At 64.9% G+C, this 111986-nt stretch carries 118 protein-coding genes, 1 tRNA gene and 1 pseudogene (2 of these 120 only partly in view); 51 read left to right on the top strand and 69 right to left on the bottom strand.

The features are described from left to right. Positions 1–1307 carry the 5' portion of an adenylosuccinate synthase gene (locus MU558_RS12985; protein WP_246966711.1) on the bottom strand. It extends 55 nt beyond the left edge of the window, so 1307 of the gene's 1362 nt are visible here — the first part of the coding sequence; the start codon lies at positions 1305–1307; its stop codon lies beyond the left edge, outside the window. A 258-nt stretch (positions 1308–1565) separates the two neighbouring features. On the opposite strand from MU558_RS12985, the gene MU558_RS12980 reads away from it, so the two are divergent. Continuing rightward, positions 1566–1871 carry a hypothetical protein gene (locus tag MU558_RS12980; RefSeq protein ID WP_246966709.1) on the top strand — a complete coding sequence of 102 codons (306 nt, stop codon included), beginning with the start codon at positions 1566–1568 and terminating at the stop codon, positions 1869–1871. Positions 1872–1880: 9 nt separating this feature from the next. On the opposite strand, the gene MU558_RS12975 is transcribed toward MU558_RS12980, so the two are convergent. The 3 genes from MU558_RS12975 to MU558_RS12965 form a co-directional block, all read right to left on the bottom strand. Next, the gene (locus MU558_RS12975) at positions 1881–4223 is read right to left on the bottom strand and encodes a DUF7527 domain-containing protein (protein ID WP_246966707.1); all 2343 of its coding nucleotides are present in this window, start codon (positions 4221–4223) and stop codon (positions 1881–1883) included. Between the two features lie 79 nt (positions 4224–4302). After that, positions 4303–4581: a UPF0058 family protein gene (locus MU558_RS12970; RefSeq protein WP_246966705.1), complete on the bottom strand. Its 279-nt coding sequence runs from the start codon at positions 4579–4581 to the stop codon at positions 4303–4305. A 69-nt stretch (positions 4582–4650) separates the two neighbouring features. After that, the gene (locus MU558_RS12965; RefSeq protein ID WP_246966703.1) at positions 4651–5286 is read right to left on the bottom strand and encodes a DUF998 domain-containing protein; all 636 of its coding nucleotides are present in this window, start codon (positions 5284–5286) and stop codon (positions 4651–4653) included. 155 nt (positions 5287–5441) lie between these two features. Here MU558_RS12965 and MU558_RS12960 point away from each other — a divergent pair, with 155 nt between their 5' ends. Further along, the gene (locus tag MU558_RS12960) at positions 5442–5798 is read left to right on the top strand and encodes a VOC family protein (protein ID WP_246966701.1); all 357 of its coding nucleotides are present in this window, start codon (positions 5442–5444) and stop codon (positions 5796–5798) included. On the opposite strand, the gene MU558_RS12955 is transcribed toward MU558_RS12960, so the two are convergent. Beyond that, on the bottom strand, positions 5795–6925 hold the full coding sequence (locus MU558_RS12955) for an ABC transporter ATP-binding protein (RefSeq protein ID WP_246966699.1): 1131 nt from the start codon (positions 6923–6925) through the stop codon (positions 5795–5797). The two genes, MU558_RS12960 and MU558_RS12955, sit on opposite strands and share 4 nt — an antisense overlap. Positions 6926–7111: 186 nt before the next feature. Next, on the bottom strand, positions 7112–7582 hold the full coding sequence (locus MU558_RS12950) for a DUF5793 family protein (RefSeq protein ID WP_246966697.1): 471 nt from the start codon (positions 7580–7582) through the stop codon (positions 7112–7114). Between the two features lie 257 nt (positions 7583–7839). Between MU558_RS12950 and MU558_RS12945 the strand changes: the two genes are divergently transcribed. The 3 genes from MU558_RS12945 to MU558_RS12935 all read left to right on the top strand — a co-directional run bounded on the left by MU558_RS12945 (position 7840) and on the right by MU558_RS12935 (position 9039). Beyond that, complete coding sequence (locus MU558_RS12945; protein ID WP_246966695.1) at positions 7840–8496, top strand: class I SAM-dependent methyltransferase; 657 nt, start codon at positions 7840–7842, stop codon at positions 8494–8496. 81 nt (positions 8497–8577) lie between these two features. Next, positions 8578–8844, top strand: coding sequence for an Lrp/AsnC family transcriptional regulator (locus tag MU558_RS12940; protein ID WP_246966693.1), 267 nt, complete (start codon positions 8578–8580; stop codon positions 8842–8844). 124 nt (positions 8845–8968) lie between these two features. Next, positions 8969–9039: transfer RNA gene (locus tag MU558_RS12935), tRNA-Gly, on the top strand. 460 nt (positions 9040–9499) lie between these two features. Here MU558_RS12935 and MU558_RS12930 read toward each other — a convergent pair. Together MU558_RS12930 and MU558_RS12925 are read right to left on the bottom strand one after the other, a co-directional pair. Further along, positions 9500–11395: a CARDB domain-containing protein gene (locus MU558_RS12930; RefSeq protein WP_246966691.1), complete on the bottom strand. Its 1896-nt coding sequence runs from the start codon at positions 11393–11395 to the stop codon at positions 9500–9502. 194 nt (positions 11396–11589) lie between these two features. Next, on the bottom strand, positions 11590–11874 hold the full coding sequence (locus MU558_RS12925; RefSeq protein WP_246966689.1) for a DUF7344 domain-containing protein: 285 nt from the start codon (positions 11872–11874) through the stop codon (positions 11590–11592). 261 nt (positions 11875–12135) lie between these two features. Between MU558_RS12925 and MU558_RS12920 the strand changes: the two genes are divergently transcribed. Beyond that, a complete protein-coding gene (locus tag MU558_RS12920) occupies positions 12136–15951 on the top strand; it encodes a PAS domain S-box protein (protein WP_246966687.1) in 3816 nt (1271 codons plus the stop codon). 46 nt (positions 15952–15997) lie between these two features. On the opposite strand, the gene MU558_RS12915 is transcribed toward MU558_RS12920, so the two are convergent. The 11 genes from MU558_RS12915 to MU558_RS12865 all read right to left on the bottom strand — a co-directional run bounded on the left by MU558_RS12915 (position 15998) and on the right by MU558_RS12865 (position 23903). Then, a complete protein-coding gene (locus MU558_RS12915) occupies positions 15998–16444 on the bottom strand; it encodes a universal stress protein (protein ID WP_246966685.1) in 447 nt (148 codons plus the stop codon). A 60-nt stretch (positions 16445–16504) separates the two neighbouring features. Continuing rightward, positions 16505–16954: a universal stress protein gene (locus tag MU558_RS12910; protein WP_246966684.1), complete on the bottom strand. Its 450-nt coding sequence runs from the start codon at positions 16952–16954 to the stop codon at positions 16505–16507. Positions 16955–17004: 50 nt separating this feature from the next. Next, on the bottom strand, positions 17005–17703 hold the full coding sequence (locus MU558_RS12905) for a TOBE domain-containing protein (protein WP_246966683.1): 699 nt from the start codon (positions 17701–17703) through the stop codon (positions 17005–17007). A 72-nt stretch (positions 17704–17775) separates the two neighbouring features. Next, positions 17776–18585: an amino acid ABC transporter ATP-binding protein gene (locus tag MU558_RS12900; RefSeq protein ID WP_377070726.1), complete on the bottom strand. Its 810-nt coding sequence runs from the start codon at positions 18583–18585 to the stop codon at positions 17776–17778. Further along, positions 18582–19340: an ABC transporter permease gene (locus MU558_RS12895; RefSeq protein WP_246966682.1), complete on the bottom strand. Its 759-nt coding sequence runs from the start codon at positions 19338–19340 to the stop codon at positions 18582–18584. Before MU558_RS12895 ends, MU558_RS12900 begins: the two co-directional genes overlap by 4 nt. A gap of 51 nt (positions 19341–19391) precedes the next feature. Beyond that, on the bottom strand, positions 19392–20357 hold the full coding sequence (locus tag MU558_RS12890; protein ID WP_246966681.1) for an ABC transporter substrate-binding protein: 966 nt from the start codon (positions 20355–20357) through the stop codon (positions 19392–19394). Between the two features lie 198 nt (positions 20358–20555). After that, positions 20556–21434, bottom strand: a complete 879-nt coding sequence (locus tag MU558_RS12885) for a protoglobin domain-containing protein (RefSeq protein WP_246966680.1) — start codon at positions 21432–21434, stop codon at positions 20556–20558. A gap of 184 nt (positions 21435–21618) precedes the next feature. Then, positions 21619–22326, bottom strand: coding sequence for a DICT sensory domain-containing protein (locus MU558_RS12880; RefSeq protein WP_246966679.1), 708 nt, complete (start codon positions 22324–22326; stop codon positions 21619–21621). A 63-nt stretch (positions 22327–22389) separates the two neighbouring features. After that, the gene (locus MU558_RS12875; protein WP_246966678.1) at positions 22390–22764 is read right to left on the bottom strand and encodes a DUF7344 domain-containing protein; all 375 of its coding nucleotides are present in this window, start codon (positions 22762–22764) and stop codon (positions 22390–22392) included. A gap of 87 nt (positions 22765–22851) precedes the next feature. Continuing rightward, positions 22852–23301: a pyridoxamine 5'-phosphate oxidase family protein gene (locus tag MU558_RS12870; RefSeq protein ID WP_246966677.1), complete on the bottom strand. Its 450-nt coding sequence runs from the start codon at positions 23299–23301 to the stop codon at positions 22852–22854. 74 nt (positions 23302–23375) lie between these two features. Next, positions 23376–23903: a hypothetical protein gene (locus MU558_RS12865; protein WP_246966676.1), complete on the bottom strand. Its 528-nt coding sequence runs from the start codon at positions 23901–23903 to the stop codon at positions 23376–23378. Positions 23904–24014: 111 nt separating this feature from the next. Here MU558_RS12865 and MU558_RS12860 point away from each other — a divergent pair, with 111 nt between their 5' ends. Continuing rightward, on the top strand, positions 24015–24551 hold the full coding sequence (locus MU558_RS12860) for a GNAT family N-acetyltransferase (protein ID WP_246966675.1): 537 nt from the start codon (positions 24015–24017) through the stop codon (positions 24549–24551). Positions 24552–24635: 84 nt separating this feature from the next. Beyond that, complete coding sequence (gene fen, locus MU558_RS12855; RefSeq protein WP_246966674.1) at positions 24636–25616, top strand: flap endonuclease-1; 981 nt, start codon at positions 24636–24638, stop codon at positions 25614–25616. A gap of 15 nt (positions 25617–25631) precedes the next feature. Here the strand turns inward: fen and MU558_RS12850 are convergent, their stop codons facing one another. From MU558_RS12850 to MU558_RS12840, 3 genes are all read right to left on the bottom strand, one after another. Next, on the bottom strand, positions 25632–26783 hold the full coding sequence (locus MU558_RS12850) for an NAD(P)/FAD-dependent oxidoreductase (protein WP_246966673.1): 1152 nt from the start codon (positions 26781–26783) through the stop codon (positions 25632–25634). An 81-nt stretch (positions 26784–26864) separates the two neighbouring features. Further along, positions 26865–27851, bottom strand: coding sequence for a phosphomevalonate decarboxylase MvaD (gene mvaD / locus MU558_RS12845; RefSeq protein ID WP_246966672.1), 987 nt, complete (start codon positions 27849–27851; stop codon positions 26865–26867). Positions 27852–27908: 57 nt separating this feature from the next. Beyond that, a complete protein-coding gene (locus MU558_RS12840) occupies positions 27909–29399 on the bottom strand; it encodes a hypothetical protein (protein WP_246966671.1) in 1491 nt (496 codons plus the stop codon). Between the two features lie 181 nt (positions 29400–29580). Between MU558_RS12840 and nth the strand changes: the two genes are divergently transcribed. Together nth and MU558_RS12830 are read left to right on the top strand one after the other, a co-directional pair. Continuing rightward, on the top strand, positions 29581–30264 hold the full coding sequence (gene nth / locus MU558_RS12835; protein WP_246966670.1) for an endonuclease III: 684 nt from the start codon (positions 29581–29583) through the stop codon (positions 30262–30264). Between the two features lie 79 nt (positions 30265–30343). Further along, on the top strand, positions 30344–30580 hold the full coding sequence (locus MU558_RS12830) for a hypothetical protein (RefSeq protein WP_246966669.1): 237 nt from the start codon (positions 30344–30346) through the stop codon (positions 30578–30580). Here the strand turns inward: MU558_RS12830 and MU558_RS12825 are convergent. Next, complete coding sequence (locus MU558_RS12825; protein WP_246966668.1) at positions 30577–31062, bottom strand: DUF7321 family protein; 486 nt, start codon at positions 31060–31062, stop codon at positions 30577–30579. The genes MU558_RS12830 and MU558_RS12825 overlap by 4 nt on opposite strands. 107 nt (positions 31063–31169) lie before the next feature. Here MU558_RS12825 and MU558_RS12820 point away from each other — a divergent pair, with 107 nt between their 5' ends. The 8 genes from MU558_RS12820 to MU558_RS12785 all read left to right on the top strand — a co-directional run bounded on the left by MU558_RS12820 (position 31170) and on the right by MU558_RS12785 (position 36238). Continuing rightward, positions 31170–32060 carry a DUF7319 domain-containing protein gene (locus MU558_RS12820; protein WP_246966667.1) on the top strand — a complete coding sequence of 297 codons (891 nt, stop codon included), beginning with the start codon at positions 31170–31172 and terminating at the stop codon, positions 32058–32060. Between the two features lie 76 nt (positions 32061–32136). Beyond that, the gene (locus MU558_RS12815) at positions 32137–32805 is read left to right on the top strand and encodes a plastocyanin/azurin family copper-binding protein (protein WP_246966666.1); all 669 of its coding nucleotides are present in this window, start codon (positions 32137–32139) and stop codon (positions 32803–32805) included. A 3-nt stretch (positions 32806–32808) separates the two neighbouring features. Continuing rightward, the gene (locus MU558_RS12810; RefSeq protein WP_246966665.1) at positions 32809–33216 is read left to right on the top strand and encodes a DUF7318 family protein; all 408 of its coding nucleotides are present in this window, start codon (positions 32809–32811) and stop codon (positions 33214–33216) included. Positions 33217–33219: 3 nt separating this feature from the next. After that, positions 33220–34086, top strand: coding sequence for a Rieske 2Fe-2S domain-containing protein (locus MU558_RS12805; protein WP_246966664.1), 867 nt, complete (start codon positions 33220–33222; stop codon positions 34084–34086). After that, positions 34086–34883, top strand: a complete 798-nt coding sequence (locus MU558_RS12800; protein ID WP_246966663.1) for a cytochrome b — start codon at positions 34086–34088, stop codon at positions 34881–34883. Before MU558_RS12805 ends, MU558_RS12800 begins: the two co-directional genes overlap by 1 nt. A gap of 4 nt (positions 34884–34887) precedes the next feature. Next, positions 34888–35643 carry a cytochrome b family protein gene (locus tag MU558_RS12795; protein WP_246966662.1) on the top strand — a complete coding sequence of 252 codons (756 nt, stop codon included), beginning with the start codon at positions 34888–34890 and terminating at the stop codon, positions 35641–35643. Positions 35644–35646: 3 nt separating this feature from the next. After that, positions 35647–35982, top strand: a complete 336-nt coding sequence (locus MU558_RS12790) for a DUF7315 family membrane protein (protein ID WP_246966661.1) — start codon at positions 35647–35649, stop codon at positions 35980–35982. Beyond that, positions 35975–36238: a DUF7314 family protein gene (locus tag MU558_RS12785; RefSeq protein WP_246966660.1), complete on the top strand. Its 264-nt coding sequence runs from the start codon at positions 35975–35977 to the stop codon at positions 36236–36238. Before MU558_RS12790 ends, MU558_RS12785 begins: the two co-directional genes overlap by 8 nt. 520 nt (positions 36239–36758) lie before the next feature. Here MU558_RS12785 and MU558_RS12780 read toward each other — a convergent pair. The 4 genes from MU558_RS12780 to MU558_RS12765 form a co-directional block, all read right to left on the bottom strand. Beyond that, positions 36759–37214 (bottom strand): DUF7313 family protein, encoded by a 456-nt coding sequence (locus tag MU558_RS12780; RefSeq protein ID WP_246966659.1) that lies wholly within the window; start codon positions 37212–37214, stop codon positions 36759–36761. 72 nt (positions 37215–37286) lie between these two features. Then, positions 37287–38099, bottom strand: a complete 813-nt coding sequence (locus tag MU558_RS12775; protein WP_246966658.1) for an NAD(+)/NADH kinase — start codon at positions 38097–38099, stop codon at positions 37287–37289. 41 nt (positions 38100–38140) lie between these two features. Continuing rightward, on the bottom strand, positions 38141–39454 hold the full coding sequence (locus MU558_RS12770) for a M28 family peptidase (protein ID WP_246966657.1): 1314 nt from the start codon (positions 39452–39454) through the stop codon (positions 38141–38143). A 135-nt stretch (positions 39455–39589) separates the two neighbouring features. Further along, the gene (locus MU558_RS12765; protein ID WP_246966656.1) at positions 39590–39844 is read right to left on the bottom strand and encodes an MTH865 family protein; all 255 of its coding nucleotides are present in this window, start codon (positions 39842–39844) and stop codon (positions 39590–39592) included. Between the two features lie 113 nt (positions 39845–39957). Between MU558_RS12765 and MU558_RS12760 the strand changes: the two genes are divergently transcribed. The 4 genes from MU558_RS12760 to MU558_RS12745 all read left to right on the top strand — a co-directional run bounded on the left by MU558_RS12760 (position 39958) and on the right by MU558_RS12745 (position 42150). Next, complete coding sequence (locus tag MU558_RS12760; RefSeq protein WP_246966655.1) at positions 39958–41022, top strand: polyprenyl synthetase family protein; 1065 nt, start codon at positions 39958–39960, stop codon at positions 41020–41022. A 60-nt stretch (positions 41023–41082) separates the two neighbouring features. Beyond that, positions 41083–41472: a DUF7541 family protein gene (locus MU558_RS12755; RefSeq protein WP_246966654.1), complete on the top strand. Its 390-nt coding sequence runs from the start codon at positions 41083–41085 to the stop codon at positions 41470–41472. A gap of 52 nt (positions 41473–41524) precedes the next feature. Beyond that, positions 41525–41740 (top strand): DUF6684 family protein, encoded by a 216-nt coding sequence (locus tag MU558_RS12750; RefSeq protein ID WP_246966653.1) that lies wholly within the window; start codon positions 41525–41527, stop codon positions 41738–41740. 155 nt (positions 41741–41895) lie between these two features. Next, positions 41896–42150 (top strand): DUF7520 family protein, encoded by a 255-nt coding sequence (locus MU558_RS12745; RefSeq protein WP_246966652.1) that lies wholly within the window; start codon positions 41896–41898, stop codon positions 42148–42150. 12 nt (positions 42151–42162) lie between these two features. Here MU558_RS12745 and acs read toward each other — a convergent pair whose 3' ends face one another. From acs to MU558_RS12725, 4 genes are all read right to left on the bottom strand, one after another. Then, the gene (gene acs, locus MU558_RS12740; RefSeq protein WP_246966651.1) at positions 42163–44148 is read right to left on the bottom strand and encodes an acetate--CoA ligase; all 1986 of its coding nucleotides are present in this window, start codon (positions 44146–44148) and stop codon (positions 42163–42165) included. Positions 44149–44316: 168 nt separating this feature from the next. Next, positions 44317–46017, bottom strand: a complete 1701-nt coding sequence (locus MU558_RS12735; protein WP_246966650.1) for a methylmalonyl-CoA mutase family protein — start codon at positions 46015–46017, stop codon at positions 44317–44319. Between the two features lie 120 nt (positions 46018–46137). Then, the gene (locus MU558_RS12730) at positions 46138–46491 is read right to left on the bottom strand and encodes a GerW family sporulation protein (RefSeq protein WP_246966649.1); all 354 of its coding nucleotides are present in this window, start codon (positions 46489–46491) and stop codon (positions 46138–46140) included. Then, positions 46488–47228, bottom strand: coding sequence for an NAD(P)H-binding protein (locus MU558_RS12725; protein ID WP_246966648.1), 741 nt, complete (start codon positions 47226–47228; stop codon positions 46488–46490). Before MU558_RS12725 ends, MU558_RS12730 begins: the two co-directional genes overlap by 4 nt. Before the next feature lie 153 nt (positions 47229–47381). On the opposite strand from MU558_RS12725, the gene MU558_RS12720 reads away from it, so the two are divergent. Continuing rightward, complete coding sequence (locus MU558_RS12720) at positions 47382–47672, top strand: hypothetical protein (RefSeq protein ID WP_246966647.1); 291 nt, start codon at positions 47382–47384, stop codon at positions 47670–47672. Positions 47673–47771: 99 nt separating this feature from the next. Here the strand turns inward: MU558_RS12720 and MU558_RS12715 are convergent, their stop codons facing one another. The 17 genes from MU558_RS12715 to MU558_RS12635 form a co-directional block, all read right to left on the bottom strand. After that, positions 47772–48548, bottom strand: coding sequence for an ABC transporter permease (locus MU558_RS12715; protein ID WP_246966646.1), 777 nt, complete (start codon positions 48546–48548; stop codon positions 47772–47774). After that, the gene (locus tag MU558_RS12710; protein ID WP_246966645.1) at positions 48545–49579 is read right to left on the bottom strand and encodes an ABC transporter ATP-binding protein; all 1035 of its coding nucleotides are present in this window, start codon (positions 49577–49579) and stop codon (positions 48545–48547) included. The genes MU558_RS12715 and MU558_RS12710 overlap by 4 nt, the downstream gene beginning before the upstream one ends. Before the next feature lie 60 nt (positions 49580–49639). After that, the gene (locus tag MU558_RS12705) at positions 49640–50449 is read right to left on the bottom strand and encodes a CBS domain-containing protein (RefSeq protein WP_246966644.1); all 810 of its coding nucleotides are present in this window, start codon (positions 50447–50449) and stop codon (positions 49640–49642) included. Positions 50450–51006: 557 nt separating this feature from the next. After that, positions 51007–52497 carry a DHH family phosphoesterase gene (locus MU558_RS12700; RefSeq protein ID WP_246966643.1) on the bottom strand — a complete coding sequence of 497 codons (1491 nt, stop codon included), beginning with the start codon at positions 52495–52497 and terminating at the stop codon, positions 51007–51009. Between the two features lie 122 nt (positions 52498–52619). Then, positions 52620–54128 carry an NADH-quinone oxidoreductase subunit N gene (locus MU558_RS12695; protein WP_246966642.1) on the bottom strand — a complete coding sequence of 503 codons (1509 nt, stop codon included), beginning with the start codon at positions 54126–54128 and terminating at the stop codon, positions 52620–52622. After that, positions 54128–55657, bottom strand: a complete 1530-nt coding sequence (locus MU558_RS12690; RefSeq protein WP_246966641.1) for a complex I subunit 4 family protein — start codon at positions 55655–55657, stop codon at positions 54128–54130. The genes MU558_RS12695 and MU558_RS12690 overlap by 1 nt, the downstream gene beginning before the upstream one ends. After that, positions 55654–57666 carry an NADH-quinone oxidoreductase subunit L gene (gene nuoL / locus MU558_RS12685; RefSeq protein ID WP_246966640.1) on the bottom strand — a complete coding sequence of 671 codons (2013 nt, stop codon included), beginning with the start codon at positions 57664–57666 and terminating at the stop codon, positions 55654–55656. The genes MU558_RS12690 and nuoL overlap by 4 nt, the downstream gene beginning before the upstream one ends. 4 nt (positions 57667–57670) lie before the next feature. Continuing rightward, complete coding sequence (gene nuoK, locus MU558_RS12680) at positions 57671–57976, bottom strand: NADH-quinone oxidoreductase subunit NuoK (RefSeq protein WP_246966639.1); 306 nt, start codon at positions 57974–57976, stop codon at positions 57671–57673. Next, on the bottom strand, positions 57973–58371 hold the full coding sequence (locus MU558_RS12675; RefSeq protein ID WP_246966638.1) for a hypothetical protein: 399 nt from the start codon (positions 58369–58371) through the stop codon (positions 57973–57975). Before MU558_RS12675 ends, nuoK begins: the two co-directional genes overlap by 4 nt. Continuing rightward, a complete protein-coding gene (locus tag MU558_RS12670) occupies positions 58368–58634 on the bottom strand; it encodes an NADH-quinone oxidoreductase subunit J (RefSeq protein ID WP_246966637.1) in 267 nt (88 codons plus the stop codon). The genes MU558_RS12675 and MU558_RS12670 overlap by 4 nt, the downstream gene beginning before the upstream one ends. Positions 58635–58693: 59 nt before the next feature. After that, entirely contained in the window at positions 58694–59155 is a 462-nt protein-coding gene (locus MU558_RS12665; RefSeq protein ID WP_246966636.1) for a NuoI/complex I 23 kDa subunit family protein, read from the bottom strand. Then, positions 59152–60225, bottom strand: coding sequence for a complex I subunit 1/NuoH family protein (locus MU558_RS12660; protein WP_246966635.1), 1074 nt, complete (start codon positions 60223–60225; stop codon positions 59152–59154). Before MU558_RS12660 ends, MU558_RS12665 begins: the two co-directional genes overlap by 4 nt. Next, positions 60225–61880 carry an NADH-quinone oxidoreductase subunit D gene (locus MU558_RS12655; protein ID WP_246966634.1) on the bottom strand — a complete coding sequence of 552 codons (1656 nt, stop codon included), beginning with the start codon at positions 61878–61880 and terminating at the stop codon, positions 60225–60227. The genes MU558_RS12660 and MU558_RS12655 overlap by 1 nt, the downstream gene beginning before the upstream one ends. Continuing rightward, entirely contained in the window at positions 61877–62581 is a 705-nt protein-coding gene (locus MU558_RS12650; protein ID WP_246966633.1) for an NADH-quinone oxidoreductase subunit B, read from the bottom strand. Before MU558_RS12650 ends, MU558_RS12655 begins: the two co-directional genes overlap by 4 nt. Beyond that, complete coding sequence (locus MU558_RS12645; protein WP_246966632.1) at positions 62578–62991, bottom strand: NADH-quinone oxidoreductase subunit A; 414 nt, start codon at positions 62989–62991, stop codon at positions 62578–62580. The genes MU558_RS12650 and MU558_RS12645 overlap by 4 nt, the downstream gene beginning before the upstream one ends. Before the next feature lie 296 nt (positions 62992–63287). Further along, positions 63288–63920 (bottom strand): 5-(carboxyamino)imidazole ribonucleotide mutase, encoded by a 633-nt coding sequence (gene purE, locus MU558_RS12640; RefSeq protein WP_246966631.1) that lies wholly within the window; start codon positions 63918–63920, stop codon positions 63288–63290. 75 nt (positions 63921–63995) lie between these two features. Then, positions 63996–65210, bottom strand: coding sequence for a 5-(carboxyamino)imidazole ribonucleotide synthase (locus tag MU558_RS12635; protein ID WP_246966630.1), 1215 nt, complete (start codon positions 65208–65210; stop codon positions 63996–63998). Between the two features lie 234 nt (positions 65211–65444). Between MU558_RS12635 and MU558_RS12630 the strand changes: the two genes are divergently transcribed. The 9 genes from MU558_RS12630 (at position 65445) to MU558_RS12590 (ending at position 73056) form a co-directional block, all read left to right on the top strand. Next, positions 65445–66272, top strand: coding sequence for a DUF4097 family beta strand repeat-containing protein (locus tag MU558_RS12630; RefSeq protein ID WP_246966629.1), 828 nt, complete (start codon positions 65445–65447; stop codon positions 66270–66272). 229 nt (positions 66273–66501) lie between these two features. Further along, positions 66502–66912 carry a 6,7-dimethyl-8-ribityllumazine synthase gene (ribH, locus tag MU558_RS12625; RefSeq protein ID WP_246966628.1) on the top strand — a complete coding sequence of 137 codons (411 nt, stop codon included), beginning with the start codon at positions 66502–66504 and terminating at the stop codon, positions 66910–66912. Then, positions 66909–68057: a pyridoxal phosphate-dependent aminotransferase gene (locus tag MU558_RS12620; protein ID WP_246966627.1), complete on the top strand. Its 1149-nt coding sequence runs from the start codon at positions 66909–66911 to the stop codon at positions 68055–68057. Before ribH ends, MU558_RS12620 begins: the two co-directional genes overlap by 4 nt. 74 nt (positions 68058–68131) lie before the next feature. Further along, the gene (gene yqeC, locus MU558_RS12615; protein WP_246966626.1) at positions 68132–68863 is read left to right on the top strand and encodes a selenium cofactor biosynthesis protein YqeC; all 732 of its coding nucleotides are present in this window, start codon (positions 68132–68134) and stop codon (positions 68861–68863) included. 106 nt (positions 68864–68969) lie between these two features. Then, positions 68970–69506: a DUF2243 domain-containing protein gene (locus tag MU558_RS12610; protein ID WP_246966625.1), complete on the top strand. Its 537-nt coding sequence runs from the start codon at positions 68970–68972 to the stop codon at positions 69504–69506. 71 nt (positions 69507–69577) lie between these two features. Further along, a complete protein-coding gene (locus MU558_RS12605; RefSeq protein WP_246966624.1) occupies positions 69578–70648 on the top strand; it encodes an ATP-NAD kinase family protein in 1071 nt (356 codons plus the stop codon). A 105-nt stretch (positions 70649–70753) separates the two neighbouring features. Continuing rightward, a complete protein-coding gene (locus tag MU558_RS12600; RefSeq protein ID WP_246966623.1) occupies positions 70754–71785 on the top strand; it encodes a phosphate uptake regulator PhoU in 1032 nt (343 codons plus the stop codon). A gap of 111 nt (positions 71786–71896) precedes the next feature. Then, a complete protein-coding gene (locus MU558_RS12595) occupies positions 71897–72748 on the top strand; it encodes a DUF7344 domain-containing protein (protein WP_246966622.1) in 852 nt (283 codons plus the stop codon). Beyond that, positions 72745–73056: a HalOD1 output domain-containing protein gene (locus MU558_RS12590; RefSeq protein ID WP_246966621.1), complete on the top strand. Its 312-nt coding sequence runs from the start codon at positions 72745–72747 to the stop codon at positions 73054–73056. Before MU558_RS12595 ends, MU558_RS12590 begins: the two co-directional genes overlap by 4 nt. A 31-nt stretch (positions 73057–73087) precedes the next feature. Here the strand turns inward: MU558_RS12590 and MU558_RS12585 are convergent, their stop codons facing one another. Both MU558_RS12585 and MU558_RS12580 read right to left on the bottom strand, forming a co-directional pair. Beyond that, on the bottom strand, positions 73088–73468 hold the full coding sequence (locus MU558_RS12585) for a DUF7528 family protein (RefSeq protein ID WP_345781514.1): 381 nt from the start codon (positions 73466–73468) through the stop codon (positions 73088–73090). A 104-nt stretch (positions 73469–73572) separates the two neighbouring features. Beyond that, a complete protein-coding gene (locus MU558_RS12580) occupies positions 73573–74592 on the bottom strand; it encodes an LEA/WHy family protein (RefSeq protein WP_246966619.1) in 1020 nt (339 codons plus the stop codon). Positions 74593–74751: 159 nt separating this feature from the next. Between MU558_RS12580 and MU558_RS12575 the strand changes: the two genes are divergently transcribed. The 4 genes from MU558_RS12575 to MU558_RS12560 all read left to right on the top strand — a co-directional run bounded on the left by MU558_RS12575 (position 74752) and on the right by MU558_RS12560 (position 76616). Beyond that, positions 74752–74937 (top strand): DUF7525 family protein, encoded by a 186-nt coding sequence (locus MU558_RS12575; protein ID WP_246966618.1) that lies wholly within the window; start codon positions 74752–74754, stop codon positions 74935–74937. 162 nt (positions 74938–75099) lie between these two features. Beyond that, positions 75100–75324, top strand: coding sequence for a DUF7123 family protein (locus MU558_RS12570; RefSeq protein WP_246966617.1), 225 nt, complete (start codon positions 75100–75102; stop codon positions 75322–75324). 60 nt (positions 75325–75384) lie between these two features. Next, positions 75385–75807, top strand: a complete 423-nt coding sequence (locus MU558_RS12565) for an SRPBCC family protein (protein ID WP_246966616.1) — start codon at positions 75385–75387, stop codon at positions 75805–75807. After that, positions 75804–76616: a carbon-nitrogen family hydrolase gene (locus MU558_RS12560; RefSeq protein WP_246966615.1), complete on the top strand. Its 813-nt coding sequence runs from the start codon at positions 75804–75806 to the stop codon at positions 76614–76616. Before MU558_RS12565 ends, MU558_RS12560 begins: the two co-directional genes overlap by 4 nt. Positions 76617–76966: 350 nt before the next feature. On the opposite strand, the gene MU558_RS12555 is transcribed toward MU558_RS12560, so the two are convergent. Together MU558_RS12555 and MU558_RS12550 are read right to left on the bottom strand one after the other, a co-directional pair. Next, positions 76967–78553 (bottom strand): aldehyde dehydrogenase family protein, encoded by a 1587-nt coding sequence (locus MU558_RS12555; RefSeq protein WP_246966614.1) that lies wholly within the window; start codon positions 78551–78553, stop codon positions 76967–76969. A gap of 174 nt (positions 78554–78727) precedes the next feature. Further along, on the bottom strand, positions 78728–79540 hold the full coding sequence (locus MU558_RS12550) for an RIO1 family regulatory kinase/ATPase domain-containing protein (protein WP_246966613.1): 813 nt from the start codon (positions 79538–79540) through the stop codon (positions 78728–78730). 123 nt (positions 79541–79663) lie between these two features. On the opposite strand from MU558_RS12550, the gene MU558_RS12545 reads away from it, so the two are divergent. After that, complete coding sequence (locus MU558_RS12545; RefSeq protein ID WP_246966612.1) at positions 79664–80722, top strand: DUF7544 domain-containing protein; 1059 nt, start codon at positions 79664–79666, stop codon at positions 80720–80722. A gap of 176 nt (positions 80723–80898) precedes the next feature. After that, positions 80899–81114 (top strand): hypothetical protein, encoded by a 216-nt coding sequence (locus MU558_RS12540; protein WP_246966611.1) that lies wholly within the window; start codon positions 80899–80901, stop codon positions 81112–81114. 21 nt (positions 81115–81135) lie between these two features. On the opposite strand, the gene MU558_RS12535 is transcribed toward MU558_RS12540, so the two are convergent. The 3 genes from MU558_RS12535 to gdhB form a co-directional block, all read right to left on the bottom strand. Then, a complete protein-coding gene (locus MU558_RS12535) occupies positions 81136–82392 on the bottom strand; it encodes a Glu/Leu/Phe/Val family dehydrogenase (RefSeq protein WP_246966610.1) in 1257 nt (418 codons plus the stop codon). Positions 82393–82766: 374 nt separating this feature from the next. Then, a complete protein-coding gene (locus tag MU558_RS12530) occupies positions 82767–83627 on the bottom strand; it encodes an HpcH/HpaI aldolase/citrate lyase family protein (RefSeq protein WP_246966609.1) in 861 nt (286 codons plus the stop codon). A gap of 137 nt (positions 83628–83764) precedes the next feature. Beyond that, entirely contained in the window at positions 83765–85039 is a 1275-nt protein-coding gene (gene gdhB / locus MU558_RS12525) for a glutamate dehydrogenase GdhB (protein ID WP_246966608.1), read from the bottom strand. A 252-nt stretch (positions 85040–85291) separates the two neighbouring features. Between gdhB and MU558_RS12520 the strand changes: the two genes are divergently transcribed. The 5 genes from MU558_RS12520 (at position 85292) to MU558_RS12500 (ending at position 89352) form a co-directional block, all read left to right on the top strand. Then, the gene (locus MU558_RS12520) at positions 85292–86692 is read left to right on the top strand and encodes an NAD-dependent succinate-semialdehyde dehydrogenase (protein ID WP_246966607.1); all 1401 of its coding nucleotides are present in this window, start codon (positions 85292–85294) and stop codon (positions 86690–86692) included. A gap of 116 nt (positions 86693–86808) precedes the next feature. Then, positions 86809–87399 carry a PH domain-containing protein gene (locus MU558_RS12515; RefSeq protein ID WP_377071375.1) on the top strand — a complete coding sequence of 197 codons (591 nt, stop codon included), beginning with the start codon at positions 86809–86811 and terminating at the stop codon, positions 87397–87399. Beyond that, positions 87396–87998: a PH domain-containing protein gene (locus tag MU558_RS12510; protein WP_246966606.1), complete on the top strand. Its 603-nt coding sequence runs from the start codon at positions 87396–87398 to the stop codon at positions 87996–87998. The genes MU558_RS12515 and MU558_RS12510 overlap by 4 nt, the downstream gene beginning before the upstream one ends. Positions 87999–88104: 106 nt before the next feature. Beyond that, the gene (locus MU558_RS12505) at positions 88105–88725 is read left to right on the top strand and encodes a GNAT family N-acetyltransferase (protein WP_246966605.1); all 621 of its coding nucleotides are present in this window, start codon (positions 88105–88107) and stop codon (positions 88723–88725) included. 12 nt (positions 88726–88737) lie between these two features. Continuing rightward, positions 88738–89352, top strand: coding sequence for a GNAT family N-acetyltransferase (locus MU558_RS12500; RefSeq protein WP_377071376.1), 615 nt, complete (start codon positions 88738–88740; stop codon positions 89350–89352). On the opposite strand, the gene MU558_RS12495 is transcribed toward MU558_RS12500, so the two are convergent. Then, positions 89328–89681, bottom strand: a complete 354-nt coding sequence (locus MU558_RS12495; protein ID WP_377071374.1) for a DUF5658 family protein — start codon at positions 89679–89681, stop codon at positions 89328–89330. The genes MU558_RS12500 and MU558_RS12495 overlap by 25 nt on opposite strands. A gap of 384 nt (positions 89682–90065) precedes the next feature. Then, positions 90066–90515: a pyridoxamine 5'-phosphate oxidase family protein gene (locus MU558_RS12490; RefSeq protein WP_246966603.1), complete on the bottom strand. Its 450-nt coding sequence runs from the start codon at positions 90513–90515 to the stop codon at positions 90066–90068. Between the two features lie 371 nt (positions 90516–90886). Between MU558_RS12490 and MU558_RS12485 the strand changes: the two genes are divergently transcribed. Together MU558_RS12485 and MU558_RS12480 are read left to right on the top strand one after the other, a co-directional pair. Next, on the top strand, positions 90887–92065 hold the full coding sequence (locus MU558_RS12485; RefSeq protein ID WP_246966602.1) for a hypothetical protein: 1179 nt from the start codon (positions 90887–90889) through the stop codon (positions 92063–92065). A 51-nt stretch (positions 92066–92116) separates the two neighbouring features. Beyond that, on the top strand, positions 92117–92356 hold the full coding sequence (locus MU558_RS12480; protein ID WP_246966601.1) for a DUF8119 family protein: 240 nt from the start codon (positions 92117–92119) through the stop codon (positions 92354–92356). 7 nt (positions 92357–92363) lie between these two features. Here MU558_RS12480 and MU558_RS12475 read toward each other — a convergent pair whose 3' ends face one another. From MU558_RS12475 to MU558_RS12465, 3 genes are all read right to left on the bottom strand, one after another. Further along, a complete protein-coding gene (locus tag MU558_RS12475) occupies positions 92364–93752 on the bottom strand; it encodes an ADP-dependent glucokinase/phosphofructokinase (protein WP_246966600.1) in 1389 nt (462 codons plus the stop codon). A gap of 272 nt (positions 93753–94024) precedes the next feature. Continuing rightward, positions 94025–94918: a universal stress protein gene (locus MU558_RS12470; RefSeq protein ID WP_246966599.1), complete on the bottom strand. Its 894-nt coding sequence runs from the start codon at positions 94916–94918 to the stop codon at positions 94025–94027. 80 nt (positions 94919–94998) lie between these two features. Further along, positions 94999–96243, bottom strand: coding sequence for a glycosyltransferase (locus MU558_RS12465; protein ID WP_246966598.1), 1245 nt, complete (start codon positions 96241–96243; stop codon positions 94999–95001). A gap of 100 nt (positions 96244–96343) precedes the next feature. On the opposite strand from MU558_RS12465, the gene ppsA reads away from it, so the two are divergent. Beyond that, positions 96344–98620, top strand: coding sequence for a pyruvate, water dikinase (gene ppsA / locus MU558_RS12460; RefSeq protein ID WP_246966597.1), 2277 nt, complete (start codon positions 96344–96346; stop codon positions 98618–98620). Positions 98621–98637: 17 nt separating this feature from the next. On the opposite strand, the gene MU558_RS12455 is transcribed toward ppsA, so the two are convergent. The 3 genes and pseudogenes from MU558_RS12455 to MU558_RS12445 all read right to left on the bottom strand — a co-directional run. Next, on the bottom strand, positions 98638–99489 hold the full coding sequence (locus MU558_RS12455; RefSeq protein WP_246966596.1) for a class 1 fructose-bisphosphatase: 852 nt from the start codon (positions 99487–99489) through the stop codon (positions 98638–98640). Further along, positions 99486–100274, bottom strand: a complete 789-nt coding sequence (locus MU558_RS12450; protein WP_246966595.1) for a class I fructose-bisphosphate aldolase — start codon at positions 100272–100274, stop codon at positions 99486–99488. Before MU558_RS12450 ends, MU558_RS12455 begins: the two co-directional genes overlap by 4 nt. A 206-nt stretch (positions 100275–100480) precedes the next feature. Further along, positions 100481–100990: pseudogene (locus MU558_RS12445) on the bottom strand (DUF7409 domain-containing protein); the annotation flags it as partial. Between the two features lie 253 nt (positions 100991–101243). On the opposite strand from MU558_RS12445, the gene MU558_RS12440 reads away from it, so the two are divergent. Next, positions 101244–102098 (top strand): 3-hydroxyacyl-CoA dehydrogenase family protein, encoded by an 855-nt coding sequence (locus MU558_RS12440; RefSeq protein WP_246966594.1) that lies wholly within the window; start codon positions 101244–101246, stop codon positions 102096–102098. A gap of 254 nt (positions 102099–102352) precedes the next feature. Here MU558_RS12440 and MU558_RS12435 read toward each other — a convergent pair whose 3' ends face one another. Further along, a complete protein-coding gene (locus MU558_RS12435; RefSeq protein WP_246966593.1) occupies positions 102353–103402 on the bottom strand; it encodes a phytoene/squalene synthase family protein in 1050 nt (349 codons plus the stop codon). Positions 103403–103532: 130 nt separating this feature from the next. Here MU558_RS12435 and MU558_RS12430 point away from each other — a divergent pair, with 130 nt between their 5' ends. Beyond that, positions 103533–104675 carry an acyl-CoA dehydrogenase gene (locus MU558_RS12430; protein ID WP_246966592.1) on the top strand — a complete coding sequence of 381 codons (1143 nt, stop codon included), beginning with the start codon at positions 103533–103535 and terminating at the stop codon, positions 104673–104675. Positions 104676–104769: 94 nt separating this feature from the next. Here MU558_RS12430 and MU558_RS12425 read toward each other — a convergent pair whose 3' ends face one another. Further along, complete coding sequence (locus tag MU558_RS12425; protein ID WP_246966591.1) at positions 104770–105045, bottom strand: PadR family transcriptional regulator; 276 nt, start codon at positions 105043–105045, stop codon at positions 104770–104772. Between the two features lie 31 nt (positions 105046–105076). Next, positions 105077–106006, bottom strand: a complete 930-nt coding sequence (locus MU558_RS12420; protein WP_246966590.1) for a DUF3267 domain-containing protein — start codon at positions 106004–106006, stop codon at positions 105077–105079. A gap of 114 nt (positions 106007–106120) precedes the next feature. Between MU558_RS12420 and MU558_RS12415 the strand changes: the two genes are divergently transcribed. Next, positions 106121–106405, top strand: a complete 285-nt coding sequence (locus MU558_RS12415) for a DUF7111 family protein (RefSeq protein ID WP_246966589.1) — start codon at positions 106121–106123, stop codon at positions 106403–106405. Positions 106406–106418: 13 nt separating this feature from the next. Here the strand turns inward: MU558_RS12415 and MU558_RS12410 are convergent, their stop codons facing one another. Then, a complete protein-coding gene (locus tag MU558_RS12410) occupies positions 106419–106703 on the bottom strand; it encodes a DUF7410 domain-containing protein (protein ID WP_246966588.1) in 285 nt (94 codons plus the stop codon). Positions 106704–106839: 136 nt separating this feature from the next. Here MU558_RS12410 and MU558_RS12405 point away from each other — a divergent pair, with 136 nt between their 5' ends. Both MU558_RS12405 and MU558_RS12400 read left to right on the top strand, forming a co-directional pair. After that, positions 106840–108264, top strand: a complete 1425-nt coding sequence (locus MU558_RS12405; protein ID WP_246966587.1) for a heme o synthase — start codon at positions 106840–106842, stop codon at positions 108262–108264. A 607-nt stretch (positions 108265–108871) separates the two neighbouring features. Next, positions 108872–110095 (top strand): Cdc6/Cdc18 family protein, encoded by a 1224-nt coding sequence (locus tag MU558_RS12400; RefSeq protein ID WP_246966586.1) that lies wholly within the window; start codon positions 108872–108874, stop codon positions 110093–110095. 3 nt (positions 110096–110098) lie between these two features. On the opposite strand, the gene MU558_RS12395 is transcribed toward MU558_RS12400, so the two are convergent. Both MU558_RS12395 and MU558_RS12390 read right to left on the bottom strand, forming a co-directional pair. After that, the gene (locus tag MU558_RS12395; protein WP_246966585.1) at positions 110099–111097 is read right to left on the bottom strand and encodes an aldo/keto reductase; all 999 of its coding nucleotides are present in this window, start codon (positions 111095–111097) and stop codon (positions 110099–110101) included. A 72-nt stretch (positions 111098–111169) separates the two neighbouring features. Beyond that, positions 111170–111986, bottom strand: the 3' portion of a protein-coding gene (locus MU558_RS12390; RefSeq protein WP_246966584.1) for a TIGR03557 family F420-dependent LLM class oxidoreductase. It continues 140 nt past the right edge of the window; 817 of the gene's 957 nt are visible here — the last part of the coding sequence; the start codon falls outside the window, past its right edge — the gene reads right to left on this strand; the stop codon is at positions 111170–111172.

Below are 111986 nucleotides of genomic sequence, written 5' to 3'. Positions count from 1 at the left end.
ACGGCGTAGATCGGCGTCTCGAGTTCGTCCTCGAGGTACTCGAGGTAGGTCCGGGCGTTCTCGGGGATCGCCTCGTACCCTTCGTCGGCGACTTCGGCCCAGTCGACCTCCGACCAGCCGTCGAACGTACGCAAGACCGCCTCACACTCGCCCCACTTCTCCGTTGTCGGCGGCATCGTCAGCACTTCCTCGCCGTCGAGTTCGTAGGCGTGACCGACGTTGACCTCGTCCAGGCCGGCGAGAACGTCGATGTGGTTGACCGCGAGGCCGGTGAAGCCACTCGCACGCGCGGCGTGGCGCAACATGGGCATGTCGAGCCACCCGACGCGTCGAGGACGGCCGGTGACGGTTCCGTACTCGCCGCCTTCGTCGCGGATGTACGTCGCGAGTTCTTCTTCCTCGTCGTCTGCCTCGTCGGGGTCGTACCCCGGCGTCTGGCCCTCGACACCGCCGAGTTCGGTCGGGAGCGGACCGGTACCGACCCGCGAGAGGTAGGCTTTCACGACGCCGATCACGTCGCCCTGGCCGACGACGGTCGGGCCGAGACCGCTACCGACACAGGCGCCGCCCGCAGTCGGGTTCGAGGAGGTGACGTAGGGGTAGATGCCGTGATCGATGTCGATCGAGGTACCCTGTGCGCCCTCGAGCATGACGTCGTCGCCCTCGTCGATCCGCCGCTGCAGGTAGGTGCCACAGTCGACGGTCATCCCTTCCTCTTCGAGACGCTTCCCGTACTCGCGGTAGGTCTCGTAGAGGTGGTCGACGTCGAACGCCTCGCCCGTCTCTTTGCCGAAGACCTCCTCCGCTAAGGCCTTCTTCTGGGGGACGACGTACTCGAGGCGCGCACGCAGCGTGTCGGGGTCGAGCATGTCGCCGATGCGGATGCCACGACGGCCCGCCTTGTCCTCGTAGGTCGGACCGATACCGCGCTTCGTGGTGCCAGCGGCGAGGTCGTCTTTCTCGTCTTCCTCGATGCCGTCGAGAACGCGGTGGTAGGGGAGAATCGCGTGTGCACGCTCGGCCACGCGAACGTCCGGTTCGAGACCGCGCTCGCGGAGCGTGTCGATCTCGTCGAACAGCGTTTCGGGGTTGACGACGCAACCGTTGCCGAGGACGCCGACCTTGCCCCGGACGGCCCCCGACGGAACGAGAGAGAGCTTGTACTTCTCACCGTCGTAGACGACGGTGTGGCCGGCGTTGTCGCCGCCCTGATAGCGGACGACGACGTCGGCGGCGTCGCCATAGAGGTCGACGACCCCACCTTTCCCTTCGTCGCCGAGTTGCGACCCGACGATAGTGACGGTCATAACAGCGACGGGTTCTTGCCCAGTCGATAAACAGATTACGGTATCGGTGGTCGGCGGCACTCGAGGGGCGGCCGTCTGTGCCACTATCGTGACTGTCAGGAGGCGACGATACTCCGGGACGGCGGTGGGATCACCCCCGATTCGACGATCGAACCCGAAGCGTTAACTACTGCCAAGAATTATCGACGAGTTGAGACTGATTCCCGTCGCCTCTCGAGAGTAACTTTTAAAAGGTGCAAAGACAAGTTAACAAATGCCATGATAGACCGGCTAGAGAAGGAAGTCGATATGCTGGAACGACATCTGCAGGTCCTGAAGATGGTCATCGAAAACGAACCGATCGGGATCGTCAAGATGTCGAACGAGACCGGCTACCCCCACCACAAAGTTCGCTACTCTCTGCGCGTCCTCGAAGAGGAGAACCTCATCGAGCCCTCCAGCCAGGGTGCGATCAAGACCGAGCGCACTGCCGAGTTCGTCGACGAACTCGACGGCAAGATCGACGAGATCGTCGACAAGCTCGAGGGAATGAAGATCGAAGACGTCGCGGAGATCGAAGGCTAAGACTACCGCCTACAGCTCTGGGACGTTCATGTGGAAGCCGCCCGAGCGCGCCTCCACTAGACACAGGTGATATCCCTGTTTTCGCGAGAGGTTGACGTAGCTGAGTTTCGAGCCGCGGCTCAGGAAGCCGCTGCTCGTCGCCTCTTCTGTCACCTCGAGTGCGCCGGGTTCGAAGAAACTCGAGGTGACGACGAGCGCCGCCCCGAGATCGGGGTAGTTTGCCTTGAGCGCCGACGCCGTCGCCTCTAGCTCTTCGAGCATCTCACGCGTCGCCGGCTCGCGCGAGCGGTTCAGGTTGGCGACGATAAGCGGGTTGCCCATCTTGTCGAACGCGACGACGTCGAACGTCACCTCACTCGGCACGTCCGCGGCGTCGTCCTCGAGTGCGATCGACGCGTGTAACTCGGCACGGTCGATCCGCGGAATCGCGTCGTAGAGGTCGCCGAGTCCGTCGGCGCGACCGGTGTCGCGGATCTCGTAAAGGACGGTGGTGGTCAGCCAGTCGACCAGCTGGTACTCCATCGTCTCCCGGAGGAACTCGACGTACGGCTGCCCGTCGACGGTGACGGTCGAGTCGTCGAATCCCGTGTGGTGTTCCAGACGCAGGTTCGACGCGACCTCGCTCGGGCTGGCACCCCCGCCGTGGGCCGTCTCGAGCGTCGGCTTGCTCTTCGAGTCGTACCGGACGAAGAGGTTCGTCCCGGCGAGTGCCCGCTTCGGCGAGAGCGAGGTGCCACCCGCGACGCCGTCGACCGCCGTCGACGAGTCGGCCGACTGCGCCTGCTCGAGTTGGCGCTCGAGGTCGTCGATGCGCGACTGGAGTCGGTCGACAGTGGCCGACAGTTCCTGATTCTCTGCCTGTAGTCGTTCGCACTTCTCCGCGAGTTCGTCGCGCTGTGCTTCCAGGGCATCGCGACGTTCCTCGAGCCGTTCGATGCGCGCCGTTCGATCGTCGGCGTCGCGAGCGCGCGACGGGGACGTCGACGGGCTGGCTGCGGTTGCTTCGCTGACGCTCGATTCGCGACGGGGCGAATTCGATCCGGACGGCGAGGACTGGTCGGGTCCGCGCTGGCGCTCGCTCGGCCCGGCGCTTGCGCCGGTCGACCCACTCGACGACGCTGCGTTCGAACGCTGTCGGCCGCTGGCCGAACCGCGCTCGGCCGCCGCCGACTCGCTCGTGTTGTCCGGATCGATCGACGGGATGCTCCGGGTTTCGCGCCACTGCTCTTCGCGTTCGAACTGCCTCTCGAGGTCGCTGTCGTCGGAACCGCCGTCGGCGTCGGTGGACTCGGTCGCCTTCGTGGCGTCTCCGTCGGTCTCGTCTTCGTCGTCGGCCGTCCAGGAGATGCCACTTTCGTCCAGTTCTTTGGCGGCGGCCTCGACCTCCACGAGGTCCGGATCCGTCGGCCCGTCGTCCGACTCGTCGGCCTCGTCTGCCGTCTCGATGGCGTCGGCGACAGACGCCGATTGGCCCTCCGTCGGTTCGTCGACGGTCGCAGCGGTGGTCTCGGGCGTGCCGTCGGTCGTCGACTCGGTGCCCGTGGGATCGATGGTCACGTCGGTAATACCCGGTGACGATGCGTCGGTCGGCTGGTCGTCCGTCGTCGTGATCCCGGTGGCGGCGTCGTCGGTCGGTGCCGCCGGGTCGCTTGCGGTGTCGTCCAGCGCGTCGTCGACCGTCACGTCGCTCGAGGTCGCGTCGGCTTCCGCCTCCTCGACGGCGTCGATCGACACGTCGAGGTTCCCGGACGAGTCGGGCGAACTGGGCGTCGGGTCGGATTCGAGTTCAGGGTCGGGCTCCGGTTCGTTGGCCGGTTCGCGAAGGTCGGTCACGTCGACGTCGACGTCGATCACCTCGTAAATCCCGACCTCGTCGGCCGCCCGTTCGAACGCCTCCTCGTCGGTGAGCAGTCGCTCTGCAGTGCCGATGTACGCGGCAGCCATCCGTCGGCCGCCGTAGTAAACCACGTAGTAGTCGCCACTGAGGACGTTTTCGCTCAGTTCGACGTAGCCCGTAAACGAGCCGTCCTGAAGCGTCTGATCGACCTCCGACAGCGGCGTGTCGTTGGTGTAGTACTTCGCCCGCGTGTCGCCACCGCGGGTTTTCATCGCGGCCAGTAAGGGAAGTGCCGGGTCGGGCGCGACGTAGACGGTCCCGGAAGCGGCGTCGAAGTCCTCGAGCGAGCCGTCGAAGACGCCGACGACGCGGCCGTTGAGCATAAACAGCCACGTCCCGGCTGCGGTGACGGCACCCGAGAACCCACTGTCAGCGAGATCGGAGAGCCCGTCTCGACCGCCATCGAACGGGCGAGAATCCCAGCGCTCGACGCGCTCTTGCGTGCGCGAGTCCATAATCCAACAAACGGGATATGGAATAAATACGTTTCGCCTGTATGTATTAAAAAGTTGAACGTTGAACGATCAGGGACGTCTATATCTTCGACTGGGCGTCGTCGGCGAGTTCTTCCATCCGCTTGCCGATCCGGCCGGCACTCGAGAACTCGTCTTCGCTCATCGCACTCGCCAGGGCGTTGCCCAGCACGAAGACGGCGTGTTTGTGTTCGCTCTTGGATTTGTGGACGTGAGAGGGATCGACCTCGAGTTTGCGGTACGGTTCGAACAGTCCTTCGTCGACGTCTTCGCGCTCGGCGAAGTACTCCATGATGACCACCAGTTCTTCGTGCAGCTCTAGAAGTTCGTCCTTATGCATACGGGCGTATATGAACGGTTTCGATTTAAGAGTTGTGTGCCGATCAGTCTCAACGGCAGTGTACGCCAGTTAGCGGCCCGTTGAGTCGGATACACCGTCGAGTTGCGACCAGGTGACCAGTGCGATCCAGAGCCCGAAGGCGACGGCGGCGACGAACTCGGGGACGGCGAACAACTCCCAGGGGTCGGCGGCGACGGCGTCGCGATAGAGCAGCCAGCCGAACCACCCGGCGGCGTGGACGTTCCCCAGCCAGAACGAGAGCCCGCCGAGTCGAACGTCGCCAGCGAGGAGCAGTCCCGTCCCGTAGAGCCACTGTGCGATCGGTGCCACGCCGAAGAACGTTATCGCGGCGACGAAGTGCAGTCCGGTCTCGAGGTAGTAGTCCGTGTGTCCGAGAAAGAAGACGCCGACGCCGACGATCCCGGCGAGGGCGATTCCGACGAGGGCGACCCCGACGCGCTCGAGGCCGTTTCGAGCTGTCGACCAGAGCCCCCAGACGAACGGTACTCCGAGCAGGCCGCCGACGATCAGGCCGCCGTTGAACAGCCAGAAGGTCCGCGTTCCGACCCGACCCATGTCGGACAGCGACCGAGCGTGCCAGGTGAACGTCTCCGGCGTGGCGAGGACCGTCGCAAGCACGATCGCACCCAGCGTGACGACGGGTGCGAGAAGTCCACACCGCGTCGCCAGCCGCTCGTCGGTCACGACGCGCCCACCCCAGTTACGCTGTCGTCGCGTGCCCTCCACCCTGCGAGGACGGCGACACGTATCGAAGCTGTCATACGACTGGCTGCTTCCGGAACTCCGATAAACCCACCGGCAGGTGAACTGTTTTATCCGCTCACGTCGCAGGCTCTCCCATGTCTGGCATCGTGTTCTTCGCGACCGAAGCGCTCGAACGAGTCGTCGACTTCTACGTGGACGAGGTAGGCGCGTCGATCTGGCTCGAGCAGCCCGGATGTACGATCCTCCAGTACGACAACATGCTCGTCGGCTTCTGCGAGCGCGACGACGCCGAGACCGAGGGAGTCATCACGTTCGTCTACGGAACTCGAGACGAGGTCGACGTCGCTTACGAGGCACTGGCCGACCACGCAGTCGACGAACCGAGCGAGAACGAGCGCTACCGGATCTACAATTTTTTCGCCGAAGATCCCGAAGGACGGACGGTCGAGTGTCAGACGTTCCTCCACGAGACGGAGTCGGTCTGCGGTTAGTCGCGCTGTCCGGCGGGGAACCACGCGAGTTCGTGGTCGGCGGTGACGCGGACGGCGACGCGTTCGTCGAGTTCGAGGCGGTCGGAGTGGTTGTGCATACACTCGATGACGTCGCCGTCGTCGAGTTCGACGCGATAGAGGACGGTCGGCCCGAGATACCGCCGGTAGACGACCTGACCGTCGGCCTCGGTGCCGTCTGCCGGGTACGCCGTCACGTCGTCCGGGCGGACGAGCAGGTCGATCTCGGTGCCGTCGTACTGTTGAGCCAGACCGTGAATGTCGTCTCTGAGGACGCGTCCGAGCGCGGTCTCGACGTGGTCGCCGTGGACCTGTCCAGAGAGGAAACTCGCGTGGCCCAGGAAACCGGCGACGAACCGCGACTTCGGCTGCTGGAAGACCCGCTCTGGCGTGCCGACCTGTTCGATGACGCCGTCGTTCATCACCGCGACACGGTCGGAGATCGACAGCGCCTCCTCCTGGTCGTGCGTGACCGAAATCGCGGTGACGCCCGCTTTCTTGATGATCCGGCGGACCTCCTCGCGCATCTCCACGCGCAGGTCGACGTCGAGATTCGAGAACGGCTCGTCGAGCAAGAGCATGTCCGGTTCGGGCGCGATCGACCGTGCGAGGGCGACCCGCTGTTGCTGGCCGCCGGAGAGTTCGTCCGGGTAGTGGTCGCCGTGTTCCTCGAGGCCGACCAGCTCGAGCAGTTCCTCGACGCGGGCGTCACGCTCTTCTGGCTCCCAGCCGTCCAACCCGAACGCGACGTTCTCCCGGGCGGTGAGGTGTGGAAAGAGCGCGAACTCCTGGAAGACGACGCCGACGTCGCGCTCTTCAGGAGGAACGAACGTCTCGTTTCCGGCCACGAAGCCGTTCTGAAGCCGAATCGAACCGCCGTTCGGTCGCTCGAGTCCAGCGATGAGTCGCAGTGTCGTCGTTTTCCCACAGCCCGAGGGACCGAGCAGGGTGAGGATCTCCCCGTCGCGGACCGACAGCGAGAGCTCCGGGATGATCGTTTCGCTGCCGTAGCGTTTCGCGACGCCGTCGAGTTCGAGAACGGTCTCTGGTGTTGCGGTCTCGAAAGACGGTTCGTCGGCCGTCGACGTGAGAAGTTCCCCGTTTGACATCGTTGATCCTTGCTCGATCGGCTCTTCGTTTGATTTAGGCGGGCCTAAATCACTTATAACTGCCGATTTTTCTCTCGAGTTGGGGCGGCCGCCTCGTGACGACCGATGCGAGTCAGTGTCGATGCAACCGTGCCCCGTCGCGACCCATCGGGCGGTTTCGTCGGAACACGGTCACATCAGATAGTATCAAAGTTCGACGCCGCTCGGGATCAGGCTGTGCTGGCGGAGGAGATCTCCCTGATCGTCGTAGACGAGAAACGTCCGCTTGTCGTAGGTGACGAACTCCTCGCCGTCGAACGTGATCGACACTTTGTACCGTCCCTCGTCCTCGGTCGCGACCTCGCCGTAGTTCCGTGCTGCCCGGATGAACTTCAGGACGTTCGACGCGTCTTCGTTGAGTTCGAGGACGAAATCGCCCGTGATACGGTCGGTGACGCTGACGACGCCTGCCGCGTCCTCGTCCAGTGGTTCCTGGAGTCGAAGGGCGACGTCCGTCTCACTCGCATCGAGAACGTCGCCATCGGGAGCGGTAAGGCGCTCGCGAAGCAACGTCTCCGGGCCGGTGAAGTCGATCGATACCGACGGCTTTCGTGGCTCGCCGTCCGTCTCGACCCAGTCGACATTGCTGACATCTAGCGTGAAGTGCTCGCGCCTCATTCCGTACGTGTCGTTTGGACCTCGCGTGGTATGAACGTAACGCCCAATCCAGCGGCGAACCTGCCCGCCCTCTGGGGGACAATCGGTCAGTCCATCGAACAGTCTGTCTCGAGTAACCGACCCCGCCCTACTTCGCTCGGGCTGATGCCCTCGCTCGTTGGGACCGATGGCTCCGCCTCGAAAGATGCTGAACAGTGTCCGGTTCGTGGCCGCCACACTTGCGAACGTTTTTGCCCCGTCCACGACCACGGCCGACCATGGACCGTCGGGCCGACGTCCGGGAGACCTACGACCGCATCGCGACGCACTTCGCCTCGACCCGCGAGTACGCCTGGCCCGAAGTCGAGTCGTTCCTCGAGCGCGTGCCTGCCGACCTGACGGGTGCCGACACGACCGGACTCGACGTCGGCTGTGGGAACTGTCGCCACGCCGAGTTGCTGGCCGACCGCGTCGGCCGCACCGTCGGCCTCGACGTCAGCCGCGGCTTGCTCGAGACCGGCCGGGCGCGCGCACTCGAGCGCGACTTCGCCGTCGACCTGCTCCAGGGCGACGCCGCGGCGCTCCCGCTCGTTGAGGGCGTCGTCGACGTCGCCGTCTACGTCGCGACCCTCCACCACCTCCCCACGCGAGAGAGTCGCGTGACCAGTCTCGACGAACTCGCTCGCGTGCTCGCGCCCGACGGACGGGCGCTCGTCAGCGCCTGGTCGACCGCCCACGACCGCTTCGACGCCGACGAGGGGTTCGACACGACCGTCGAGTGGACGCTCCCCGGCGGCGAGACGGTCGATCGCTTCTATCACATCTACTCACCCGAGGAGTTCGAGGCCGACCTCGAGGAGAGCGTACTCGACGTCCACGAGTGGGAACTCTCGAGCGGGAACTGCTATGCCACCGTCGGCGTCGACGAACAGTAACCGACGTGACCGATCGGTCCGCGTGACTCCCGGTAAATCCTGAAAAACGGCTTTTTGTGCGGTCGTGGTCGGTTTCTTACGATGGTTCACGCATTCGTCGCCGTCGTGGTGTCGGCGGGCACGGAACGGGAACTGGTCGAACAGATTCGAGAGCATCCGGCCGTAACGGAGGCGTTCGTCGTCACGGGCGACTTCGACGTCATCGTGGATCTGGAAACCGAGACCACCCAGGAACTCCTGCGGGCGGTCACCGAGGGGATTCGCGCACTCGAGAGCGTCGGTACGACCCGAACGTACGTCTGTCTCGCGGACGGTGGCGACGGTCACGGTGAGTCGCGCGCGACGTGACGGACTGGGGTCCTCGAGAACGATCGTTTCCGTGGTCACGGTGTGGCGTGCCGTGGTACGATACAGCACTATCGCCGACGAAAACAGAAACTCCCTTAAGGGAACGGCGAAAAGTGGGAGGTGCGCGCCGGTGGTCTAGTGGCAGGACCTGAGCCTTCCAAGCTCATGGCCCGGGTTCAAATCCCGGCCGGCGCATTATCGTCTCGAACGAACGTGAGAGACATGATCGCCACGCCGGCGATTTGAACCCTGCAAGTCGCAGCGCACGTACGAAGTGAGTGCGACCGTCTTGCTTCGGTTCAAATCCCGGCCGGCGCGGTTTTCCTCGAGCACGTCAGCCCTCACTCCCTGCGGAAGCGGCAGTGGCAGTCATCGCCGCACGGCGATCATCGTCGACACTGCAGCGATTGAGAGCGCCCCCGGCCCGTTCTGTCCCGCCCATAGCCTCACCCTCCCCAGCCGACTCGTTCGCTCGTTGCACTCACTCACTCGCCCCTCGCACGGCGTCGTCGAGCCACTCTCGCAGTGCTCGAGCGGCTCCCCAGCGCGCGCCGCGTGTACTTTCGCTCGCCGCGGTCGAGACGCCGACGCAGAGACGCCGACGCGGAGACGTCGCCCACGAGGCGACATCTCGTGTGGCCGAGAACCGGCGCGATCAACCGCCGAAGACGCGAACCGTGCGCAACGCCGAAGCGCCGCCGCCACGGACCGTCACGGGGAAGCTGACGTCCTGCTCGACGGGATAGGTCTCGTAGCCGAGCGAGACCGTCGTCGACTGGCCGGGGCCGACCGTCACGGAGGCGGAGTCGACCACGTCGCCGCCGACGACGAGCTCGAGCGTCGGCGTGGCGCTCGCCGAGCCCGAATTCTGGACGGCAGCAGTCACCTGGAGGAACTCGCCCGCGTCGACGGGGGCGTTCGTTCTGCTGATCGAGACGGAGAGCGACGGCTCGCCGCCGGAGTCGTCACCATCGCCGGAATTGCCGTCGGCGAACACCTCGACGGTGCGTTCGTCTGCGTCGTCGTCGGTCGCGACGCGCACGGGGAAGCTGACGTCTTGCTCGACGGGGTAGGTCTCGTAGCCGAGCGAGACCGTCGTCGTCTCCCCGGAGCCGAGCGAGACCGTCGTGGAGTCGACGACGTCGTCGCTGACCACGAGACGGACGTCCTGGGTCGCTTCTGTCCCGCCCGTGTTCTCGACCTGGGCGGTCACCTCGAGGAACTCGCCAGCGCCGACCGGCGCGTTCGTCCCGGTGATCGCCACGGAGAGCGACGGTGCGGCGGACTCCTCGGTGCCGTACACCTCGACGGTCTGTGAGTCGGCGGCGTCGTCGGTCTCGACGGTTACCGGGAACTCGACGTCCTGGCGGACGGGATAGGTTTCGTACCCCAGCACGATCGTTTCCGCTTCGCCGGGAGCGAGCAAGACAGACGTGACGTCGACGACATCGTCGCTGACCACGAGGCGGGCGTCCGTCGTGCTCGAGGCGGTTCCCGTGTTCTCGAGTCGGGCCTGCACCTCGAGGACGTCGCCCGCGTCGACGGGATCGGTCGTCCCAGTGATCGTCACCGAGAGCGGGACGTCCTGGATGGCGAACGTCCACGGACTCGCCTCGCCGATCACGCCCTGCTCGTCGACCACCCAGACGACGACCGGACACTGGTGACACCCCGAGAAGTCGTCGGCCGACAGCGACGCGGTGGCTTCCGCCCCGCTGACGCTCGTGACGTCGAGGATCACGTCCGCGTGGCCGAGCCACCAGACGACGCGATCGAGGCCGCCGTCGGGATCGGAGACGGCGACCTCGAGCGGTTCGTCACGGTCGGTGGCGATCGTGTCGTCGCTCGGCTGGACGTCGTCGATGTTCGGCGTCGTCCGCCCGTCTGACGTCACGTCGATCGTCCACTCGACCGTCTCGGTCCAGTCGTCGGTCTCGACGACTGCGGCGACCTCGTGTGTTCCCGTTGCCTCGAAGGTGTGTTGCCAGTAGTCGGCCTCCGCCTGCCGATTGTACTCGCTGTACCAGGGGCCGAACGAGCGCCGGACGAACTCGCCGTCGAGGTGCCACGCCGTCTGGCCGAGCGCGACGGTCTGGACCTCGAACATGACGGTCGTCTCCGGCTGGACGGCGACGTCGGCGCTGGGACGCACTCGCTGGACGAGCGGATCGTCCGTGCCGAAGACGGAGACGGTACGCGTGTCCGAACTCCCGTCCGTCTCGACGGTCACCGGGAACTCGACGGTTTGCCGCACGGGATAGGTCTCGTATCCCAGGTCGACCGACGCTACGTCTCCGGGATCGACCGTCACGGAGGTAGTGTCTACCCGGTCGTCGCTGACCACGAGAGCGATCTCGCGGGTGACGCTGCGCTCGCTCTCGTTGCGAACGTGAACGTTTACCTCGAGGACGTCGCCCCCCGTGACGGGTGTGTTCGTCCAGACGATCGTGACCGACAGTGCGGACTGTGTGCCGACCGTGGCCCCACCGCCCGTCGACACCAGCACTCCGACCCCCGCACTCATGCCCATCAGGTAGTGTCGTCGGTGCATGCGCGGAGCTACGACGGCACCCACAAATAATTTTCACAAAAATTAATCTGGGTAAAAGACGCCGGTAACGAGAGTCACGACGTGGAGCATCAATCCTCGCGGATCAGCGTACTCGCTCGAGAACTCGAGCAGTTCGGTGCACGCTCGATCGAGTTCGGAACGCCCGACCCCGTACGTGCGAGTGGGACGAACGACTACGCGAGAACGGAGTTGACGTCGACGACACAGTCGACGGTTTCCGCGTCCGGGTCGTACTCGACGAGTCCGAGATCCGTCAGTTTCGGGAGGTGAACGTGGTGGAGCGACGTGTGGACCTGGGTGACGTGCTCGTCCGGGGTCCCGCGGGGCCGGTCTGCCGTCTCCGCCGTGGCGACGGTGTGAGCCAGTTCGGCGACGTCGACAGGTGTCGTCTCTTCCGACAGTGCCGAGAGCACTCGTCGCCGCCGCTCGTTCGAGAGAGCGTCGTAGACGTCGCTCACGGGCACGGTCTCGTCGCCCGTTTCGCTCGGGGGTTGCGTTACGAAATTCATTGTTGGGTGTGTGGTTTGACCGTATTGGTGACGAAGAGTCGGCGGACAGTAAGGGACGCTACTAACAAATTTGGTATAGTCCTATGACATTTTCGGCCGCAGATCCGAAGCGGTTGGTCTGCCGCACGCGGAGTGTCGTCGATCGGCCCCGCCTGGAGGAGAGGTTCCGTCAACGGAGGATTGATAACGTTCGCCCAGTTATAAGGGTGCATGTCTGGCGGGAACCTGGACGCTCTCAGTGAAACGCTGGCCGTCTTCGATCGAATGGCGTCTCCCCGAACGCCGCTTACGACGAGCGAAGTCGCAGCGGAACTGGAAATCACCCGCCGTGCCGCCTACGAGCGGCTGGACCGCCTCGTCGAGCGAGACGCCGTCGAGACCAAGAAAGTCGGCGCTCGAGGACGCGTCTGGTGGCTGTCGGCGCGCGACGGTTCCGTCGAAGCGGACGACGACCACGACCGATCGACCGACGAGCACGAACAGATGCTCTCGCGACTCGTCGACAACGTACCGGGGATCGTGTACCGCTGCCGATACGGGGAGGGCTGGCCGATGTCGTTCGTCAGCGACGGCTGCGCCGAGATCACCGGGTACGATCCTGCCACCCTGGAATCCGGCGACGTGAGCTGGGAACGGGACGTCGTCCATCCGGACGACGCTGACTACGTCCGAGAGGAGGTACAGGCGCAACTGGACGAGGACGGCCAATTTAGCCTCCAGTTTCGCATCCAGACCGCCGACGGAAACACCCGCTGGGTCCAGGAACGCGGATACGGCGTCGGTGACGATGACGACGAGTACGAAATCCTCGAGGGGGTAATCACCGATATCACAGACCAGAAGCGCGCGGAGCAGGCGCTCTCGGAGCGCGAACGCCAGTTCCGGTCGATGATAGACGCGACCGAGGAGTACGCCATCTTCATGCTCGACGCCGACGGACGGGTCTCCACCTGGAACCGGGGTGCCGAGCAGATCAAGGGATACGAACGCGAAGAGATCGTGGGCGAACACGTCTCTACGTTCTACACGGACGAGGCGGCAGACGAGGGCGTTCCCGAGCGAAACCTGGCCGACGCCGCGGCGGACGGCTCGACCGAGGACGAAGGGTGGCGGGTGCGAAAGGACGGCTCGCGGTTCTGGGCTTACGTCACCCTCACTGCCATTCACGACGAGGACGGCGACCTCGCGGGGTACGCCAAGGTCACCCGGGACATGACCGACCGGCGCGAGTACGAGCAGCGGCTCCGTCAACAGCGCGACGACCTCGAGCGAGAACTGGACGAGATTTTCAAGCGGATCGACGACGCGTTCTACGCGGTCGACGACGAGTACCGGTTTACGTACGTCAACGACCGGGCCGAAGAGCTGCTCCAGCACTCCAGAGAAGAGCTCCTCGGGGAGAGCATCTGGGAGACGTTTCCGCAGGCTGCCGAGACCGACGCCTGGGAGAGGTTCCACCGGGCGCTGTCGACACAGGAACCGACCAGCTTCGAAACTCACTACGAGCCGCTGGGGTTCTGGGTCGAGGGCAACATCTACCCCTCCGAGTCGGGACTGTCGGTGTACTTCCGTGACATCACCGAACGAAAGGAGCGCGAGCAGAAACTCGAACAGTACAGAAAGATCGTCGAGACGATCGACGACGGAGTCTACGCGCTCGACGACGACGAGCGGTTCGTGATGGCCAACGACGCGTTCCTCGAGTTAGTGGGATACGACCGGGAGGAACTGCTCGGGAAACCCGCCAAAGTCGTCCACAGCGAGCAGATCAACGCCACGGCAACCGAGATGAGCGACCAGATCGTCGCCGGCGACCGCGAGGCGGGCATCCTCGAACTCGATCTCGTGCGAAAAGACGGTGAGACCGTACCGGTCGAAACCCGGTTCGCTCCCTTCCCGGTCGGCGACGGCTACGGTCGATGTGGCGTCGTTCGGGACGTCTCCACCCGACTCGAGCGCGAACGTGCACTCGAGGAGTCCGAACGACGCTACCGCACCCTCGCGGAGAACTTCCCGAACGGGGGTGTCGTTCTCCTCGACGAGGAACTGCGGCACACGCTCGTCGAGGGGAAAGGCTTCGAGAGACTCGACATCGACGCTGCCGACCTCCGGGGCGAACGGGTACAGGACGTCTATCCCGATGACGTCCGGGAGATCGTCGAACCCAACTACCGGGCCGCACTCGAGGGCGAGACGACCTCGTTCGAACTCGAGTTTCAGGGACGATCGTTCAAGTTCTGGGTGCTCCCGCTGACCGACGACGACGGCGACGTGTTCGCCGCCATGGCGATGTCACAGGACGTCACCGACCGCAGACAGTTCGAGGAGACGTTGCAGGCCCTCCACGACTCGACGCGGCAGATGATTCGCTCGACGACGAAGGCGGAAGTTGGCGAGACCGTCGTCGACGCAGCGTCGAACGTCCTCGACCTCCCCGGCGTAATCGTCTATCGGCACGACGACGATCGGGACCTGCTCGTTCCCGGCGCGCGGTCGGTCGAAGCCGACTTCATGCGACAGGCGTTCCCCGAAGTGCCGCCCGGCGACGAGAGCATCACCGGTCACGTCTTCGCCACGGGCGAGTCACGGAACTACGACGACATATTCGAATCGCCGCGGTTGCAAGCCCACGACACCGAGATGCGGTCGGGGCTATTCGTGCCGATAGGCGACCACGGGATCATCGTCGTCGGTTCGGACGAGATCGGGTCGCTCGACGATCGGACCCGCCACCTCGTCGAGGTCCTGGCCGCAAACGCCGAGACCGCCTACGATCGAGTCGAACGGGAACAGAACCTCGAACGCCAGCGCGGCCAACTCGCAGCACTCAACGAACTCAACGAACTCGTCCGGGAGATCACCGACGCGATCATCGAACAGTCCACCCGCGAGGAGATCGAAGAGATCGTCTGCCAGCGACTCGCCGAGATGGAGTCGTACGCGTTCGCCTGGATCGGCGCCGTCGACTCGCAGACACAGACGGTTGACCTGCGGACGGAGGCGGGCATCGAGGGCTATCTCGAGGGAATTACGATATCCGTCGATCCCGACGACGAGCGCAGTCAGGGGCCCACGGGGCGGGCGGTCTTGCAACGCGAGATCCAGACCACTCAGGACATCCGTGAAGATACCAGACACGACCCCTGGCGCGAGCAGATCAGCGACTACGGCTTTCGTTCGTCGGCCGCGATCCCGATCGTCCACGAGGGCACGCTCTACGGCGTCCTGAACGTCTACGCAGAACGGCCGTACGCGTTCACCGACGACGAGCGGACGGTGATCAGCCAACTCGGCGAAATCGTCGGCCACGCGATCGCTGCCGTCGAACGCAAACGTGCACTGACCAGCGACCAGGTCGTCGAACTCGAGTTCCAGATTCGAGACTTCTTCGAGGCGTTCGACGTCTCGGCCTCGACCGACGAGCGAATCACCTTCGACCAGACGGTTCCCGTCGCCGACGGCGAGTACCTCGTGTACGGAACGGCGACCGACGACGGGATGTCCGCCGTCGAAGCGCTCGTCGAGCAGTTGCCACAGTGGGACGGAGTGTCCGTGATCGACGAGCGCTTCGGCGAGATCCAGTTCGAGCTCCGGCTGTCGGAGCCGACCATCCTGTCGACGGTCGCGTCCCACGGCGGGTCCGTCAGCCAGTCGGCAATCGAAGACGGCGACTACCGAATGACCGTCCACCTCCCACAGGGAGCGAACGTCCGGCAGGTGATCGAGACGATCGAAGAAGCGTATCCCGCCATCGAACCGCTGGCTCGCAGGCAGGTGGCGCGTTCGTCGGACATCCCACGGCTGGTCAAGCAGGCCTGGATGGACGAGTTGACGGACCGACAGCGGACCGCACTCGAGACGGCTTACTTCGCCGGCTTCTTCGAGTGGCCACGAAACAGTTCCGGGGAAGACGTCGCCGACTCGCTCGACATCACGTCGGCGACGTTCCACCAGCACGTCCGCGCTGCCGAACGCAAACTCTTCGACGCGCTGTTCGAGGAGCTGTCTCTGACCGGGCCCGAGTAGCAGGCCCGTCGTCGTCCTGCCCTCGCGTGACGATCCGGCCCCGTCGTTACTCCGCGTGGCGGACGACGTAGACGTCGTAGTGCTGGTCGCTCGCGACCGGCCCGCCGACGCTCGAGAGCGGGGTCGTCACCGAACCGGCGTTCTCGGACCCGACGAAGACCAGCGACGCGTCGAGGTCGGCCGCCCTGTCGCGGATCGTCCGCACTACGCTCGTCGTCGCCGTCGCCGTGGGTTCGTCCGAGTCGACGAGTTCGACCTCGAACGTCGCCTCGGGTGCGACGTCCGCGACGGTTCTGCGCATCTTCCGCGTGACCACGTCCGGATCGAACTGCTCGTGCTGGCCGATCCACCCTCGTTCACGTGCGTACTCGTCGTCGTCCGGAACGACCGTCAACGCGACCACGTCTTCGTCGGTGAGGTCGCCGAATTCGGCTGCCTTCTCGAGTGCTGCCGTCGAAAGCTCCGACCCGTCGAACGGAACGAGTAGCGTCATGGCAGGACGTGCTACGAGAGAAACAGTAAATGTTCTGTCCGAACCGTCCGGCTCGCGGCGTCACGATTCGGATCGGTCCCACCCCTCTTCGCCGACGACGATGACGGGCACCGGCGAGAGGCGAACGACCGCGTCGACCGTACTGCCGAGCAGCGCCCGCCTGAACGACGAGCGCCCGCGCGCACCGACGACGACCGTCTCGACGTCGTGTTCGTCGACGTACGCGAGGATCGCCTCGTGGGGTACTCCCTCCAGAACCTGGGTCACGACCGGGACGCCGGCCGCCCGTGCCGTCTCTTCGACCTCCTCGAGCGATTCCTCCGCCTCCGTCCGGAGGCGACGCCTGGCTTCTTCCGGGTCGACGATCGCGTTGTCGTAGGCCGTCCGCGTCTCCACGACGGCGACGCCGTGTAGCGACGCCTCGAGTCGGTCTGCCAGTTCGACGGCGTGGTCGACCGCGATCGAGGCGTCGTCGCTGCCGTCCGTCGCCACGAGGATCGAATCGTACATACACGCCCGTAGGACGTGGCTGCGGAAAGTTCTACGCGTCTCGGTCGCGCCTACTCGATGGGTACCAGCCGCGTCGCGGTTGCCTTCCAGCTGACGACGAGGTCCCTGCCGGACTCGAGGTCCAGTCGCGTGGCGCTGTCGGCCGTCACGAGCGCCCGGAACGCCACGTCGTCGACGGTCACGTCGACCTCGAGAACCGTCTCGCCGGGATCGATCGCGGCCACGCGACCCGAGACGCGGTTACGTGCGCTCGTCGCGTCCGGACGGGGAGCCTCCGCGGGTGCGTGGAGGGTCACGGCGTCGGCCCCGACGCGAACCTGGACGGCGTCGCCCGCAGCCACGCCGCTCTGGAGCGCCCGCACGTCGCCGACTTCGGTCGCGACCGTCGCGAGTTCGCCGTCGACGGCCGTCACGTCGCCAGTCAACACCGTCTCGGGGACACTCGCCGCCGCCGCGAGCGCCGCCGCGAGGCGGTCGTACCGCGCGAGCAGGTCGCGGCCAGTCTGCGTCAGCCGACTGCCGCCGCCATCGCTCCCGCCGCGGTGGCGCTCGACGACCGCGTCGAACACGTCCTCGAGCGTCTCGATTCGACGAAGCGCCCGGGCGCGCGATCGCCCCAGGTCGGACGCAGCCCCGGCGACGGACCCGGTTCGGTCGATCGCCCGCAACAACGCGGCGTCGCGGTCGTCGAACTCGACGCCGTCTTCGACCAGGGCAGCACGTCCGCGACCCGTCGCGTCGATCGTCATACGTGACCCTCACGCAACGTCACGACTTGAGTGTCCCGCCGTCGCCCGGGGAGAAGCGGTGACACTGATTCGTCAGTACACGAGTTCGCCGTCGATGAACTTCCGGGCACGGGGGTCCCCGGGATCGGTGAACACCTGCTCGGTCGGCCCCACCTCGATGATCGAGTCGTCCAGCAAGACGGCCACGCGGTCGGCGATCCGACGGGCCTGGTTCATGTCGTGTGTCGCGAGTGCGACGCCGATGCCGTCGTTTCTGGCGGCCGTCACGGCGTCCTCGATGACGGCGGTGTTTCGCGGGTCGAGGTCCGACGTCGGCTCGTCGAGCAGCAGGTAGTCGGGATCGTACGCGATCGCGCGGGCGAACGCCACGCGCTGGGCCTCGCCGCCGGACAGCGACCCGACGTTCCGGTCGACCGCGTCCGCGAGTCCGACGAGCTCGAGCGCCTCGATGACTCTCCTGTTTTCCTCCCCGAGGAGACGTTCGACGTGTCGCCGAAGTCGATCGGCCCAGCGACGCCGCACCTGCATGCCGTAGGCGACGTTCCGACGGACGGACGCGTCGAAGAGGTTCGCCTCCTGAAACACCATTCCGACGCGACGGCGGGCCTCGAGTCGGTCGCGTTTGGACAGTGCCCACACGTCGTCGCCGTCGACCCGGACGATTCCATCGCCGGGGCGCAAAAACAGCGCGAGCATCCGCAAGAGCGTCGTCTTTCCCACTCCGGAGGGGCCGATGATCGCGACCGTTTCGCCGGGTTCGACCGCCAGCGACACGTCTTCGAACACGGTCGTTCCGTCGAACCCGTGCGTGATCGACTCGAGGCTGATCCGGTCGGTCGGGCCCCACATCGAGTCGTCCGGCCGGAGCGTTTCCCGGCTCATCGTCCCCTCCCGGTTCCGCCCAGATGGAGCACGATTCCGTTGATGAGCAAGACGAGCGCCACGAGGATCGCGCCGAGGACGAACGCCGTCTCGTAGCGACCCTGCCGCGCCTCGACCCGGATCGCGGTCGTCAGCGTTCGCGTGATGGAGGTTCCGTCTGCCCGCACGATGTTCCCGCCGACGATCAACACCGATCCGATCTCGCTTATCGCTCGGCCAAGTCCGGCCAGGACTGCGGTTACGATGCCGTAGCGGGCTTCCTTGATCGTCACGAGCGCGACGTCCAGTCGCGTACCCCCCATCGCGTACGCGGCGTCCTGGACTCCCTCTTCGACGCTCGTGACGGCCGCGAGGCTCACGCCGGTGATCACCGGCGTCGCGAGGACGAACTGTGACATGATCATCGCCTCCTTCGTGAACACCAGCTCGAGCGAGCCGAGTGGCCCCTGGTTCGAGACGGCAAAGAGCACGACCAGCCCGACGACGACGCTCGGGAATCCCATCCCGGTGTTGATGACTGCGACGACGACGCGCTTGCCCGGAAAGTCGGTGAAGCCGACGAGCATCGCCACCGGGAGGCTAAAGAGGGTGCTCGCGGCGACGGCGGCGAGACTCACGTACAGCGAGACCCGGATGATGCTCGTAACGTAGTTGCGTTCGAAGGGGAACTCGACGAGCAACGGCTCCGAGATGATGCCAGACAGCAGCGATAGAAGCTCCACGAACGGCTGACTCGACAGTGCTGGACCGATCATCGCCACCTCGGAAAACGCGACGCCGTTGCACATACGTTTCGAAAGCCGCGATCACTCACCCCCGTCGGAACTCCATCCTTCGGGCACGTACTGCTGGAAGTTCGGGTCCTCCGAGAGCGCCTCCGGGAAGAACAGCTGTTTGTCGTCGACGGTGTAGTTCTCGATGATCTCCTGTCCTTCCGGCGAGGTGAGAAAGCCGATGTACGACATCGCCAGGTCGTAGTTCGCGTTCGAGTGCACCGCCGGATTGACCGCGATGACCCCGTACGGGTTCGCCAGCAGTTCCGGGCCGCCCTCGATCGGCCCCTGGACGCGAATGCCGAGATTGACGTCGTCCTGCATCGAGATGAACGTCCCCCGGTCGGACAGCGTGTACGCTCCGCTCTCGCTTGCCTGGTTGAGCGCGTCGCCCATCCCGGCTCCGACCTCGCGGTACCAGTTGCCGCCCGGCTCGGTGCCGGCGGCTTCCCAGATCGCCAGCTCCTTGGTGTGCGTCCCGGAGTTGTCCCCACGCGAGACGAACGTCGACCCGGTGTCGGCGATCGTCTGAAATGCCTCGGTCGCACTTTCCATCCCGTCGATTCCCGCCGGATCGTCCTCGGGACCGACGACGACGAAGTCGTTGAACATCAGGTCGCGACGGTTCACCCCGTACCCCTCCTCGAGGAACTCGTCCTCGAGCGATCGCGCGTGGACCATCACGACGTCGGAGTCGCCCGACCGGGCCGTCTCGAGTGCCGCGCCGGTTCCCTGTGCGACCGCGTCCACGGCGACGCCGTATCGGTCCTCGAAGGCGGCGTTTACCTCGTCGAGCAGCCCCGTGTCGTACGTGCTCGTGGTCGTCGTCAGGGTGAGCGTCTCGCCGACGATTTCTGCGCTAGCCCCGCCATCGTCACCGTTGCCGTCACCGTCGCCGTTGCCATCGCCATTTTCGCCGTCGTTCCCCATACAGCCGGCCATCGTGGCCGCCACTGCTCCTGCAGTCGCCCCCAGGAATTTACGTCGATGTATCGCCATAGGTACGTCAAACCTAATCGGCTACTCCCTATATAATAGTTCGGGAACGACGCATCAATCAGTAACTGAAAGAAGTTATCCAGTCGGTACTGGTGAACGTAGTCACTTCAGACGTAACCGCCAAAGCTTCCCGTATTGCCGAGTCGGGAGCGGTACTGGTTTCCGACTGTCCCCACGGCGTCAGCCGTGTGGCGGACGTCACGTGTTTCCGTCGAGAATGTCGGAAATTTCGTCCGCAAGTCCACCAACGCCCTCCGACTGGCCGGTTTCATCGGATTCCCCGTCGCTCGTCGAACCCGTTCGTGCCGTGTCTGCACCCGATCGTTCGTCGTCCGTGCCAGTCGCCTGCTCGTCGTCGCCGACTCTATCGGCGGCGTCGTACGCGTCCGCAGCCATCTGCATGTCGAGGTTCGTAAGCCGCAACACCGAGAGGACGTCCTGCATCCCCTCGTGAATCGCCTCTCGAAGCGCCGATTCGAACGACTCCGACAGTTCGAACTCGTCCTCACCCGACCTCGAGTAGTCAGTCTCTGCGTACACCGAAAACTCACCGGTGAACAGTCCATCTCGCTGCGAGTCGGCTGACTCGAGTTCCGACGCCGCCCACTCCTCGGCGGCCGCGACGACCTCGCGTTGCATCCGTTCTTCGAGCATCGAGAGCACGACCTCGTAGTAGACGGTGTACTGTCCGACGTACTGGGCCATCGGCACCTCGAGCGTGGCGTGGTGCATGCCGATCCGCGCACGGTTCCGGAAGTACGCTTCGCCGTAGTCGCCGGTCGCGAGCGAGTGCAGATACGCCCGCTGGGCGTCTTTCAGCGCTTCGATCGAGCGCTCGGATCGATCGACGACCGCGTTCGTTTCGTCGTACTCGAGTACGTTGTCGTAGAATCGATCGGCGAGTTCGTCCTGGTGTTCTCGGAACAGCGACTCGAGGTCGGCCAGCCGCTGTGCGTCCTCGTCGTCGAAGTCGACGAACTCCTTTCGCCACGACAGCGTCGTCTCCTCGAGGAGCCGTCCGAGCTGCTCCGGCTCGCTCCGATCGTCGAGTTCGGTGCTTCCGAACGCGTCTGTCACACCGTCGTCTGAGTCTCGTTGACTGTTGGTAACCATCGGTGACAAAATTCAATTAATAAATAATAATGGTTGTGGCGAGTGCTGACACTCGACTCGAGACGAGTTACCAGGGACGTTGCTCGAGCACGGTCGCCGATCGTCACCCGCCGAAAGCGGCAGCCGACAGTCGAGACGACGGACTCGACTAGTCGTACGTATTACGGACGTAGGTCATCATCTCGTCGACGATCTGTGGGTCGTACGTCCAGAAGCCGGAGAATTTACCTGGCGCACGTTCCTTCGCGAGCAGGGCACACGCCTGCGTTTCGTCGTCGCCGCCGTCGAACGCGAGAAACCAGAACGACCCAATCTCGTCGCCTGGTTCCGCGTGGACCGTCGTGTTGGGAATCTCGAGCGGGTCCCAGTCGTCCCGTCCGTAGACGTGAACGTCCAGGGCCGTCTCCGCGCCGAGTCGGGCGTAGAAGTCGATCTGCGTCTCCAGTATCGACAGTCGCTGGAAGCCGACCCGGAGGGTGCCACGGCCGACGCGCCACGCCCGGTTTTCGATCTCGCGAGTCGCCGCGAGGAGCTGTCGGCGATCGAGCGAGGCGAACAGACTGTCGTCGAGTAACTCGAACAGGGTTCGATACTCCGCCGTGAGAAACGCCTCGTCCCAGGGGCTGTAGATCGGCGGTTCGACGAACTCCTCGAGTTCCCCGAGACCGATCGCGCCGGCGAAGCCGTCCCGGCCGCGAACGACGGCGAACCCGGCGGCCCCGTCGGGGAGTCGCCTGTGCTCGACCGACGCGTTTCGAACCTCGAATCCGTCGGCGACGTCGTCGTCGTCACTCGAGTAGACGACGATCGTCTTTCGACGGCGCTCGACCGTCGAGAGGAGTCGGTCGAAGTTCATTGGAACGCAGGCGGGGGCAGTCGGGGAAAGCGACCGTCGGAGACACGGCGGGATTTTCGCGCGTCAGGATTCGTCCTCGCCGGTTTCGGCCGTGAGCGCCAGTCGAACCAGTTCGGAAACGGGCACCGGCCAGTTCGTTCGCGAGACGGTCTCGCGGTCGTCGCTCCACTCGACCAGGTCCGCCTCCTCGAGGACGGGGACGTGACGGTGGACGAGGCTCGCGTAGACGCCGTCGCGTTCCGCGCGCGTCGCCATACCGTACTCCCCGGCGCGTATCCAGCCAGCAACCACGTCCGCGAGTTCGACGACCGAGACGGACTCGTGCTCGAGGAGGAAGTAGAGCGTGAACCGCCGGTGACGATTCCGAAGGGCGTAGAAGACGCTATCGTCGATCTCGCCGTCTCCGACGCCGGACGTTTCGCGATCCCCGCGCCCCATCGTTGTTTGGTATTTGGTAACATTGCATAGCGGATCAGCGTTCGGCCTGCAGTTTCACGGCCACGGCGACTGTCGGTCGCCGCTTTGCTACTGCTCCGAACCCGCCATCCGACCGGAGTAGTCCCAGCCGTAGACTGTTTCGGGGTCGATCGAGATCGTAACCTCGTCCCGGTCGTCCGAGAGGAGACGTCGTGCAAGCGGCGCGTCGGTCGTTCCGAGGTAGCGCTCGAGCAGGTCCCGCAACACGGTTTTCTCTGGATCCGACGCGACTGTCGCCGTTCCGTTGCCACGGACGCCCCGGTACGGCGGGTCGTTCGTCGACACCTCGAACGCGACTGCTGGATCGCGCTCGAGGAACGCGACGACGTCTGCGCTCGCGGCCGTCGCACACTCGATCGTCTCCTCCCGGTAGCGAAACCACAGCGAGAGCATCCACAGCGAGCCGTCCGGCCGGTGACAGGCGAGGCGTACGGGAACAGTCGTCGTCTCGAGGAACGTCTCGAGTTCCGAACGCGAGAGCGAGCCACGGACGTCCATAGTCGTACCCCCATCGCGCAGTGTTATAATACGTCCCCCGCCGAGAGACGACACTCGACTGACGACGTCTCGAGCTACCGGTCCTGCAGGTCGACCGTCGCCGCGAAGACGAGACCGAGTACCAGTCCGAAGACGGCGTGGCCGATCATGCCGTCGACGGCGACGGCGGGGAACGCGGCTGCCGCGTCGACGCCGGCGCGGCCCACCCAGATCGGAAGGACGAGAGCGGGCAGGATCGCCCAGACGGCGAGTCCGTAGGCGAAACCGGCACCGACGAGGCGCAGCCAGTTTCCGCTCTCGGCGAGTGCGTCGGTCTCGACGTCCGTGCGGAGCGTCTCGAGGACGACGTCTCGGGTGACGAGAAAGCCAAAGACGATTCCGAGGACCGCGCCGTGGAACAGGTGGATCCCCCAGCCGACGATTTCGCCGGGCCCGAGGCCGTAGAGGGCGGGAATCGCGACTTCGACGACGGCCGGGTCGATCAGCCAGATCAACGCGCCGAACGCGGCGGCTCCCAGCGCACCGCCGAGTGCGCCGCCGATCGGCCACCCGAAGCGACTCGCGATTCCGAAGCCGGTTGCGGTGTCTGACTCGGCGCTCATGTGCGCACGTCGCCGCGACGCGAGCAAAAGCGTTCGTCCGGCACTGTCCGGGACGACCCGCGATCGGGATGCGGCCGTGAACACTTAGGACGTCACCGACGAACTACTGCCGTGGAGTACGAACTACTGGGCTGGCCGCCGGACGGGCCGAAACTCCGACTCGACTACGAACGGTTCAGCTACGCCGGCAAGTTCGTGATGAGCAGTACGGGCAAGGCCGTCGCCCGCGTCGACGGCGACGTCGTTGCCGCCGTCGCGTTCAACGAGGACCGGACCGACGAGACGACGCTGTGGCTCCGGTACATCACGGTTCGGGCCGATCGGCGCGGCGAGGGGATCGGCCCGCGACTGGCGGCGTTCTCGCGCGACCGCGCGCTCGAGCGCGGGTACGATCACGTTCGCATCGCGGTCAACAACGTCTTCGCCTACGAAGCGCTCTACCGGGCGGGGTTCGGCTATACCGGCGAGACGACCGGCATCGCGGAGCTAATTCTCGAATATTCCCCCGATTCCGGCCCGTCCCGTCCGGACCCCGGCCGGTACCACGACGGACTCGACGAGTTTCGCGACCGGGACCTCTCCGAAGCGGAGCAGTCGTTCCTTCGCGAGCGACGCGACGCCGATCCGCCGTCGCCGATCGGCGTCTAAACTGTCCAGTGTGCTCTGGCTCGAGTGTTCGGCCCGGATACGAGTCCAATAGAGCCAAACCCCTCAAGCCCCAACGAAACCGGCATGGGAAACGCCGCACTCCGGGACATCGCCGTCATCGAGGAGGTCCCGTTCGACGACCTCGCGGGGTCGATCGTCGCCGTCGACGCCCACAACTGGCTCTACCGGTATCTGACGACGACCGTCAAGTGGACCGCAAGCGAGACGTACACGACCCTAGACGGAACCGAGGTGGCGAATCTGGTCGGCATCGTCCAGGGCTTGCCGAAGTTCTTCGAGCACGACATCACGCCCGTGATGGTCTTCGACGGCGGCCCCTCCGAACTCAAAAGCGACGAGATCGAGTCCCGGCGAGAACAGCGCGAAACCTACGAGGAGCAACTCGAGGTCGCCCGCGAGGAAGGCGACGAGGTCGCGATCGCCCAGCTCGAGTCGCGCACCCAGCGGCTGACGCCGACGATCCAGGAGACCAGCCGCGAACTCCTCGAACTGCTCGACGTGCCGATCGTCGAGGCCCCGGCGGAGGGCGAAGCGCAGGCCGCCCACATGGCTCGCCGCGGCGACGCCGACTACGTCGGCTCCGAGGACTACGACGCCCTGCTGTTTGGCGCGCCGCTGACGCTCCGGCAACTGACGAGCAAGGGGAACCCCGAGTGTATGGACCTCGAGGCGACCCTCGAGAAACACGACCTCACGCTCGAGCAACTGATCGACGCCGCAATCTTGATCGGGACGGACTTCAACGAGGGGGTCTCCGGCATCGGTCCGAAGACAGCGATTTCGGAGATCACCGAACACGGCGACCTCTGGAGCGTCCTCGAGGCAAGAGGCGACCACGTCGAGTACGCAGACCGTGTCCGGGACCTCTTTCGGAACCCGAACGTGACCGACGACTACGAGTTCGATCCAACCCTCGAACCCGACCTCTCGGCTGCACGGTCGTACGTCGTCGACGAGTGGGGCGTCGCCGCCGACGAGGTCGCCCGCGGCTTCGAGCGGATCGAGGAGAGCGTCACCCAGACTGGACTGGATCGCTGGACCTGACCACGTAGAGCGACGCTATCGGCGCGTCGCCCGCTCGAGGTCGAGTTCTTCCTCGACGAGTTCGACGGCGTTTCTGATCGCGCCGACCGAGGAGAGGTAGCCGACGCCGACGGTCGTCTTCAGGGCGTTCGCTGCCGGGCCGGTAAACACCGTCGGGCCGACCTGCGCAACGGCGTCGTCGCCGACGCTCACGAGCCAGCCGGGCGACTCGAACGTGTACCCCTCGAGTCTGGGTTCGAAGACGCCCCCGTCGCGTTCGTACTCGACGATCCTGGCGACGTTCTCGGCAGCGGTTCGCGCCTGTCGAACCGCAGTCTGTGCGCTCGCGGGCACCGCCTCGCCGTCGGCGTCGACGACTCTGGCCGCGTCGCCCAGGGCGAACGTCCGGTCGTCGACCCGGAGGTCGGCCCTGACGGTCCGTCGGCTCCCCTCGAGCGCGTCGGAGCCGCGGATCCCGCCGGTCCAGACGAAGACGTCGTAGGGCACCCGCTCGTCGCCCTCGAGGACGACGTGGCGCTCGTCGGCGTCAGTCACCGTCTCGCCCGTCCGAATCTCGACGCTCTGTGCCTCGAGGGCGTTCCGAACCGCACGCTGGAAGTTCTCGGGGAACCCCGGTGCGACGTCGTCGAACTGCTCGAGGACGGTGATCGTCGCCGTCGCGTCTTCCTCGCGGACCAGTGCCGCGAGTTCGCCCGCGACCTGCACGCCGGAGAGGCCGGCCCCGCCGACGACGAGTCGCGGGTCCGACGTCGCCGACAGCGCCGCGAGAACGTCGGACCGAATTCGGTTCGCGTGTTCCAGTCGCTTCAGCGGCCTCGCGTGCTCGCGAACCCCCTCGAGTCCGTAGTAGGCCGTCTCCGCGCCCAGACAGATCGCGCCAACGTCGTACGTCAGCGACCCGTCGGAGAGAAAGACCGTCCGCTCGTCCGTATCGACGTCCTCGACGCGAGCCACGCGGACCGTCGCCCGCTCGACGGCGTCGGTCAACGGAACCGTGACGTCGGCTGCCAGCCCCGGTCGGCGAATCACCCGGTGTAACTCGTGCTGGACGAGGTGGTCCGGCGATTCGTCGACCAGCGTGATCTCGACGTCGAGGGGGAGTCGCCGCTCGAGGTGGCGAGTGAGCGACAGTCCCGCGTAGCCTGCGCCGAGAACCACGACGTGCATGGGCCGGTATTCGGGCCGAACGGCTATAGATGTAGTCGAAGCGGAAACCCGCGATAGAAAAGGCGGATCGTAACGCAGTACCTAGAACAGGTGTTCGTCGTCGTCCTCGAGCAGACGGGCGGGGCCGCCGACGCCCCAGATGGTCGTCGAGACGCCGCAGTCGGCGACTGCCTCCTCGACGCGGTCGGCGTACTCTTCGGTGGTGTTGACGTAGACCGTCGCGCCGGTGTCCGTCGAGAAGTACGCCGGGATATCCTCTTCCTCGCGGAGTTCGCGCACACGGTTGAAGATCGCGAGCGTGGCCGGCTGCCAGTAGACCCAGCCCGACGGTCCGGTCATCGTCGTCGCGGCGAGGCTGAGCGAGTCGCGCTCGGCCAGTTCGAACGTGCGGTCGAAGTCGTCGTTCCGGAGGGCGTCGCGCATCTCGGCGATCTGGCCGTGGATGTGGGCGTTTCGCGCCTGGAACATGTGGCTGTCCGCGGCCTCCGCGTGTGCGTCCTCGGTCTCCTTGTGGTAGGGGACGAGTCCGACGACGATCTTCAGGTCCTCGTGGAGGTCTGTAGGAATGCGACGGGACCGACAGTCCTCGTCGTTCAGACCGGTGTACAGCTGCGAGAACGCGCCCGTCACCGCCCGGGCGGCCGACGCGGAGCCCACGCGGGCGATCGTCGAGATCTCCTGGTGGGAGACGTCGAGTTCGGCGGCCTCAGCGAGTGCCATCGCGGCCGCGGCGAATCCCGACGACGACGACCCGAGGCCGACGTTCGACGGGAAGCTGTTCTCGCTCTCGAGGCGGACCGGATACACCGTGTGTGCCGCGTCGGACATCGACCGCGCCTTCTCGACGACGGCTTCGACCCGTTCGTAAGCCCGTCCATCGAGTTCCTCGCCGTCGACGACGTAGACGTCCTCCTCGTAGTCCATCGAGAACTCGACGGTCGTGCGCGTGTGGCTCGGGGCCGTACAGACGCTGATGCTGTCGTGATACGGCAGTCGCTCGATGTCGTCGCGCATCCCGTGGTACTTGACGAGGCCCTGAATCGGGTGGGCCATGGCCGTCGCTTTCATATCCCCACAGGTGAGTGACGACCGCATAAAGGTCACGACTCGGCGAGTGAATCGTCGCTATCGCTCGGCGGCGGGCGACTCGAACGCGGCCGAGAGTTGCTCACGCCAGGCGATCACGTCCTCGAGTTCGGCCTCGAGACCGTCGAGGTCGCCTTCGACCGCGTCGATCCGCTCGTCGCGGTCGCTCCCCTCGGCGCCTAGCCGCTCGAGGTCGTCCCGGAGTCGCCCGACGTCGTCCTCGAGGTGCTCGATCCGCGCCGTCAACTCCTCGAGGAGGGCGGCCGTGCCGTTCTCGTCGAGGAACGCGGCGAGCGCGTCCTCGTAGGCGAGGACCGCCTCGGTTCGCGACTGCAGGTGGTCGACTCGCGTCTCGAGACTGCGTCTGGACTCGAGGCCGAGCGCGTCGCGGAGTTTCACCGCCCGGCTCTCGCCGCCGTCTCCCTCGAGCGCCTCGACGAGGGCATCGACGACCGCGTCGTGGTCGACGTCGTCTCCGCTCGTGGTGCTGCGGTCGCCTTTGGTCGTCTCCGGCTGCGTCTCGCCGACGAGGTCGGTGATACTCACCTCCTCGGCGTCGGGACCGGTGGCGACGGACCAGTCGCCGGAGCCGTCACACTCGACGGGTTTGAACGACGTCGTCGAGAGCTCTGCCTCGATCGCGTCCGGTTCGGCCGGTTCGATCGACTCGCGCAAGTCGTCGAACACGTCGCGCGTCGACGGTTCGGATCGAGACGCGTCTCCGCCGACGTCCGTCTCGAGGACGGCCGCGTCGACGCTTTCGACGCCGTCGATCGACTCGAGTGCGTTCGTTATCAGCCGATCGTCGAGTGCGCTCTCGACCGTCAGGCTGATCGCGCCGTCGAACGAGCCGTCGCGGATCTCGCTTACAGACGGCGTCCCCTCGACGAGCGACGTCGCGTTTGCGAGTCCGTGAACGACGGCCGTGCCGGCCGTCGCTCTCTCGGCGTCTGCGATCGAAATGCGGAGCCGATACCGGTCGACATCCACCGCGGTGTCGTCGCCCGGCCGGTCGTCGCTCGCCGCTCGATCCGTGGTACGCCCGCTCTCGCCGGCACTCCCGCTTCCGTCGTCACCCCCTGTCTCGTCCCGATCGACCGTCGACTCCAGCGACGGAACCTGGTGTGCCGGCCGTTCGAGGTCGTCCGCGGACTGCCACGCTGGCGGCACGCGAGTGTCGTCCGAGAGCTGTCGGATGCCGTCCAGCCGCGGTCGCTGCTCGAGTGACTCGAGCGACGCCGGGTCCGAGTCGGATAGCCGAACGGCGTAGTGCGCTTCGACCACGTCACCTGGTGCTACCGAGCCGAGCCAGACGAGTTCACCAGACGGTCGGATCCCCCAGCGATCGACGTGATCGACGGCGACGTCCTCGGTTCCGAACTCTCGTGAAATCGAGTCGACGAACCGGATCGCCACCGTTTTCTCACAACACGATTCGATCTCGAATCGAACGGTCAACTCCTCGTCGGATCGGCGTTCGGTCGATTTCTCTATCCATACGTCGTTTGATGAAAGCTCTGTCGTCGTCATCCCCCCACCTCTGCGTACTGGTATCGAAGTGTGCGCAAATAATAATATCCCATTGACACAATTGCATCGGCGTAGAAATTACGGTGATAGCGGTGAATATATCGACCGAACGAATACCGGCACGAGGCCGTGCTCAGCTCGAACCCGAACGCTCAAACGACGCGACTCCTACCAACTGCGTATGGGTACGCCGCGTGACTCTCGCGAAGAGCAAGCCAGAGCGGTCGTCGACCGACTCGAGGCCGAGTATCCGGACTCGACGATCTCGCTTCGATACTCGAATCGCTTCGAGCTGTTGGTCGCCGTGGTCCTCTCGGCACAGTGTACCGACGCGCGGGTAAACAGCGAGACCGAGCACCTCTTCGAAAAGTACGACGGTCCCGAAGACTACGCGAACGTCTCCCAGGAGGAACTCGCCGAGGATCTGAACTCGATCACCTACTACAACAACAAGGCGAAGTACATTCGGAACGCGGCCGCGAAGATCCTCGAGGAACACGACGGCGAGGTGCCGGACACGATGGACGAGTTGACAGACCTCCCGGGCGTCGGTCGGAAGACGGCGAACGTCGTCCTCCAGCACGGCCACGACGTGGTCGAGGGGATCGTCGTCGACACGCACGTCCAGCGGCTCTCACGTCGGTTGGGATTGACCGAGGAGACGCGTCCCGAGCGGATCGAGGAAGACCTCATGGAGATCGTCCCCGACGGCTACTGGCAGCAGTTCACTCACCTCTGTATCGACCACGGCCGAGCCGTCTGTACTGCCCGCAGCCCGGACTGTACGGACTGCGTCCTCGCCGACATCTGCCCGTCCGAACGTGGCGACAGCGAGGTCGATCTGGCGTCGGGCGAGCCCTGGTGACGGGACGCCGACGAAAGGCCGTCTGGCGCAAGGCCAATTCCTTTCTCCGTAACCGCGATAGCGCCACGAGAGGGGAATCATGTCCGACGACGAATCCACGACTGAACACGGCCGCGACGTCGAACTCGCAAAGGAAGACCCCGACGCCGACGACGAAGACGAAGAACTCACCGAGGCCCAGAAGGAAGCACGCCGCAAACAGGACGAACAGCAGCGGCGACAGGACATCGAACACACGTCCGAAGAGCGCGAGAACGATGCACTCGAGCAGGAGAATCCGGACCACCACCGGGACGAGGAGCCGTACAACAGCTAGGTGAAAATCGGATACCGGAGGACGTACCGGAAGATCCCGATGAGGTAGGCGACGATCCAGAACAGGACGTAGCCGAAGACGCCGACGCGAAGACGGCGACGCCACCCCGGCATGTTCTCGTGGAGCGCGTCCAGTTCGACGTCGGTGTCGGGATTCGCGTAGATATCGTGAGCGTATTTGACCTGGAAGATCCGGACGATTCCAGTGAGCGCGACGACGAGCATCGCGTACGCCTGCAGGCCGAAAAACGCGTGGACGACGAGGAGACCGCTGACCTGGTCGACCGTCCGCGGAATCATCCAGAAGACGACCGGAATCGTGTTGAGCAACAGGCCGGGGACGATGTACTCGAGATGGTAGACGAGAACCGACCACGTGACGGCTTCCGCGTCGATCATGATCCAGGCACCGTAGAGATAGAACGGAAAGCTGGCCGTCACGAGTAGCGTGACGATCGTCGCGATCGTCAGTTCCGACACCATACCCGGAACTCTGAGCGGACAATGAATAAACGAAGCGAAAGGCGGGACACTCGGTCGGCGACGGAGAGTCGAAAAGTGTTTTCAGCACTCACCTCCAAGGTTCGGTAATGGCCGACCCTCGAGACCCCGGTGAGAACAACTCCGATAGCCGGGTCGCCGAGTCGGACGGTGGCCGTTCGGAGACAGGATCGACGTCGTCCGAAGACGACGGGGCGGCTGGTGGTACCCCCGTCGACGACGCCGAGGTGGCCGACCCGACGGAAGCGGAACTCCTGCGACAGGTCGAAGAGAAGTACGACTTCGAGAACTTCGGCCCACAGGACATGGCCGAGATGACGCCCGAGGAGTGGGACGTCGCCTTCGACGAGGACACCTGGATCATCGGCGACGAACTGCTCGAGCGCGTCGAGGCGGAACTGAAGAGCCGGGTCGCAGAACGAGACGTCTTCGCGATGCTCGAGTACGCAGAGGTCGACGGAAAGCGGAGCCTCGTCGCGTATTCGGATACGGATTACGCCATCGTGTATCCCGACGGGAGCGTCGAAGGGGTTGGAACCGTCGTTCGTGACGTCAAACCGACCGTCGCGCTCTGTTCGATCGAGAGCTACGAGGTCGACGACCCACCAGAAGACTGGGGGTTGCCCCGCCCCAGCGAGATCCCAGAGTCGGGAAGCGAGCTCGGCAACTGGATGTTACAGTTGCTCGCTGGCGTGCAGATTCTCGTCGGCCTCGGGGCGCTGGTCGCCTGGATCGCCTCCGGCTGGCGCGAGAACCTCGTCCTCCTCGCGACGGGACTTGGGTTCGTGCTGATCGGGCTCTTCCTGTTTACGATCGTCGCAAATGCACGTCTCTCGGACAAGTTCAGAGTCGAGGAGTACCGCGACCGCCTCCGATCGATCGGGGTCGAGTCGGGCGAACGCCCGGAGTTCGTCCCCATCGACGACGACGCCTTCGAAACCACGCCGAACGCGGAGGAATCGGTCGCCGACGATTCGTGAACCCTCTCGTTTCTGGAGTTGTTCACAGCAGTTGCATCGGTGGGTTTAAGCAAACCCGTTCCTGAGTCTACACTGTATGAATAGGCGGGAGTTTATGGTAACGGCAAGCGGCGTTGCCGGGGGTGCCGCAGCCGCGACCGCTGCGGCATCGACACCCGTCGTGGCCCAGGAGGAGGGGTCCGACGGCGACTCCGGCGACAACGCGACGGCCAACGAGAGCGACGGTGGTGGTGCAGAAAACGCCACTGACGGCGGTGGCGGCGGTGGCGGTGGCGGCACCGAGACGGTCGAACTCGTCGACTACGCGTACGAACCCGGCACCGAGAGTCCGCTACAGATCCAACCCGGAACGACGGTGAACTTCGTCTGGGTGACGGACAACCACAACATCGTCGTCGACAGCCAGCCCGATGGCGCGGGCTGGGAAGGCCACGAGGCGATCGAGAACTCGCCGTTCGAGTACGAACACACCTTCGAGACCGAGGGAACCTACGAGTTCCACTGCACGCCCCACGTCGGGCTGGGGATGGAAGGAACGATCGAGGTCACCCAGGACGCCGGCGGTGGCGGCGGCGGTGGCGGCGCTGCGGCGGCCGACGTCGACATCCACGAACTCGGCGTCCCGCTCCAGAAACACTGGCTCGGAATCGCAGCGATTTTCGCCATCTTCATGTCGCTGGTCTTCACGTTCTACCTGTTGAAGTACGGCGAATCCGCGCACACGAGCAGTCCAGGGAGGCGATAACACATGTCCTCGTCAGGAAGTACCTACGGAGACATTCACCGATACGAACCGCCCAGAGAAAGTACGGCGGCGGCGATCGCGATCGTCTTGCTGACGTTCGTCCAGATCGTCTTCGTCGCCATGTTCGTCTACGGACTGTCGGAGAACTGGGGAATCGCCGGTACCGACGGCGGGACCGGGAACACGGTCCTCGGCTTCCTCCTCACGGCGATCTTCGTCAACCTCGGATTCATCCTCCTGCTGTACCGCAAGGAGTTCTTGCCGGACGTCATGATCGTCAAGAAGCGCCGTCGGAAGTGGGAAGACCTCTACGTCCGCGAGGAGGACGCAGACGGTACGTCGCTGGCCGGCGGAACCGGCGGCTTCTGGGACACAATCAAACGAGCAGTTTACCCCTACTACAAACGATAATCTATGGCAAACGACGACAAATACCCGGTCGAATCGGATCGACGTCGCTTCGTCAAAGGAGTTGTCGGCGGTGCCGCCCTCTCGGGCGTGCTCACCGTCGGCGCTGGGAGCGTGTCCATGGCGACCACGCCGTCTGGCGGTGGCGGTGGTCTGATGCAGTACCGTGGCGCAGTGCGAGAATCCGGGCCCGCACCGCGTGGACTGCCACAGATCCCGGTCGAAATCGACGACGAAGGCTACCTCATGGGCGTCTGGCCCGAACCCGAAACGGTCGAGCAGGGTGGGGCCGAAGTTGCCGTCGCGAGAACCGAAATCGCCGGCTTCGAGTACTCCACCGAGTGGTTCCAGTACTGCGGGCTCCAGACGTTCGAAGGAATCAGACCCGACGCGGACGGTCAGGACGCGTACTTCCGGTACCCGCAGGCGCCGCCGACGAGCGACTACCCCTGGATGGAAGAGATCGAAGGCGGCGACAAGATCCACGTCGACGACTTCGCGGACTACGAAACCTGGGGCAACGACGTCGGCGACTCCGGCGTCGGCAAACCTGCGACCGGCACCTGGCGGTCCCAGGACGTCCCGCCGGAAGAGACGATCCCGGTCGTGATCCTTCGAAGCACGCAGATCGAAGAAGCCACCCAGGACGACGAGTGGTTGAGTGCGACGTGTCCCGACGGCTTCATCGCCTACGTTAACAAGTGTACGCACTTCTGTTGCGTGCCGGGATACAAGCGCCTGGGCGAGTCCACAAGTTACAACGCCGAGAACAAAATCTACTGTAACTGCCACCAGTCGGTGTACGACCCGTTCACGGTCATCCAGGACCGATTCGTGTCGCTACCCCGACCAGAACCGGAGGACGACGAATAATGAGTCTCGAGCGTAAAGACGAACACGACCACGGCGCGTGGCTCGAGGAGAAAGACCTCTCGGCAGTCGAGACGACGTACCTCAAGTCGCTGATGTGGCTCGACAAGCGGTTCCGGATCGTCGATTATCTGGAACTCATGGAGGACATGTACTACAAGGTCAACCTCCAGATGCCAAAGAGCCACACGGAGCAGTACAACCTCGACAACAAGTTCTGGTACTGGTATCCGCTGTACGCGCTCGGATCGTTCTCGGTCATCGCGTACATCGTCGCGGCGCTTACGGGAGCCCTCCTGGGGTTCTACTACGCGCCGTCGACGGCCGGCCAGGGCGATCCGGAGGCATACGTCCAGCTCGTGGCCATCATCAAAGACCTCAACTTCGGGTTCATGCTCAGGAGTATCCACCGCTGGTCCGCACAGGTGATGACGGCAGCGGTGTTCCTGCACATGCTCCGCGTCTACTTCACGGGCGCGTACAAGGAACCCCGCGAGGTCAACTGGCTCATCGGCATCATCCTGCTCTCGCTGACGATGGTGTTCGGATACACCGGCTACCTGCTCCCGTGGAACCAGCTCGCGTTCTGGGCGGGACAGATCGGCGTCGAGATGGCACTCGCGGTCCCGATCGTCGGCGAGTGGGGTGCCCAGTTACTGTTCGGTGGCTTCAGCCTCGGTCAGCCGACGCTACAACGGATGTATATCTTGCACGTGTTCGTCCTCCCGTTCGTGGTGACGGCACTGATCGCCATCCACATCGCGATCGTCTGGATGCAGGGCATCGCGGAACCACACTAGTACAATGAGCGACAACGAACCCCAAACCGACGGAAGCGGTCCAGGTATCGTCGCGCCAGACGACGAGGTTCCGACCTGGCGTGAGCGAAAAGAACGAACGACGGGCCTCTCGAGGCTCACCTACGAGTACTTCGAGCGCGCCCGTCGCGAGGATCAGGACCTCCGCCAGGAGTCGAGTTACGTCGAACGAGACGTGCTCGGCTTCCCGGCGTGGCCCCACGAGACGATTCGCAACCTCTCGCTTGCGAGTTTCTTCACGGGGATGATCCTGTTCCTGTCGTCGATGTTGCCGCCACACCTCGGCGACCCGGCGAACCCGGCGCAGACGCCGGAGGTCATCCTGCCCGACTGGTATCTCTACTGGTCGTTCGGCCTCCTGAAGCTCGGTCCGCTCAACCCCGAGCTATCGATCCTCGGCGGGAACAAGCTGCTGTCGGACCCGCTGTACGGCGTCCTCGCTAACGTGGTCGTCGTCGGAGCGATCGCGATCGTCCCCTTCCTGAACAAGGGGAGCGCTCGCCGACCGGTCGAACAGCCCCTCTGGGCGGCGATCGGCGTCGGCGGCGTCGTGTTCGCGTTCACGGTCAGCACGCTCGCAGTCAAGAACCTGGTCCCGATCGAACCGCACCTGCTGTTCGATCTGACCTTCCTGCTGCCGTTCGTGGCCGCGACGATCACCTACGCCGTCTTGAAGACGATGCGCGAAGGCTACATGTACGACCTCAACCGCCGGTACTACCGGCTTCGGCCACCACGATAGCTGATGTCCCAACGCGACGCACCCGACGAACCCGGCGGCGATGAAAGGTCGGGTGCGTCGGAACGACGAGAGGTCGTCGTTCCACTGCGACTCTACAAGACGATCACCGTTTTCTCGACGCTCATCGCCGTCGCAGGCATCCTCGGCGGCTTCATCGTCCTCGATGTCGCAACCGACAGCGCACAGGCGGACGTCTCCGACGTAAGCATCGGCTTCGCGCTCCTCGGAATCGGAATGATCGCGTTTGGCGCGCTGACGTACGCGTTCTCGACGAGGTTCCAGACCGCTGGAATGGGAAACGCTAAAGACGACACCGACGAACATTCCGACAATGGCTGACGAATTCATCAAAGGGTTCGCCATTCTCACCGGCGGGCTCCTGGTGTGGATGACGTTCGCGGCGTGGTACAACACCCCGGACTTCTACGGTACCCAGCTAATCGGTGCGAATCCGGAAGATCCCGGCACGTACGTGTCCATGGCACTCCTCGTCAAGGAGGCGGCGCTCTACTTCGCGCTCCTCGGCGCGACGACCTTCTGGGTCGTCATCCCAGCGAGCCGGCGAGCCCGAAAGTACTACGCGAGTTCGAACTGAACCGTCGACGAACTGCCGCGCCGATTTTCCCGTTTTTCTTCCCCTCGAGTAGGGGCCACTGCGCTGCACCCGTGTCGACCGATGCATGTAGCGACTCGCGCATCTGCTGACCCAGTCGACAGTCACCTCTCGTGATACGGCGTCCACCGCCGGTGGGCGATCGCCGACCTCGACCGCTTCGGCGGGAGGTGTGAATCGTTTCATAACGCCTGCTGTAACTGTTTCCCGGAGCAACCGCCGGCCGGGTCGCGATCGTTGTCGAGGGCAGCCCCCGTACGTCGAACCGCCGTCGCTGGCAGCCACGTCGGACCGCCGACTCGAAGTCGATGACGACGACCGATCGACATCGGTGGCGTCGCGTCACACTCGAGTTACGAGATGGGAGGGAGCCGGCCCGAAGAGAACGGAGAGAAAGCTGCTCCGGGCCGTACTCGGCCGCACTGACCGATGGCGACTGGAGCGGTCGGTGGTATCGGCTCTGGTCGGATCGTCGGGCGAAGACTGGCCGGCTGGTAGCCAGCTAGATGACCGCGTCCCAGAGCGGCTTGATGATGAAGAAAAGCGACTGGTACGCGATGTACAGGAAGACGAGCGCGGACGCAAAGAGCGCAGCCTTCGGCCGCTCGAGCGGGGCGTCCTTGCGAGCCTCGACGAGGCGAGCTTCGAACTCGAAGAAGTCGGTGATGAACATCCCGACCGCGAGCGTCGCGAAGACGACGCCGCCGTGGAGGTGGACGGTGGCGTAGTAGAATCCACCGAGGACGATCAGCACGTCCGTGGCCTCGAGGAAGAGGCTCCGAGAGACACCGTCAGCACCGTCTTCGCGTGCGGCGTTGACGTAGCCGCGGTGTGCAATCATGCGTGCGGCGAGGTTGATTATCACGAGTCCGAGCAGGACGAACTCGATGATCGCGACGCCGGAGACCACCTCCTGTGCGAGGATGTCGACCGGTCCGAGCAGCGAAGCTGTGATCATAGTTCAACGTCGGTCGTTCGACCATTAGAGTTTTTCCAATGACGCCGAGCGATGGCCGGTGTCGGTAGACGGTCAGGCCGACGAGTCCGGAGATCCAAAGTAGCCACGGCCGTCTGGAACGACGAGTGTCGAGAGTGATCCGCTCGCGGCGATCACAACCGTCGAGTCGGGAGTGATCGTCGCGACTGCGTCGTCGTCGATACAGAGCGCGACGGGGCCTTCCTCGCGTTCGACCGAGAGGTAGAGGTCGTCGTCCGGCAAGACCCAGTGCCGCGTTTGCGTGACGAACGGGCTGATAGGGACGACGGCGACGCCGTCGATCGCGGGTGAGAGCAGAGGCCCGCCTGCGGCGTCCGCGTACCCATGGCTTCCAGCGGGCGTGGCGACGACGACGCCGTCGGCCCGGAACTGCGCAACCTCCCGGTCGCGACTTCGAACGCCGAACTCCGAGATGCGTGCGGGTTCGTCGGTCACGAGCGTGACGTCGAACAGTGCCCGGTATCGACCGTCACCGTCGACGGCGACATCGAGCACTGGCCACTGTCGTCGGTGACTCTCGCCGTCGAGGACGGTCCGGACCGCTGCAGCGAGTCGCGAGGAGGGAACCGACCGAATGCCGCGGCCGGCGTCGACGGGGAGAACGGGAACGGTCGTCTCTGCGCGGACGGCCGCGAGCAGCGCCGGTTCGCCGACGGCGACGAGCACGGACGGCTCCCGCTCTGTGAGCCGATCGATCGGCCCACAGACGACGTCCCCGCCGGCGTCGGCGACGACCGTCTCGAGGTCAGCCACCAGGTCGGCACGCTCACCCGAAACAACACATCCCTCCTCGTCGACGATGCCGACGAGCGGGTCGTCGTCCGGCGTCCACTCGGCGGAGGTCATGTCGCTCACTTCCCGGGCACCGACCAAAAGCGTGCGGATGTCTACTCGTCGTAGGGCCAGTCGCCCGTGATCTGCATGCCTCTCGCGAGATCTTCTGCCTCGAGCGCGTCGGCGATCTCTGCCGGCTCTTTGTGGTCGATCTCGACGTCGTCGCCGGCGAGTGCGACGACGAGTTCGGTCAGAAGGATCGCACTCTCACGGAGGTCACGTTTCTCGAGTTTGTCCAGGGTGTCGGCGGCGGTGTGGCCCCAGCCGCGACCGACGTCGTCGGAGGTGCTCATCACGTGGGTTCCGGGGACGCCCCACTGGACGAACGGCCAGTGGTCGCTGTGGGGACTGAGTCGCGGGATCGTCTCGATGGGATGCCCGTACCGGTCGGCGACCCCTTCGACGGCATCCTCGAGGTCGTCGAAGCCGTGGGTGTGAACCGAGAGGGTCCGATCGCGGACGACGCCGTCGTTGTTGACGATCGCCTTGATCTCGTCGTGGTCGGCGACCGCGGCGTGGTGACTCGAGCCGACGAGTCCGACTTCCTCCGCGCCGTAGACGACGAACTCCACGCGAGTGTCGAGTTCGTCCTCGCGGCTGGCGAGGGCGTTCGCGATCTCGACGACCGTCGCGGTGCCGGCACCGTTGTCCAGTGCGCCTTCGGCGACGTCGTGGGCGTCGACGTGGCTGGTGACGAGCACGCGCTCGTCGGTGTCCGGGCCGAGTTCCGCGTGGACGTTCTGGCTCTCCGCCGGGCCGGACGCGTCGGCCTCGACGGCCACCTCGACGTCGTCGCCTTCGAATCGCCGGGCGAGGCGCGCACCGACCTCGCTCGAGACGCCGACGGCCGGGATCGCGCCGATCGGGTCCTCGTCGGTGCCGACGCTGCCGGTCGGCGGGAGGCAGCCCTCGACGTGATTGCGGTAGACGAACGCGACGGCACCGCCCTCGACTGCGTGGTAGTACTTCTCTCGGCGGTGGACGTAGCGGTCCGCGTACGACGGAACGTCGCTTCTGACCATGACGATGCGCCCCTCGAGGTCGGCCTCGTCGAAGTCCTCGGGGAGGCCGTAGCCGAGGTCGACGAGCGGCGCGGTGGCGCTCTCGGACGGACTCCGCGGAAGCGCGATACAGTCGAGGCACTCGTCGCCGGCCGAGAGCGAACTCTCGCCGCGCGTCCAGCCCTGTATCTCGAACGTCTCGAGGCGCGCGTCGCGCGCGCCGACGTCGGCGAGCGCGTCGCGGGTCGCTTCGGCGGCGACGCGTTCGCCCTCGCTTCCGGCCATCCGGTTGCCGACGTCGACGAGCGTCTCCAAGTGAGTCCAGCCAACGTCGCTGGTGAACGTCTCACCGATCCAGTTGCTCATGTCTCGACGGTGGCGGCGACGTGGCCTAACTGTTCTGGCTCGAGGGCGGCTGTGGGCGGCGAGGCTGCTATCCGGTACGATCCAACTGCGAGAACGAGTTCCGGCGAGACAGTACGCGATCGCCGAACCGACCGTCTACAGTTCGCCTTCGGCTTTCAGCCCCTCGATCACGTCGTCGACCAGCGAGTCGACGTCCTCGTAGGGGAACTCCTGGTGACTCGAGAGTCTGGTGCCGAGTTCCATCGCGGTGAAACTGACGTCGCCGGACTCGAACGTCGTCCCTGGCCCGTCGGGGAGCGCGGGGACGAGGTCCATCTGGCTTTGCACCGGGTAATCTGCGCCTTCGAACGCTTCGGTCAACTGCTCACGGAGTTCGTCTTCGTCGGCCATGATCTCCTCTGGCCGACCGAGAGAGTTAAGCGTTCTGGAACAACGATAAACCAATTGTGCGTTCTAAAATCGGAACTGAAAGTTTTTCACGGCGCTCCGTCACGGTGATAGGTATGCGGGAGACGCTTGCCGAGTGGCGGCCGATGATAGACGATGCGATCGCCGACTTTCTTCCTCGAGACGTCGACGCTGACTACCTCGAGTCGTTCTTCGGCGAGCCGACCTACGAGTACGATCCAGTCGGTATCCAGCGCGCGCTCGCAGCACCCATCTGGGATCTGCTCGACCGCGGTGGGAAACGCTGGCGAGCCGTGCTCTTTCTCGTGTTCGTCGAGGCCTTCGGTGAAGATCCAGAAGCGTACCTTCCGTACGCGTGCATTCCAGAGATCCTCCACAACGGGACGATCATCGTCGACGACGTCGAAGACGAAGCGACGATGCGGCGCGGCGAACCGGCGTTACACCACGTCTACGGCAAAGACGTCGCACTCAACGCCGGGAACGCGATGTACTTTCTGCCATTCAAGATTCTCACGCACGATTCGGGACGCCTCTCGCCGGAGACGCGTCTCGCCGCCTACGAGATGCTTACCTACGAACTCAACCGGACCCACCTCGGCCAGGGGATGGACATCTGCTGGCACAACGAACGTGAAGTCAGGGTGGGCCACGAGCAGTACCTCGAGATGTCCGCCTGCAAGACCGGCTGTCTCGGCCGTATCGTCGCCCGCCTCGCAGCGATCCTCACCGACCAGCCCGCAGACGTCGAATCGCACGTCGCCAGGTACGCCGAACTGACCTCGATCGCCTTCCAGATCGGCGACGACATCCTGGACGTCGAAAACTCCCTGGGTCGCGCCGGTGAGTTCGGCAAGGAGTTCGGCAACGACGTCCGCGAGGGAAAGAAGACGCTGCTGGTCATCCACGCCATCGCAGAGAGCGACCCCACCGACGCTCGCCGACTCGAGGAGATCCTCGAGGCCGACGAGAACACCGACGAGGAGATCCGCGAAGCGCTGTCGATCCTCGAAGAGACGGGGAGCATCGAGTACGCCCGCGATCGGGCGCTCGACCTCGCCGCGCAGGCCCGCGAGCACGTCAGAGCGGTCGATTTCGACCCCGAATCGACGGCGAAACTCGAGGAGTTTACCGAGTTCGTCGTCGAACGGGACGTGTGAACGCGCACCCGCTACCCAGACGGGGCGAAGTTCTTCCTTCCGTGCCGTCGTACCACGCGTATGACCGACCGGACCGAACGCGCGGATCGAGTCGGCTCCTCGAGCCCGTGGCCGATCTTCGTCGCGCTCGGGGTCGTCCTCTCAGAGACCGGAATCGTCGTCGACGTCGTCCCGATCGCCGTCGGTGGCCTGCTGTTGCTCTCGGCCAGCGTCGCCGGCATCCTCAGGGAGTCGGGCTACGTCTCGAGTCCGTGGCCCACGCTCGCGGCGTTCGGCGCGCTCCTCACGCTCTCTGGCGTCGTCCTGTACGGAGCGAGCACCGGTGACGGACTGACCGGCGTCTCCGTCGCCGACCGATACGGGCTCTCGAGTCGCGGCTTCGCGATCGCGGTCGCGGGCGTGATGACCGTGTTCGGTGCCGTTGCTGGACGGTATCGAACGGCCGTGTGACAGAACTCCGACGCCTCCCAACGGCCTTTAGCGCTCCCGTGGTAGGATCGCTATGGACCTGGAGTTCGTCGACACCGAGACGGCCCTCGACGTCGCCGTCAACCTCTTTCCGCTGTCGATCATCCTGTTTTTCGTCGCCGTGTTCGCGGTGTTCAATCCGTGGGGGATCGACCCGTTGCAGTCGCTGTTGCAGTTTGCTATCCTCGGGTCGATGGTCGTCGCGCTCGCGATCACTACCTACTACGTGGCGAGGGCGATCGAAGGATAGACGAGCGGTTCAGTTGATCACGAGAACGAAGCCGGTCACCGCCATCAGGACGGCGATCCCGACGAGAACGACCAGGAGCCACTCCTTTTCGCTCATGGTGGGTGCCACACCGTGCAAGCGCAAAAGTCTACTCTCGATCGACCGAACCGGCGTGCGTGATCGATCGGTCCGGCCGAGCCGTCGTCCTCGGGTTCTTCGTCGGCCTCGTCGCCGTCACTGGCCTCCTGGGTGCGATCCTCGGCTACGCCGTTCCAGCGCGAACTGGCCTCGAGGAGACGACCCTGTTCTCGCGTTCGTTCCCGATCACCCCGTTCTCGTTCGCGCTGTACGGCGCGGTGAGCGTCGGCGCGGGACTCGGGGTCGCCCTCGTCGTCGTCGCGGTGGCCGCGCGGTTCGACGAGCGCGCGTGACGACGGCGACGATCAGTCGTCGCCGACGCGCTGTGCGATCTCGTCGACGATCTCGGGGTTGCGAAGCGTCGAGGTGTTGCCGAGTTCGTTGCCGCTGGCGATGTCCTCGAGCAGCCGGCGCATGATCTTGCCCGAACGGGTCTTGGGCAGTTCAGGCGTGAAGACGACCTCTTCGGGACGAGCGATCGGCCCGATCGCGTCGACGACGCCGTCGACGATCCGCTCGCGCATGGCGTCGGTCGGTTCCTGACCGTCCTCGAGGATCACGTAGGCGTAGACGGCCTCGCCTTTGAGGTCGTGGTCGCCGCCGACGACGGCGGCTTCGGCGACGCCGGAGACGCCGACGATCGCCGACTCGACTTCCATCGTGCCGAGGCGGTGGCCGGAGACGTTGATGACGTCGTCGACCCGGCCGAGGACGGTGACGTAGCCGTCGCCGTCGATCTTCGCGCCGTCCTCGGGGAAGTAGACCCACTCGTCGGCGTCTTCGTCGGAGTACTCCTGCCAGTACTCGGAGATGAATCGCTCGTCGTTGTCGTACAGCGTCCGGAGCATCCCGGGCCACGGCTTCTGGACCGTGAGGTAGCCGGCTTCGCCCGGTTCGACCTCCTCGCCGGCGGCGTCGACGATCCGGGCGTCGACGCCGGGCAACGGTGGCCCGGCAGAGCCGGGTTTCATCGTACAGACGCCCGGCAGGGTGGTGACCATCATGCCGCCGGTCTCGGTCTGCCACCAGGTGTCGACGATCGGACACTCCTCGTTGCCGATGTACTTGTAGTACCACTTCCAGGCCCGCGGGTTGATCGGCTCACCGACCGTCCCCAGCAGGCGCAGCGACGAGAGGTCGTGTCGCTCGGGATACTCCGCGCCCCACTTCATGAACGCCCGGATCGCCGTCGGTGCCGTGTAGAAGATGTCCACGCGGTGGTTCTCGACGATCTCCCAGAAGCGATCGCGCTCGGGGTAGTCGGGCGTCCCCTCGTACATGACGGTAGTCGTCCCGAGCGCGAGCGGCCCGTAGACGATGTAGGAGTGGCCCGTGATCCAGCCGATGTCCGCCGAACACCAGTAGGTGTCCTCCGGCTCGATGTCCAACACGGCGTGTGAGGTCCAGGTCGCATACGAGAGGTAGCCGCCGGTCGTGTGTTTGACGCCCTTCGGTTTGCCCGTCGTTCCCGAGGTGTACATCAGAAACAGCATGTCCTCGGCGTCTCGCGAGACCGGCTCGACCGACGCGCCCTCGTGTTCTGTGACGAGGTCGTCGTAGTCGTACGCGTTCTCGCCGAGGAAGTGCGTGAGTTCGTCGCCGAGTCTGTCGACGACGATCGACGTGACGTCGTGGTCGACCTGCCGGAGCCCTTTGTCGGTTTTCTCCTTGTGGTTCAGGGCGTCGCCGCGACGGTAGTAGCCGTCGCAGGTGACGAGGTATTCGCTGTCGGCCGAGTTCATCCGGGTCGCAAGCGCCTCTGCGGAGAAGCCAGCGAAAACGACGCTGTGGGGTGCGCCGATGCGAGCGCACGCGAGCATCGCGATCGGCAGCTCCGGGATCATCGGCATGTACAGCGTCACCACGTCGTCTTCCTCGACACCGAGGTCGCGGAGCGCCGCTGCGAACGCCTCGACCTCGTTCAGCAGGTCGCCGTACGTGTACGTCCGGGTCTCGCCCAGCTCGCCCTCCCACTTGATCGCCGCGCGATTTTTCGCGCCGTCTTCGACGTGACGGTCCAGACAGTTGTACGAGGCGTTGAGCTCCCCGCCGGTGAACCACTCGTAGAACGGTGCCTCTTCGTCCTCGAGGACGGTGTCGTACGGCTCGTCCCACTCGAGGAGGTCGGCCGCCTGCTCCCAGCACTGTGGCCACTCCTCTTCGAACTCCTCGTAGATCGACTCGTCCGTCACGTTCGCCTGCTCGACGAACGATTCCGGCGGCTCGAACGTCTCCTGGTCTTCGAGGCGCGCCTCGAGTTCGACCTCCGCCTCTTCGATTTCCTCTGCCATGGTCACCGAAAACATCGATCATAAACGGGATAAGTGTTCCCATAGCAGTCGGCGGAGTCTTGCGATTTTCACTTTCAGTACGGTGATTGCGACGAGGTAACACGCGCGTCTACGCGGCGGCGACACCTCGAGACGGGAGAAAATCAGAGATTCGGGAACGAGGTGGGCCTAGGCGAGCCCGATCCGTTCGGAGTACGCCCCGTACTGTTCTTCGAAGACCTGCATGATCTCGCCCATCGTCGCGTACGCCTTGACGGCGTCGACGATGTACGGCATCGTGTTCTCGCCGCGGTCGATCGCCTCGCGCAGCGCCGTCAGGGACTCCTCGACGGCGTCGTCGTCGCGTTCCGCTTTGGTCTCCTCGAGTCGCTCGAGCTGGCGCTCCTGTGCGGTCTCGTCGACCTGAAGGATCTCGGGGCTGGTGTCTTCCTCGATGGTGTACTCGTTGACGCCGACGACGACCTCCTCACCAGCTTCGACGCGCTCCTGGTACTCGTAGGAGGCTTCCTGGATCTCCCGGAGGAAGTAGCCGTCGTCGATGCCCTGCAGGATGCCGTCGCGGACGGAGCCGTTGCCCATCTCGCGGATGTGCTCGATGTACTCCATCGTCCGCGCTTCGATCTCGTCGGTGAGCGTTTCGACCGCGAACGAGCCGCCGAGCGGGTCGGCGATGTCGGCCGCGCCGGACTCCTCGGCGATGATCTGCTGGGTGCGCAAGGCGACCCGTACTGCCTTCTCGCTCGGCAGGGCGAGCGCCTCGTCGAAGCTGTTGGTATGCAGGCTCTGGGTGCCGCCGAGGACGCCCGCGAGCGCCTGGATCGTCACCCGGACGACGTTGTTAAGCGGCTGCTGGGCGGTCAGCGACTGGCCGGCCGTCTGCGTGTGGAACTTCAGCCGTTTGGATTCCGCACGCTCGGCGTCGTACCACGCATCCATCACGCGGGCATAGATGCGCCGAGCCGCGCGGTATTTCGCAATCTCCTCGAAAAAGGAGTTGTGACAGTTGAAGAAAAAGGAGAGTCGCGGGGCGAAGTCGTCGACGTCCAGCCCCCGATCCATCGCGTCTTCGACGTAGCCGAAGCCGTCCGCGAGCGTGAAAGCGAGTTCCTGGGCAGCCGTCGAGCCCGCCTCGCGGATGTGATAGCCCGATACCGAGATCGGGTGGAACTTCGGGGTCTCTTCGGTGCTGAACTCGACGACGTCGGTGACGAGATCGAGCGAGGGCTCCGGCGGGATGACCCACTCCTTCTGGGCGATGAACTCCTTGAACATGTCGTTCTGGAGGGTTCCCCGGATCTGCTCGCGCGGCACGCCCTGCTGGTCGGCGAGGGCGACGTACATCGCGTAGATGACTGGTGCGGAGGGGTTGATGGTAAACGAGGTCGAGACTTCGCCGATGTCGATACCCTCGAAGAGGATCTCCATGTCCCGCAGGGTGTCGACGGCGACGCCCTCCTTGCCGACTTCGCCCTCGCTCATCGGATCGTCCGAGTCGATCCCCATCAGTGTCGGCATATCGAACGCCGTCGATAGCCCGGTCTGGCCCTGCTCGATCAGGTAGTGAAAGCGGTCGTTGGTCTCCTCTGCCGTTCCGAACCCGGCGAACTGGCGCATCGTCCAGGTCCGACCGCGGTACATCGTCGGGTACGGCCCGCGAGTGTACGGCTCCTCGCCGGGGAAGCCGAGATCCTCGAGGTAGTCGAGGTCCGCGACGTCCGCTGGCGTGTAGAGACGATCGACCTCGAGGTTCGAGACCGTCGCGAACCGATCCTGGCGTTCGCCGTGCCGCTCGAGGACTGGCTCGAGGGTTTCGGCCTCCCACTCGGATTTAGCCTCCCGAATGTCCGCTAGATCGTCGTCGTCGTACATAATCTGTTATTTGGCGGATAGTCCATTAAGGATTCCGGGAAATACGGGTGCCGCGACGGATGACGAATGCGAGGCCCCCTCGAGCGGCCGGCTACGTCTCTCTCGTAGCCGGTTTTCTTCTCATCGACGACCGATCACCCAGCCGACGAGATACCCCACGAGCAGCGTAGCGAACAGGCGACGTCGATCTTCGACGCGGACGAATCGCGTCCCGTCGTCCGTAATCTCGATCACGCCCAGCGGTCGGACGACGAACCCACCGCCGTAGCCGCCAGCGTCGCGATTCGACGGAATCGCCGACTCCTCGTCCGATTCTGGTCTTCCCCCGTCGAACCCGCCGCCGAACCCACAGGCCGTTCGAGCCACCGGGACGATCGTCCGGTCGCCGACGTCGATCGGTTCGCCGAACGCAGTGCGGACGGCCACGCTCCCGGAGAACCGTTCGGCGACGGTCTCGAGCGATCGCAGCGTCACGACTGCACTCGCCCGTGTTCGACCTCGATTCCGAGCCGTTCGTACTCCCAGTCGATGGCGACGAGGTTCTTCGGCGATCCGCGGAGTCCGTCGCGGCTGACGACCTCGAACGTCCGATTGCGCGCCTCCGGGGTGAACGGAGCCACAGCCATCACGCGTGCGACGTCCGCACGGGAGATCGATCCCGAGACGGTGTCGCCACCTTCACCGACGAGCACCTCCCCGCTCGGCGGATCGTTCGTGAGCCTGCCGGGACGAATCACCGTGTAGCCGAGTCCCGATCGTCGGAGCGACGTCTCTGCGTCCCGTTTGGCTCGGAGCGAACCCCACAGGAGGAGTCGCCCGGGAATGGGCATCCCCGCTGTGGAACTGCCGACACCGATCGCGCTCTCGAGGACGAAGTGCGAGACGTCAGCGCTCACTGCTGCGGTCACGAGATTGATCACGCCGGTCCGGTCGACCAGCTTCCCGCCGAGCGTGTGACGGATGCCGGGCGGCGATCCGAGCGTACACAGGACGATGTCGCAATCCTCGACGGCTCGGACGGCGTCGGCCGACTCGAAAAAGTCGACGACGGCGACCTCGTCCGCGCCGAGTCTCTCGAGCGTGTCGACGGTGGCGTGCGATCGCGTCGTCGCCCGGATAGTCAGTTCCGTCGGCCGGAGCACGGAGAGAACCTCCTGTCCCGTGTCCCCGCTCGCTCCCGCGATGAGCACGCGCTCAGGTGTCGAAGCCATAGAGCGGCCTACCTCGCGTGACGACATAACCCTCTCCACCCGTCGCTCGACGTGACGTTCCCTACCGCGCGTCGATCGCCGTCACCGATCGGTTCGAGTCGGTCGATCAGACACTCCAAAGATTCAACAATCTCTGATCGTAATATCCGATTAATGCCGCCCAATCGCCTGTTTTTCGACCCGAAAACCGGAGACGTCGACACCGACTGGATTCTCGAGGAAGCAGTCCCGATCGCCAAACTCGTATTGGTCTTCGGTGCGATCGCTGCCCTGTCTTTCCTGCTGGCGTCGATCTTCTCCGGGAGTGGCATTTCGTTACTGTTCGCCGTCGCCGGGCAGTTCGTCGTCGCCGTCGGAACCGGCGTGGTGTTGCTGTACGTGATCGTTAGAGCCCGACAACTGGGTGACGAACTCGAAAACCGGGCCGGAAACGACCGAGTGTGACGACGAGTGTCGAACCCGCCGCTCGAGTCGACGGCGGTGCATCGGATGCCAGTGACCTGGGTGCAGATCGGAACGCGGGACGCATACTGCTGGACAGTATCAGTAGTGACCGAGGACGCCGAGTTTACGCGCGCGGTATACGAGCCAGTGAAAGGCGGCGTAGCCGACCGACAGGTACGCGAGGCCGACGACGACGAGAATCGTAACGTCCGCGAGCGGGAACTCCCAAAGTCGAGTGCCGTCGGTCATCGCCTCCCGAAGCATGTCGCTGCCCTGGCTCAGCGGTAACGCGAGGAGATACTCGCGGCCGTCCGTCGGCGACACCGCGATCAGCGCGACGAACGCGAACTGCACCAGTTGCGTGACGTTCTCGATGCGCTTGTACAGAAGTGACAGCCCCGCGAAAACGAAGCCGATTCCGACCACGGGAAGGATCGCGAGCACGGAGAGCGGAACCACGGTGAGGACGTCGAGACGCAGCGTCCGGCCTGTCGTGACCAGCATACAGCCCAGCAGCGCCAGTCCGACGATCACGCTGAACGCGACGTTGTACACCGACTTGACGGCCATCACGCGGCCGATCCCGAACGGCGACATGAACAACTGCTCGAGGGTCCCCCACTGTGCCTCGCGCATGACGTTTCCGGCGACGCCGAAGTAGGCCGAGGTCGTCGCCGTAAACAGGAAGAAGCCGACGACGATACCGTCGAGAGACTCCTCGATCGCGGGACCGGCGACCGCCTGTCCGCCGTAGAAGATCATCGCGAAGAAGACGTACATCGTAACGAGCAGCGTGATCGTGTTGATCCAGTAGCGGCGGAGCAGGATGAGCTGTTTCTCCACGACCGCACGGACGAGTAATCCGAGTTGACTCATCGCTCGTCCTCGCTCGTGAGCCGAACGAAGACGTCCTCGAGGTTCGGCTCGAGGGCGTCGACGCTCACCAGCGGACACGACGATGCCCGAACGACGTCCATCATCTCGTAGAACCGCTCTCCCTCGGCTCTCGTCGCGTCGAAGCGCTGGCGAGTACCCGTCTGCGCCCAGTTTTCGGCGCCGAAGCGTTCCTCGAGCGTGCGTCGGTACGCGCCGGACAGCGTTCCGTCGACGGTGACGCGGTAGGTCTGCGTCCGAAAGACGTCGACGAGGTTCTCGACGGTGTCGTCCGCGACGATCGATCCCTCGTTCAGGACGACGACGCGGTCGCAGACCTCCTCGACGACGTCCATGTCGTGACTCGAGAGCAGAATCGTTCGGGACTCCGCCTCGACCATCCGTCGAAGAGTCGTCCGCAACTCCCGTGAACTCTCGACGTCGAGTCCGAGTGTCGGTTCGTCGAGGAAGGCGACGGGCGTCTCGCGGACGAGCGTACACGCGAGCGACGTCCGCTGTTTCATCCCGCGGGAGAGTTCGTTGACCGTCACGTCGGCTCTGTCGGCCAACCCGACCTCACCGATCAACTCGTCGATTCGCGCTTCGTCCGCCGGTCGCCCGCCCAGCCGCGCGAAAAACCGGAGGTTTTCGCGAACCGTGAGCCGCCAGTACACGTTGCGCGCACCCTCGAGCATCGCGCTCACCGAACGGTACGCCACACGGGGGTTCGAACCGACGTCGACGCCGTCGATCACGGCGGTCCCCTCGTCGGGAACGACCAGCCCGAGAAGCGTCTTGATCGCCGTCGTCTTCCCCGCTCCGTTGGGTCCGAGGAGACCGACCGCGGCCCCGCGTTCGACCTCGAAGTCGATCCCGTCGAGCGCCCGTACTGCGCTCGCGTTGCTCCCGTAGGTTTTCGTCAGGTTCTCGACTGCGAGGACCGGTTCCCTCGACTCGTTGCTCGTCGAACGCCGGTCGTTCGCGACGCGACTGCTCGAGGGCTGCCGATCGATTCCGCCCGGTACCTCGACCATCGTTGCCGGGTTCAGGCGCGGGGCGGCATTAAGAGTTTCCGAGCTGACACCCACCGCCGGCTACTCGTCGCCCGATTGTAGCCGCTCTGTCGTCTCCACGAGCGGATGGCGCGCGTAATCGACGACTTCGATGTCCTCGAGGCTCTCGAGGTCCTCTTTCTCGGCGGTCCTGGCCATCCCCAGGTCGATCTCCTGGTCGATGACGATCACGTACGCATCCATCTCGTCGATCCCCAGTCGATCCGCCGCGAGTACGCGGTGGTGACCGTCGGCCAACAGCAACGTCCCGCCGTTGTCGATGACCACGAGCGGCTCTGCCAGCCCGTGTTCGAGTTCGTATCGTCGTCCCTCGAGTTCGTCGGCGTAGACTCGACCCTGCGTCGGGACGAGTTCGCGAAGCGGGACCGTCCGACGCTCCTGTCGCAGCTCGATCGAGTGGATGTTCTCGAGTGTCTGCATCAGTTTCACGACCTTCTCCGGCGTCGCTCGCTCGATCTGACTGCGGATGACGTCGGCGTTCGAGATGATCCCCACCAGGTTGCCGGCGTCGTCGACGACGGGGAGTTTCTGGATGCCGGATCTGAGGATCACCCGGGCGGCGTCGTCGACTTTCATGTCCGGATGAGCCACGATCAGGTCCGTCGCCATCACCTTGAAGATCGGCTCCCCGTCGTCGGCCAACAGCAGGTCGCGTGCGCTGACGAACCCCTCGACGCGACGCCGATCCGTGACCGGAAATCCGCTGTGCTCGTCGCTCTCGGCGATGCGTTTTGCGACGTTACCGACCGTCGCGTCGGGTGACACGGTCACCACGTCCCGCGTCATGTACTCGTTTACCCGCGGCTTGCTGTCGTCCGACGCGTACACCATGTCCTACTGTAGTGTGACGACGGCGAAAAAACCTCCCTTACACGATATACAGGCGAAAGCCCATGAGTTTACTCGTGGGATGAAGCCGTCACTACTGCATCAAACCACGCGACACGACTCCCCCGAATCACCCACGCAATCTGAAAGGTTTAAGACGAATCTCCACGTTATTCGACAGAGGCATGCGGCATGCTGCTGCGGGGAACCCGCTCACGCTCACCATGGCTACGAGTAGGTCTCACACTCCTACACACAAACACACCCTTCGCAGCCCAACCAGCAGTGTGGTTGGCATGCTACTCGACGACCCTCACTCGTGGTTGGAATCGAGGGTCAGGCCGATGGCGTGGCCCACTGCCCAGTGCGCTGGACGCCGCTGGGAGCCACTCCCTCATCGGGAGGGCTACGCCGAGCAGATACCCAAGACCACCACAACCCTCCGTGTGAGGGCTGAAGGCGCGTCAGTGAACCCGCACGTTCACAGCCGGGGTGGAGCCCGCGTATGCGGGCCGTGATACCCACGGAGGAATCCCACGGCGTTCGCCGTGCGGAGGACGTCAAGCGTTCTCGCTCGCTCCTTCGTCGGGGGCGAACAACCACTCGCTCGTCTGGCTGTACGCGCCGACGGGCGTTCCCGGACGCGTTCGGATCGCCTCGAAGAATCGGTGCGTGATCACTTCTTCGACGACACTTTTGATCGAGTCGACCTGCTCTTCGTCGTCTACCCCACCCAGAATGCCGATCTCGAGCTGTGCGCCAGCCATGTCGGCGTGTCCACCCGCGCTTCCGATCGGGTCGAACGCGTCCCGCAAGGTCGCGCCCAGATCGATCTCGCCGGCTCGCGACCGCGCCGACAGAAACACCATCTCGCCCATGAAGCCAAAGACGAGCGTCGTGTCCACGTCCTCCATGGTGAGGAGCTGATCGGCCGCCTGCGGAAGTGCGTCACGACTGGAGAGCCGTCCGGCGCTCGCGACGACGACCGACCCGCGCCGGGTTCGGTTCTTGATCGCCCTGGCGATCGTGTCGAACGTCTCTCCTTCGACCGTCGGTGCCTCGACCTGTCGTAACACGTTGGCGTCGACGGCGGGCAACAGGGTCGCTGCTGCACGGAAGTCACTCGAGGAGACCTCTCGCGTGAAGTCGTTCGTGTCGACTCGAATGCCGTACAGCAACGCCGTGGCTGTCCGCCGATCGAGGTCGAGACCGAACCGCTCTAGGTACTCGGTGAGGACCGTACTCGTCGCGCCGACGTCCTCGCGCAGGTCGTAAAACTCGGCCGGAACCGGACCGTGCGGTGGATGATGGTCGATGACGACGTCGACGTGCAACTCCTCGGGCAACTGGTCGTTGATACCCGGCCGCGAGTGATCGACCAGTGCGAACGCGGCGTACTCCTCGAGTGACGCCTCCGGCTCGAGATTTCGCAGGTCGAGGTCGAGCAAGTTCACCATCGCTCGGTTCTCCTGGTGTGAGATCTCGCCGAAGTAACACGCGTCCGCGTCGACGTCGACTGTCGCCGCGATGTCACAGAGTGCGACGGCACTCGCGATGGCGTCCGGGTCCGGATTGTCGTGCATCACGACGGCAAGTCGTCCGTCGATCGTCGAGAGTTTTCGGCGCAACGCCAGTGCGTTCTCCGCCGACGGACTCGTCGTCCGGTCGAGTACCCACTCGGCGAGGTCCCGGCTCGGATCGACGATGCGATCGGCGGTCGACCTGATGACCTGCCCGTCCTCGCCGTCTGGATTCCCGCCGAGGTGTGCCACTAACGCGGCCTCCGGAAACCGATCGCTCGCGAGCTCGAGAATGCGGCGGTTTCGATCGGTTCGGTCGTCGGCGACGAAGACGGCGTCCGGCGTCTCGAGAGCGGCGAGCACGTCCGGGTCGGTCGGATCGCTGCGTCGCGCTCGAACGTTCTCGTCTCGAAGCGTCTCGACGACGTCCGGGTCGTCGGCGATAACGAGGAGGTGACCGTCGTACTCGGCGAGTCGTTCGACGATCCGTTGTCCGATAGTCCCGCACCCGAGTACGAGCCGGGAAATCATATCGCGGATTGCAACTGGGAAGGTTAAAAGCTACCGGCTTATACGAACTCTTCTGCGTCAGTTCCGGCGCACCTGCGACCTGCCACGTGGGTGCGCCGGGAAACAGAGTACAGCAGACCGTATCAGGGGACGACCGCTGCGGCCGCCTCGATCGCAGTGTCTGCGACCGGCCCGAAGCCGGGCAGGATAACGACGGTCATCACGGCGGCGAAGATGATCGCCACGTAGAGACCGGTCGGCTGCGAGAGCGAGTCGCGCTCCAAGACCGGCTCTTCGATCCACAGCGCCTTGACCAGCCGCGAGTAGTAGTACAGCGACAGCGCGCTGTTGACCACGAGCGCGACTGCGACGACGAGCAAGCCGGCGTCGATCGCGCCCGTCAGCAGGAAGTACTTGCTGAAGAAGCCACCGAACGGCGGGATGCCGGCGAGACTGAACATGAAGATCGTCATCGCAGCGGAGGCCATCGGTGCCTGCTTCGCGAGGCCGTTGTAGTCCTCGAAGGTCCGGCCGACGCCCCAGTACTCAGCCAGGGCGATGAACAGGAACGCGCCCGTGTTCATGAAGCCGTAGACCAGCAGGTGCATCATCGCTGCACCGAGGACGACGTCGTTGCTCCCGGTCCCGGTCAGCCCGGCGAGGCCGATCAGCGCGTAGCCGGCGTGACCGACCGACGAGTACGCGAGCATCCGCTTTACGTTCTCCTGGGTCGCGGCCGCGAAGTTCCCGATCGTCATCGTGACGATCGAGAGGATCACGAACGCGAGCGTCCAGTCGATTCCCATGCCGGCCATCGTCTCGATCGGGAACGCCGTCGCGAACACGCGGAACGCGATCACGAACCCGGCGGCTTTCGACGCCGACGAGAGAAACGCCGAGATCGGCGCGGGCGCACCCTCGTAGGCCTCCGGCGCCCAGAAGTGGAAGGGGACGCTCGCGGTCTTGTAGGCGAACCCACCGATCAGCATCACCACGCCGAGTCCGAGCAGGCCGGAGAAGCCTTCGGCACCCTCGAGGTTCGCGGCGATCGCGTCGAGTTGCATGTAACCGGTCGCCCCGTAGACGAGGCTGATCCCGTAGACGAAGATCGCCGACGAGAGCGCGCCGATCAGGAAGTACTTCAGACCGGCCTCGACGCTCCCGCGGTTGGTCTTGAGGATCGCCACCAGCGCGAACGACGGCAGGCTGGCCAGCTCGAGCGCGATGAAGACCGTCACGAGGCTGTTTGCGGCCGCCATGGTCGACATGCCGGTCGCAGCCAGCAACATCAGCGAGTAGTACTCGGCCTGGTAGGCGTGCTCGAGGAAGTAGTCGTAGCTCGCGATCGAGACCATTGCGGTGACGACCGCGACGACGACCATGAAGAACAGTGCCATCTGGTCGACGATCAACTGGCCGCCGAAGAGGTCGAACGCCCCCCGGCGAGCGGGGTCGCCGACGCCGGCGACGATGTACCAGACGGCGACGCCCAGCGAAGCGAGCGCCCCGGCCGTCGAGATGCCGGCGAGGGCCGACCTGTTCGTCGATCGCGGGTTGATGCTGTCGAAGACGAACAGCGCCAGTCCCGTCAGTGCCAGGATCAGCATCGGCGCGAGCGCAGACCAGCTGTGGAGCTCGATCAGCGGCGCCATCACGCACCACCTCCGAGCGCGAGGATCGGATCCACTGCGTCTTTAATCATGTCGAAGATCAGTTCGGGAGCCACGCCAAGCGCGATGATCAGCGCCAGCAACACGAACATCGGTGCGACGTCGTGAAGCGGTGCACGGCCCACGTCGTAGTCGGTTTCGAGGCGATACGGACCGAACAGCGTCCGCTGCATCGCAAACAGCAGGTAGCCCGCGACGATGACGATGCCGAACATCGCCAGTGCGGTGAACGCGGGGGCGTACTCGAGCATCTCGGAACCGAAGGCTCCGAAGAAGATGAAGTACTCCGCCGCGAAGCCGGACATTAGCGGCAGGCCCATGTAGCCGAACGCGCCGGCGATGAGAACGCCGACGGCGATCGGCATCCGGTCTGCCATCCCGGACATGTCCGTCACCATCCGGGTGTGCGTGGCGTTGTAGATGACGCCGACGGCCATGAACATCAGTCCCGAGATGAGACCGTGTGAGACCATCTGGAACGTCGCGCCACCGACGCCAAACTGGGTGTACGCGACGAGACCCAGGATGACGTAACCCATCGACGAGACCGACGAGTACGCGACGATCCGTTTGAGGTCGGTCTGTGCGAGCGCCAGCATCGCGCCGTAGATGACGCTGATGACGGCGAGTGCGGCGATAGGGATCGCGAACGCCTCGACCTGGTCCGGGAACATCGTGAAGTTGAACCGGAGCAGGGCGTACGTCCCCATCTTCAGCAGGACGCCGGCCAGCAGCACCGACGCGGGGGTCGGTGCCTCAACGTGTGCGTCCGGCAGCCAGGTGTGGAACGGAACGACCGGGACCTTCACCGCGAACCCGAGGAACATCGCGATGAAGACGGCGGCGGCGAGCGTACTGCCCGCGATACCGGCGAACGAACCGGGGCCACCCTCGAGCATCGCCGCTGCGATCTCTGGCAGAGCGAAACTCGTCACCGAGTCACCGAGTCCGAACACGAGCGAGATGAACGCGACGAACATCACGAGCGACGCCACGTTCGTGTAGACGAAGAACTTGATCGCGGCGTACTTCCGGCGCGGGCCGCCCCAGACGCCGATCAGCAGGTACATCGGGATGAGGACGGCCTCCCAGAAGACGAACCAGAGGAAGAAATCGAGCGCCGCGAAGACGCCGATCAGATTCGCCTCGATGAACAACAGGAGCCCGTAGAACTGGGACTGCCGGTCGTCGATCGGTGTCCAGGAACTCACGATCGCGAGCGTGATCAGCACCGTCGTCAGGACGACGAGCGGGAGGCTGATCCCGTCGAGACCGACGAACCAGCTAATCGAGTACTCTCCCAGCTGGATCCACTCCATCTGGGACTCGAAGGCGAGTTGGCCGTCGAGCAAGGCGTTACCACTGCCGTCGAACGCGGTGAACATCCACAGGGACAGCGCCGCCGGAATCAGACTGATGGCGAACGCGAGTTTTCCTGCGACCTTATTCGGTGCGACGAACGTGAGCAGCGCACCGACCAGTGCGACCGCGATGAGCGTTTCGATCATCATGCGAACCACCCTCCGTGGAGACCGAGAACTACGAGTAATACGATGAATCCAAGCACCAGCAGCGCCGCGTAGTTCGTCACGACGCCGGTCTGGATCCGTTTGATCCAGCCACTTCCGAACAGGCTCACGCTCGAGACGCCGTTGACGACGCCGTCGATGACGCCCTGATCGAACCGGTCTGCGGCTCGAGACAGCGGCAGCGTGAGCCCTTCGGCGAGCCAGACCTGGTACTCGTCCTGGTAGTAGTTGCTACGCAGGAGCGTCCGGACCGGTCCTAGCTTCTCCGTGTGGGGTACCGGCTCCGGGACGTTGTACAGCGAGTAGGCCAGCCCAGCTCCGGCGAGCGCCAGTCCGAGCGAAAGTCCAGCGCCGGCGAGCATCGTCACCGTCTCGGTGCCGATGTAGCCCTCGGCGAACGGCACCGCCTCGTGGTAGGCGTGGTAGGTCAGTCCTTCGACCGCACCGTACTCGCCGTCGAGCCAGAACTCGAGGAAGGTGATATCGGCGCCGGTGAGTTTGCCGATCGGCGCGAGGTTCACGACGCCCGCGACCAGCGCGAGGACGCCGAGGACGATCAGCGGTACCTTGACGCTCCAGCCGATCGGGTGGGGATCTCTGGCGGCGTCGGTTCGCGGCTCACCGTGGAAGGTGAGAAACACCATCCGGAAGGTGTAGAAGCCGGTGAAGAACACGCCGATCAGCCCCATCGCGTAGGCCGCGAGGAAGAGTGGTTGCTCGAGGCCGACGATGAGCGCGTCGAACAGCACCTCGTCTTTGGACCAGAAGCCCGAGAACGGGACGATTCCCGCGAGCGCGAGTGCACCCGAGAGGAACGTGTAGTAGGCGACGGGAGCCTTGTCTTTCAGGCCGCCCATCTTCCACATGTCCTGTTCGTGGTGCATCAGGATGATAACGGCACCGGCACCGAGGAACAGGAGTGCCTTGAAGAAGGCGTGGTTCATGAGGTGGAAGACGCCTGCGACGTAGCCGCCGACACCCAGTCCCAGCATCATGTAGCCGTACTGGCTGATCGTCGAGTACGCGAGCACCTGCTTGATGTCGTCTTTGACGACGCCCATCGTCGCGGCAAACAGCGCCGTGAAGCCGCCGACGAAGGCGATGATCGACAGCGCCGTCGGCGACTGGGCGTAGAAGCCGAACATCCGGGCGACCAGGTAGACACCGGCTGCGACCATCGTCGCCGCGTGAATGAGCGCGGAGACGGTGGTCGGACCCTCCATCGCGTCGGGCAGCCAGGTGTGCAGCGGGAACTGCGCGGACTTGCCGATGACGCCACCGAGGACGAGCAGGCCGGTGATCGTCACCCAGGTCTCGGCGTCGAAGCCGAACAGCGTTTCGCCGTTGTCGATCGCGGCTTCGGCCGCCGTGGGGAACGACTCGGTTCCGGCGAACGAGAGCGTCCCGAACGTCGCCGCGATGGCGACGACGCCGACGAGGAAGAAGTAGTCACCGAAGCGGGTGACCAGGAACGCCTTCTTCGCGGCCGAGGGAGCCGATTCCGTGCGGAACCAGAAGCCGATCAGCAGGTACGAACACAGCCCCACGAGCTCGAAGAACATAAACGCCATCAGCAGGTTGTCCGCGAAGACGAACGCGAGCATGCTGAAGGTGAACAGCCCGAGTTCGGCGTAGTATCGCCGCAGGCCGGTCTCGCCTTCGGCGTTCATGTACCCGAGGCTGAAGATGTGGACGAGCAACGCGATCAGCGAGACGATCACGAGCATCAGCGCCGACAGCGGATCGAGCAGGATACCGAAGTGGAACCCGATCTGGTCGCCGACCGCCCACTGGTAGAGCTGTTCGTCGTACACTTCACCACCCGCGACGGTCACTAACACCCACAGCGAGAGCAGTAACGACCCTGCCGTCGCGAAGATGCCTGCGAACGCGCCCTTCTTCGGCATGTAGTCGCCGAAGACCAGCGCGATGACGAACGCCGCGAGCGGGAACAACGCGATCGCCGGTGCGAATTCGAATGCGGTTGCCATCTATTTACCACCTCATTGCCGACGGCACTGTCACGTCGACGTCGCGGAAGTTACGGTACAACACCAGGATGATCCCGAGCCCCACGGCGACCTCGGCGGCGGCCAGCGCCATCGTAAACAGCGCGAACACCTGGCCGGTGAGGTTGCCGTGATAGAACGCGAACGCGATCAGGTTGACGTTCGCCGCGTTCAGCATGATCTCGACGGACATCAGGAACATCAGTGCGTTACGCCGCGTCAGGATACCGAACAGCCCGATGCAGAAGAGGGCCATCGACAACAGCACGTAGTAATCGACGGGGACGCTCACTGCCTCTCACCCCCGTCTGCCGCGACGCCGCTTGCCTCGGTCGCGCCACTCGAGGATTCGGTGCTCGTCAGCGCCGTGACCGCCTCGCCTTCCTCCTCGCGCTTTGCGAGCACGAGCGAGGCGTCGAGTGCGGCGTCGAGGACGACCGCGGCGAGCAGGAACGCAGCGAGGAACGGCTCGGTCTCGCCGATCGCTCCTTCGGTCGACTGCAACGCCGTCATGTCGAACATCGCGTATCCGATCTCCGATATGATGCTTACGTCGCCTGGATAACCCGCCATCGTCGATTCGAACGGCGTGTTCAGGACGATCGCCGCCATCACCGCGAACAGTGCAACGGCGAGTACGCCGGGAACCAGCGTCTTTCCGAGTCGTAACCTGGGTCCTGTCGTCATGTCTGTGCCACCTCTTCGGATTCGTTACGTTGCGTGAGCATCACGGCGAACGCGATGAGAACGAGGACCCCGCCCACGTAGACGAGGACCTGCATGACGGCGACGAACTCAGCCGCCAGCATCACGTAGTAGACCGCGACGCTCAAAAGCGCCACACCCAGCAGGAGCGCGGAGTGCCACGGATCCTGCATGAGCACGACGCCGATCGCACTGCCCAGCGTCACCACCGCGAACAGCGCGAACGCGATCAGCTCGTATGTCATTGGTTTGATCTGGTTGGGTATGCCCTTTGTAGATTTCGAGACGGGACGGGCAGCCCGATTTACTGGTAATCGACCTCTCCCTCGCCCTCGCCGATCCACGCACCCCTGTCGGGTTCGCGCGACTCGAGCGGGTCGATGTCCTTGTACCACGGTACTGCCTTCAGCTGCTCTTTGTTGTACACGAAGTCGTGTTTCGTGTCAGCCGTGAACTCGAAGTTCTGGGTGAGCAGGATGGCGTCGACGGGACAGACTTCCTCACAGAGCCGACAGTAGACACACTGTCCGATGTGGAGGTTGTACTGTTCGCCCTGTCGCTGGTCGTCGGTGACGATCTGGATCGTGTCGTTCGGACAGACGTTCTCACACTGGCGACACCAGATACACCGCTCCTGGCTGAACTTGTGGACGCCGCGGAACCGCGGCGAGACGTCCGGCGTCGTCTCCGGGTACTCGACGGTGAACGTGTTGCCGTCCAGCGCGTGTTTCATCGTCGTTGCCATCGATTTGAGTATTCCGATCATGCTATCAGCCCCACGATGATTGCGGTGAGCACGAAGTTCGCAAAGGCGAGGACGAGCATCCCCTTCCAGCCGATTTCGATGAGTTGGTCGATCCGCACCCGCGGCACCGCAGAGCGGAACCACTGGGTAAGCAAGAACACCGCCCAGATCTTGATGATGAACCAGACGATGCCCGGCAACACCGGGCCGGCGGGTCCACCGAGGAAGATCGTCGCGATGATCGCACCGCCGAGGAAGATGTGCAGGAACTCACCGAGGTAGATCAGGACGAAGTAGACGCTCGAGTACTCCGTCTGATACCCGGCGACGATCTCGGTTGGCGCCTCGGGAATGTCGAACGGGTTCCGCCCGACCTCGGCGAGGTTGGCCACGATGAACAGCACGAACGCGAACGGGTTGATGAGTGCGTACCACGATGGGATGGCGACGCCGGCGACGGTAAACAGCGGCTCGGCCTGCGCCTCGACGATGGTACTCATCTGCAGCGAGCCCGCGAAGATGACCACGGACATCCCGGTCACGACGAGCGGGATCTCGTAGGCGACGTTCTGTGCGACCGCCCGGAGACCGCCGAGCAGCGAGTACTTGTTCGAGGATGCGTAGCCGGCCATCACCAGGCCGATGCTCGCGATGCCGGCGACGGCAAAGACGTACGCCAGGCCGACTTCTGGATCGGCGAGTTGCACGCCCGACCCCATCGGGATGACGGCGAATCCGAGCATCGCCGACCCCGCGACGACGATCGGCGCGAGGTCGTAGGCCGGCCGGTCTGCGTTCTCGGGGATAATGTTCTCCTTCGAGAGTAGCCGGACGGCGTCGGCGACGATGATCAGTAGGCCGAACGGCCCGACGCGGTTGACCGCGATCCGGTCCGTGAACGCTGCCGTGATCTTCCGTTTCGCCCACGGCCCGGCGACCCCGGTCATCGCGAGCATCAGGTTGCCGACGATGAACGCGGCGATGAACGCCGCGACCAGGTCGCCGGCAGTGCCGTACTCGCTCAACCCGGTGAGGTCGGCGATCCGTTCGGGGAACAGGTACGTGTCGCCGTTTTGCAGCGGCGCCAGCATTACCGATCCACCTCCCCGAGAACGATGTCGAGGCTGCCAAGCGACGCGACCAGGTCGGGGATATACTCGCCTTTCGTCATCTCCTCGAGTGCCGAGAGGTTGTGGAAACTCGGACTGCGGATCTTGAATCGACCCGGCTTGTCCGTTCCGTCAGACCGGATGTAGATCCCGAGTTCGCCCTTCGCGGCCTCGACGGCGCGGTAGGTCTCGGTGTCGGCGTCCGGCTTGAGCGTCCGGGGAACGTTGCTCTGAATATTGCGTTCGTCCTCGGGCCACTCCTCGAGCAGGTCGATACACTGCTCGATGATCTTCGCAGACTCCTCGACTTCCTGCATCCGGACGAGCACGCGGCTGTAGTTGTCACAGCCGTCCTCGGTGACGACGTTCCACTCGAGGTTCGGATAGTAGCCGTAGGGGTCGTCCCGCCGGAGGTCGTAGTCGATCCCGGAGCCGCGAGCGACGGGCCCGGTACAGCCGTACTGTTTCGCGACCTCGGGCTCTAAGATCCCGGTGTCGACACACCGAATCTGGAAGATCTCGTTCGACGTGACGAGGTCGTTGTACTCCGCGACTTTCGCCGGGAGGTCGTCGAGGAAGTCCCGGACCTTCGCGAAGAACTCCTCGCGGGGCTCGGGCAGGTCCCACGCCACGCCACCCAGCCGAAGGTAGTTGAACATCAGCCGCTGGCCGGTGAGGTCCTCCAAAATGTCCTGGACGACCTCCCGGTCGCGGAACGCGTACTGGAAGATCGCCGTGAAGTCCCCGTAGACGTCGAGTGCGAACGTCCCGAGCGCCAGCATGTGCGAGGCGATCCGGGACAGTTCCGCGCTCATCGTCCGGATGACCTGTGCGTACTCGGGCACCTCGAGGTCGGCGAGATCCTCGGCGGTACGGGCGTAGGCCCACTCGTTTAAGATGCCGGCCGAGACGTAGTCCCACCGGTCCGGGTAGGGCATGATCTGGTGACGGTAGGTGCCCTGCTGGCACATCTGCTCCTCACTGCGGTGCAGATAGCCGATGTCGGGATCGACGTCGGCGACGGTTTCGCCGTCCAGCACCGTCTTGACGTGGAGCACGCCGTGGGTCGCCGGGTGGTGTGGACCGATGTTGAGAAACATCGTGTCCGACTCGTCGTCCCGGTGGTCGGGCTGGATCGGGTTCGCGTGTTCGGTGAGCGTGACGATCTGGGGTTTCTCCTGATCGTAGTCGAGGCTGAGGGGGTGGCCCTGCCACGTCTCCGGCAAGAGGATCCGACGCGGGTCGGGGTGGCCCTCGTAGTCGATCCCGACGAGGTCGAACGCCTCGCGTTCGGCCCAGTCGGCCGACCGGAAGACCGGCTCTGCCGTCTGGCTGACGGGATCGTCGACCGACGTGGGAACGACGATGCTCACTTCCTGGGTCGGATCGGCGTACTTCTTTAAGTGGTAGATCGACTCGTACCGATCCTCGTACTGCTGGGCGGTCACACACGAGAGATGGTCGAATCCCGCCTCGTCGCGCAGGTCGAAGAGGACGTCCTGGACGTCGTCGGGACGGACGACGAAGCCAGGCGCATTCTTGTGATCGTCACGCGCGAGCGCGCGATCGCCGACCAGCGCCTCGAGCTGTTCTTCGGTTACCGTCTCCGTTACTGCTCGCTCGAGTTCCGTACTCATGGCGAATCAGCCCAGTTGTAACGCATGACGAGGTCGTCTTCGTCGATCTGGTCGGCCAGTTTCTGTACCAGTTCGTCTCGCGGCAGGTCGCCGAACTCCTCGAGTTCGTACGGCTTGACGACGACGGGTGACGATTCGCCGTTGGCGATTCGCTCCTGGAGCTTGGCGACGCCGTAGATGAGCGCCTCCGGTCGCGGTGGACACCCGGGGACGTGAATGTCGACCGGGATGATCTCTTCGGCACCCTTGACCACGTTGTACCCTTCCTGGAACGGGCCGCCGGAGATCGTACACGATCCCATGCCGACGACGAACTTCGGTTCGGGCATCTGGTCGTAGACGCGCTTCATGCGCGGTCCGAACTTCGAGACGATCGTCCCGGGGACGATCATGACGTCTGCCTGTCGCGGTGATGCACGCGGAACGCCAGCCCCGAACCGGTCGAGGTCGTGTTTGATCGCGTACGAGTGGATCATTTCGATGCTACAGCAGGCGATCCCGAACTGCAGCATGAACATCGACGACCCGCGGACCCAGTTCATGAACTTGTCGAACTTGGTGAGAATAAAGGGCGACGCGCCGAACGCTTCTCGAAGCTTCGAGTTGAAGCGGTCGTCGACGCCCTCTCCCATGCGGGATTCCCGCGTGTCGGTCGATGGGGCAGTACTGTCGTAGATCTGTTGGCGTGGTTCGTTACTCATGGTCGATTGGCCTCCAGTTCGACCTGACGGGGGCTCTTTGCCCACTGCACTGCGCCGTTGCGCCACGCCCACGCGAGTCCGACGACGAGGATGGCGACGAAGAGCAACATCGGACCGAGCGCCTGCATCAACGTCACCTCTCCCGACTCGAGCGCGTCCCGGTATATGACCGCCCACGGGAACAGCAGGACGGTCTCGATGTCGAAGACGACGAAAAGAAGCGCAACCATGTAGTACTGGATGTTAAACCGGATGCGCGTCCCGCCTGTCGGCACCTCGCCACTCTCGTAGGTGGCACGTTTACTCGTTTCGGGTACACTCGGACGCAGGAGATACGACACCGACATCATGCCGAGCGGAATCAGTATCCCCACGAGCGCCAGCGCCCCGATGGCTATCCATTCATTCATCTCCGTAACGTTCGGCCGTTGGAAACGCACCCATATAAGGGTTGATTCTTTCCTTTTCGCCCGATTTCGCATCCGTCGACCGTTCTGGATGCAGATCCACTCGCGAATAGTCGGTGAAGATGAAGAGAAAATCGCAGGAGAACCGGCGGCTGCCGCCAGGAGAGTGAGTCAGGAATCGACAACATTCGTGGTATCGAGACGCCGAACGTCCTGCCGAGAGCGTGGCCGCACTCGCGTTCGACGTGGACCGAATCGACAACAGCGAATTAATGCCACCGAGGCTAGTCGACCGGCGATCACTCGGACGTGAACTCGAGCGTCCCTCGGTCGTGGAGTTCGCGGGAGACGTCGCCGACCTCGCCTTGTAGCTGCTCGTGGTACGCGGCGAGTCGCTCGCGGACGGGTTCGTGCTGGCGCGCGAGGATCTGTGCTGCCGACAGTGCGGCGTTGAACGACTTGCCCGCGTCGACGGCGACGATCGGCGCGCCCGTCGGCATGCCGATCACCGAGTCGACGGACTTCTCCTGGACCGGCACCCCGATGACTGGAAGCGGATAGGCGATCGAGGCGGTCATGTTCGGCAGGTCCGCGGACTTCCCGCCCGCGCCCGCGATGATGACCTCGATGCCGCGTGCCTCTGCGGTCTCGGCGTATGCGTACATCAGTTCGGGCGTACGGTGTGCCGAGGTGACGTACGTCTCGAACGTAAACCGGGACTCGGGCGGCTCCTCGAAGTCGGTCTGTTCCTCGAACCCGAGTTCGTCGACGAACGCGTCGTAGGCCCCCCGGCGGCGACCGCCGGTCATCATGGTCTCGAGGTCGGAGTCACTTCCCATCACGATCCCCACGTCGGGAGTTTCCGCAGCCGGGCGATCCTGGTCGGCTTCGTCGTGGAGTCGGTCGATCAAGTCGCTGACGCTGTCGCTCATAGGCGGTGATGGTCGGGCAAGTGACTTCAAACGATGGTAAACGAGACGGCGGCGGAATCGAGTGCGGCCGGGCGACTACGACCGGAACGTCACGGCGGCCTCGAGCGCACGCGCGGTCTCGAGCAGGTCGTCGACCGACGTCTCCTCGTCGTGTGCCGACAGCGTCACGTGGCCCATTTTCCGCAACGGCCTGGCCTGTCGCTTGCCGTACCAGTGGAGGGCCGCGCCGGGCGTCTCGAGGATCTCGTCGATATCCTCGAGCTGTGCGGGACGCTCCGCCTCGACGTCGCCGAGAAGATTCGTCATCACGGTCGGCGAACGCAGTGCCGTCGAGCCGAGCGGCCAGCCCAGGACGGCCCTGACATGCTGTTCGAACTGCGAGGTCTGGGTTCCCTCGATCGTCCAGTGGCCGGAGTTGTGTGGCCGCGGTGCGATCTCGTTGAGCAGGATCTCGCCCCCGCTCTCACGCGGGCTTTTCCCGCTCGAGGTTTCCGAGGCACCACGCGCCTCGCTCGTCTCGAACAGTTCGATCCCGTAGACGCCACGACCGTCCATCACCTCGAGGACATCTCGCGCGACGTCGTACGCGCGCTCCGCGACGGGCTCGCTCGAGCGCGCGGGGACGATCGTCTTCCGAAGGATCTCGTCTTCGTGGACGTTCTCACCAAGCGGGAAGGTAGCGACCTCGTCCTCGCCCTTGACGGCGATGACCGACACCTCGCGTTCGAAGTCGACGAACGACTCGACCATCGCGGGACCGGCGACCGACTCGAGGGCGTCCTCGGCGTCGGCTTTGGACTCGACGGGGACGTTTCCGCGCCCGTCGTAGCCGCCGGTGCGGGCTTTGAGCATCACCGGCGCGCCGTAGTCGTCGATCGCCTCGCGGATGTCGTCGGCGTCCTCGACCTCGCGGAACGGCGGCACCGGAACGCCGGCCTCGGCGAGTTCGCGCTTCTGGACGAGTTTGTCGTGGATCGTCTCGAGCGTCGACGGCTTCGGGTGGACCGGCGTCCCGGTCTCCTCGCCGATACGGGCCATGACGTCCTGGTCGGCGAGTTCGATCTCGAACGTGAGGACGTCCGCACGTTCGGCGAGCTCGCGGATCCCGGCCTCGTCGTCGAAGTCGGCGACGATCTGATCGCGGGCGAGCGGTGCCGCCGGACAGTCGGGCGTCGGGTCGAGGACGACCACCTCGACGCCGAGTGGCCCGGCCGCCTCGGCGAGCATCCGCCCGAGCTGTCCACCACCGACTACGCCGAGGGTCGGTCCCGGCGTCCGTAGCGTCGTCATTACGCCGCCGTTGTCGTCGCCCGCGCTTAAGAATTCTCAAACGGCACGCTCGAGGCGCGATCGCTCTCTCCCGAAACGCGATCTCCGAGGCGTCCGATCGAACGGAACTGGCGGCTCTGCGAGATGACGACTTCGGGCGAAGCCGCCACGATCCTATAAAAACCTTCGTGGCGAACACCTGCGTCGGAAACTGATCGATAGTACATATGTCGATAGGAACACACGGGTACGAGTATGCGAAGGGACATTTCACGACGCCAGTTGCTCGGTGGGGGAAGTCTCGGTGCACTCGGCGCGCTCGCCGGCTGTCTCGCGACCGGCGGGGGCGCAACGGAAACCGTGACGAAAACCTACGAGACCACCGATCTCAGTTCGCTCGCGCTCGAGGTGACCAACGGCTGGATCACCGTCGACGGCAACCAGGGCGATGCGATCGAGGTCCGGGCTCACAAAACGGCACCGACCGAAGACGCCCTCGAGTCGGTAACCCTCGAGTCCAGCCGGAGCGACGGAACCCTGAGACTCGAGACGAACGACGACACGCTACCGTTTCTATTCAGTTCCAATCCCAAAATCGATCTCGAGGTGACGGTCCCGGCGGGGATCCGGCTCGCGCGGGCGAAGACGACGAACGGCGACGTCGAAATCCGGAACACGACCGGCGAACTGGTCGTCGGGACGACGAACGGCCAGATCGACGTCGAGGGCGTCGACGGCGGGCTGAACGCCGAGACCACCAACGGAGATATCAACACCGCCGAAGTCAGCGGTGACGTTGATGCGGACACGACGAACGGGGATATCGACGTCTCGCTTGCGGACGGCGACGGCGACCTGACCGCGGGGAGTACCAACGGCGAAATCGCGGTCCGAGCGTCCGCGCCGCTCGATGCGACCGTCAGCGTCTCGACGACCAATGGCGACGTATCGGTCGACGGCTTCGGCGATTCGAACGCCTCGAGCGGCGGCTCACTCGAGATGACGCTGGGTGACGGAACCCGACGGATCCGCATCGAGACGACCAACGGCGACGTGACGTTTCGAAACACCGATGCGTCGTAGCGATTCTCGTCCGGCAAGAGCGCGAGAGTCGGACGCCGTCGAGCGGTGGGTCGGCCGGCGAGTCCCACCGGACGACAGTCAGGGCGGCCTCGATCGCGTCTGGACGGCTGTCGCCGCTGACGGCGGCGTCTCGCGTGCGATCGACAGCTGGCCCGTGTCGTCCGGCGGTATCGGTACGCGGTCACCGTAGAACGGTACCTCTTTTACCCAGCCACCCAACCGCACTGGTATGCCCACGCTCGGCCTGGTGGTCGCGCAGTTCAACCGCCCGATCACCGAGCAGATGGAAACGCAGGCCCGAGAGGCCGCAGACGCCGCCGGCGTCGACGTCTACGAGACGGTCCACGTCCCGGGCGCGTACGACGCACCGCTGGCCGCAGACCGCCTCGCTCGTCTCGAGGAAGTCGACGCCGTCGCCGTCGTCGGTGCGGTCATCACCGGTGACACCGACCACGACCAGGTGATCACCGACGCCACGGCCCAGCGTCTCTCCGACGTGAGTCTCGAGCGTGACACGCCAGTCACCCTCGGTGTGACGGGTCCCGGCATGTCCGCCGCGGAGGCCCGCGAACGCGTCGAGAACGCGGCGAAAGCAGTCGAGGGTGCGATCGATCTCGTCGAGGAACTTCCAGAACCATGACCATGGACTTCGCAGACCGCGTAACCCGAGTCGAACCGTCCGCAACGCTTGCAATCTCCGCACTCGCAACCGAACTCGAGGCCGAGGGCGCAGACGTCGTCGACCTCTCCGTCGGTGAACCCGACTTCCCGACGCCCGACAACATCGTCGACGCCGGCAAGGCGGCGATGGACGCCGGCCACACCGGCTACACCACCTCCGCCGGCATCCTCGAACTCCGCGAGGCCATCGCGGAGAAGCTGGCCGACGACGGCTTAGAGCACGGCCCCGAGGAGATCATCGTCACGCCTGGCGCGAAGCAGGCGCTGTACGAGATCGTCAGCGCGCTCGTCGAAGACGGCGACGAGGTCGTCCTGCTCGACCCCGCGTGGGTCTCCTACGAGGCGATGGTCAAGATGGCCGGCGGCTCGCTCACCCGCGTCGACCTCTCTGCCTTCGACTTCCAGCTCGAGCCCGCACTCGACGACCTCGCGAGCGTCGTCACGGACGAGACAGAGCTGCTGATCGTCAACTCGCCGTCGAACCCCACCGGCGCGGTCTACTCCGACGCCGCGCTCGAGGGCGTCCGCGACCTGGCAGTCGAACACGACGTCACCGTCATCTCCGACGAGATCTACAAGGAGATCACCTACGGCGTCGAGCCGACCAGCCTGGGCACGCTCGAGGGGATGGCAGACCGCACCGTGACGGTCAACGGCTTCTCGAAGGCCTACTCGATGACCGGCTGGCGGCTGGGCTACTTCGCCGGTCCCGAGGAACTGGTCGACCAGGCTGGAAAGCTCCACAGCCACTCCGTGTCGTCGGCCGTCAACTTCGTCCAGCACGCGGGCATCGAGGCCCTGCAGAACACCGACGAGGCAGTCGAGGAGATGGTCGCCGCCTTCGAGGAGCGACGCGACCTGGTCGTCGACCTGCTCGAGGAAGAGGGCGTCGACGTCGCGGTTCCGGACGGCGCGTTCTACATGATGTTGCCCGTCGACTCGGACGACCAGACCTGGTGTGAGGGCGCACTCGAGGACGCCCACGTCGCCACCGTTCCGGGCAGTGCCTTTGGCACCCCTGGCTACGCGCGAATTTCCTACGCTGCGAGCGAGGAGCGCCTGCGCGAGGGGATCGAGCGGCTGGCCGAGGAAGGCTACCTGTAGCCCGGCCGAGAGCGGGGGATCTACGTGTCGACCCGACGGGCGGATTTTTAGGGTCGAACATCTATGCTACGGCTATGAACGTCGTCGACGCGCTGGACGCCGACAGGGGGACGCTCTGTGTGGTCGGAGCGGGTGGCAAGAAATCGACGCTGTACGCGCTCGCCGATCGCCTCGAGCGCGCCGTTCTCACGGCGACGGTGCGGATTCCGATCTTCGACCAGCACGTCGCGGCCGTGCAGGTGACGGACGCGCCACGGGCGGCACTCGAGGGCGCGACGGCGTTTCCGCTCGGACTCGTGCCCGCACGGGAGGACAACGACCGGTATCGCGGGTACGACCCCGAGACGGTCGACGCCATCGCGAGTGTCCACGACGGCCCCGTCCTCGTGAAGGCAGACGGAGCGCGAACGCGCGAGTTCAAGGCCCCCGACGAGCGCGAACCCCAGTTGCCGTCGACGACCGACGTTGTCGTCCCGATCGCGAGCGTCCACGCCGTCGGCAAGCCACTCACCGAAGAGTACGTCCACCGCCCCGAGCGCGTCGCCGCGATCACCGACCTCGAGGTCGGCGACCGGATCACGCCTGCGGCGGTCGCGACGGTCGTCTCGAGCGACGAGGGCGGGCTGAAGGGAATCCCGGCAGGTGCGACGACGATCCCGCTTCTCAACAAGGTCGACGACGCCGGCGACGAGGGGACGGCCCGCGAGATCGCAGCCGCGATCCTCGAGCAGGCAGACGTTCCACGGGTCGTCCTGGCGCGAATGGCGGACGTGACGGTGGTCGACGTCGTTCGATCGACGGACTGAGCGTCTGTCCCTGCCATCGGGCACTCGCACTGCCACGCGATTTCGCCGACAGCCGCTTGCAACGGACGGCAGAAGGCGTTTTCTCGCGTTCTGTTTTCGTACCGGCATGGCCGACGGAGACGGAACGTGGCTGGGACTCCAGGAGCGCGCGAAGCCGCTCGTTCACGCGGGAATCGTCCTCGGAATCGGATTGGGCGGCTTTTTCGACGGGATCGTCCTCCACCAGATACTTCAGTGGCACCATATGCTGTCTGCGTACCCCGACCCGGCGATCGCGGGCGATCTGCGAGTGAACGTGGTAGCTGACGGGTTCTTCCACGCCGCCACGTACCTCTTTACGATCGCCGGCGTGGCGTTGCTGGTTCGCGCCTGGCGTCGTGACGACGTCCCGCCCTCCGGGCGAGCGCTGCTCGGTTCGACGATCGTTGGATGGGGTGTGTTCAACCTCGCCGAGGGAGGCGTAAACCACCACCTTCTTGGCGTCCACCACGTCTGGCCGGCAGGACCGGGGAGTGTTCTCGCGTGGGACCTGGCGTTTCTGTTCTCCGGCCTGGTCTTCGTCGTCGGCGGGTACGCCCTGATTCGAAGCGAGGACGCGGTCGTTCCTCGAGAGCAACCGAGCCCGGAAGAACAGACCGCCTGAGGCGGTCTCCGCGAGCGATCGGCCGACCGAGAAGCCACACCGCTTTTGCGACGGGCCGCCTACGCTGGCGTATGGATAGCATCGGCGTCGTCGTCAATCCGATCGCTGGCATGGGCGGTCGGGTCGGACTGAAAGGGACCGACGGAAAAGTCGAGGAGGCACGCCGTCTGGGAGCCGAACCGCGTGCGCCCGACCGTGCCGTCGTCGCACTCGAGGCCCTCTACCGTCGCGAACCGGAACTTACCGTCTACACTGCCGCCGGCGAGATGGGTGCCGAGGAGGTGCACGCGGCAGGCTACGACCCGACGGTCGTCTACGAGCCAGACGCCGACGAAACGAGCGCGACGGACACGAAAGCCGCAGTTCGGGCATTTCTCGACCGAGACGTCGATCTGCTTCTGTTCGTCGGCGGCGACGGGACGGCTGTCGACGTCGCGGACGTCCTCGAGGACGCCGACTCGGAGACGCCGATGCTGGGCGTTCCCGCGGGCGTGAAAGTCTATTCTTCCGTCTTCGGCGTTACGCCAGCCGACACCGGACGGATCGCCGCCGAGGCAGACCGGGTCGAAAACCGGGAGATAAACGACATCGACGAGGAGGCCTACCGCGAGGGCGAGGTTCGAGCCGACCTGAAAGCCATCGTTCCCGTCCCCGTCGCACCGGACCTGCAGGCGAGCAAACAGCTCTCGAGTGGCAGCGTCGACGCGCTGGCCGAGGGCTTCGCTCGCGAGGTCGAGGAGGGGACGACGTACGTCTTCGGACCTGGCAGCACGGTGGGTGCGATCGAGGAGGAACTCGGTGTCGACCCCTCGCCGCTCGGAGTCGACGTCTGGCGCGACGGGGAGGTGCTCGCCCGCGACGCCGCCGAGTCGGAGATTCTCGAGGTCCTCGAGAATCCAGCCACCATCGTCGTCTCGCCGATCGGTGGACAGGGGTTCATCTTCGGGCGAGGCAACCACCAGATTTCGCCGGCGGTAATCGACCGCGCCGACGATATCGAGGTCGTCGCCTCGGGCGAGAAGCTCGACGATTTAGACGCGTTATGCGTCGACACCGACGACGAAGACGTCGACGAGTCCCTTCGGGGTTGGCTCCAGGTGCGAACTGGTCGGTTTACGACACGTCTCGTGAAAGTTGTATAATGATATCCCTCGTCAACTCAGCCGACCTAGTCCTATTACCCATAACGTCGATCGTATAATGAGAATATAGTCAAGATTAAGGTCGGCAGCGGCCTACCCGGAGACATGGAAACGCGGAAAGTGCAACGACTCGGTCCGTCGACGCTGGCGATGACGTTGCCCGCGGAGTGGGCGTCCGAACACGGCGTCGAAAAAGGAGATGAAGTGTCTCTCCGGACCGGCGGGAAGGGAACGTTGACGGTGATGCCGGAGTCCGTCAGCTCCGAAGACACGGAGGCGATCATCCGTGCCGACGACCTGGACGCCCAGGCCGTCGAACGGGCAATCGTCGCCCAGTACGTCCTCGGTCGACGGGTCATTCGAATCGAACGCGAGGAGGGCGCACTCGACTCCGCACACATCAACGCCGTCTACCAGGCCGAAACACAGCTGATGGGACTGGGTGTCATCGAGGAGACTCCCGAAAGCATCTCGATTCGCTGTTCGGTCGATCCCGAAGACTTCACGCTCGACAACCTCCTCGAGCGCCTCGAGCGAACGGGACGGACGATGCGCGGTGAAGCGATCAAGTCCCTGGCCCACGGCAACCCCGATCTCGCCCAGCGCGCGCTCAACCGCGAGCGCCAGGCCAACAAGATCTTCGTCCTCTTGCTTCGACTGATCTTCACCGCCTACCAGAACCCGAACCTCGCTCGCGCCGTGGGACTCGACAGCGGCTTCCCGCTCATCGGCTACCGCTCGATCGCGAAGAACCTCGAGTTGACCGCGGACAACGCGGAGGACATCGCCGAAATCGTGATGGAAGCCGACGGGCACGCGCTCAACGTCGAGAGCGCGACGATGCGCCAGATTCGTGAACTGACCGACCTGGTCGACGAGATCACGTCGGTCGCGGTCGAAGCCGCGGTCCGCCGGGACTACGATCTGACGATCGAAGTGCGGAAACTGTTCCAGGAGATCGACGAGACCGAACGCGACATTCTCGACGGCCTGCCGGAGATGTCCAACGACGACCTCCTGCAGGTGCGTGAGGTGCTGGTCAGTCTCCAGCAGACCGCCCAGTACGCCATGCGAAACGCGGAGATCGCGGCGAACCTCGCGCTCAACGAGGAGTCCGAACACACGAGCATTCGGTGACCGATCCCCGACGGCGACGGACGCTCACCGATCGGAATCGGCGTCGTCGACGACGCTGCCCACATTCGAAACTACCACCCTATTTTTAATTACAGCGAAGAATATGGCGGTATGGGGTCACAGGAGGAGCGAATCATCCGGCTCATCGCGAACACGTACAACCGAGCAGTGCTGTCGATTCTCAACGACGCTGCTCGACCGCTTCCTGTGACCGAACTGGCCGATCGCCTCGTTTCCCACGACGCCGGCGTGCTCCGGTCGTCCGACTACGAGAACGAGTTCGATCGAACGCTCGTTGCACTCCACCACAAACACCTTCCACAGCTCGACGACGCAGGACTGATCACGTACGATCACGAGGAGAACGTCGCCGTCTACCGCGATTACGCGGCGGTCGACGCCGAGTGGATGGAGATCGAGCTCATCGACGAGTTGCTATCGCGGTTCCAGACCGGCAGCCGCAGCGACGGCGACGCGATCGGCGTGATCGAAGGGCAGGCAGACGTGTACGAGTACAGCCGGGAACTGGCAGACAAGGCCGAAGACGAGTTGTTTCTCGTCTACGCCTCCGACGACTTGCTCGATCAGGATTGTCTCCCGCACGCGCGGCGAGCGATCGAACGCGGCGTGGACATCTACGCCGGATCACAGAATCCGGACGTCCGCGAGTACTTTCGCGAGTTCCTCCCGGCGGCGACCATCTGGGAACCACAGGGCGACTGGATGAACGAACCGTCGAGGTATCCGCGAGTCGGACGACTCATCGTCGCCGATCGCGACAAGGTCATGGTCGCCCTCTGGGACGAACCAGGCGACGATGGCACCAGAAGCGAGACGGCGATGATCGGCGAGGGAGCCACCAACCCCCTGGTCGCGCTCGTCCGCGGACTGCTTGGCCCCCGACTCGATCACCTCGACTACCAGAGCGACGACTTCACGAGCGACCTCCCGTTCGAACCGTGACCAGGAGATCGATTTCCGACGGCGGATTCGACCGCGATGGACCGACGTCGTCGTCCCGGTTCGCGTACGAGGTCGACCCGGACGAACGACGAAGCGAGGCCGTCGTCAGGGCAGTCGCGGCGCTCACGAACACGTCGCCGCTCGAACTCGAGCCGCTGTACGAGGTGATCGACCCCGAATCTCTAGACCGCACGTTCGCGGAGACGGACGGCGCCGTTAGCGCGGAGATTTCGTTCGCGTTCGACGACTGTGCGGTGACTGTCACGCGCAAGGTCATCTACGTCCACGTCACCGTCGACGAAGAGTGAGTCAGTCTCGAGCGTCGTACCAGCCTCGACGTCACACTATGTCGCCAGCCGAAGACGCGTCGGCGGTCGACTCGGGACGCTTCTCGACCGTTAGCGGACTCCGACACGTGAGCCGACAGGAAAACGCCGGATGTTCGGCGAAGTGTCTGACCAGCAGGTGGCGTCTCGAGCCGGTGATTCCGGTTCGACCCACTGCTTGTGCGCCGAATCGCTCCGGCAGTCGGTCGAAGAGCCGTCGAACGGCCTCGAACGACTCGAAGACCTTGGCGTTGCCGGCCGAGGTCGAGCCCCGTCTCGAGACGACGTACGAGCCGTCCTCACGGTAGGTACAGGCCGTGTAGACGAACTCGCGGCGTTCGGTCAGCGCGTCGTCGATCGCCTCCTGGAGCGCCCTCGCGTCGCGTCTGGACAGTTCCCGGGACGTCCCGTCGATCGTCAGGAAGAGCGTGCCGTCGTCGTCGACGGAGACGGCTGGAGCGTCGTCACTGCTCGAGAAGAACGCGATCAGGAGCGGGTTCACTCCGCGTCATGGGCGATCGTACAGGTGCCAGCGACAAAACAGTATCGGGACCGCTCCCTCGAGTCGCCCTCGCCTAACAGATCGGTCTCGACCGTCTCCTCGTAGGTGAGCGCCTCGAGTGGCACGGTGACCGTCGAGCCAGTCGGTAGTTCGATCCGGGCCTCGAATTCGATGCGCAGTTCCGACTGCTGGCCGTTCTCGAGGTGGGCGACCCACCACTCGTCGAGACGGTCGTGCTCGATCGCCGTCGTCGCGGTGACCGTCGTCTCCTCGCCGGACTCGAGGACCGTCCCGCCGGCCGTCTCGCCCTCGCCGACGACGACGCCGTTCATCGTGATCGCGTACCCGATCTGTGTCACTGGCACGTCGTACTCGCCGGGGTTGTACGCGTCGGCTGCCAGCTCGAGTTCGGTCCGGTTCGCGTCGACGTTTCCCCAGGACGCCCGGGTCTCGTTGAGGTACAGGACCGGATTCGGGGCGAACGGAACGTCCGCGTCGATCGGCCTGGGTTCGGTCGACTCGAACGACGAGAGGAGGTCCGTCTCGACGGTTCGGGACCGCGTAACGTTCCTGCTGTAGCCGAGGATGCCGGTCGTCACCTGTGCGTCGACGACGACGGTGGTTCGCTCCCCGTTCCGGACGTGTGACGCCCACCACCGGGGGATCACCGCGTTGTCCATCCACGCGGTGACGGTCTCGGTCGACGTTCCGGGTGCGACGGAGACGGCATCGTCGTGGCCCCGCGCCAGTTCGACGCCGTTCGCCCTGACGACGTAGTCGGCGGTGACGTCAACCGCCCGCGTGCCGATCGGGTTCGGATTGTCGACGGTCAGCGTGGCGCGAACCTCCGTGTGCGAGTCGTTGACCGCCCCGAACTCGCCGTCGACGCGCTCGACGGTGGGAACGCCGACGAGTCCGACGACGAACGCGCCCGCGATGACGACGACCAGCGAGAGAGCAATCGTCACTACGGTACGGAGCTTGCTGCCAAAGAGGATCGACGTCGTAGTCGTCATCACGATCGATTCCACGGTCGACCGCGTTCCACCACGGCGAGTGGCATGAGTCTGGAGGGAGTAATCGCCCACTTCGTGACGGTCGGATCGCCCTCGAGACGACGCGACTCTGTCGACGAATGAGTGCAATTAAGAGACCCCCACTACAAACGGTGCGACATGGCTGCATCAACGGAAACGACGGACAAAGGCATCGGACTCGCGATCGCGCTCGCCGTCGTCGCGGCACTCGGCGCGTTCGCAATGTTCGCCGGTGCACCGGACATCGAAGCCGCCTGGGGATTCGCCGCTGCCGTTCTCTTCGGCGGGCTCGCAGTCGCGGCGATCCACGCCTACTGGGGCTGAGCGGCGCGTCACCACGACGCCAGAAACGACGCTCAAACGACAGTAACTCCCGTCCTTCTCGAGTACAACAGCGAGTTACCTGCGATCGTCGATTTCCCGTACGTAATTGAAGGGGTCTACCAACAGTTAAGACGCCAGACGGCCTAGGCCTAGGTAACGACGATGACCGACTACTCCGACGAAGAGCAGCGAATTCTCTCGTACCTCCGCGAGAGCGCCGCCCGTGGCGAGCAGTACTTCCGGGCGAAGAACATCGCGGAAGCGATCGGACTCTCTTCGAAACAGGTCGGTGCGCGTCTGCCGCACCTCGCAGAGAAATCCGACGACGTCGACATCGAAAAGTGGGGACGCGCGCGCTCGACGACGTGGAAAGTGACGCTTAGTTGAGCGACGACGAGTGTGGCTGCTTTCACCGTCTTTTTACCCGCGTGACACGGACGTACCGACATGACCGTTCGGGTCCAGCGTACGTTCGAACTCACGATTCCGCCCGATCAGGTGTGGGAGTTCATCTCGGATCCCGGGAACCGCGCCCGATCGATCAGTGTCGTCAGTGAGTACACCGTCAACGACGCCGACGCGACGCACGTAACCTGGCACGTGGAGTTACCGATCCCGCTCGTGCGACGGACGATCGCCGTCGAGACAGAAGACGTCACCCGACGATCGCCGGAGTACGTGAAGTTCGTCGGCCGATCGAAGGTGATGAACGTCACTGGCGAACACGAGATCGAACCGAGAGACGGCGGCAGCCGGCTCGTAAACGAGTTCGTCGTCGACGGCAAGGTCCCCGGCGTCGAGACGTTCTTCGAACGAAACCTCGACGACGAACTCGAGAACCTGCGTCGCAACCTCGAGGCCTCACGATGACCGAGACGACGATCGCACTCGCACAACTCGAGATCGAAGCGGGAGACGTCGACGGCAACGTCGAGCGAGCGCTCGAGGCCGTCTCGAGTGCCGCCGACCGTGGCGCGGACCTCGTCGCCCTCCCCGAACTGTTTACCGTCGGTTACTTCGCGTTCGATCTCTACGAGCGGTACGCGGAACCGATCGAGGGAGAGACGTTCACGCGCCTGCAGGAGGCGGCAGCCGACCACGACGTCGCCGTCCTCGCAGGAACCATCGTCGAGGATCTCGCGGCGACCGAGTCGGTCGAGACCCCGGCCGCCGAGGGCCTGGCGAACACGGCCGCGCTGTTCGACTCGAGTGGCGACCTCGAACTCGTCTATCGCAAACACCACCTCTTCGGGTACGACTCCGTCGAGAACGAACTGCTCGTCCCCGGTGAACGGCTCGAGACGGCCGAAATCGGCGGCTTCACGGTCGGGGTAACGACCTGTTACGACCTCCGGTTTCCGGAACTCTATCGAAACCTCGTCGACGCCGGCGTCGACCTCGTCTGCGTTCCGAGCGCGTGGCCCTATCCCCGGATCGAACACTGGAACACGCTCTCGCGAGCCCGTGCGATCGAGAACCAGTGTTACGTCGCGACGATCAACGGGTCGGGGTCGTTCGCGGACGCGACGCTGCTCGGCCGGTCGACCGTCCACGACCCGTGGGGCGTGGCCGTAGCCTCGAGTGGCGACGAACCGACGATCGTGACCGCCGAGATCGACCCGCAGCGAGTAACGTCGGTCCGCGAGGAGTTCCCCGCTCTTCGGGACCGGCGGCTGTAAGTTCGTCGCTGGTCGGCCTCGAACACTGGCGGCCACGCGTTCCAGACCCGCTGGATTTTAGTCGTTCGGGACCAACGTTTATACGCCGGAAGACGGCGCTTTTCACGCCGCCGACCGGCATACCGGACCGCTGGACCGCCGCTGCTCGTCTCCCGGGAGAGCAGATCCACGTCTCGTCCGCACCTTTCGCCACCTCGTCCGCGTCTCTCGTCACCTCGTCCACACCTTTCGCCACCTCGTCCGCGTCTCTCGTCACCTCGTCCACACCTTTCGCTATCGGCTTCGGTCCCCCTCGAGAACTGCGGTTCGCGCGTCGTTCGATCCGCCACTCGAGACGACGGTATCGCGGCCTACTCGTCGTCTGCGGTCTTGATGTCCGCCGACAGCCCCTGGGCCATCTCGATCTCTTTCGAGTTGTTCATCGTCCAGGCGGTTCGCTCGGTGACGGCCTCGATGGCCTCTCGAGCGGAGGGGTAGCCGTTGCCGGACTTTTTGACGCCGCCGAAGGGTAGCTGCACCTCCGCACCGATACACGGCAGATTGGCGTAGGCCAGTCCGAGGTCGGCGTAGTCACGGAAGTAGTTGATCTGGCGATAGTCCTCCGAGATGATCGCACCGGCGAGACCGTACGGCGTGTCGTTGTGGATCTCGACCGCTCGTTCGATGTCACCGGAGTACTCCATCAGGGCGACGTGGGGGCCGAAACACTCCTCTTTGATACACCGCAGGTCCGGATCGTAGTCGATCTCGTAGACGAACGGCCCGACCCAGTAGCCGTTCGCGTAGCTACCGCTACGCTCACTATCGGAGGCAGTAGCTGCCCCCTCCTCGTGGTCCTCGGGAATTTCCTCGTCGTCGAGTTCGTACCGGTCGACGAGTACCTCCCCGCCTTCCTTCTCGGCGAGTTCGTTGTGCTTGCGGATCTTCTCGAGGTGCGCTGGCTCGATAGCGGGGCCCATGAACGTGTCCGCAGAGAGCGGGTCGCCGACGGCGACGCTCTCGGCGAGGTCGACGAACCGCGCTTTGAACTCGTCGTAGACGTCCTCGTGGACGATCAGCCGTTCGGAGGAGACACAGCGCTGGCCGGTCGTCTTGAACGAGGACATGATCGCCGAGTGGACGGCGACGTCGAGGTCTGCGTTCTCGGTGACGACGATGCCGTTTTTACCGCCCATCTCGCAGGCGGCGAGTTTGCCGGGTTCGCCGCCGACCTTGCCGGCGATCTCGTGGCCGACTTCCGCCGAGCCGGTAAAGAGGACGGTGTCGACTCGAGGATCGTCGACGATGGCGGCACCGGCGTCACCGTAGCCCTGGACCATGTTGAACACGCCCTCGGGGACACCGGCGTCTTCCATCATCTCGGCGACGATCTGGCCACACCACGGCGTCTGTTCGGCCGGCTTCCAGACGACGGTGTTGCCCTCGACCAGCGCGATCGCCATGTGCCAGAACGGGATTGCGACCGGGAAGTTCCACGGCGTGATACAGCCGATCACGCCCCGCGGTTTGCGACGCATGTACGAGTCCTTGCTCGGGATCTCGCTTGGGACCACGTCGCCGTGGGGGTGGCGGGCGTTGCCGGCCGCCCACTCGACCATGTGCGCCGCCTCGACGACGTCCGCTTTCCCCTCGGAGATCTCCTTGCCACACTCTCTGGTGACGATCTCGCCCAGTTCGTCGGTTCGCTCGCGCAGTTCGTGGTAGATGTCCCAGAGGTGTTCTGCGCGATCGATATACGACAGCGACCGCCACTCGTCGAAGGCCGCCTCGGCCGCCTCGAGTGCGGCGTCGACGTCCGACTCGGTGGCACGATGGAACTCGGCAAGCGGTTCACCAGTCGCCGGGTTCGTGCTCTCGAACGTCTCCGAGCCCTCGCCGTCGACCCACTCGCCACCGACGTAGTGACCGTGGATCTGTCCAGGGGTTTGTTGGCTCATACCAGGCAATATTTTCACTTGCCGAAAGCAAAAAGGCTGCTGTATTTCTCGACGGAAACTCGCTGCCCCAGCGACGGAACGAACCCGCCCGGTCGCCGAGCAGACGGCTAGAACCGGCTTCCGGCGTCGCAACGAGCCGACCGCGGGTGGGGCGGAACTGCCGTGAAATCGCCACTACCGCCCGTAGCCGAGGTCGGCGACCTTCTCGACTTCGCTTCGTAACTGCGTCGAATCGAAGTCGTGGTCGGGTCGGAGCCGAACGAAGTCGAGGAACTCACGCGCAGAGAGGAGACGGGACGGGTCGTACGCCGTCGCCGCCGCGCGGACGGTCGCTCGAGCGCCGATCCGTGGCTCGAGGACGGCCATCGCACACGCGAGGTCGTAGGCGCTCGTCTCCGAGATGCGGTCGTCTTGCACCCGGGTGGCGTCGATAAAGTAAAGTTCGCCCTCGCGATAGAGGATGTTCTCCGCGCGAAGGTCGCCATGTGCGAGTCCGTGCTCGTGTAGCGTCGCCAGCATCTCGAAGAGCTCCGGCGCGAGGTCGCGCACCTCCTCGTCGTCGAGGTCGCCGAGCGTCTCGAACGACGGCAGGTACTCCAGGACGAGGACGCCGAGTCCGTTGGCTTCGAAGGCCTCGATTGGGCGCGGCGCGTTGAGACCGATCTCGCGCATGCGTTTGGTCGCCTCGTACTCGTGTTCGACCATTTCGCGTGGCGTGTCGTACCGGTCGAAAAATCCCTCCGTCCCCGAGGAGAACGCGCCGACGTTTCGCCCCGTCGTGAGCAGCGCGTGGACGAACGCGTTCTGGCGCGTGACGATTTTGACGAACCACTCGTCGTCGATGACACACGGCGTCGACAGCCAGTTGTCGACCTCGAGGAACTCGACGCGGACGACTTCCCGGTCGTATCGCTCCGCCAGCGTTCTAAAGACGCGCTCGAGACGGCTCCAGTCGACGGTCCCTCGTGCGAGCTGGCGGAGGTTCATACGTCGGCTAAAGGAAAGCTGGGCATAAATGCATCTCGGAGTCGCGAGTACGGGCCGCTCGAGCGGACAGTCGCCAAAACGTATCAGTAATATTTTGTTCGTCGAAAGACAATACCGACACCAATGTATGCTGTCGACGATTTGAGCGACGCGATCGACGTAACTCGAGAGTTCCTGACGCCGATCCGGCCGGGAACGTGGCTCAAACTCGCGATCGTCGTCTTCTTCGTCGGCGGTCCCGGGCTGAGTACGCCGACGACCCCCACGGGCAACGTCGGTCCCGCCGTCGACGGACCGACGCCCGGCGCGGTCGAACCGGCGCTCCCGACGGGTGACGTCCTCGCACTCGTCGCCGTCCTCGCCGTGGTCGTGATCGCGATATGGCTCGTGTTCGCGCTCGTCGGTTCGATCATGGAGTTCGTCTTCATCGAATCGCTCCGGTCGTCTGCAGTCCACGTTCGACGATACGCGGGGAAGAATATCGGCCACGCCGTGCAACTGTTTCTCTTCCGGCTCGTCGCCGCGCTCGTCGTCTTCGTCCTCGTCGGCGTTCCGGCACTCGTCGCGATTCTCTCGGTGGAGTCGCTGGGATCGGTCTCGATCGGTCTGTTTCTACTGATCGCGCTCGCTGCGATTCCGCTCTCGATCGCATACGCCATCGTCACGCGCTTTACGACCGTCTTCGTCGCCCCGGTCATGTTACTCGAGGATCGGGGCATCGTCGCAGCGTGGCGGCGGTTCTGGCCGACGTTCACCGCGAACTGGAAAGAGTACGGCGTCTACCTGGTGCTCGCCTGGATCATCCAGTTCGCGCTCGGCTTCGCAGTCGCGTTTCTCGCGGCGTTCGGTGGCATCGCGCTGGCGATCCCGTTTGGCATCCTGATCGTCGTCTTGCTCGCGCTCGGTCCGGTCGGAGTCGCGCTCGCGGTCGGCGTCGGACTCGTCGCGCTCGTCGTCTTTTTGTTCCTCATGGCGCTGCTCCAGGTGCCCGTCTATTCGTACCTGCGATACTACGCCCTCTTGCTCCTGGGCGATACGAACGACGACCTCGATCTGATCCCTGACCAGCGCGCGGCCGTCCGAAGCGACGGCGGCGAGTGGGACGATCAGTCCGACGACGAGTGGGGCGAATCGGACGAGTGGGACGATCAGTCCGACGACGACCGAAACGGCTGGGAGTGACGGACTCGAGTCGCCAACTCCCGTCGACACGTCGTCTCGCTTCAGTGCGCTTATTTCGCCCGTCGGCAAGGCTTGTACATGAACTCCGAGCTACTCGACGACCGAGTGACCCGAGCGCCCGCCCAGTCGCTGGACCGCCACGAACCGTCGGCGACTCGAGAACCGCGGTCGTAACGATGTACGTTCTCGTCGGCGCGATACTGACGCTGCTCGGTGTCGTCGGCGTTCGGTACGCACCCCGGATCGTCGCCGTTCAGCGCGAGCGGGGGATGGCTCCGCTCGAGGGAGAAGAGATCGGCGACGACGAACGAATCCAGGTCACGCGAGGAATTGCCGTCCTCCTGACGATCGTCGGATTCGTCCTGATCGTCTACGGCGTCGGAATCGTCTGACAGAAGCGAGAAAAGCGAAGTTCAGGGGAAGGTGCCTGCCTGCTCGAAGGCGTCGGCGACGCGCTGGACGGAGACGACGTAGGCGGCAGTGCGGAAGTTCTCGAGGTCGCACTCCTCGTAGGCGTCGGTGAGCGCGTCGAAGGAGTCGACGATGATCGACTCGAGTTCCTCGTTGACCCGCTGTTCGGACCAGTAGAAGCGCTGGCGGTTCTGGACCCACTCGAAGTAGGAGACGGTGACGCCGCCGGCGTTGGCGAGGATGTCTGGGATGACGACGACGTCCTTCGCAGCGAGCACCTCGTCGGCGGCGGGCGTGATCGGGCCGTTCGCGGCCTCGGAGATCACGTCGGCCTGGACGTCCTCGGCGAGGTCGGCGTCGATCGCGTTCTCGAGTGCGGCGGGGATCAGCAGGTCGACGTCGAGGGTGAGCAGGTCGTCGTTGGAAATCTCCTCGTCGGCCTCGCTGTAGCCCGTGATCGAGCCGGTCTCGTTTTTGAACGCCTTGACCTCGCGGGCGTCGAGGCCGTCCTCGCTGTAGATGCCGCCGCTCGAGTCGGAGACGGCGACGACGGTCGCACCGAGGTCCTCGACGAGTTTCGCGGCGATCCAGCCGGCGTTGCCGTAGCCCTGGACGGCGACGGTCGCGTCGGCGATGTCCTCGCCGAGGTAGTCGAACGCCTCGCGAGCGGCGATCACGGTCGAGCGCCCGGTCGCCTCGACACGGCCCTCACTGCCGCCACTGTCGATCGCCTTCCCCGTGATGACGCCGGGTTCGGTCGTGTTCTCGAGGGTCTCGTAGGTGTCTTTGATCCAGTTCATCTCCCGCTGGCCGGTGTTGACGTCTGGCGCGGGGACGTCCCGGTCGACGCCGATCATGGGCGTCAGCTCCTTGGCGAACGCGCGGGTGATTCGCTCGAGTTCGCTCTCCGAGTACTCCGCGGGGTCGATGATGATACCGCCCTTGCCGCCACCGAGGGGAATGTCGACGATGGCGGTCTTGTAGGTCATCCAGCCCGACAGCGCCTTGACCTCGTCGCGGGTGACGTTCGGGTGATAGCGGATGCCACCCTTGTACGGCCCGCGGTCGCCGTTGAACTGCGAGCGGAAGGCCGTAAAGCGCTCGAGCGAGCCGTCGTCCATCTCGACGGTGAGGTTCGTCTCGAGCACGCGCTCGGGGTGTTTGAGGCGCTCGATGACGTCCTCGTCGACGTCGACGTGTTCGGCAGCGGCGTCGATCTGTGACTGCAAACTCTCGAAGGGGTTCGCTTCCTCGGACATTACGCCCGACTTCCGTCGAACCCAAAATAAGCGTGTCGAATAACGCCGAAGGTATGACATATAATACCATATATTATCCCAAAACAGTACCAGGCGCTTTATACCAAAGTTCGGGCAGTTATCGCGTCGAAAACCGACGTGAAGCGGTCGCCTGTCCAGTTTCCTCGCTCGGCCGAGGTTTGGGTTCGCGCCCGATCCGAGAGATTTCCGTAAGAACAGCAGCACGCGGGACGGGAAGTATCCGCCCGACGGGAGAACCGGGCTCGAACGACCGTTAACGGTCCCAGATTCGGGTTTCGAACTGGAAGGCACGGACGACGACGCCACTGCGAAACGAAAACCTGTTCAGATCATACTATCATGTACTCACGACCTTATATCTGATCGGCGTTGGCTGCGTCGGCGCGTTCGACGATCCGCTCGGCCTGTGCGATCAGCGGCGCGTCGATCATCTCACCGTCGACCTCGAAGACGCCCCGGCCTTCGGCGTCCGCCTCGCGTTTCCCCTCGAGGACGGCCCGTGCCCACTCGAGTTCCTCGGGATCGGGCGTAAACGCCTCGTTGATCGGCTCGACCTGGTCGGGGTGGATCGCCATCTTGCCGTCGTAGCCGAGCTGGATCGCGAACTCCGTCGCCTCGATCAGCCCCTCCTCGTCACCGAAGTCGGTGAAGACGGTGTCGATCGCCGCACAGTCGTTGGCGGCGGCTGCAGTGACGACCCGCTCGCGCCCGTAGAGGACCTCGAGTCCGTCGCTGGTTCGGGTCGCGCCGACGTCTGCGGCCAGATCTTCGGCCCCGAAGACGAGCGCGTCGGTCGCGTCGACGGCCGCGATCGCATCGGCCTCGAGGACGCCGCGAGCGCTCTCGACGAGCGCGAGGACGGGAACGACGGCGTCGTACCCGGACAGGTGGCTCACGAGACGGTCGACGTCGGCGGCGGACTCGGCTTTCGGCAGCATGACGCTGTCGAGGCGACCGTCGCCCTCGCCGAGGACGGCCTCGAGGTCGTCCTCGGCCCCGAGACCGACCGGATTGACCCGCAGGCAGACCTCACAGTCGGGGTCGAACGCGGGATCGGCGAGCACCTCGCGGACGGTCTCCCGTGCGTTCGCCTTCTGCCCCGGGGAGATGGCGTCCTCGAGGTCGAAGACCACGACGTCGGCGCCTGCGTCGGGTGCTTTCTGCAGCATCTCCGGACGATCTCCGGGCGTGAACATGACGCTTCTGCGAACCATACGCACACCCTCGAGGGCGACCAAGTTATATCAGGCGGCTCCGAGGGCCGTCTCGTCGGGCGATAAAATGGAGCGAGAGTGAAGGAACCGAGAACGGTACGAGGTATCGGTAGTCGATCGAACTGCGACAGGCCGCGCTACGGCCAGAGACCGCGTACGTCGTGAGCCTCGGCGATCCGTGAGAGCGCGACGATGTACGCGGCGTCACGCCAGGTGACGTCCCGAGACTCGTACTCCACGCGGATGGCGTCCCAGGCCCGCAGCATCTCGGTCTCGAGTTCCTCGTTGACCCGCTCCAGGGTCCACTTGCGGCGGTTGATGTCCTGGAGCCACTCGAAGTACGAGACGGTGACGCCGCCGGCGTTAGCGACGATGTCCGGGACGACGGGGATGCCACGCTCCTCGAAGATCTGATCTGCGGTCGAGGTCGTCGGCCCGTTCGCGCCCTCGACGACGATGTCGGCCTGGACGTCGCGGGCGTTCTCGGCGGTCAGGACGTTGCCGATCGCGGCCGGGATGAGCACGTCGACGTCCAGGGTGAGCAGTTCCTCGTTCGTGAGCGTCTCGGGGGCGTCGTACCCCGAAACCATCCCTGGTCGCTCGTCGTGGCCCTCGACGTCGTTCGTGTCGAGACCGTCGGGGTCGTAGATGGCTCCGTCGACGTCCGAAACGGCGACGACGTCTGCACCGAGGTCGTCGAGGTAGCGCGCGGCGTTGGCGCCGACGCTCCCGAAACCCTGGACGGCGACGGTCGTCTCGGCGACGTCGCGGTCGTAGTACTCGAGGATCTCGCGTGTGATGATCCCGACGCTCCGTCCGGGTGCCTCCTCGCGACCGTAGCTGCCGCCGATGACCGGCGGCTTGCCGGTGACGACGCCCGGCTGGGTCTCGCCTTCTTGCATCGAGTAGGCGTCCATGAACCACGCCATCGTCTGTGGGTCGGTCCCCATGTCGGGCGCGGGAATGTCCGTCATCGGGCCGATCACGGGTCGCAGTTCTTCGGCCATTCGGCGGGTGAGTCGCTCTTTCTCCGTCTGGCTCAGGTCTTTCGGGTCGACCACGACGCCGCCTTTTCCGCCGCCGAATGGAATGTCCATCACGGCACACTTCCAGGTCATCCACATCGAGAGGCCGACGCACTCTTTCTGGGTAACGTCGGGGTGGTAGCGGATGCCCCCCTTGTACGGCCCGCGGACGTTGTCGTGGTGGGCACGATACCCCGTATACATCTCGCGCGTTCCGTCGTCGCGTTCGAGCGGAATCGTGATCTGGTAGACGGACGTCGGGTGGCGCAGGCGTTCGATGACGCCCTCGTCGACGTCGAGGTGGGCTGCCGCACGCTCGAGCTGGCGACGGGCTGTCTCGACTGCGGTCTCCTCTTCCGGCTCGTGAGCGGGTTCAGTAGATGCCATAGTGAATCGTTCGGACGCCACGACTGTGCGAACGCATCACACAGTCACTGGCGAGAAGACGCCGACGGTCACCGCCACGTCGATCGGGGAATCGCCGGCGCATCTGGTCGACCTTTCCCTCCGACCTTATTAATCCTTGCTACTATCCTCGAGTTCGTGCAAAACTTGCACGGCTCTGTGGCGGCGAACTTGTACTGGCGTGCCGGAGATGACTGCCCTCGCGTTTATGCGCGTGGTCGTAGTGGATGGCCTATGTCGATCGAAAGCGTCGATCCTGCGACTGGGGAGGTCCTCGACAGGTACGAGTCGGAGTCGGCAGACGAACGGGACGACCTGCTCGAGCGGGCGAGCGAGACGTTCGCGGAGTGGCGCGACGTCGATGTCGTCGAGCGATGTCGACTGCTCGAGAACGCGGCCGACGTGCTCCGGGAGAACGTCGACGAATACGCCGAGTTGATGACCGCGGAGATGGGCAAGCCGATCGCACAGAGCCGCTCGGAGGTAGAGAAGTGCGCGTGGGTCTGCTCGTACTACGCCGAACACGCCCCCGAGTTCCTCGCGGACGAGGTCGTCGCCGGCGAGTCCGACGCCCGGACGGTCGTCGCCTACCAGCCGCTGGGCTCCGTGCTCGCGATCATGCCCTGGAACTTCCCGTTCTGGCAGGTGTTTCGCTTCGCCGCGCCGAACCTCGCGGCGGGTAACGTCGGGGTGCTGAAACACGCCTCGAACGTCCCCGGCTGTGCGCGGGCCATCGAGGACGTCTTCGCGGAGGCGGGCTTCCCCGACGGGGCGTTCACCAGCCTGCTCGTCGGCTCGAGCGAGGTCGCCGAGATCATCGAGGACGAGCGGATCGCCGCCGTCACGCTCACCGGCAGCAGCGGTGCGGGCCGGTCGGTCGCACAGACGGCGGGAAGTGAACTGAAGAAAACCGTCCTCGAACTGGGCGGCAGCGACCCCTTCGTCGTCCTCGAGGACGCGCCGATGGAGCGGACGGTCGAGAAAGCGGCGCAGGCTCGTCTGCTCAACTCCGGGCAGTCCTGTATCGCCGCAAAGCGCTTTATCGTGGTCGAGGACGTCTACGACGAGTTCGTCGAACGGTTCGTCGAGGAACTGGACGCCTGGACGGTGGGCGATCCGACGGACGAAGAGACGGGAATCGGCCCGCAGGCCCGCGAGGACCTGATGGAAGACCTCGCAGAGCAGGTCGACGAGACGGTCGAACAGGGGGCCGAGGTCGAACTCGGCGGCGAGCCGATGGACCGCGAGGGCGCGTTCTACCCGCCGACGGTGCTGACCGAGATCCCCGAGGGCTCGCCGGCCGACACAGAGGAACTGTTCGGCCCCGTCGCCTCGGTCTTCCGCGTCGCCGACGAAGACGAAGCGCTCGAGACGGCGAACGACACCCGCTTCGGGCTGGGCGCGAGCGTCTGGACCGAGGACGTAGCGCGCGGCGAGGCGTTCGCCCGCGGGTTCGAGGCTGGCTGTTGTTTCGTCAACGAGATCGTCAAGTCCGACCCGCGGCTGCCCTTCGGCGGCGTCAAGGAGTCGGGCTACGGTCGAGAACTCGCCCACCACGGCATCCGGGAGTTCGTGAACGCGAAGACCATCTGGGTCCAGCACGGTGCCGGCGAGGACGAGGGACTGGTCGAGTAGGGCCCTGTCGGAACCGGCCGTGTTTTCATGCTCGAGTGCCCACCTCCTCACATGAGCGATGGCGACAGCGGGGCACACCAGACGTCCCCGATCGAAGACGACAGGGTGGTCGACCCGTGACTGCGGCGGACGGACCCGCCGGAGACGCGGCGGATATGGACCTCGAGTGGCTCTCGCTCGACGACGACGAGGAACTGCTCTGGGCCAGCGGTCCCGACCGGCGGACGCTCATCCCGGCGTTCGCCATCGGCATCCCCCTCTCGATCGTGCTGGTCGGGATCTTCATCATCGTCGGCGAGTACCTCCGGGTCACGAACACCAACTACGTCGTCACGAACCGCGCGCTCTACCGAAAGTCGGGCGTGCTCTCGAGGGACGTCAAACGCATCGACTTCGGGAAGGTCCAGAACATCTCCTACGCCCAGACCGCGCTTGGCAACCAGTTCGGGTACGGCACCGTCGAGATCAGCACAGCGGGCGGCTCCGGCGTCGAGATGGCGTTCAAGTCGGCCCCCGACCCGCAAGACGTCCAGCAGCTCATCAGCGAGCGGATCAAACGGGAGCGACGGGATGGAGACGACGAACGGACGAAAGACGACGTCCTCGAGGAGATTCTGACGGAGTTGCGGGCGATCCGTGCGGCCGTCGCCGACGAACGGCCGGCCGAAGCGGAGCCGCAAGTGGACGACGAACCGCGCCGACGATGACCGATCGAACGCCCGTAACCGACGATGCGGCGCTCGAGTCGACCGTCGAGACGCCGGCGTGGCTCACGCTCGGCGACGACGAGGCGATTCGCTGGGACGGTCGCCCGCGAATCCAGTCGTCGTATCCCTGGCTCGCGATCGGCGTCCTCGGCGTCGTCGTGGCGGGACTCGCGATCGGGATGGACGGCGTCCCGATCGTCGTCGCCGCGATCGGGCCGATCGCACTCGTCCCCGCTGGCTGGGGGTATCTCAGCGTCGCCCGGACCGCGTTCGTCGTCACCACCGAGTCGGCGTACGTGCGAACCGGTGTCCTCGGAACGCGCGTGACGACCGCCACACTCGAGCGGGTCCAGAACAGTTCGTTCGAACAGCACGCCCTGGGGCGGCTCGTCGGCTACGGCACGATCACTGTCGATACTGCAGGCGGCGACGGTGAGGAACTCCGGTTCTGGAACGTGGAGAACCCACAGACCGTCCGAGCGCTGATCGACGAACACGTCGACCGCGCTCGGGGCGGGACGGTACCGGGGACGCTCGAGCAGTGGGAGGCAGTGCTCACGGAGGTTCGGGGGTGGCGCGAGCGCGTCGAGGACGGTTGAAGCGATAGTACAGAATCTGTATCTATTTACTATCGAATTCGAATCGAATGGTAATTGGTGCCACAGCAGGAGGAACGATTTAAACGAGTCGTCCGTCGTCGCCGCCATGGGCAGTCTCTTCCCCGAAACGATCGAGACGGATCGGCTGCGACTCGAGGCGATCCACGACGTCGTCGATCCGCTCGAGTACTACGAGATCTGTTCGGCCGATCCGGACATCGACGAGGTCACGACGTACCTCACGTGGGATCCACACGAAACGCCGAAGGAGACGCTCGAGTTTCTCGAGACGGTCGCCGAAAAATACGAGAACGGCGACGGTGGCTCGTACCTGATCCGACCGCGAGAGGGCGAAGACGGTGCTGGTGAGATCGCCGGCGACGCCGGGTTCGACGTCGACTGGGACCGACAGACGATGACACTCGGCGTCTGGCTGCGCAAGCGGTTCTGGGGTCGGGGGTACTCCGGCGAGCGCGCCGCCGCGCTGATGTATCTCGCGTTCGAACGGCTCGATCTCGAACTGGTCGCCGTCACTGCCCACGTCGACAACGAGAAGTCGAACAGGGCGATCGAGCGATACACCGAGGCACACGGCGGCGGTCGAGATGGCCTGCTTCGCAACTGGCGAGTGCAAGACGGCGACCCGGTCGACTGCTACCGGTACAGCGTCTCGCGAGAGGAGTGGCGTGCGAACCCGACGGACGTGAGCGTCGCCGTCCACGACTGAACGATGACCGACCTGTTTCCAGAGCACGTCGAGACGGATCGTCTCCACCTCGAGCGGCTGTCGACGGAGACTGTCGACGTCGACGAGTACTACGAGATCTGTTCGGCCGACCCGGACATCGACGAGGTCACCGCGTTCACGCCCTGGGATTCCCACGAGACACCCGACGAGACCGTCGCGTTCCTCGAGTCGCGAGAGACGGCGTGGGCGGACGCGACGGCGGCGGAGTACGTGATTCGCCCACGGGCAGGCGAGGCCGGTGCAGGCGAAATCGCGGGCGCGTGCGGTCTCGGAATCGACTGGGAGCGACGGACTGGCGAACTCGGCATCTGGCTACGCAAGCGGTTCTGGGGCCGTGGCTACTCGGGCGAGCGCGCCGGGGCGCTCCTGGAACTCGCGTTCGAACGGCTCGACCTCGAGTGTATCGTCGTGCTCGTCCGAGTCGACAACGACCGGTCGCTCCGCGCTGTCGAACGCTACGTCGATCGGTTCGGCGGAAGCCGCGACTGCGTGTGCAGAAACGAACTGCTCACGGCTACTGGCGAACCGGTCGACGCCGTCAGGTACGCGATCACACGCGACGCGTACGCGGACGCCGACGATCAGGTCAGCGTCACGATGGCGTAGAGGTTGATCCCGACGGCGACCAGCCAGGGAACGGCGAGCGCTGCGGGGACGATCGGTCGCGCTTCTCTGGGCAAGAACCGCCAGCACACGAGGCCGACGCCGACCGCGAACGCCTTCAGCGCGAGCATCCCCAGCAGTCCCCACCCGTCGATCGCACTTCGAGCGAGCGGATTCGACTCGACCAGCCCGAGGTGCAACCCGACGAACGTGGTCGCCACGTCACCGACCAGCGAGAACGCGACGGCAGCCCAGAGCGCCCGCTCGAGGCCACCCATCTCGTCGAGTCCGCGATTTAGCTGTCGGTGCCAGTGCGTGCCGTCGACGCTCATACGCTCCCGACCGGGGTCGAACCGGTCCTGCCCAGCGCGAGGAGTGCGACAGGCTACCGGCAGTACCGATATTGTTATGTCACGCGTAGTGACTCGAGTGTGCTCGTACGGTCGGCGTACCCTCGACGACGTGGCGTACAGGCCGTCCCTACCGGGCGCGAGTCGGTCGTTTTCCGGCGGCGGTCTGCTCGACGACAGTCAATTTTCAGGTCCAAACGAGCGAGAGGACACTCGAGGCGCAGAGACAGAGAGGAAAGGGGAGAGACGGCGAATTGCGTGTCGGGAGTGAATTCGCGCCTCCGTGGTCACCAGCACGGAGACAGGAGTCGTTCGGAGCGTTGACACACCAGCGTTCGGGTTAACGTGTACAGCTATTATGTTGATTCACGATTCGCGCTGGTCGGCGAGGCCGCTGACGTCCTCGGTCGAGAGCGCGAACCCCCGTAGCTGGCTCTGCGGATCGGCCTCCGAGAACAGGCTCGGGTACCAGGCGTTGTCCTCGATGGCGTCGACGAGTTCGTCCCACTCGTCGTCGTCGACCTCGCGGAGTGGGCCTCTGACGACGATGCTCTCCCAGCCGAACTTCCCGGATACGTCGTAGCTCACCAGACACGCCCGATCGGTCGCCTCGGCGAATCGGGCCTTCTCGCTGTCGGCCGCGTAGCCGAGGAAGACGAAGTAGACGACGTCGTCCGCGTAGCCAAACGAGATCGGCACCGAGTACGCCTCGCCGTCGCTCGCGAGCGAAAGAACACCGGTCCCCTGTTCGCGGAGGTGTTCGTCGCACTCCTCGCGACTCAGCGCTTTTTCCTGCCCGGTGAATGCGGGAGTCATAGCTACCGATAACACGTACGCCGGCGGTCCGAAAAAAACTACGGGTAGACTCGAGTGAAACGTCCAGTAAAGCCCTCGAAACGACCGATCGTCCGGTATTCGTAACAGTCATCGATCCGAACAGAACGTCGCGATAGCGAGGCGGACCGCCCGCAGCGAGCAGCAGTTATCAAGGGCGGTGAATGCAGGCACAACTATCTTTCACACCGGAGCAGTCTACACGGACGACTCGACCGAGCCCAGCGGAACGTGCCAGCAGCGTCGGGCGAACGCCGCCGACTCGTCTGATCGGTTCGTCTCTCGAGGGCCAGCAATTCGCTCGTCCGACGGCGCCGCAGCGTCGACGACCGCCCTCTGATCACTCGAGAACAATGTCAGGAAAGAAAACAATCGTCCAGCGGCTCGCGACGCTTCGCGAGCGGTTGGAGTCCGGAATGGATCGACGCGAGTTCCTCCGGACGGCCGTCAACGCCGGCTACGCGGTCGGGATGGCACAGTTGCTCGGCGTCGACGACTTCCTCGCGGTCGACGACGGGACGGTCCCCATCGTGACCGCCCTCGTCAGATCGGACCCCGACGATCCGCGGTCGATCGAGGAGCGAACGACGACCGTTCCCGCCGAGTGGTACGCCACGGTCTCGAAGGCGTTCGAGCTCCACGACAGTATCGCCCAGGCCTCGATCACCGGCTACCTCGGAAGCGCGGTCGTCCCCGGTGACCATCGATCCGGCGAGGCGACCATCTCCGTCAACGTCTCCGTGGAGGACCTGGGTCGGACGAGGGCGGTCCTCGAGCGCATCCTCGGAGACGTCGCCTACAACGTCGAATCGATCGAAGAGGTCGAAGAGTTGGACGAAGACAGGGAACGGATCGATCCGACGTTCATCAGCGACGTCGGCGACGTCGACGACTACCGTGTCCCCGGTGGCGTCGGCTGCCAGGCAGAGATCGGGATGGCGACGCTCACACCCGCGCTCTACCACCCGCAAAACGATCAGACGTTCTTCGCGACAGCTCGCCACGCCTACGGAAAGAGTGGCGACGTCCGGGGCGGAGAGCTCGCACTCCCGTTCGAGGACGGGACGCAAGTCGACCTCGGCCGCGTCCGCCACGACCACCCCGTCGAAGACATCGTCGCCGTCGAACCCACAGGAGAGTACCTCCCAGACAGCGCGGTCGAGGGGTCGGTGTCGGAGCGCGTCCGGGGACAGTTCACGCGCTTTGGCCTGGCCGACCTCGCCGCAAGAGGCGAACCACTCCAGAAGGTCTCCGCGCTGACGGGCCACACGACCGGAGACATCGAAGGAATCGACGCGATCACCTGCCTCACGGGCGACGTCTGCCGTCGCGGACAGCTCCGCTGGGGTAACGAAGAGGACATGGCGGACGGCGACAGTGGCTCCGTGAGCTACCACCCGGACCCCGACGCGCCGGAGGAGGGCGTCCTCGTCGCCGGACTGAACAACGCACGAACGTGGTGGCCGGGCCAGAGCTACATCTGGGGAACCGCCGCCTACCAGCTAACCGAGCAGTACGGCTATCACTTCTGACCGTGAACAGACCAAAGACGTCCGACCGACGACCCGAGAGACCGCCGACGAATGACTGACGACCGCGAGACCGACCGGGAACCGAATCGCGCGAGCCCCTGGCGAGCCGCCGTCAGAAACTCGTGGCGACTCCTCCTCGACCTCGCTGTCGTCGGGCTCTGGGTCCTCCTGGTGACGCTCGTCGCCCTCTCGGCCGGACTCTCGCGCGTACAGTTCTACGGGCTGGTGTTCCTGGGCGTCGTCGCCTACGTGCAGGTGACCTCGGGATGGGAACGGCTCGGACGGGGGTGATCGAGGGCTACGTCGCCGACTGGTCGCGGTCGGTAGCGATCGCTAGCTCGAGGACGAAACTCGACGACGAGACGATGTCGCCGATGCCGACCGTACCCGCGGGGTCGTCGACGACGCGATTGGGACAGGCGACGACCGTCGGCGTACAGAGGACGCCGTCGTCGGCCGACTCGTCGACGTGATCTGCCAGGAGTTCGATCGCCTCGCGACCGGGCGTCGACGGCTCGTACTCGAGTCCCGTCTCGAGGTCGTCGGGCCTCGTGATCTCCCCGCGTGCCGCCTTGGTCGCGGCGTTGACGGCGGCGAACTCGAGTCCTCGTCTGACCGCTTCCGGAGGGTGGTAGGAGTCCATCACGGCGAGGTGGTACTCCATCGCGTGAAGTTGGATGCTGTCGACGCCGAGTTCCTCCCGGAGCGCGGCGAGCATTCGATAGTGGGTGAGGATCTCGTTCGCCTCGAACGGCGTCTCTTCCGTCGGTTTCTCGCCCGTCACCTCGAGCCCCGCGTCGTCGTGGAGCATGTTGAGTTCGTGTACGTCCACGCCGACGACGTTCGCCTCCGGCAGAATCCACTCGTACATGCTCGCTCTGAGGTCGTCGTCTTGCGTCACGGCGTACTCGACGTGCACGTCGAGGTCGCCACCGGATCGAAGCCGGCGGATGACGTCCCGCGCGTGACGGTGTGTCTCTTCGTACCCCTCCTCGACGTGGTCGGGGGTGAGGTTGTGATAGCCCGCGAGCAACGCGCCGTCGACGACCGCACCGACCTGATCGATGGTCTCGTCGAGGTCACCGGCGTGTAGGTCGAACGCCGCCGGTCTCGAGGCGGCGATGAACCGGGTGTCCGCCGCGGCACGCACGCCGAAGAGTTCGTCTCCGGTCCGGAACTCGAACACCCAGTTGATCTTGGTTCGGTCTGCGTTGGTGAACTCCTCGAGGGGAACGTAACGCACCTGCCCGTCCTCGACGATGGGGTACCGGACCGTGTCGGGATGGTCGAACATCGACCGCTGGCGCTTCGAGACCATGTACGTGAACGTGATCGGCGTTGCCCCGAGCGAGGTCAGCAGGTTCGTCATGATCCCCGCCTGGCCGCCCATCTGCTGGTCGTCCGGCATCAACTCCGACTCGAGCGTGGTGGCGAAGTCGTCCGTCATCGCTGCCTCGTCGCCGTGGCCGGCTGCCATCGTGTGAGTGATCGCCGTCGCGAGGTCGCGTTTCGAGTCCAGCGGACTCGGCGGCGGCTTCGTCCCGGGTTCGGACGGCCGCTCCAGGAACGACTCGAGTTCCTCGTCGACCCGGACGATCGCGTCGACGTTTGCGTTGTACGCGACGAACACCGGAAGGCCCGAAAGCGCCTCGATGGCTGACTCGAGCCGCGTGCGTGCCTCGCCCATCTCGTCGACCACTCCCAGCCCCAGCGGGTTAATGGTGTGCCACGCGTCGGTCGTGATCGGGCCTCGATCGGTCTCGCGATCGCAAGCCGGTGCGAGTGACCGCGTTATACCCGAGGCTGTGGGAGTCAGGACGGATTCACCCGGACGTACGCGTGTACACAGGCGACCGTTCGACGGACTCGACTCGATTCGATCCGGAACGACGGACTCGGCCGACGGGAGCGATCGCCGTCACCGATATCGGCGATCCGGACCTGCCGCCGGTCGTCACGTCACGGCGACTCGGCGCTGACGGGGACGCAAAACACCGGGACGTCGGCCTGACGAACGACGTTCTCCGTGGCGCTCCCCAGGAACCACTGTCCGATCCCCGTCCTGCCGTGGGTGCCCATGACGATCAGGTCGACGTCGTGGTCGGTCGCGGACGCGAGGATCACGTCCGTCGGCGGGCCAGTCTCGATCGATCCGGAGGCGTCCACGTCCGCATCGTCGGCGCGCTTCCGGACGGACTCGACCGCCGCTTCCGCCCGCGCCTCGAGCGCCTCGGGGACCTCGTCCGTGTCTCCGACCGCCGAAAAGGGACTCGTATCGAGGGCAGACAGCGCGTGAACAGTCGACTCGAGGCGCGCTGCGAGGGCGATCCCCCACTCGGCCGCGATCTCGGCCCCATCGCTGCCGTCCGTCGGCAGGAGGACCCGGTCGAACGCCACGTCGTCGATCGCGGGTGCGTCCGCGTTCGGAGGAACCGCGAGGACGGGCGTCCGGGCGGTCCGGAGGACGTTCTCGGTGACGCTGCCGAGCAGGATCCGGTCGACCCCGGTCCTTCCCTTCGTTCCCATGACGACGATGTCGATCTCGCGTCGGTTGGCGTACTCCCTGATCGACTGAAACGGGGTGCCGCGCCTGACTGCAGTCGTGACGTCGATCGCCTCGTCGTGATCGCGAACCATTCTCGCGACCGTCTCGACCGCCTCGTCCGCCCGCGCCTCGAGCGACGAGAGCAGTTCGTCGTCGTACTCGGGCGGCCGGTGCCCGACCTCGACGACCGAGAGGACGTGCACGTCGGCGCCGATCTGCGACGCGAGTGCGATCCCGCGTCTCGCCCCCGAGAGGGCTCCGTCGCTGTCGTCCGTCGGTATCAGCACCCGCTCGATGAGCCGGCTCATAGGTATCCCCTCACCCTCTCGGCGGATAATGGTGTAGGGAGTGTCAAAAGTCAATCAGTAATGCGGATGGTTCGCAACGGTCACGAACCGCGGCCCAGCACCTCGACGAAGACGGCGAGCAACTCGGCGAGCTGTCGCGGGAGCAGGAAGTGCTCGCGGACGTGCTCGCGAGCGTTCGCGCCGAACGTCGTCCGGCGCTCGTCGTCCTCGAGGAGCTGTACGACGCGGTCCGCGGCGGTCGATACGTCGTCCGGCTCGACGAGGTACCCGTTCTGGCCGTCTTCGATCTGCAGCGGAATTCCGCCCACGTTCGAGCCGACCACCGGGGTGCGCTTCCAGAGTGCCTCCGAGACGACGAGGCCGAACCCCTCGCGGAGTGACTTCTGGACGACGACGTCCGATCGGCGCTGCAGGACGTTCACCGCCTCGTCAGGCAGTTCGGTCAGCACGTGCACGTTCGGATCGTCGACCGTCTCCTCGGCGACCCGTTCGTACAGCTCCAGCCCCTCTGGATCGTCGCCGGCCATCGCGCCGACCAGCGCCAGCTGGAGGTCCGGAATCGACTCGCGGGCGCGACGGTAGATCTCTACGGTGCCGAACTGGTCTTTCCACGGATCGAAGCGCGACACCTGCGTCACGAGCGGTGCGTCGAACGAGAGGGGGTCAAGCCGGTCGCACTCGGCCGTGACCGTCGCCTCGTCGAGCGACCGGTTCTTCGCCGTCAGCGGGTCGATCGACGGGTGGATGACGTGCTTCGTCGGACCGTCGATCGCGTCCCCGTACGCCGCCCGGCTGAAGATCGCGCGATCGACCCGTTCGGCGTCGTCGGCGACGAACGTCAGGTACTCCTCGACCGGGTCGGTGAGGTCGATGTGACAGCGCCAGACGATCTCCGCCTCCGGCATCGCCTCGCGCACCGACTCGATCATGCCAAGCGGTTGCGGATCGTGGACCACGACGACGTCGTACGTCCCCTCGAGTTCGGCCGCGTTGCGCTCGTTCACGTCGCGATAGGTCGCCACCATCTCCTCGGTCAGCGGCGACCCGCTCCCCTGGAGCCCGTTGTGGATCGCCTTCGTCACCTCGAAGAAGTCGTCGCCGGCGTCCATCACGAGCCAGTTGTCGTCGAGGCCGAGGTCGCGACAGAGGGGCACGATCGACCGGAGCAGTTCCGCGACGCCGCCGCCGGTCGCGGTCGAGTTGACGTGGAGGATGCGGGCGTCTCCAATCGTCGCGGCGAGTTTTCGGAGCCGCTCGAGCCGTTCGCTCTCCGTCACGGCCGCGTACGCCTCGATCGATCGGTCCGGAAGCGGGGGCGGGTGCATCGTCGGTACCCGGACGTACCACGACGGGACTGGTATCAGTTGTGGGGTGGAACTCGCCCGCCCAATTTATGGCCGCGCTCGTGGTCGAATCGCCGAATCGATGAGCGAACCCGAATTCGTCCAGTGGCTGGAAGACTGCAGCGGCGAGGACGCGGGCGTCGTCGGCGGCAAGAGTGCGAACCTCGGCGAACTCGCGAGCCTCGACGTGCCAGTGCTACCGGGCTTTACGACGACCGCGTCGGCCTACGAGTACTACGTCGAAGAGACTGGGATCGGGGAGGCGATCGCCGACGAACTCGAGGGGCTCGACGTCGACGACGTCTCCGACCTCCAGCGACGGGGCGAGCGAATCAGGCGGACGATCTCCGAGGCCACGATGCCCGAGGAGCTGGCGTCGGCGATCGTCGGCCGCTACGACGCGCTGTCGTCGCGCCTCGAGCTCGACGACCCCGAAGTCGCCGTACGCAGCTCCGCGACAGCCGAGGACCTCCCGGAGGCCTCCTTCGCCGGCCAGCAGGAGACGTTTCTCAACGTCGCCGGCGAGACCGAACTGCTCGAGTCGATCAAACACTGCTTCGCGTCGCTGTTTACCGACCGGGCGATCGCCTACCGCGAGAACAACGACTTCGACCACTTCGCGGTCAAACTCGCCGTCGCAGTCCAGAAGATGGGGCGGGCGGACCTGGCGACCTCGGGCGTGCTCTTCACCCTCGATCCGGACACCGGCTTCGACGAGGTCGTCACGATCGAGGCGGCCTACGGGTTCGGCGAACCGATCGTCCAGGGGGTGGTCGACCCCGACCGGTACGTCGTCTTCAAACCGACGACCGGCATCGTCGAAAAACAACTCGGCGGGAAAACACAGCGAATGGTTCGTCGGAACGGCGGAACCAAACTCGAGTCGGTGCCGGAGGAACTGCGTGAGGAGTTCGCGCTCACCGACGACCAGATCCGGGAGCTGGCGACGTACGCGACGCGCATCGAGGAGCATTTCGGAACGCCACAGGACGTCGAGTGGCTCGTCGACGGCGACCTCGAAGAGCTGTTCGTCGTGCAGGCCAGGCCGGAGACGGTACACGGTGCTGCGGAGAACGTCATCCGGACGTACAGCCTCGAGGAGTCGGGGGAAGAACTGCTCACCGGCGTCGCGATCGGGAACGCCGTGGCGACCGGCTCCGTCCGGGTTCTCGAAGATCACCGGCAGATGAACCAGGTTCGAGAGGGGGACGTGCTCGTCACCGAGATGACCGACCCGGACTGGGTTCCGGTCATGAAGAAAGCGAGCGCCATCGTCACCGACAGGGGCGGCAAAACGTCCCACGCCGCGATCGTCTCCCGGGAACTGGGCGTTCCCGCGATCGTTCGCACCGGGAACGCGACCGACGCACTGTCCGATGGGGACGCCGTGACGGTCGACTGCTCGACGGACACCGGCCGGGTGTACGAGGGCACCCTCGAGTTCGAGGTCAGCGAGGAGGTGGTAGACGAGATTCCCGAGACCGACACCGACGTCAAGCTGATCCTGGGTGACCCCGGCCGCGCGTTTTCGCTCGCCAATCTCCCAGTCGACGGCGTCGGGCTGGCCCGCGAGGAGTTCATCGTCACCTCCCACGTCGGTTTCCACCCGCTCGAGTTGCTCGAGCGCGGCGAGGAAGCCCAGTTCATCGACGCGTTACGAACCGGCATCGCAAAGATCGGCGCCGCGTTCTACCCCGACGATGTCATCGTCCGGTTCAGCGACTTCAAAACCGACGAGTACCGCAACCTCGAGGGCGGCTGGAAGTACGAACCCGAGGAGGCCAACCCCATGCTCGGCTGGCGCGGGGCCTCGCGGTACTACGACGACGAGTTTCGAGCGGCGTTTCGCCTCGAGTGTGAGGCAATCAGGCAGGTTCGCGAGGACGTTGGATTAGACAACGTCATCGTGATGGTTCCGTTCTGTCGCACGATCGAGGAAGGCAAGCGCGTCCTCGAACTGCTCGAGGAGTTCGGCCTCTCGCGCGACGACACGGACGTCTACGTGATGGCGGAACTACCCGCGAATATCGTCCTCGCGGATCGGTTCGCGGCGCTGTTCGACGGCTTCTCGATCGGCTCGAACGACCTAACCCAGCTGACACTCGGCGTCGATCGGAACTCGGAGCAACTGGCCCCGCTGTTCGACGAGACCGACGAGGCCGTGACCCGATCGATCACCTCGATGATCGAGGAGGCACACCGACACGACCGGCCGGTCGGGATCTGTGGCGACGCCCCGTCGACGATCCCCGAGTACACCGAGTTCCTGCTCGAGGCCGACGTCGACTCGATCTCCGTCTCGCCGGACGTCGCCGTCGAGACGATTCTGGAAGTGGCAAAACGAGAATCGGAATCGTAACGGGCTCGGCCGAACGCCTACTCGAGTGTGGTCTCGAGTCGGTCGATCAACCCGGCGTTGCCGACGTGGACCGGAACCCGGTCGTGGAGGTCGTCCGGTTCGACCTCGAGGATCGACCGCGTGCCGTCAGAGGAGCCCCCGCCGGCGGACTCGAGGACGTACGCGATCGGGTTCCCCTCGAACTGCAGGCGGAGTTTGCCCCGAGGGCTGTCCTCGAGGGCGGGGTAGGCGAAGATCCCGCCGTAGGTAAGCACCTGGTTGACGTCGCCGATCATCGCCCCGCCGTAGCGGAGTTTGAGTTCGGGATCGGATTCGATCTCGCGGACGTACGCCTCGAAGTCGTCCGGCCAGTCGGGGACGCGTCCGCCGAAGCCGTAGATGAGGGGGTCATCGGGGAGGCTCACGTCCGTCTCGACGACGGTGCGCTCGCCGCCGGTGAGTTCGTACTTCGTGACCGTCCCGTCGCGGGCGTACGCCATCGTCGTGATCGGGCCGTAGAGCACGTAGCCCGCCGCAACGAGAGCGGTTCCCGGAGCGGGGAGGGGCTCGTCGTAGATCCCGAACACCGTCCCCATCGTGTTGTTCGATTTGAGGTTCGAAGAGCCGTCGAGTGGGTCGGCGGCGACGTAGAGGTTCCCGTCGCCGACGTGAGATTTTTCGACCCGCTCCTCGCTTGCGTACTCGGCTACGCCCTCGATCGCTGCCAGCCGCTCGGCGAGCAACTCGTCGGCGAAGACGTCTGCTTCCGCCTGGGTCTCGCCGCTGGGGTTCTCCTCGTCGACCTTTCCCCGCCGGCCGACCAGTCCCTGACGGATTTCGGTGGCCGAGCGGCTGATGACGTCGACGATTTCCTCGACGGCGTCGTTCATTCCTCGAGTGCGGCGTCGGCGGTCTCGCCCTCGTAGATGACCTGCTCGAGTGCGTCGAGGATCGGCTCGGGATCCTCGCGCTGCCAGACGTTACGGCCGACTGCGAGTCCCTTCCCACCGGCGTTCATGACGGCTTCGACCGTCGAGACGAAGTCGTAGTCGGAGGTCTTCGAGCCGCCGCTCATGACGACTTTCATGTCACCGGCGCAGTCGACGGCGTGTTCCATCGCCTCCGGGCTGCCGGGATACTTGACCTTCGCGATGTCCGCACCAAGTTCGAGGGCGATCCGGGTCGCATACGAGATGGTGCTTGGCTTGGTGTCGTTTTTCAGCCCCTGTCCACGCGGGTACGACCACATGACGACGGGGAGGTCGTACTCGCGGGCTTTCTCCTGAATCCGGCGGAACTCCTCGAACATCTCGACCTCGTGGTTCGAGCCGCTATAGACGGTGAAACCGACGGCGTCGGCTCCGATTTCGGCGGCGTAGTCGACCGAGCAGTTGACCGCCGAGTCGGGTTCGCCCATCCACAGGTTCGAGGTGCCGTTGAGTTTGAGCAGGAGGTTGACGTCGTCCTCGTAGCTTGGGTAGTAGCCCTCCGCGATCCCCTTCTGGACGGCCATGCAGGTGACGGCGTCGTGGGTCGCCGTCTCGAAGACCGTCGCGGGGTCGAGTTTCTCCGGGACCTCCTCGAAGTCTACGGGGCCGTGCTCGAGTCCGTGATCCATCGCCAGAATGAGTGACTTCCCGTCTCGAACGATCGGAGAGTCGTCGATTGGAATCATCTGGTGAAAGGTCCAACAGGGCCGTATAAATCTTTGATGGTCGGAACTGGAGAAAATATACTCTCTCGTGTAGTAAAAACCCTCTACCTGCCGAAAGCGCGGGCGAGGTGTGAGAACACAGGACAGGAAAATCGAGCAGAGATCGTGGGAACTGAACCGATCGGCGCCCCATCGAAGCCGCGTTCGAGACGGACCGGCGTCGGTCGTCAGTCCTCGAGGAGTTCGCGCGCGTTATGTCGCCACGTCCGAACGTGGAGGACGTTCAGGTCGAGGGCGTCCGCGACCTCGCCGGCGTCGATGGTCGCGAGCCGCTCTGCGGAGACGATCCCGGCGTCGGCGAGTCGCTCGGCTTTTGCCGGACTGATCCCCGTGACCGCCGTCACCGGCGTCGGCCGTGGCCACGGCCGTTCGGACGGCTCCTCGAACGTGGTGTCGACGGCACGCGACCGAGCGCCCTCGAACGCCTGCCAGGTCTCGTCTGCGCTCGCGGCGATCCACTCCCGTTCTCGCTGCCCGAGACCACGAACTTCGCTCGAGCGACGGTCGAGGTCGCCGTCCGTCTCGAACGACCACGGCAGGGAGAACCGCCGCCGGAGCGACGCGGCTACTGACTCGTCGACGCCGGCGTCCAGTAAGGTTCGATAGGAACACTCCTTGTTCTCGACCGCTGCCGGATCGATACCCGCCTGCTCGAGCGCCTCGCGCTCCGCTTCGTCGACGATTGCGATGGCGTCTGCCGGTTCTTCGACGACGTTTTGTTCACTCACACCAGTCACCGAACTGTCCGTAACTCAAACCGCTACACCTTGAATGTTATCCTCTGTCGGCATCGATTAATTATCGATACTTCAACATTATAGAATTTTTTCGGCCGTGGTAATTCGACGACGGCGGCGAGATAGAATGGGGCGACGGCGAGCCGGTCGATCGCATCGGCACGCTTACGGCCGGGTGACGTGAACTGCTGGTATGGTCCGCGAGAGCATCGACCGAATCGGCGTCGTCGGCGCAGGAACGATGGGCAGCGGCATCGCACAGGTCGCCGCGACGAACGGCTACGAGGTCGTCATGCGCGACATCGAGGAGGAGTTCGTACAGAGCGGCTTCGAGTCGATCGAGGACAGTCTCGACCGACTCGCCGGGAAGGACGCGCTCGAGGACGACCCCGAGACGATCCGCGAGCGCATCGAGGGGACGACCGATCTCGAGGCGCTGGCCGACTGCGACGCGGTCGTCGAGGCGGCCGTCGAGAACGTGGACGTCAAAAAGGAAATCTTCGCGGACCTCGAGGAGTTCGTCGCCGAGGACGTGCTGCTCGCGACGAACACGAGTACGCTCTCGATCACGTCGATCGCCGCGGCCACCGGCACGCCCGAGCGAGTCGTCGGTCTCCACTTCATGAACCCGGTGCCGATTATGGAGGGCGTCGAGATCGTCGTCGGCGAGAAAACGGACGCGGAGACGGTCGGGCTCGCACACGACCTGGCCGAGGACCTCGAGAAGACGACCTGGGAGGCAGACGACAAACCCGGCTTCGTCACCAACCGCATCCTGATGCCCTGGCTCAACGAGGGCATTCGGGCCTACGACGAGGGCGTCGCCACGAAGGAGGACATCGACGCGGGGATGGAACTCGGCACGAACGTCCCGATGGGGCCGCTGACGCTGGCCGATCACATCGGCCTCGACGTCTGTCTGCACGCCTCCGAGACGCTCTACGAGGAACTCGGCGACCGCTACAAGCCGGCGTACCTCTTGAAGCGGAAGGTCGAGGCGGGCGAACTCGGCAAGAAGACAGGGAAGGGCTTCTACGAGTACGACTGATCGCGCCGCTCGAGCGGGACGTCTCATAATGATGGCTGTGACTGGGTATCGACGCAACCGCAAGACGGTTCGCGGTTGCGGCGGTAACGACTCACAGCTATCGTTATCACTCGCCGATCTGTCGTCGCGAAAGAGCTTTCACACGATTCCCCGGCGCTCGTGGCCGCCAGCGCGGGCTACCCGCTGTGGGCGCTCGGACGACGCCTCGCCGCGAAAAGTCGATAGGATGACTCCGGACGAACCCGTCGCCGCGATCAGCTTTCGTGGAGGGGACGCTGTGCCATCGTCGTCCGCAGGTCCTCGAGTCCCGACCGCGAGACGCCCGTCTCGAACTGCTGGAGCAACGTGTACACCTCCGCGCGCGACACTTTGACGTTCCCCGTCTCGACGACGTCTTCCGGACGCTCGCGCAGTTCGCGGAGCGTACCGACTGCGAGCAGGTACGGAATGGCCCACGCAGAGAGCGTGTTGCCGCGGTGTTCGGGGAGCACCTCGAGATAGCGCTGGGCGTCGTCGAGGTAGCTCTCGGCCCGGCCCGTGACCCGCCGAACGACGTTGGTCACGCCGCTGTGGTTGTCCTCGTCGACGACGCGGTCGACGTCGACGTCCTCCTCGGCGAGCCACTCGGCGGGGAGGTAGACGTTGTTCTCCTCGCGGTAGTCGCTCTCGACGTCCTTGGCGATGTTGACGAGCTGGAGGAGCAGCGCGAACGAACGGGCGTTGTCCCGCAGTTCGCTCGCCCGTTCGGGCGAGGCGCCGCGAGCCACCAGACCCGTAATGAGCGTCCCCACCGTTCCGGCGGCGTACCAGCAGTACTCCTCGAGTTCGTCCAGGGTCTGCAGGCGAAGGCCGCCTTCCTCAGCGTAGCGGTCGGTGAACATCGCCATTCCGTCGACGAGTTCGCGGACGGGGTCGCGCATGATCTCGCGGGGTTCGTCGTCGAGTGCCTCGAACGCGCGGAGGACCCGCGGCGTCTGGGCGACGACCTCCCAGTCGTCGTTTCGCTCCTCGGGGAGCCACGGCTCGACGTCGGCGACGAACGTCTCGACGGCGAGGGGATCATCGGGATCGAGCAGCCTGTTGTACGTCGAGAGGAGTTCGGTCTGCGTTTCGGGCGGGATGTGGCCCGCATCCTCGATCGTGTCGGCGATTCGACAGAGGAGATACCCCAGACAGATATGTCTCGCCATGGGCTCCTCGAGTCGGTCGACCGTGATCGAGAAGGTCCGAGAGACGCCGTGAACCGCCTCGTAGCACCACTCAAGATCGGCGTTGGTTGTGGATTCGGTCTGGCCCGTTGTCATCTACTATCACCCTGTTCGACCGCATCCCGGAAAAACACCGCGGTCCCGGTCGTCTCTTCGATCGTGGCCACGAGACACGTCACCGAACGTGATAATAACAGTAAAGAAGTGACCCGCCGATGCCACGCGTATGGACTTTACGCTCTCCCCAGAACAGCAACAGATTCGCGACATGGTCGCCGAGTTCGTCGACGAGGAGGTCGTTCCCGTCGCCGCCGAGATCGACCACGACGACGAGTTTCCGGCCGACCTCGTCGACGAGATGGCCGACCTCGGTCTGATGGGGATGCCCTTCCCCGAGGAGTACGGCGGCGCTGGCCTCGACTATCACTCCTACGCGATCGGACTCGAGGAGATCTCTCGTGGCTCGGGTGGGCTCGGGACGATCGTCGCCGCACACATCTCGCTTGCGGGCAACATGCTCTACGAGTTCGGCGACGAGGCGCAAAAAGAGGCGTACCTGACGCCGCTGGCGGAGGGCCGCGACGTCGGCGCGTTCGCCCTCTCGGAGCCGGGGGCGGGCAGTGACGTGCCGGCGATGGACACGACGGCCGAGAAAGACGGCGACGAATACGTCCTGAACGGCGGCAAACTCTGGATCTCGAACGGCTCCGTCGCCGACACGATCACCGTCTTCGCGAAGACCGATCCCGAGGCGGGCAACAAGGGCATCTCCTCCTTCGTCGTCCGCCCCGAGGAGGACGACGGCTTCCACGTCGAGGGCACAGAGGAGAAACTCGGTGACAAGGGCTGTCCGACGGCCGAACTGCGCTTCGACGACCTTCGCGTTCCCGCCGACCGGCTGATCGGCGAGGAAGGCGACGGCTTCGTCCAGGCGCTGAAGACCTTGAACGGCGGCCGTATCACGATCGCCGCCCGCAGCGTCGGGATCGCTCGCGCCGCCTTCGAGGAGGCCCGCGACTACGCGAACGAACGCGAGCAGTTCGGCCAGCCCATCGGCGAGTTCCAGTCGATCAAGCACAAACTCGCGGACATGGACACGAAGATTCAGGCCGCGAAGTTGCTCATGCACAAGGCCGCCGACAACAAGATCCGCGGCGAGGACTACATCAAGGAGGCCGCCCAGGCGAAGCTCTACGCCTCCGAAGTGAGCCGCGAGGTCGCCAACGAGGGTATCCAGATCCACGGCGGCTACGGCTACACCAAAGACTTCCCCGCCGAGCGGTTCTACCGGGACGCCAAACTCAACGAGATCTACGAGGGCACCAGCGAAGTGCTCCGGAACACGATCGGCGACCAGCTGCTGAACTGACTCCGTTTCCGCTCACAACGTCGGTTGTACGTCGGTTCCGGTGCGACCGCACGATGAGTCGTGATCGGACCGGGAACCGGTTACAATCGCATTATCACTCCTCGAGACACTCCCGCACCCACTCGCCGTGCTCGCGGACCTGCCGCTCGCCGGCGTCGGTCAGCGAGTAGACGTCGTACAGCCCTTCCGTTCGTTTCTCGACGAGTCCCGCGTCGACCAGCGCCGACAGCGAGCCGTAGAAGGACTTCGGCTCGAGTCGGGCCTCGTAGCGGGACTCGAGGGCCGACTTCAGCTGCTGTCCGCGGAGTTCGCCCTCGGCCGCCAGCAGGAAACAGAGGTCGCGCCGCCGGCCGCTCTGGAGCCACGTCATACGAGGAGGTTCGTGCGGGCTGGGTCGAGCGTTACGGTTTCGTCCGGGCGACCCGGCTCCGGAAGGCAGCGACGGCCGTCCACGCGAGGCCGCCGAGCGCCGACAGTCCGAGCAGTACCGGGAAGCCGAGTTCGAACGACGCACCGTAGCCTGTCGGGTCGAGTTCGTGCCGAAAGAGAAACCAGCCGCCGTCCGGATCGCCGAGGACGACGTCGCCGGAACGGGTCGCCAGCGACGCGAGCACCGACGCGGCCAGCGCGAGCACGACGAGGACGAACGTGCCGGACGCGCCGTAGAAGAACGTGCTGAGCGTGTGCTCGAGCGGGAGCCGGCGCGGCGGCCTGTCGGATGGCGATCCGTAGATGCCGAGACCCTGCGCCCCGTCGGGGAGTTCGCCGACGCGAACGCTCGAGGGGTAGCGAGCCAGCACCCCGGCCATCCAGAGGTCGCCGACGGAGCCGGCGGCGTTGGCCGCGAGGGGGACGAGCACCAGCGGAGAGCGAACGACGACTAGCGCGGCGAGGCCGACGGCGGTGATGATCGCACACGGTGCAAGCAAGACGGCGAGCATCTCGTCGCGCGTGTAGGCCGTCCCCTCGCTTCTCGTGTAGGCGAACGGCAGAACGAACCGCGAGACGCCGACGCCGTACGCCGGCCGGCCGTCGTAGCGGGCCATGACCGCCCCGTGGAGCAGTTCGTGTGGGACGATCACGAGCATCAGCAGGCCGACAAAGAGGGCCACTCCAGTGAGCACCTCGAGTGACGAGGCCGCGACGATCGTGATCGGCTCGAGCGGGTCGCCGGAGACCAGTTCGAGGACGACGCCGAACAGGTACGCGAACGCGAAGAACCCGGCCGTCGAAACGAGGTGCCACCTGATCGCGATCGATTGTGTCAGTCGAATCGACGCGAGCAACCGTCGGGACTCGCTCGAGTCGTCGTCCTCGCGGGCCACGGTCACGAACGCAGTTGCGAAACCAGAAAGAAAGCGATATCGATGTCGGCCTGGAGACAGGAACCGACGGGAGACGCGAACCGATAGCTTGGCTTTCGTCGGTTCCGCAGCTACGGGTAGATGAACGACACCGACAGCACTGCCGAGGACGGCGACGTCACCGCGAGCTACACCGAGACCGAAACCGAACGCCTCCTCACGTTCGAGCGGGGGGGCCGAACCGCCGCCGCCGTCGCACAGAACGTCGACGGCTATGCCATGCTGAAAGTTCGGCCGACGCCGGACGGCGACGAACTCGAGCGCTACTACGGCTTCGATATGGCGCTCGATCACGTCGCCGAGTTGCTCGGCGTCTCGCCACACGACCTGCCGATCCCGGAGGCGGCCGAAGACATGGGCATGTAGGCCGGCCAGCGGGTCACGCGACGAACGCGTAGACGAACAGCAGGCCGAAGTAGATCGCGATCAGCACGGCGACGAGTTGCCATCGAACCCGCCGGATCTCCGCACTCTCCTCGAGATACGCCGCCTCGAACGCCTCGCGTTCGCCGTCGTCGAGACGGTCGTGGTGGTCGAACCCGAGGTGGAGCGTCCGCAGGCGCTCGTCGGGGAACGGCCGCTCGCAGTACGGACACGTGACCGGCGACTCGCCGTCGGGAACGGCCGTCTCTCGGCACACGGGCTCTGACGAGTTCGCGTCCACGCGAGCGAAGACCACCTCGAGTCACATCCGTCTTCCCCCGGCGACGAGAGCTGACGACTGAAAACTACTGAAAATTGGAACGGTACTGGAAGCGGGAATCCTAAGTAGACGTGGCCAAATTACTCACTAGATAGCCGTGGTATCGGACGAGTTTCCGCGCCCCATCGGGACACGAACGCGCTTTTCGGGACTGCTCGCAGCGACCGCGATCGGGGTCTATCTGTTGCTCGTCATCGGTGCGACGACGTCGCTCACCGACGCCGCCTCGGCCTGCTCGACCTGGCCGACGTGTCACGCACCGGTCGACCCGTTAGATCAGACCCAGCTCGCCGTCGCGTGGGGCCACCGCCTGGCTGCCGTGCTCGTCGGCCTGCTCGTCGTCGCCTCGACGGTCGCCGCGTGGTTCGGCGACGCGACCGACCGGGTCCGCTACGCCCTGGCGTTCGGTACCACCCTCTACGTGATTCAGGTCGGCGTCGGCGCGGTGACGGCGACGATGGGGCCTGCGGCGATCGTGCCCGGTCTCCACCTCGCACTGGGCGTCGGCGTCTTCGCCGTCGTCGTCGGCGCGCTCGCGTGGGAGTTAGAGACCGCCACCGGCGGCGACGACGACGCGATCGACGTCTCGCCGGAACCGATCGACGAGGCGGTGGATCCGGCGCTCGAACGATCGCTCCCCTCGAGTCGACTCGCCCGGGCGAAGCTCACCGCAGCAGCCTACCTCGAGATGATGAAGCCACGGTTGATGTGGCTGCTCTGTCTCGTCGCCGCGGCGGGGATGGCGCTCGCTGCCGCCGACTCGTCGCTCGACCCGTACACCGTCGCCGCTACGCTCCTCGGGGGTGTACTCGCGATCGGTGCCTCAGGGACGTTCAACAACGTCCTCGAGCGCGACGTCGACCAGCAGATGTCCCGCACCGCGGATCGGCCACTGGCGGTCGACCTGGTCCCCGTCCGTAACGCGGTGCTCTTTGGACTCTTCCTCTCTGCGGCCTCGATGACGGTCTTCCTGACGATCAACGCGCTCGCCGCGGCGCTCGGCCTGGCCGCAATCCTGTTTTACAGCGTCGTCTACACGCTGTTGCTCAAACCCAACACCGTCCAGAACACGGTCATCGGCGGCTTCGCCGGTTCGCTACCCGCGCTCATCGGCTGGGCCGCGGTGACGAACGAGATCCGCATGCCCGCGCTCGCGCTGGCTGGCGTCATCTTCCTGTGGACGCCCGCCCACTTCTACAACCTCGCGCTCGCCTACCGCGAGGACTACGCCCGCGGCGGCTTCCCGATGATGCCCGTCGTGCGCGGCGAGACGGTGACCAGAAAACACATCCTCTACTACATCGGTGCGACCCTGATCGGGACGGTCGCGCTCGCCTGGATCACCGACCTCGGCGCGCTGTACGCCGCGACCGTCGTCGTCTTCGGCGGCGTCTTCCTCTGGGCCGCCGTCCGACTCCACTTCGAACAGACGGAGTCTGCGGCCTTCCGGGCGTTCCACGCTTCCAACGCTTTCCTCGGTGCCGTCCTCGTCGCCGTCTTCGTCGACGCACTCGCGTTGTGATAACGATTGCTGTGACTGGTTGCCGACGCAACCGCAGGACGGTTCGCGGTTGCGGCGGGACAGACTCACAGCTATCGTTATGGGTGGTCCCGGGATTCGTCTCTCGAGCGAAACGACGTGGCCGTCGATCTTTCAGGTCGGACACACCCCCGTCGCGAATGTAACTGTTCACGTGTGAGGGGCTAGGGACGTACAACACACCACCGTCGCGGATGTAAAATCCGGATTTCACGCCACCGTTCCCGGGAATCGTCCGGTTCCATCGACACCCTCCCCCTCGAGCCGATTACATCCGCGACGGAGGTGTGTCCCCCCAGAAGAGCGCCGGGGGACCGATCGTACGTGCCCGGACTCGAGTTCGGTTGCAGAAAATCGTACACACTCGATCGCACTCGGGACGCTGTCGCCGTACGACGACAGCCGTTGAGACGTGATCGACGGCCGACCCGTGTCGTCCGGCAGTATAAATCCGCGACTGCAGTTCGACTGTCGACGCCGTCCCAATATCCAGCCATGCGCCACAGATAGCCGCTCTCTCCGGAACTTTACACACGCGAGCGACCTCCATAGCTTTATTTCAGCCGGATTCAAACACTGCCGTCAACGAATGTCTCCGGATACTGACCGTGATCCGCTCTTTCAATACAACGATCCGATCTTCGCCGACGAACGATTACTCGAGATCACTCATCTTCCCGAACCTGGCCGAATCGTCGGCCGTGACGACGAGATGCAAAGCGTTGCCGAAGCACTCAACCCGGCAATTTTCGGTAGCCAGCCGTCGCACCTGTTCATCTTCGGAAAAACGGGGACAGGGAAGTCGCTCATCTCGAGATCGGTCACCCAGCGTGTCATACGGGAGGCCGAGCGCGATGGCGTCGAGGTGAAGTACGCGTTCATCGACTGCGGTGAGCAAAACACCGAGGCGGCGATCGTGAAGACGATCGGCCAGATCGTCAACGAACCCGACCGGACCGGCATCACGATTCCCGACCGTGGCCTCGGAACCGGCGACTACTACAAACGGCTCTGGCAGTGCGTCGACGCCTGTACCGACGTGACGATCGTCATCCTCGACGAGATCGACATGCTCGAGGACGACGAAGTGTTGCGAAAGCTCTCGCGTGCCGGTGAGAACCGGCGAATCTCCGAGTCGAACATCGGGATCATCGGCATTTCGAACAAGATCGACTACCCTGACCAGCTCTCCGAACGAGTGAAATCGAGCCTCTCACGGGACGAACTCGTCTTTCCACCGTACGACGCAAACCAGCTGATCGACATCCTCGAGAAGCGCCGCGACGCGTTTCACGAGGGGTTGTTGACCGACGACGTCATCCCGTTGACGTCGGCACTGGCCGCACAGGAACACGGCGACGCCCGGAAGGCGATCGACATTCTTCGGAACGCTGGCCGACTCGCGAAAAAACAAAACGACTCCCGCGTGACGGAGTCACACGTTCGCGACGCGAAAGAAAAGACGGAAGCAGATCGGTTCTCCGAACTGATCGAGGGATCGCCACAGCAGGCGAAAGCGATCCTGTTCGCGCTGACGCTTCTGACGGAGAACAGTTCGAGTGACGAGTTTCCGACGAAAGTCATCTACAACCAGTACCAGCAGATCGTCACCCGCGTCGGCCTCGATCCGCTCTCCGAACGTCGCGTCCAGGAGATCCTCCAGGAACAAAACTTCCTGAACGTGATCCAGTCCGAGCGGGAAGGTCGGGGCCGTGGCAAAGGAGCCCACGCCAAACACCGGCTCCTCGAGGACCCCGACATCGTCAAGAAGGTGTTGCTCAGGGATTCGCGGCTGTCGGGTCTCGGGAAGTGAGCGTCACTCGTCGCCGGTGCGGGCCTCGTCGATTCGCGCGAACTGCTCGGTCGAGAGGTCGAGATCGACCGCGTCGACGTTCTCTTCGAGCTGGTCGGGCGAGCGAGCACCCACGATCGGCACGCACGTGAAGCGATCCTGCTCCATCAGCCAGCGAAGCGACACCTGTGCGGGCGTCGCCTCGAGTTCGTCGGCCACGTCCTCGACCGCCTCGAGGACGTCCCAGGCCCGGTCGGTGGCGTAGCGATCGCCGAACGTCTCGGTGAGGGTCGCCCGGGAGCCGTCGGGTGCCTCGACGGTGCCGTCCGGAGCGCGGTCGTACTTGCCGGTCAGGAACCCGCCAGCCAGCGGCGAGTACGGGCAGACGGCCAGATCCTGGTCGGCACAGACGTCGAGGTAGTCGCCGACGGCGTCGTAGTGGGCGGCGTTGACCATCGGCTGGGTGACGTCGAACCGCTCGAAGTCGTGGACGTCGCTCGTCCACAGCGCCCTGGTCAGCTTCCAGGCGGCCATGCTCGAGGCCCCGAGGTGACGGACTTTCCCCTCGCGGACGAGGTCGTTCAGCGTCGACAGCGTCTCGCGAATCGGCGTGTCGTCGTCCCAGCGGTGGATGTAGTAGAGGTCGAGGTAGTCGGTGCCGAGTCGCTCGAGCGTTCCTTCGATCTGGGTGCGGATGTGCTTGCGACCGAGCCCCGAGTCGTTGGGGCCGGGTTCTCCCCAGCCGTCGAACGGGAAGTAGACTTTCGAGGCGATGACGAACTCCTCGCGGTCCTGATCTTCGAGCCACTCGCCGATCCACGTCTCCGCGGTGCCGTCGGGGTCGCCGTAGACGTTGGCTGTGTCGATGAAGTTGATGCCGTGGTCTCGAGCGGCGTCGAGCAAGTCGTGCGCTTCGTCTCTCTCTGTCTCGACGACGTCGCCGTGTCGTTTGCCGAAACGCCACGTCCCGAAGCAGAGCCGCGATACCGTCGTGCCGGTGTTACCGAGGGAGACGTACTCCATGTCCGCGGGTTCTCCCGGGAACGACAAAACGGGTCGGGATGCGGCGAGACGGTCGCGAGCGAACGATCGGACTCATTCGAGTTCGGCTAACACCTCCTCGTCGTAGAACTCGAAGAAGGAGTCCTGGTCGGGACCGATCTGGTGGACGTAAACGTGGTCGTAGCCGACGTCGATCGCCTCCCGAATGCTCTCGAGGTGCGCCTCGGGTTCGGGACTCGTCACCGTGCTCCCCTCGGCGACGTCCTCGCGCTCGACCATCGTCGCGGCCTGCTCGAAGTGTGCCGGCGTCGGCAGTTCCTGGCTGAGTTCGCCCGGCAGGGCGGTGTTCGGCCAGTGTTCGTAGACGGTGTCGACTGCCTCGTCCTCGGTTTCGGCGTAGCAGACGTCGAGCTGGGTGTACGTCGGCCCCTCGCCGCCCGCGTCCTCGTAGGCCTCGAGAACGTCCTCCCGCGGGCCGACGGTCCAGAGACCGTCGCCGCGTTCGGCGGCCATCCGCGCGGTCTTCGGTCCGAACGCCGAGACGACGACTGGCGGTGGCTCCGCCGGCAGGGTGTAGAGGCGGGCGTTCTCGACGGTGTAGTGGGTCCCGCGATGGCTGACGGTGTCGCCCTCCCAGAGGGCCTCCATGACGGTCATCGCCTCCTCGAGCATCTCGAGGCGGACGTCGTGTTCGGGCCACCGATCGCCGAGGACGTGCTCGTTCAAGTTCTCGCCGGTACCGACGCCGAAGGTGAATCGGCCGTCGAACATCGCCGCCGTGGTGGCGACGGCCTGGGCGACGATCGCCGGGTGGATCCGCACCGTCGGACAGGTGACACCGACGCCGACCTCGAGGTCGTCGGTGGCCTCCGCGAGCGCACCCAGGACGGACCAGACGAACGGCGCGTTC

The organism is Natribaculum luteum, from assembly GCF_023008545.1.
In the GTDB taxonomy this organism is placed as follows: domain Archaea; phylum Halobacteriota; class Halobacteria; order Halobacteriales; family Natrialbaceae; genus Natribaculum; species Natribaculum luteum.
The sequence above is the reverse complement of the archived record's forward strand: the minus strand, read 5'-3'. Positions and strand labels throughout refer to the sequence as shown.

What these genes read in the sequence shown, in the direction of transcription:
- MU558_RS12980 (WP_246966709.1), top strand. Translation starts at nt 1,566, where the DNA reads ATGATAGACCGGCTAGAGAAGGAAGTCGATATGCTGGAACGACATCTG.
- MU558_RS12975 (WP_246966707.1), bottom strand. Translation starts at nt 4,223, where the DNA reads ATGGACTCGCGCACGCAAGAGCGCGTCGAGCGCTGGGATTCTCGCCCG.
- MU558_RS12970 (WP_246966705.1), bottom strand. Translation starts at nt 4,581, where the DNA reads ATGCATAAGGACGAACTTCTAGAGCTGCACGAAGAACTGGTGGTCATC.
- MU558_RS12960 (WP_246966701.1), top strand. Translation starts at nt 5,442, where the DNA reads ATGTCTGGCATCGTGTTCTTCGCGACCGAAGCGCTCGAACGAGTCGTC.
- MU558_RS12955 (WP_246966699.1), bottom strand. Translation starts at nt 6,925, where the DNA reads ATGTCAAACGGGGAACTTCTCACGTCGACGGCCGACGAACCGTCTTTC.
- MU558_RS12950 (WP_246966697.1), bottom strand. Translation starts at nt 7,582, where the DNA reads ATGAGGCGCGAGCACTTCACGCTAGATGTCAGCAATGTCGACTGGGTC.
- MU558_RS12945 (WP_246966695.1), top strand. Translation starts at nt 7,840, where the DNA reads ATGGACCGTCGGGCCGACGTCCGGGAGACCTACGACCGCATCGCGACG.
- MU558_RS12940 (WP_246966693.1), top strand. Translation starts at nt 8,578, where the DNA reads ATGGTTCACGCATTCGTCGCCGTCGTGGTGTCGGCGGGCACGGAACGG.
- MU558_RS12930 (WP_246966691.1), bottom strand. Translation starts at nt 11,395, where the DNA reads ATGCACCGACGACACTACCTGATGGGCATGAGTGCGGGGGTCGGAGTG.
- MU558_RS12920 (WP_246966687.1), top strand. Translation starts at nt 12,136, where the DNA reads ATGTCTGGCGGGAACCTGGACGCTCTCAGTGAAACGCTGGCCGTCTTC.
- MU558_RS12915 (WP_246966685.1), bottom strand. Translation starts at nt 16,444, where the DNA reads ATGACGCTACTCGTTCCGTTCGACGGGTCGGAGCTTTCGACGGCAGCA.
- MU558_RS12910 (WP_246966684.1), bottom strand. Translation starts at nt 16,954, where the DNA reads ATGTACGATTCGATCCTCGTGGCGACGGACGGCAGCGACGACGCCTCG.
- MU558_RS12905 (WP_246966683.1), bottom strand. Translation starts at nt 17,703, where the DNA reads ATGACGATCGACGCGACGGGTCGCGGACGTGCTGCCCTGGTCGAAGAC.
- MU558_RS12900 (WP_377070726.1), bottom strand. Translation starts at nt 18,585, where the DNA reads ATGAGCCGGGAAACGCTCCGGCCGGACGACTCGATGTGGGGCCCGACC.
- MU558_RS12895 (WP_246966682.1), bottom strand. Translation starts at nt 19,340, where the DNA reads ATGATCGGTCCAGCACTGTCGAGTCAGCCGTTCGTGGAGCTTCTATCG.
- MU558_RS12890 (WP_246966681.1), bottom strand. Translation starts at nt 20,357, where the DNA reads ATGGCGATACATCGACGTAAATTCCTGGGGGCGACTGCAGGAGCAGTG.
- MU558_RS12880 (WP_246966679.1), bottom strand. Translation starts at nt 22,326, where the DNA reads ATGAACTTCGACCGACTCCTCTCGACGGTCGAGCGCCGTCGAAAGACG.
- MU558_RS12875 (WP_246966678.1), bottom strand. Translation starts at nt 22,764, where the DNA reads ATGGGGCGCGGGGATCGCGAAACGTCCGGCGTCGGAGACGGCGAGATC.
- MU558_RS12870 (WP_246966677.1), bottom strand. Translation starts at nt 23,301, where the DNA reads ATGGACGTCCGTGGCTCGCTCTCGCGTTCGGAACTCGAGACGTTCCTC.
- MU558_RS12865 (WP_246966676.1), bottom strand. Translation starts at nt 23,903, where the DNA reads ATGAGCGCCGAGTCAGACACCGCAACCGGCTTCGGAATCGCGAGTCGC.
- fen (WP_246966674.1), top strand. Translation starts at nt 24,636, where the DNA reads ATGGGAAACGCCGCACTCCGGGACATCGCCGTCATCGAGGAGGTCCCG.
- MU558_RS12850 (WP_246966673.1), bottom strand. Translation starts at nt 26,783, where the DNA reads ATGCACGTCGTGGTTCTCGGCGCAGGCTACGCGGGACTGTCGCTCACT.
- mvaD (WP_246966672.1), bottom strand. Translation starts at nt 27,851, where the DNA reads ATGAAAGCGACGGCCATGGCCCACCCGATTCAGGGCCTCGTCAAGTAC.
- MU558_RS12840 (WP_246966671.1), bottom strand. Translation starts at nt 29,399, where the DNA reads ATGACGACGACAGAGCTTTCATCAAACGACGTATGGATAGAGAAATCG.
- nth (WP_246966670.1), top strand. Translation starts at nt 29,581, where the DNA reads ATGGGTACGCCGCGTGACTCTCGCGAAGAGCAAGCCAGAGCGGTCGTC.
- MU558_RS12830 (WP_246966669.1), top strand. Translation starts at nt 30,344, where the DNA reads ATGTCCGACGACGAATCCACGACTGAACACGGCCGCGACGTCGAACTC.
- MU558_RS12825 (WP_246966668.1), bottom strand. Translation starts at nt 31,062, where the DNA reads ATGGTGTCGGAACTGACGATCGCGACGATCGTCACGCTACTCGTGACG.
- MU558_RS12820 (WP_246966667.1), top strand. Translation starts at nt 31,170, where the DNA reads ATGGCCGACCCTCGAGACCCCGGTGAGAACAACTCCGATAGCCGGGTC.
- MU558_RS12815 (WP_246966666.1), top strand. Translation starts at nt 32,137, where the DNA reads ATGAATAGGCGGGAGTTTATGGTAACGGCAAGCGGCGTTGCCGGGGGT.
- MU558_RS12810 (WP_246966665.1), top strand. Translation starts at nt 32,809, where the DNA reads ATGTCCTCGTCAGGAAGTACCTACGGAGACATTCACCGATACGAACCG.
- MU558_RS12805 (WP_246966664.1), top strand. Translation starts at nt 33,220, where the DNA reads ATGGCAAACGACGACAAATACCCGGTCGAATCGGATCGACGTCGCTTC.
- MU558_RS12800 (WP_246966663.1), top strand. Translation starts at nt 34,086, where the DNA reads ATGAGTCTCGAGCGTAAAGACGAACACGACCACGGCGCGTGGCTCGAG.
- MU558_RS12795 (WP_246966662.1), top strand. Translation starts at nt 34,888, where the DNA reads ATGAGCGACAACGAACCCCAAACCGACGGAAGCGGTCCAGGTATCGTC.
- MU558_RS12790 (WP_246966661.1), top strand. Translation starts at nt 35,647, where the DNA reads ATGTCCCAACGCGACGCACCCGACGAACCCGGCGGCGATGAAAGGTCG.
- MU558_RS12785 (WP_246966660.1), top strand. Translation starts at nt 35,975, where the DNA reads ATGGCTGACGAATTCATCAAAGGGTTCGCCATTCTCACCGGCGGGCTC.
- MU558_RS12780 (WP_246966659.1), bottom strand. Translation starts at nt 37,214, where the DNA reads ATGATCACAGCTTCGCTGCTCGGACCGGTCGACATCCTCGCACAGGAG.
- MU558_RS12775 (WP_246966658.1), bottom strand. Translation starts at nt 38,099, where the DNA reads ATGACCTCCGCCGAGTGGACGCCGGACGACGACCCGCTCGTCGGCATC.
- MU558_RS12770 (WP_246966657.1), bottom strand. Translation starts at nt 39,454, where the DNA reads ATGAGCAACTGGATCGGTGAGACGTTCACCAGCGACGTTGGCTGGACT.
- MU558_RS12765 (WP_246966656.1), bottom strand. Translation starts at nt 39,844, where the DNA reads ATGGCCGACGAAGACGAACTCCGTGAGCAGTTGACCGAAGCGTTCGAA.
- MU558_RS12760 (WP_246966655.1), top strand. Translation starts at nt 39,958, where the DNA reads ATGCGGGAGACGCTTGCCGAGTGGCGGCCGATGATAGACGATGCGATC.
- MU558_RS12755 (WP_246966654.1), top strand. Translation starts at nt 41,083, where the DNA reads ATGACCGACCGGACCGAACGCGCGGATCGAGTCGGCTCCTCGAGCCCG.
- MU558_RS12750 (WP_246966653.1), top strand. Translation starts at nt 41,525, where the DNA reads ATGGACCTGGAGTTCGTCGACACCGAGACGGCCCTCGACGTCGCCGTC.
- acs (WP_246966651.1), bottom strand. Translation starts at nt 44,148, where the DNA reads ATGGCAGAGGAAATCGAAGAGGCGGAGGTCGAACTCGAGGCGCGCCTC.
- MU558_RS12735 (WP_246966650.1), bottom strand. Translation starts at nt 46,017, where the DNA reads ATGTACGACGACGACGATCTAGCGGACATTCGGGAGGCTAAATCCGAG.
- MU558_RS12725 (WP_246966648.1), bottom strand. Translation starts at nt 47,228, where the DNA reads ATGGCTTCGACACCTGAGCGCGTGCTCATCGCGGGAGCGAGCGGGGAC.
- MU558_RS12720 (WP_246966647.1), top strand. Translation starts at nt 47,382, where the DNA reads ATGCCGCCCAATCGCCTGTTTTTCGACCCGAAAACCGGAGACGTCGAC.
- MU558_RS12715 (WP_246966646.1), bottom strand. Translation starts at nt 48,548, where the DNA reads ATGAGTCAACTCGGATTACTCGTCCGTGCGGTCGTGGAGAAACAGCTC.
- MU558_RS12710 (WP_246966645.1), bottom strand. Translation starts at nt 49,579, where the DNA reads ATGGTCGAGGTACCGGGCGGAATCGATCGGCAGCCCTCGAGCAGTCGC.
- MU558_RS12705 (WP_246966644.1), bottom strand. Translation starts at nt 50,449, where the DNA reads ATGGTGTACGCGTCGGACGACAGCAAGCCGCGGGTAAACGAGTACATG.
- MU558_RS12700 (WP_246966643.1), bottom strand. Translation starts at nt 52,497, where the DNA reads ATGATTTCCCGGCTCGTACTCGGGTGCGGGACTATCGGACAACGGATC.
- MU558_RS12695 (WP_246966642.1), bottom strand. Translation starts at nt 54,128, where the DNA reads ATGGCGCCGCTGATCGAGCTCCACAGCTGGTCTGCGCTCGCGCCGATG.
- MU558_RS12690 (WP_246966641.1), bottom strand. Translation starts at nt 55,657, where the DNA reads ATGATGATCGAAACGCTCATCGCGGTCGCACTGGTCGGTGCGCTGCTC.
- nuoL (WP_246966640.1), bottom strand. Translation starts at nt 57,666, where the DNA reads ATGGCAACCGCATTCGAATTCGCACCGGCGATCGCGTTGTTCCCGCTC.
- MU558_RS12675 (WP_246966638.1), bottom strand. Translation starts at nt 58,371, where the DNA reads ATGACGACAGGACCCAGGTTACGACTCGGAAAGACGCTGGTTCCCGGC.
- MU558_RS12670 (WP_246966637.1), bottom strand. Translation starts at nt 58,634, where the DNA reads ATGACATACGAGCTGATCGCGTTCGCGCTGTTCGCGGTGGTGACGCTG.
- MU558_RS12665 (WP_246966636.1), bottom strand. Translation starts at nt 59,155, where the DNA reads ATGATCGGAATACTCAAATCGATGGCAACGACGATGAAACACGCGCTG.
- MU558_RS12660 (WP_246966635.1), bottom strand. Translation starts at nt 60,225, where the DNA reads ATGCTGGCGCCGCTGCAAAACGGCGACACGTACCTGTTCCCCGAACGG.
- MU558_RS12655 (WP_246966634.1), bottom strand. Translation starts at nt 61,880, where the DNA reads ATGAGTACGGAACTCGAGCGAGCAGTAACGGAGACGGTAACCGAAGAA.
- MU558_RS12650 (WP_246966633.1), bottom strand. Translation starts at nt 62,581, where the DNA reads ATGAGTAACGAACCACGCCAACAGATCTACGACAGTACTGCCCCATCG.
- MU558_RS12645 (WP_246966632.1), bottom strand. Translation starts at nt 62,991, where the DNA reads ATGAATGAATGGATAGCCATCGGGGCGCTGGCGCTCGTGGGGATACTG.
- purE (WP_246966631.1), bottom strand. Translation starts at nt 63,920, where the DNA reads ATGAGCGACAGCGTCAGCGACTTGATCGACCGACTCCACGACGAAGCC.
- MU558_RS12635 (WP_246966630.1), bottom strand. Translation starts at nt 65,210, where the DNA reads ATGACGACGCTACGGACGCCGGGACCGACCCTCGGCGTAGTCGGTGGT.
- MU558_RS12630 (WP_246966629.1), top strand. Translation starts at nt 65,445, where the DNA reads ATGCGAAGGGACATTTCACGACGCCAGTTGCTCGGTGGGGGAAGTCTC.
- ribH (WP_246966628.1), top strand. Translation starts at nt 66,502, where the DNA reads ATGCCCACGCTCGGCCTGGTGGTCGCGCAGTTCAACCGCCCGATCACC.
- MU558_RS12620 (WP_246966627.1), top strand. Translation starts at nt 66,909, where the DNA reads ATGACCATGGACTTCGCAGACCGCGTAACCCGAGTCGAACCGTCCGCA.
- yqeC (WP_246966626.1), top strand. Translation starts at nt 68,132, where the DNA reads ATGAACGTCGTCGACGCGCTGGACGCCGACAGGGGGACGCTCTGTGTG.
- MU558_RS12610 (WP_246966625.1), top strand. Translation starts at nt 68,970, where the DNA reads ATGGCCGACGGAGACGGAACGTGGCTGGGACTCCAGGAGCGCGCGAAG.
- MU558_RS12605 (WP_246966624.1), top strand. Translation starts at nt 69,578, where the DNA reads ATGGATAGCATCGGCGTCGTCGTCAATCCGATCGCTGGCATGGGCGGT.
- MU558_RS12600 (WP_246966623.1), top strand. Translation starts at nt 70,754, where the DNA reads ATGGAAACGCGGAAAGTGCAACGACTCGGTCCGTCGACGCTGGCGATG.
- MU558_RS12595 (WP_246966622.1), top strand. Translation starts at nt 71,897, where the DNA reads ATGGGGTCACAGGAGGAGCGAATCATCCGGCTCATCGCGAACACGTAC.
- MU558_RS12580 (WP_246966619.1), bottom strand. Translation starts at nt 74,592, where the DNA reads ATGACGACTACGACGTCGATCCTCTTTGGCAGCAAGCTCCGTACCGTA.
- MU558_RS12575 (WP_246966618.1), top strand. Translation starts at nt 74,752, where the DNA reads ATGGCTGCATCAACGGAAACGACGGACAAAGGCATCGGACTCGCGATC.
- MU558_RS12570 (WP_246966617.1), top strand. Translation starts at nt 75,100, where the DNA reads ATGACCGACTACTCCGACGAAGAGCAGCGAATTCTCTCGTACCTCCGC.
- MU558_RS12565 (WP_246966616.1), top strand. Translation starts at nt 75,385, where the DNA reads ATGACCGTTCGGGTCCAGCGTACGTTCGAACTCACGATTCCGCCCGAT.
- MU558_RS12560 (WP_246966615.1), top strand. Translation starts at nt 75,804, where the DNA reads ATGACCGAGACGACGATCGCACTCGCACAACTCGAGATCGAAGCGGGA.
- MU558_RS12555 (WP_246966614.1), bottom strand. Translation starts at nt 78,553, where the DNA reads ATGAGCCAACAAACCCCTGGACAGATCCACGGTCACTACGTCGGTGGC.
- MU558_RS12550 (WP_246966613.1), bottom strand. Translation starts at nt 79,540, where the DNA reads ATGAACCTCCGCCAGCTCGCACGAGGGACCGTCGACTGGAGCCGTCTC.
- MU558_RS12545 (WP_246966612.1), top strand. Translation starts at nt 79,664, where the DNA reads ATGTATGCTGTCGACGATTTGAGCGACGCGATCGACGTAACTCGAGAG.
- MU558_RS12540 (WP_246966611.1), top strand. Translation starts at nt 80,899, where the DNA reads ATGTACGTTCTCGTCGGCGCGATACTGACGCTGCTCGGTGTCGTCGGC.
- MU558_RS12535 (WP_246966610.1), bottom strand. Translation starts at nt 82,392, where the DNA reads ATGTCCGAGGAAGCGAACCCCTTCGAGAGTTTGCAGTCACAGATCGAC.
- MU558_RS12530 (WP_246966609.1), bottom strand. Translation starts at nt 83,627, where the DNA reads ATGGTTCGCAGAAGCGTCATGTTCACGCCCGGAGATCGTCCGGAGATG.
- gdhB (WP_246966608.1), bottom strand. Translation starts at nt 85,039, where the DNA reads ATGGCATCTACTGAACCCGCTCACGAGCCGGAAGAGGAGACCGCAGTC.
- MU558_RS12520 (WP_246966607.1), top strand. Translation starts at nt 85,292, where the DNA reads ATGTCGATCGAAAGCGTCGATCCTGCGACTGGGGAGGTCCTCGACAGG.
- MU558_RS12510 (WP_246966606.1), top strand. Translation starts at nt 87,396, where the DNA reads ATGACCGATCGAACGCCCGTAACCGACGATGCGGCGCTCGAGTCGACC.
- MU558_RS12505 (WP_246966605.1), top strand. Translation starts at nt 88,105, where the DNA reads ATGGGCAGTCTCTTCCCCGAAACGATCGAGACGGATCGGCTGCGACTC.
- MU558_RS12495 (WP_377071374.1), bottom strand. Translation starts at nt 89,681, where the DNA reads ATGAGCGTCGACGGCACGCACTGGCACCGACAGCTAAATCGCGGACTC.
- MU558_RS12490 (WP_246966603.1), bottom strand. Translation starts at nt 90,515, where the DNA reads ATGACTCCCGCATTCACCGGGCAGGAAAAAGCGCTGAGTCGCGAGGAG.
- MU558_RS12485 (WP_246966602.1), top strand. Translation starts at nt 90,887, where the DNA reads ATGTCAGGAAAGAAAACAATCGTCCAGCGGCTCGCGACGCTTCGCGAG.
- MU558_RS12480 (WP_246966601.1), top strand. Translation starts at nt 92,117, where the DNA reads ATGACTGACGACCGCGAGACCGACCGGGAACCGAATCGCGCGAGCCCC.
- MU558_RS12475 (WP_246966600.1), bottom strand. Translation starts at nt 93,752, where the DNA reads ATGGGCGAGGCACGCACGCGGCTCGAGTCAGCCATCGAGGCGCTTTCG.
- MU558_RS12470 (WP_246966599.1), bottom strand. Translation starts at nt 94,918, where the DNA reads ATGAGCCGGCTCATCGAGCGGGTGCTGATACCGACGGACGACAGCGAC.
- MU558_RS12465 (WP_246966598.1), bottom strand. Translation starts at nt 96,243, where the DNA reads ATGCACCCGCCCCCGCTTCCGGACCGATCGATCGAGGCGTACGCGGCC.
- ppsA (WP_246966597.1), top strand. Translation starts at nt 96,344, where the DNA reads ATGAGCGAACCCGAATTCGTCCAGTGGCTGGAAGACTGCAGCGGCGAG.
- MU558_RS12455 (WP_246966596.1), bottom strand. Translation starts at nt 99,489, where the DNA reads ATGAACGACGCCGTCGAGGAAATCGTCGACGTCATCAGCCGCTCGGCC.
- MU558_RS12450 (WP_246966595.1), bottom strand. Translation starts at nt 100,274, where the DNA reads ATGATTCCAATCGACGACTCTCCGATCGTTCGAGACGGGAAGTCACTC.
- MU558_RS12440 (WP_246966594.1), top strand. Translation starts at nt 101,244, where the DNA reads ATGGTCCGCGAGAGCATCGACCGAATCGGCGTCGTCGGCGCAGGAACG.
- MU558_RS12435 (WP_246966593.1), bottom strand. Translation starts at nt 103,402, where the DNA reads ATGACAACGGGCCAGACCGAATCCACAACCAACGCCGATCTTGAGTGG.
- MU558_RS12430 (WP_246966592.1), top strand. Translation starts at nt 103,533, where the DNA reads ATGGACTTTACGCTCTCCCCAGAACAGCAACAGATTCGCGACATGGTC.
- MU558_RS12425 (WP_246966591.1), bottom strand. Translation starts at nt 105,045, where the DNA reads ATGACGTGGCTCCAGAGCGGCCGGCGGCGCGACCTCTGTTTCCTGCTG.
- MU558_RS12415 (WP_246966589.1), top strand. Translation starts at nt 106,121, where the DNA reads ATGAACGACACCGACAGCACTGCCGAGGACGGCGACGTCACCGCGAGC.
- MU558_RS12400 (WP_246966586.1), top strand. Translation starts at nt 108,872, where the DNA reads ATGTCTCCGGATACTGACCGTGATCCGCTCTTTCAATACAACGATCCG.
- MU558_RS12395 (WP_246966585.1), bottom strand. Translation starts at nt 111,097, where the DNA reads ATGGAGTACGTCTCCCTCGGTAACACCGGCACGACGGTATCGCGGCTC.